61 protein-coding genes, 3 tRNA genes, 1 other RNA gene and 4 pseudogenes (1 of these 69 cut by a window edge) are annotated in these 87,888 nt (G+C 43.9%); 57 read left to right on the top strand and 12 right to left on the bottom strand.

Annotated features, from left to right (window positions below):
- Positions 1 to 275 precede the first annotated feature (275 nt).
- A complete protein-coding gene (rnc, locus tag ACLD5M_RS01890; RefSeq protein ID WP_410314459.1) occupies positions 276 to 1,085 on the bottom strand; it encodes a ribonuclease III in 810 nt (269 codons plus the stop codon).
- A 96-nt stretch (positions 1,086 to 1,181) separates the two neighbouring features.
- On the opposite strand from rnc, the pseudogene ACLD5M_RS01885 reads away from it, so the two are divergent.
- The 13 genes and pseudogenes from ACLD5M_RS01885 to ACLD5M_RS01825 all read left to right on the top strand — a co-directional run.
- Positions 1,182 to 2,886: pseudogene (locus ACLD5M_RS01885) on the top strand (ABC-F family ATP-binding cassette domain-containing protein); the annotation flags it as partial.
- A gap of 140 nt (positions 2,887 to 3,026) precedes the next feature.
- A pseudogene (locus ACLD5M_RS01880) lies at positions 3,027 to 3,263 on the top strand (ABC transporter C-terminal domain-containing protein); the annotation flags it as partial.
- Between the two features lie 36 nt (positions 3,264 to 3,299).
- On the top strand, positions 3,300 to 4,061 hold the full coding sequence (rph, locus tag ACLD5M_RS01875) for a ribonuclease PH (protein WP_410314458.1): 762 nt from the start codon (positions 3,300 to 3,302) through the stop codon (positions 4,059 to 4,061).
- A gap of 24 nt (positions 4,062 to 4,085) precedes the next feature.
- Positions 4,086 to 4,772: a non-canonical purine NTP pyrophosphatase gene (locus ACLD5M_RS01870; protein WP_410314457.1), complete on the top strand. Its 687-nt coding sequence runs from the start codon at positions 4,086 to 4,088 to the stop codon at positions 4,770 to 4,772.
- Positions 4,773 to 4,865: 93 nt separating this feature from the next.
- Positions 4,866 to 5,012: a hypothetical protein gene (locus ACLD5M_RS01865; protein ID WP_410314456.1), complete on the top strand. Its 147-nt coding sequence runs from the start codon at positions 4,866 to 4,868 to the stop codon at positions 5,010 to 5,012.
- A gap of 190 nt (positions 5,013 to 5,202) precedes the next feature.
- Positions 5,203 to 6,951, top strand: a complete 1,749-nt coding sequence (locus ACLD5M_RS01860) for an ABC transporter permease (protein ID WP_102694593.1) — start codon at positions 5,203 to 5,205, stop codon at positions 6,949 to 6,951.
- 78 nt (positions 6,952 to 7,029) lie between these two features.
- Positions 7,030 to 7,855 (top strand): annotated as a pseudogene (locus ACLD5M_RS01855) (ABC transporter ATP-binding protein); the annotation flags it as partial.
- 62 nt (positions 7,856 to 7,917) lie between these two features.
- Positions 7,918 to 8,544, top strand: a pseudogene (locus tag ACLD5M_RS01850) (AAA-associated domain-containing protein); the annotation flags it as partial.
- Between the two features lie 267 nt (positions 8,545 to 8,811).
- A complete protein-coding gene (gene rplS, locus ACLD5M_RS01845; protein WP_004127473.1) occupies positions 8,812 to 9,180 on the top strand; it encodes a 50S ribosomal protein L19 in 369 nt (122 codons plus the stop codon).
- A gap of 27 nt (positions 9,181 to 9,207) precedes the next feature.
- Positions 9,208 to 10,026, top strand: a complete 819-nt coding sequence (gene lepB, locus ACLD5M_RS01840; RefSeq protein WP_308582252.1) for a signal peptidase I — start codon at positions 9,208 to 9,210, stop codon at positions 10,024 to 10,026.
- A gap of 82 nt (positions 10,027 to 10,108) precedes the next feature.
- On the top strand, positions 10,109 to 10,813 hold the full coding sequence (locus tag ACLD5M_RS01835; protein WP_410314455.1) for a ribonuclease HII: 705 nt from the start codon (positions 10,109 to 10,111) through the stop codon (positions 10,811 to 10,813).
- Between the two features lie 257 nt (positions 10,814 to 11,070).
- A complete protein-coding gene (locus ACLD5M_RS01830) occupies positions 11,071 to 13,626 on the top strand; it encodes an ABC transporter (protein WP_410314539.1) in 2,556 nt (851 codons plus the stop codon).
- Position 13,627: 1 nt separating this feature from the next.
- Entirely contained in the window at positions 13,628 to 14,350 is a 723-nt protein-coding gene (locus tag ACLD5M_RS01825) for an HNH endonuclease family protein (RefSeq protein ID WP_410314454.1), read from the top strand.
- A 126-nt stretch (positions 14,351 to 14,476) separates the two neighbouring features.
- Here ACLD5M_RS01825 and ssrA read toward each other — a convergent pair.
- Positions 14,477 to 14,873, bottom strand: a transfer-messenger RNA (tmRNA) gene (gene ssrA, locus ACLD5M_RS01820).
- Between the two features lie 436 nt (positions 14,874 to 15,309).
- Here ssrA and ACLD5M_RS01815 point away from each other — a divergent pair.
- The 12 genes from ACLD5M_RS01815 (at position 15,310) to ACLD5M_RS01760 (ending at position 35,786) form a co-directional block, all read left to right on the top strand.
- The gene (locus ACLD5M_RS01815) at positions 15,310 to 24,828 is read left to right on the top strand and encodes an InlB B-repeat-containing protein (RefSeq protein WP_410314453.1); all 9,519 of its coding nucleotides are present in this window, start codon (positions 15,310 to 15,312) and stop codon (positions 24,826 to 24,828) included.
- A gap of 98 nt (positions 24,829 to 24,926) precedes the next feature.
- The gene (gene rpmE / locus ACLD5M_RS01810; RefSeq protein ID WP_004113085.1) at positions 24,927 to 25,139 is read left to right on the top strand and encodes a 50S ribosomal protein L31; all 213 of its coding nucleotides are present in this window, start codon (positions 24,927 to 24,929) and stop codon (positions 25,137 to 25,139) included.
- Between the two features lie 93 nt (positions 25,140 to 25,232).
- The gene (prfA, locus tag ACLD5M_RS01805) at positions 25,233 to 26,330 is read left to right on the top strand and encodes a peptide chain release factor 1 (RefSeq protein WP_004136908.1); all 1,098 of its coding nucleotides are present in this window, start codon (positions 25,233 to 25,235) and stop codon (positions 26,328 to 26,330) included.
- A 51-nt stretch (positions 26,331 to 26,381) separates the two neighbouring features.
- Positions 26,382 to 27,311, top strand: a complete 930-nt coding sequence (gene prmC / locus ACLD5M_RS01800) for a peptide chain release factor N(5)-glutamine methyltransferase (protein WP_410314452.1) — start codon at positions 26,382 to 26,384, stop codon at positions 27,309 to 27,311.
- Complete coding sequence (locus tag ACLD5M_RS01795) at positions 27,304 to 27,972, top strand: L-threonylcarbamoyladenylate synthase (RefSeq protein ID WP_410314451.1); 669 nt, start codon at positions 27,304 to 27,306, stop codon at positions 27,970 to 27,972. The genes prmC and ACLD5M_RS01795 overlap by 8 nt, the downstream gene beginning before the upstream one ends.
- Before the next feature lie 151 nt (positions 27,973 to 28,123).
- Positions 28,124 to 29,227: an MraY family glycosyltransferase gene (locus ACLD5M_RS01790; protein ID WP_004136915.1), complete on the top strand. Its 1,104-nt coding sequence runs from the start codon at positions 28,124 to 28,126 to the stop codon at positions 29,225 to 29,227.
- 52 nt (positions 29,228 to 29,279) lie between these two features.
- A complete protein-coding gene (gene guaB / locus ACLD5M_RS01785) occupies positions 29,280 to 30,824 on the top strand; it encodes an IMP dehydrogenase (RefSeq protein WP_410314450.1) in 1,545 nt (514 codons plus the stop codon).
- 207 nt (positions 30,825 to 31,031) lie between these two features.
- Positions 31,032 to 31,340: a type II toxin-antitoxin system RelB/DinJ family antitoxin gene (locus ACLD5M_RS01780; RefSeq protein ID WP_119526239.1), complete on the top strand. Its 309-nt coding sequence runs from the start codon at positions 31,032 to 31,034 to the stop codon at positions 31,338 to 31,340.
- Positions 31,333 to 31,617 carry a type II toxin-antitoxin system YafQ family toxin gene (locus tag ACLD5M_RS01775; protein ID WP_410314449.1) on the top strand — a complete coding sequence of 95 codons (285 nt, stop codon included), beginning with the start codon at positions 31,333 to 31,335 and terminating at the stop codon, positions 31,615 to 31,617. The genes ACLD5M_RS01780 and ACLD5M_RS01775 overlap by 8 nt, the downstream gene beginning before the upstream one ends.
- A 71-nt stretch (positions 31,618 to 31,688) precedes the next feature.
- A complete protein-coding gene (gene orn / locus ACLD5M_RS01770; protein ID WP_410314448.1) occupies positions 31,689 to 32,396 on the top strand; it encodes an oligoribonuclease in 708 nt (235 codons plus the stop codon).
- Positions 32,397 to 32,426: 30 nt separating this feature from the next.
- A complete protein-coding gene (locus ACLD5M_RS01765) occupies positions 32,427 to 33,875 on the top strand; it encodes a PIF1 family DEAD/DEAH box helicase (RefSeq protein ID WP_410314447.1) in 1,449 nt (482 codons plus the stop codon).
- A gap of 78 nt (positions 33,876 to 33,953) precedes the next feature.
- Complete coding sequence (locus tag ACLD5M_RS01760; RefSeq protein WP_410314446.1) at positions 33,954 to 35,786, top strand: proline--tRNA ligase; 1,833 nt, start codon at positions 33,954 to 33,956, stop codon at positions 35,784 to 35,786.
- Positions 35,787 to 35,878: 92 nt separating this feature from the next.
- Here ACLD5M_RS01760 and ACLD5M_RS01755 read toward each other — a convergent pair whose 3' ends face one another.
- Positions 35,879 to 36,364, bottom strand: a complete 486-nt coding sequence (locus ACLD5M_RS01755; RefSeq protein WP_004136938.1) for a single-stranded DNA-binding protein — start codon at positions 36,362 to 36,364, stop codon at positions 35,879 to 35,881.
- A 316-nt stretch (positions 36,365 to 36,680) separates the two neighbouring features.
- On the opposite strand from ACLD5M_RS01755, the gene ACLD5M_RS01750 reads away from it, so the two are divergent.
- Entirely contained in the window at positions 36,681 to 37,760 is a 1,080-nt protein-coding gene (locus tag ACLD5M_RS01750) for a CAP domain-containing protein (protein ID WP_410314445.1), read from the top strand.
- Between the two features lie 79 nt (positions 37,761 to 37,839).
- Here the strand turns inward: ACLD5M_RS01750 and ACLD5M_RS01745 are convergent, their stop codons facing one another.
- On the bottom strand, positions 37,840 to 39,969 hold the full coding sequence (locus ACLD5M_RS01745; protein ID WP_410314444.1) for a M13 family metallopeptidase: 2,130 nt from the start codon (positions 39,967 to 39,969) through the stop codon (positions 37,840 to 37,842).
- 102 nt (positions 39,970 to 40,071) lie between these two features.
- Between ACLD5M_RS01745 and map the strand changes: the two genes are divergently transcribed.
- From map to ACLD5M_RS01680, 13 genes are all read left to right on the top strand, one after another.
- Positions 40,072 to 40,845: a type I methionyl aminopeptidase gene (gene map, locus ACLD5M_RS01740; RefSeq protein WP_004108441.1), complete on the top strand. Its 774-nt coding sequence runs from the start codon at positions 40,072 to 40,074 to the stop codon at positions 40,843 to 40,845.
- 80 nt (positions 40,846 to 40,925) lie between these two features.
- On the top strand, positions 40,926 to 42,068 hold the full coding sequence (gene prfB, locus ACLD5M_RS01735; protein WP_410314443.1) for a peptide chain release factor 2: 1,143 nt from the start codon (positions 40,926 to 40,928) through the stop codon (positions 42,066 to 42,068).
- A 69-nt stretch (positions 42,069 to 42,137) separates the two neighbouring features.
- Positions 42,138 to 43,502: a cell division ATP-binding protein FtsE gene (gene ftsE / locus ACLD5M_RS01730; RefSeq protein WP_410314442.1), complete on the top strand. Its 1,365-nt coding sequence runs from the start codon at positions 42,138 to 42,140 to the stop codon at positions 43,500 to 43,502.
- A complete protein-coding gene (ftsX, locus tag ACLD5M_RS01725) occupies positions 43,502 to 44,425 on the top strand; it encodes a permease-like cell division protein FtsX (protein WP_004129488.1) in 924 nt (307 codons plus the stop codon). Before ftsE ends, ftsX begins: the two co-directional genes overlap by 1 nt.
- Positions 44,426 to 44,536: 111 nt before the next feature.
- Positions 44,537 to 45,937, top strand: a complete 1,401-nt coding sequence (locus tag ACLD5M_RS01720) for a CHAP domain-containing protein (protein WP_375169358.1) — start codon at positions 44,537 to 44,539, stop codon at positions 45,935 to 45,937.
- Positions 45,938 to 46,065: 128 nt separating this feature from the next.
- Positions 46,066 to 46,557 carry an SsrA-binding protein SmpB gene (gene smpB, locus ACLD5M_RS01715; protein WP_004136944.1) on the top strand — a complete coding sequence of 164 codons (492 nt, stop codon included), beginning with the start codon at positions 46,066 to 46,068 and terminating at the stop codon, positions 46,555 to 46,557.
- 236 nt (positions 46,558 to 46,793) lie between these two features.
- Positions 46,794 to 47,705 (top strand): ABC transporter substrate-binding protein, encoded by a 912-nt coding sequence (locus tag ACLD5M_RS01710; RefSeq protein ID WP_410314441.1) that lies wholly within the window; start codon positions 46,794 to 46,796, stop codon positions 47,703 to 47,705.
- 139 nt (positions 47,706 to 47,844) lie between these two features.
- Positions 47,845 to 48,873: an amino acid ABC transporter permease gene (locus tag ACLD5M_RS01705; RefSeq protein ID WP_257996380.1), complete on the top strand. Its 1,029-nt coding sequence runs from the start codon at positions 47,845 to 47,847 to the stop codon at positions 48,871 to 48,873.
- A 78-nt stretch (positions 48,874 to 48,951) separates the two neighbouring features.
- Entirely contained in the window at positions 48,952 to 49,746 is a 795-nt protein-coding gene (locus tag ACLD5M_RS01700) for an amino acid ABC transporter ATP-binding protein (protein ID WP_004129450.1), read from the top strand.
- A gap of 182 nt (positions 49,747 to 49,928) precedes the next feature.
- A complete protein-coding gene (locus tag ACLD5M_RS01695) occupies positions 49,929 to 50,906 on the top strand; it encodes an ABC transporter substrate-binding protein (protein WP_004129448.1) in 978 nt (325 codons plus the stop codon).
- 49 nt (positions 50,907 to 50,955) lie between these two features.
- Positions 50,956 to 51,852, top strand: a complete 897-nt coding sequence (locus ACLD5M_RS01690; protein WP_410314440.1) for an amino acid ABC transporter permease — start codon at positions 50,956 to 50,958, stop codon at positions 51,850 to 51,852.
- A gap of 9 nt (positions 51,853 to 51,861) precedes the next feature.
- Positions 51,862 to 53,769 carry a glutamine--fructose-6-phosphate transaminase (isomerizing) gene (gene glmS / locus ACLD5M_RS01685; protein WP_410314439.1) on the top strand — a complete coding sequence of 636 codons (1,908 nt, stop codon included), beginning with the start codon at positions 51,862 to 51,864 and terminating at the stop codon, positions 53,767 to 53,769.
- Positions 53,770 to 53,805: 36 nt separating this feature from the next.
- Positions 53,806 to 55,236, top strand: coding sequence for an extracellular solute-binding protein (locus tag ACLD5M_RS01680; protein WP_410314438.1), 1,431 nt, complete (start codon positions 53,806 to 53,808; stop codon positions 55,234 to 55,236).
- 6 nt (positions 55,237 to 55,242) lie between these two features.
- Here the strand turns inward: ACLD5M_RS01680 and ACLD5M_RS01675 are convergent, their stop codons facing one another.
- From ACLD5M_RS01675 to ACLD5M_RS01665, 3 genes are all read right to left on the bottom strand, one after another.
- On the bottom strand, positions 55,243 to 56,010 hold the full coding sequence (locus ACLD5M_RS01675; RefSeq protein WP_410314437.1) for a type III pantothenate kinase: 768 nt from the start codon (positions 56,008 to 56,010) through the stop codon (positions 55,243 to 55,245).
- Positions 56,011 to 56,113: 103 nt separating this feature from the next.
- Positions 56,114 to 56,194 (bottom strand) — tRNA-Leu (locus tag ACLD5M_RS01670).
- 81 nt (positions 56,195 to 56,275) lie between these two features.
- A tRNA-Thr gene (locus tag ACLD5M_RS01665) sits at positions 56,276 to 56,348 on the bottom strand.
- Positions 56,349 to 56,868: 520 nt separating this feature from the next.
- On the opposite strand from ACLD5M_RS01665, the gene pgi reads away from it, so the two are divergent.
- The gene (pgi, locus tag ACLD5M_RS01660) at positions 56,869 to 58,563 is read left to right on the top strand and encodes a glucose-6-phosphate isomerase (protein ID WP_410314436.1); all 1,695 of its coding nucleotides are present in this window, start codon (positions 56,869 to 56,871) and stop codon (positions 58,561 to 58,563) included.
- 125 nt (positions 58,564 to 58,688) lie between these two features.
- On the opposite strand, the gene pdxT is transcribed toward pgi, so the two are convergent.
- Both pdxT and pdxS read right to left on the bottom strand, forming a co-directional pair.
- Positions 58,689 to 59,282 (bottom strand): pyridoxal 5'-phosphate synthase glutaminase subunit PdxT, encoded by a 594-nt coding sequence (gene pdxT / locus ACLD5M_RS01655; RefSeq protein ID WP_119521702.1) that lies wholly within the window; start codon positions 59,280 to 59,282, stop codon positions 58,689 to 58,691.
- 2 nt (positions 59,283 to 59,284) lie between these two features.
- Positions 59,285 to 60,220, bottom strand: coding sequence for a pyridoxal 5'-phosphate synthase lyase subunit PdxS (pdxS, locus tag ACLD5M_RS01650; RefSeq protein WP_004137561.1), 936 nt, complete (start codon positions 60,218 to 60,220; stop codon positions 59,285 to 59,287).
- 328 nt (positions 60,221 to 60,548) lie between these two features.
- Between pdxS and ACLD5M_RS01645 the strand changes: the two genes are divergently transcribed.
- From ACLD5M_RS01645 to ACLD5M_RS01605, 9 genes are all read left to right on the top strand, one after another.
- The gene (locus ACLD5M_RS01645) at positions 60,549 to 62,258 is read left to right on the top strand and encodes an ABC transporter substrate-binding protein (protein WP_410314435.1); all 1,710 of its coding nucleotides are present in this window, start codon (positions 60,549 to 60,551) and stop codon (positions 62,256 to 62,258) included.
- 69 nt (positions 62,259 to 62,327) lie between these two features.
- Positions 62,328 to 63,281, top strand: coding sequence for an ABC transporter permease (locus tag ACLD5M_RS01640; protein ID WP_004137557.1), 954 nt, complete (start codon positions 62,328 to 62,330; stop codon positions 63,279 to 63,281).
- Positions 63,282 to 63,294: 13 nt separating this feature from the next.
- On the top strand, positions 63,295 to 64,149 hold the full coding sequence (locus ACLD5M_RS01635; protein ID WP_032843384.1) for an ABC transporter permease: 855 nt from the start codon (positions 63,295 to 63,297) through the stop codon (positions 64,147 to 64,149).
- Positions 64,146 to 65,810, top strand: a complete 1,665-nt coding sequence (locus tag ACLD5M_RS01630; protein WP_410314434.1) for an ABC transporter ATP-binding protein — start codon at positions 64,146 to 64,148, stop codon at positions 65,808 to 65,810. The genes ACLD5M_RS01635 and ACLD5M_RS01630 overlap by 4 nt, the downstream gene beginning before the upstream one ends.
- Before the next feature lie 116 nt (positions 65,811 to 65,926).
- Positions 65,927 to 66,421, top strand: coding sequence for an S-ribosylhomocysteine lyase (locus tag ACLD5M_RS01625; protein WP_410314433.1), 495 nt, complete (start codon positions 65,927 to 65,929; stop codon positions 66,419 to 66,421).
- Between the two features lie 53 nt (positions 66,422 to 66,474).
- Positions 66,475 to 67,014, top strand: a complete 540-nt coding sequence (locus ACLD5M_RS01620; protein WP_004135377.1) for a GNAT family N-acetyltransferase — start codon at positions 66,475 to 66,477, stop codon at positions 67,012 to 67,014.
- Positions 67,015 to 67,099: 85 nt separating this feature from the next.
- Positions 67,100 to 68,479, top strand: a complete 1,380-nt coding sequence (alr, locus tag ACLD5M_RS01615; RefSeq protein WP_410314432.1) for an alanine racemase — start codon at positions 67,100 to 67,102, stop codon at positions 68,477 to 68,479.
- A 66-nt stretch (positions 68,480 to 68,545) separates the two neighbouring features.
- On the top strand, positions 68,546 to 69,829 hold the full coding sequence (locus ACLD5M_RS01610) for a deoxyguanosinetriphosphate triphosphohydrolase (RefSeq protein ID WP_410314431.1): 1,284 nt from the start codon (positions 68,546 to 68,548) through the stop codon (positions 69,827 to 69,829).
- An 81-nt stretch (positions 69,830 to 69,910) separates the two neighbouring features.
- Complete coding sequence (locus tag ACLD5M_RS01605) at positions 69,911 to 71,653, top strand: PASTA domain-containing protein (protein ID WP_410314430.1); 1,743 nt, start codon at positions 69,911 to 69,913, stop codon at positions 71,651 to 71,653.
- 382 nt (positions 71,654 to 72,035) lie between these two features.
- On the opposite strand, the gene ACLD5M_RS01600 is transcribed toward ACLD5M_RS01605, so the two are convergent.
- Positions 72,036 to 73,361 carry a hypothetical protein gene (locus ACLD5M_RS01600; RefSeq protein WP_410314429.1) on the bottom strand — a complete coding sequence of 442 codons (1,326 nt, stop codon included), beginning with the start codon at positions 73,359 to 73,361 and terminating at the stop codon, positions 72,036 to 72,038.
- Positions 73,362 to 73,471: 110 nt separating this feature from the next.
- On the opposite strand from ACLD5M_RS01600, the gene ACLD5M_RS01595 reads away from it, so the two are divergent.
- The 3 genes from ACLD5M_RS01595 (at position 73,472) to ACLD5M_RS01585 (ending at position 77,850) form a co-directional block, all read left to right on the top strand.
- Entirely contained in the window at positions 73,472 to 73,744 is a 273-nt protein-coding gene (locus ACLD5M_RS01595) for a hypothetical protein (RefSeq protein WP_410314428.1), read from the top strand.
- An 81-nt stretch (positions 73,745 to 73,825) separates the two neighbouring features.
- The gene (locus tag ACLD5M_RS01590; protein WP_410314427.1) at positions 73,826 to 75,613 is read left to right on the top strand and encodes a PASTA domain-containing protein; all 1,788 of its coding nucleotides are present in this window, start codon (positions 73,826 to 73,828) and stop codon (positions 75,611 to 75,613) included.
- 350 nt (positions 75,614 to 75,963) lie between these two features.
- On the top strand, positions 75,964 to 77,850 hold the full coding sequence (locus ACLD5M_RS01585; protein ID WP_410314426.1) for a PASTA domain-containing protein: 1,887 nt from the start codon (positions 75,964 to 75,966) through the stop codon (positions 77,848 to 77,850).
- Positions 77,851 to 77,982: 132 nt separating this feature from the next.
- Here the strand turns inward: ACLD5M_RS01585 and ACLD5M_RS01580 are convergent, their stop codons facing one another.
- Positions 77,983 to 78,423 (bottom strand): hypothetical protein, encoded by a 441-nt coding sequence (locus ACLD5M_RS01580; protein WP_410314548.1) that lies wholly within the window; start codon positions 78,421 to 78,423, stop codon positions 77,983 to 77,985.
- Here ACLD5M_RS01580 and dnaG point away from each other — a divergent pair.
- A complete protein-coding gene (gene dnaG, locus ACLD5M_RS01575; RefSeq protein ID WP_410314425.1) occupies positions 78,422 to 80,497 on the top strand; it encodes a DNA primase in 2,076 nt (691 codons plus the stop codon). The two genes, ACLD5M_RS01580 and dnaG, sit on opposite strands and share 2 nt — an antisense overlap.
- Before the next feature lie 66 nt (positions 80,498 to 80,563).
- Entirely contained in the window at positions 80,564 to 81,529 is a 966-nt protein-coding gene (locus ACLD5M_RS01570) for a nucleoside hydrolase (protein WP_410313499.1), read from the top strand.
- A gap of 207 nt (positions 81,530 to 81,736) precedes the next feature.
- On the opposite strand, the gene ACLD5M_RS01565 is transcribed toward ACLD5M_RS01570, so the two are convergent.
- On the bottom strand, positions 81,737 to 83,488 hold the full coding sequence (locus tag ACLD5M_RS01565) for an acetolactate synthase large subunit (protein ID WP_410314424.1): 1,752 nt from the start codon (positions 83,486 to 83,488) through the stop codon (positions 81,737 to 81,739).
- Positions 83,489 to 83,762: 274 nt separating this feature from the next.
- Here ACLD5M_RS01565 and ACLD5M_RS01560 point away from each other — a divergent pair, with 274 nt between their 5' ends.
- The 3 genes from ACLD5M_RS01560 to ACLD5M_RS01550 all read left to right on the top strand — a co-directional run.
- Positions 83,763 to 84,956, top strand: coding sequence for an SLC13 family permease (locus tag ACLD5M_RS01560; protein WP_004135370.1), 1,194 nt, complete (start codon positions 83,763 to 83,765; stop codon positions 84,954 to 84,956).
- A 102-nt stretch (positions 84,957 to 85,058) separates the two neighbouring features.
- Positions 85,059 to 85,131: transfer RNA gene (locus tag ACLD5M_RS01555), tRNA-Arg, on the top strand.
- Between the two features lie 329 nt (positions 85,132 to 85,460).
- Positions 85,461 to 87,888, top strand: partial view of a Rib/alpha-like domain-containing protein gene (locus ACLD5M_RS01550; protein ID WP_410314423.1) — the 5' portion only. 260 nt of this gene lie beyond the right edge of the window; only the first 2,428 of its 2,688 coding nucleotides appear in the window; the start codon lies at positions 85,461 to 85,463; the stop codon falls past the right edge of the window.

Raw genomic sequence — 87,888 nt, 5'->3', positions numbered from 1 at the left:
TTTGGAGGGTTTGGTCTGGTGTGGCGCTCCAAACGTGGGAATTTTATCTCGTGTTTGGAGGGTTTGGTCTGGTGTGGCGCTCCAAACGTGGGAATTTTATCTCGTGTTTGGAGGGTTTGGTCTGGTGTGGCGCTCCAAACGTGGGAATTTTATCTCGTGTTTGGAGGGTTTGGTCTGGTGTGGCGCTCCAAACGTGAGGAAAGTTTCTCGCATTTGGAGGGTTTATTGTTGCTCTGCGCTCCATTTGTGAGATTACTGTCTCGCGTTTGGAGCATTCACTCGTTAGTGGAATTCGCGCGCGCGTCGAGCGCGTGCCAAGCGACTTCTGCAGCCGCAAGTTGCGCTTTACGTTTGCTAGATCCGCTTCCAACGCCAAGAACTTCGTCGCCGTCCTTGTGCGCAAGAACTGCTCGCGCCTCAAAAACTGGAGCATATTCAGGCCCAGAAACAGCCATACGATACTCAGGATCTTCTAAGCCCATATCGTGCGCCTTAACCGTAAGCGAAGTCTTCCAATCAAGCGCTGGGCCTTCTGTTAAAACTTCCGCCAAAGTGTCATCAATCAAACGATGCACCACAGCGCGCGCTTCATCAATACCGTGTTCAACAAAAGTTGCGCCAATAAGCGCCTCAACAATATCGCAAAGAATCGAATCCTTATTATTTCCGCCCTGCTCCATTTCGCCGCGGCCGAGTAAAATATACGGCCCAACATGCAGCTTTTCGCGCGCAACAGCAGAAAGCGCCCATTCAGACACAGCTTTCGCTCGCATCTTCGCAAGTTGACCTTCAGTCATATCTGGATGCGCAGAAAATAGCGTTTCTGTAGACACGAGCTCTAAAACAGCATCTCCCAAAAACTCAAGTCGCTCATAATTTCTAGTACCTGGATGCTCGTGCGAAAACGAGCGATGCGTAAGCGCTTCTACCAAAAGATCCGGAGAAATAGTTGTGCCTAAAGCGTCTAAAAGCTCCTGAGTTGGGTCACCAGCGCGAGCCTCGCCGTCGTCTAATCTTAAAACTCCACTTGCTTTATGCGCACTCTTCGTATTGTGCTGATTTTCTTGATTATTTTGAGTCTTCATAACAGCACTATTATAGTCCACATTGCCAACACGCACGCTTTTAGATCAAGTTAGATTAAATCTGTTCGTAGAAGTCTGCAGCTATATTTGTGCATTATGCCTACGTATGATTTGGGATTAGAACGAGTTTCGCTAGAGTTTGCTACAAAAACGATTTTTACTGATGTAACTCAAGGTGTTTTTGAAGGCGACAGGATTGGTATTGTTGGTCGAAATGGCGACGGAAAGTCAACGCTACTTCGAATGCTTGCCGGTAAAATGCAGCCTGATTCCGGTCGCGTAACTAAGCGTGGAGGGCTTACTTTTGGCATGCTAGACCAGCGCGATCCTTTAGATGATAACGCAACTGTGCGTAAGGCCGCTTTGGAAAATCGTGAGGATTACGAGTGGGCTGCAGACCCGCGCTCTCGCGAAATCGTGGAAGCCCTTCTTGGCGGAATCAATTTGGAAGCAAAAGTTGGTACGCTTTCTGGCGGTCAGCGCAGGCGAGCTGATTTGGCAAGATTGCTTCTTCATGACTGGGATATTTTGGCTTTGGATGAGCCTACGAACCATTTGGATGTTGTGACAATTCACTGGCTTGCTGAGCACCTGCTCCACCGTTGGCAAGACGGCCAGGGTGCGCTTTTGATTGTGACTCACGATCGCTGGTTCTTAGATGAGGTTTGCACTTCGATGTGGGAAGTTCACGACGGCGTAATAGACCCGTTTGAAGGCGGCTACAGCGCGTACATGCTTCAGCGAGTTGAAAGGGAGCGTCAGGCGGATGTGCGCGAGGAGCGTCGCAGAAATTTGGCCAGAAAAGAGTTGGCATGGCTTTCACGCGGTGCTCGTGCGCGTTCTACTAAGCAGAAGTTCCACGTAAAGCAGGCTCGCGAGCTTATTGCAGACGTGCCTCCAATGCGCAATACTTTAGAATTGAAGAAAATGGCAACTTCGCGTCTTGGCAAGCAAGTTGTTGATTTGATTGATGTTACGCAAATTTTTGACGATGCTAATCAGCTAAAAAATATTGATCCTGATATTGCAGAAAGCGCTGCTACTGCAGAAAAATCAAATAAAGTAGACATTGTAGAATCTGCTTTTGCGCAACCAACTCACGTAGGAAGCGTTACGATTGCAGTCGACGAAAATCAAGAAAATCTTTCTGAAGAAAATCCGGAAACTGCTGCAGCAGAGCGAAAAACTATTACCGGCCGCATGATTCTCGACGATGCAACATGGCTAATCGGTCCTGGAGATCGTTTCGGAATTGTTGGCGCAAATGGTGCCGGAAAATCAACGCTATTAAGCATTATTGACGGCTCGCTAAAACCTACGGTTGGTCGCGTGAACATTGGTAAAACCGTAAAATTTGCTGTGCTTTCGCAGCGCCTCGAAGAGCTTGAAAAACTTGGAAAATATAAGGTTAAGGAAGTTTTAAGCCGCTACAAGCCAAGCTACATTATTGACGGCAAAGAAGTTACTCCCGGTCAGCTTATGGAGCGTCTTGGTTTTAAGCCGGAACAGCTTATGACTCCGATTGCGGATCTTTCGGGCGGTCAAAAAAGGCGTATGCAGCTGCTGCTTATTTTGCTAGACGAGCCAAATGTGCTGATTATGGACGAGCCTGGTAATGATTTAGATACCGACATGCTGGCTGTTATGGAAGATTTGCTTGATACTTGGCCTGGCACGCTTATTGTGGTTTCGCACGATCGCTACTTGCTTGAGCGCGTAACTGATCAGCAGTTTGCGCTGATTGATGGCAAAATCCGTCATCTTCCTGGCGGTGTAGACGAGTATTTGCAAATTGTAGAAAAATTGCAGCGCGAGCACGAAAATAATATTAATTCTGCAAAAACGCAAAATAGTAACGAAAGTAACGAAAGTAGCGAAAATAACAAAAATAGCGGAAATAGCGAAATAAATTCAGCAAGTGCAGCAAGTGCAGCTTCAGTAAGTGCGCCGAAACTTACTGGTAAAGCCTACCATGATGCCACAAGACGCGTGGCAGCAATTGAGCGAAAACTTGCAAAACTTGAAGATCAAAAATCAAATATTGAGTCTCAAATGGCTTCTCACGATCCGAGTGACTTCGTTGGTCTTCAAGCTCTTAACGAAGAATTGCAACAAAATGCGCAAGAAACTAGCGATCTTGAAGAAGAGTGGATGGAACTTTCTGATCAGCTGCAGTGATTAGAAGATAACAGCCACGTGCTAAATTTGTGGATTATGGCTCAAATCAAGGATATGCTGGAATCTGTAAAACCAATTCGCGTAGACGGTCGTGACGTTGACGAGCTTCGCCCTGTGCGAATTACACGTAAATTTACTGACGTTCCTGAAGGCTCTGTGCTTATTGAGTGCGGGAATACGCGCGTTATGTGCACTGCAACTTTTACTGTTGGTGTTCCTCGTTGGCGCAGAGATTCCGGATTAGGGTGGGTAACTGCCGAATATTCTATGCTTCCTCGAGCTACTGCTGAGCGTACCGATCGAGAATCTGTGCGCGGAAAAATTGGCGGTCGCACGCATGAAATCAGTCGTCTTATTGGTCGCTGCTTGCGTGGAGTTGTCGATATGAAAGCCATGGGTGAGTGCCAGATTCAAATCGATTGCGATGTTTTGCAGGCAGATGGCGGAACTCGCACGGCTTCCGTAACTGGAGCTTATGTAGCATTGGTAGATGCTCTTAATTGGGCTGAAAAGAATGGTCATATTCGTTCCGCTGCAAGCGTTATTAAAGATGCTGTTTCGGCGGTTTCAGTAGGCGTTATTAACGGAACTCCTATGCTTGATTTGCCTTATGTTGAAGACAGTCAGGCTATGACAGATATGAACGTTGCTATGACTGGTTCCGGTACGTTTATTGAAATTCAGGGAACTGCTGAGCATCGTCCGTTTAATCGCGACGAATTAAATACTTTACTTGATTTAGCAACAAAAGGTAATCGTGAGCTGCAGAAAGCGCAAAAGGCTGCTTTAGCAAAATAGTAAACAGATTGAAGGAGAGCGGGCGTGAAACTTGTTGTGGCAACACATAATGAGGGAAAACTCGTTGAAATTAAGCGTATTTTAGCTGAACAGTTAAATCAGTTAGCAGACAGGTTTGAACTTATTACTGCGGGTTCTCTTGGTTTGCCAGATCCTGTGGAAACCGGAGTTACTTTTGAGCAGAATGCGTTGCTTAAAGCTCGAGATGTTGCTTCAAGAACTGGCTTACCTGCTATTGCGGATGATTCGGGCATTATTGTTGATGTTCTTGGCGCGGCTCCTGGAATTTTGTCTGCTCGTTGGAGCGGAGTTCATGGTGACGATAAAGCTAATAATGCTCTTCTTCTTAAGCAGCTTTCGGATATTCCTGATCGGTTCTTAACAGCTCGTTTTCGTTGTGCGGCTGCTCTTGCTATTCCAGATGCTTGTAGTGAAGTTCCTGAGGGCAGTGTTATGCTGCACACTCACGGTTTTGAAACGGTTAGAATGGGGGAGATGATTGGTCATCTTCTTCGCGAAGAGCGCGGAACTAACGGTTTTGGCTACGATCCGCTTTTTGTTCCAGACGAGCAGCCTATTCGTGACGGCGTTCAAATGGAAGGTTTAACTAGCGCTGAGCTTACTCAGGAAGAGAAGAATAGTATTTCTCACCGCGGCCACGCTTTGCGTGCTTTGTTGCCTGAATTGCAAGCTTTGTTTATTACAGAATAAATAGCTTTGACTAAATTTCTCTATGTGCAGTGTGCCTTGACACGGGTTTAATCGTTATTTATAATTAGCACGGCGTTAAGGAGGTGATTTGCCGTGAAACATGACAGTAATAGTCATAATTCTAGTACTTGCACTACGAGTGAAGGTTCTGACGCTATTGGCAGTAGTAGTTCGGACGTTCCTCCTGAATATATGAAGCCGGCAATCACCGCATTTAGGTTGCAAAGATTGCAAAAATAAAACTTACGAAATCTGCAAAACTTACTTGGAGACTTGCGAAAAAATAAAAAGTAAGCTGCAATTCTTGAGCTTAAAAAGCAATCAATGGTGATACGGCTACATAAATCAATCTAAAAATAAATCTGAAAAAGATTTAATAAAATATAAGTAAAGGTAAATAAGCCTTTAGTTCCTATTAGAGGACTTTATTATGACCGTATTCACAACTTCGCGCAAGGAAGGCGCAGGCGCACAGGTTGACGAGAACACTCGCTTCTGGTCCGATATTATTGTGTGCGTAGGCATTATTGCTGTTTTTGGCGTAACTGCTTTCCTTATTCAGCGCATAAATCAGCCGATTGGTCCAAGCGGTATTCCTTCTAAAGTGTCTACCGACTTAATTAATCTTCCGTACTACACTTTGCGCTCAGTGTTTCGTATGCTTCTTGCGCTAGTGGCATCTCTTATTTTTACTATTGTTTATGGCTCTCTTGCAGCTCGAAGTCGAAGGCTTGGCAAGGTGCTTATTCCGCTTTTGGATATTTTGCAGTCCGTGCCAATTTTGGGCTTCCTTTCGGCGACGGTTACCATTTGGTTGGTGATTTTCCCTGGATCGATGCTGGGCGTTGAAGCTGCTTCGATTTTCGCTATTTTTACAAGCCAAGCGTGGAATATGACTTTTTCCTTCCACCGTTCGTTGCTTAGCGAGCCGAAGGAGTTAGACGAGGCGGTTCGTAGCCTTAAACTTACGCATTGGCAGCGCTTCTGGGTTTTAGATATGCCAAACGCAATGATTCCGCTGCTTTGGAACTGCATGATGTCTGTTGGTGGCGGATGGTTCTTCCTTACCGCTTCGGAAATGATTTCCGTTAATAATCACACTTATGCTCTTCCTGGCATCGGTAGCTTTGTTGCACAATCTGCTGCAGATAATAAGCTCGGGAATATTTGGTGGGCAATTGCTTCTATGGTTGTGGTTGTTTTGGCGCTTGACTTCTTCTTGTGGAAGCCACTTACTGCATGGGCTGAGCGTTTCCGAATTACGCAGAGCGCTTCGGACAATGAGCGTCACAGCGCTATTTTGACGCTTATTCGTCATTCTCACGCGGATGAGGTTATTAGCAAGCTTTTCTTGCCAATTAGAGAGTGGCTAGAAAAGATTACTCGTCCGCTTGGCCGCACAGGAGCTAAGTGGCCTCATAAAGCTTCGCAGCGCAAGTTTGGAGACTGGGCGTTTAACGTTTTAATGTTCCTTATTGTTGCAGCAGGTGTGGTGCATATGCTTTACTTTGTGCATACAACTGCAGGATTGCAAGAGTTTATTACAGCAGGCATGCTTGGCGGAATTACTTTTGTGCGAGTTGCTGTTTTGATTCTTATTAGCTCGCTTATTTGGGTTCCAGTTGGTGTTTTAATTGGCATGAATCCAAAGATTTCTAGAATTATGCAGCCTATTGTGCAGATTCTTGCCAGCTTCCCAGCAAACTTTATATTCCCATTTGCAATGGCTTTGTTTATGGCTTGGCACATTGACTTGGGTTGGGGAAGTATTATTTTGATGGCTCTTGGCACGCAATGGTACATTCTTTTCAATGTTATTGCTGGCGCTAGCGCTATTCCAGATGATTTGCGTGAAATGACACGCAGCTTTAGGCTGGCTCGAGTTTTACGTTGGAAGACGCTTATTTTGCCTTCTATTTTCGGTTCTTGGTGCACCGGCGGTATTACAGCTGCAGGTGGCGCTTGGAACGCTTCGATTGTGTCGGAAATCGTTGAATACGGTAAGCATCATATGTCTACTGCAGGTTTGGGTGCTTATATTACCAACGCAACTACTATGGGAGATACTGCTCGCACTCTGGTTGGCGTAACTGTTATGAGCTTAATTGTTGTTTTAAGTAATCGACTATTCTGGTCGCCTCTACAACGTATTTCCGAAAAACGCTACGTATTGAATTAGCTGAATTAAATCAACTAATTAAATCATCTAACTGGATCAGCTAAAATAACAAATTTTATAAAACAGATTGGCAAAATTATGAATACTTTGAAAAGCAATGCAAAAACAGTGCAATCCTCAATTACAAGCGATATTATCGACGCAAAGCACATCAGTCAAAGCTTCACTTCCGACAGCGGTACAACTCAGCATGTTTTGCACGATATTTCTTTCACTCTTCGAGAAGGCGAAATCGTAGCAATTTTGGGACGTTCCGGTGCTGGAAAATCAACCTTCCTTCGCACAATGGCTGGTCTTGTGCAGCCAACAGAAGGCACAGTAACGTATCGTGGTCGTGAGCTTACAGGCCCAAACCCGGGGGTTGCAATCGTATTTCAAACCTTTGCTCTTATGCCGTGGCTTACCGTGCAAGACAATGTGGAGCTTGGTTTGCGAGCTAGAGGTGTTAGCAAAGAAAAGCGCACTGAACTTGCGCTCGCTGCAATTGACGCAATCGGTTTGGACGGCTTTGAAACAGCTTACCCAAAGGAGCTTTCCGGCGGTATGCGTCAGCGCGTAGGTATTGCGCGTGCGTTGGTTTTGCGACCGGATGCGCTTTTTATGGATGAGCCGTTCTCCGCACTCGATGTTCTTACTGCAGAAAACTTGCGCCAGGAAGTTCTTAAGCTTTGGTCTAGCGAGGAGCGCGATATTAAGTCTGTGCTTATTGTTACGCACAATATTGAAGAAGCTGTGCAAATGGCTGACCGTGTGGTTGTTTTAGGTTCACATCCGGGTCACCTAATTGCAGACGTTCAGGTTGATTTGCCTCGCCCTCGAGATAAGCACAGTGCTGAATTTGAGGCTATGGTTGATAATCTGTACGCTATTTTGACCGGTTCTGCTCCGGAAAGTGCTTCTGAGCAGGAGAGTTCACAGTCTAATGATTTGCAGAACCAAACTCAAGCTGCAGATACTGAGGATGCTGAAGATAACGAAGCTGCAGCAATTGCAGATATGCTTATTCAGCGTCATCATGACGATGAGGATGAAGACAAGCAAGGCGAAGATGAAGCTGAATCTGGAGAGTCGAAGGCAGAGCCTGTGTCGGTTCGTTTGCTTCCAAACGCAACCCCAGGCGGTATGGCAGGTTTGCTTGACGTTATTTCAGAAAATCCAGACGGAATTGATTTGGCTGATTTGGCAGCAGACTTGTCGTTTGAAATCGACGATTTGTTCCCGCTTGTTGATGCTGGAACAATGCTTAATCTTCTTACCGCAGAAAACGGCCATATTACTATTACTTCTGCTGGTGAAGAATGGCATAACGCCGACATTTTGCATAGTAAGCAAGTTTTTGCGCGACTAGCTATTGAGCATGCGCCTCTTGTTCACGCAATTGATCAGGCTTTGAGTCGTAACCGCAACGGTAAGCTTCGTGGCGAGTTGATTTTGGATTTGTTGCGCAGTAAGCATACGGATGCGCTTGCTCGTCAGCAGTTTGATATTGCGATTAGCTGGGGTCGTTACGGTGAGTTGTTTGATTACGATGCCGACGATGACGAGTTGACTCGTACTGTTGAAACTGCTCCTTTGGACGGTGTTGCACGCTAAAATAGCTTGAAATAGCTTGAAATAGCTTGAAATAGTGTGCAATACTGCTCATTAATAATGTCCATTATTGTGCATAAATTTGATACTTGTATGCTTTCGATAAAAGGATGCCGCATAGTTCTTTTATCTTTAGGTCTAGTCGCTTCTTATTTAAGATTGCGCGGATCGAAAGCCCCCTAAAAAGCGAACTTTTTGGGGAAAATTGCGTAGCGCATTTGCTGCTAACGCTTACTATGCGTCGGTATGCGGCGGCGATGGAGGAATATTATGGTAAATGCTGTAGAAGCATTTGATGCTAAGCATCTTAAGGCAGCTGAGGAAATCCCAGCTTTCCGTCCTGGCGACACTGTTGACGTTAACGTTAAGATTCAGGAAGGTAACAACACTCGTATTCAGACCTTCACCGGTGTGGTGATTGCTCGTAAGGGTGCTGGCGTGCGTGAAACTTTCGTTGTGCGTAAGGTGAGCTTCGGTACTGGTGTTGAGCGTCGTTTCCCACTTCATTCCCCAGCTATCGATTCGATTAAGCTGGTTCGTAGCGGTCGCGTTCGTCGCGCTAAGCTTTACTACTTGCGCGCTTTGCGTGGTAAGGCTGCTCGTATTGCCGAGCGTCGTGATAACAGCGCTGCTAAGTAAATCAACCTTAAAGTGAAGGATTAAATTATGTCTGATGGCACGCAAATTAGCGATACTCACATCGTTGCTGTAGCGGGTCATGGTGTAGATCCTTCACCGGTTCCACCTGAACCGGAAGGTTATGAGCCTTCCGGTTTTGGCGGTTTTAGGAAAAATAGAAAAAACAAAAAAAATAGTAAAGAGAGCCGAAATATCAAACGTTTTGCTCATGCTCGTAATCAAAAAAGCGGAGATCATTTTTCTCTTAAAGACGCTTTAGTTTGGTTTGGTATTCCAGTTTTTGTAGTGTTAATTATTCGCCTGTTTTTGCTCGGCGCGTACACTATTCCTTCCGGTTCTATGCTTGACACTATTCACATTGGTGATTACGTTGTTACATCAAAGCTAACTCCTAGAGTATTTCCTCTGCATCGCGGAGATATTGTAGTTTTTGAAGATCCTGCTCATTGGCTAAGTGGAGAATCTTCTAATGGTTTAGTTGGCAAGGATTTGATTAAGCGTCTTATTGGTTTGCCTGGAGATACTGTGGAATGTAAGGGTGCGGGGGAGCCTGTTACGGTTAACGGTGTTCCGGTTCGCGAATCTGCTTACATTCGTCCTGGTGTTGACCCAAGTGCTTTTCCTTTTAAGGTAAAGGTTAAAGCTGGGCATGTTTTTGTTCTTGGAGATAATCGTGCTAATTCTGCAGATTCTCGCTACCATCGTAACGATGGGGATGATGGTTTGGTGCCGATTTCTAAAATCGAGGGCGTTGCAGTGTTCCGTACGTGGCCTTTGGATCGAATTGGTTTTTTGGACGAGCATCATGATGCTTTTGACGATGTTCCAAGCAAATCTGCGAATTAAACCGAAATTAAACAACAACTAATCCGAAATTAAATCGCGAATTAAACTTGTAAATTAAACTTATGCAAGTAAAGTCTTAATTATGCCGAAAGAATCTTCTAAAATACCTCTTACGCCATCTCTTGATAATGAAAAAAGCTTGCTTTGCGAAGGTTATGATTGGATTATTGGCCTAGATGAAGTTGGCCGCGGATCTCTTGCAGGTCCGGTAATGGTTGGAGCTGCCGCTATTTGTAAAAATCAAATCGAAGCGCAAACAATTCCTGAAGGTTTAGCTGATTCTAAACTACTTACTGAGCGTCGTCGAGAAGACTTATTTAATCCTCTTCAAAAATGGTGTACTTCTTGGGCTGTTGGATCTTGTACTAATAAAGAAATAGATGAGTGGGGTATTAGTTATGCGCTTGGCGTTGCGGCTTTGAAAGCAATCGCAAAAGTCGAGGAAGATATTCAAATAAGTAAAAAAGAAAACACTCGTATTGCAGCAATATTGGATGGTCCATGCGACTACATTGATAAAGTTGCCAACACTTTTGACGCACCATTTGTGCCGATTCCTGTAAAAGTGCATACTCTTGTGAAGGCAGATCGTCAATGTGCAAGTGTTGCGGCTGCTGCAGTTTTGGCAAAAGTTACAAGAGATAATCTTATGGTGATGTTATCTAAAAAACCGCAATATGAAGCCTACGATTGGGCGCATAATAAAGGCTACGGTTCGTTAGCTCATCGAAACGCAATTAAAGAAGTAGGGCCTAGCGATTTGCACAGACTGTCTTGGAATTTATAAACAAGTGAATTTATAAACAAGTGAATTTATAAACAAGTTTTAATAAGTGTAGATTGTTCTTGCCAAATCTACGCAAATGTTAAATTGCCTTCTTTTTGGCGAATGTTTCAAAGCTCCAGAACGGCTTAAAATCAACATAATTTAGCGGTAGCCGGCGTGTTGATGGTGTGTGTGAAGCGTAATCTTAAAAGCGGTGGGGGAACTTATTTTTGGAAAAATTTGCAATGAGTATTCGTAATGAAGAAAAGGATCAGGAGATGATAAATCGCTGTTTTGCGTTCGTTCCAGGAATTAAGCATTTAGTTGCTTTAAGGTCGGCGTGCCTAGCGATTTCTTATCTTATGAATATTGCATTTGCTTACGTTTGTGTTGGAATGCTCTCTCCAGTTCTTCGCCCAGTTCGTTCAGTTGGAACTTCTTTAATGAGTTCTGTTGAATTTACTTCGTATATTATTGCTTTAGTTGCTATTATTTTTATAAAATACGCGGCTTTTCACTGGTCTTCGACTATGCAAACAGATATTGAGTCGCGTGTTGCAATGCGTTTGCGTCCAAAAATGCTTCATGCAATGCTATCTTTAAGATCTGCAAATATTGAAGAAACTGGAGATTTTGTAAATTTTTCAGTAAATGACGATATTTCTGCAATTCAGCGTTTTATTGCCGTTCTTGTGCCTCAAATCGTTGCGGCTATTCCTATTCCAGTAGTTATTTCTGCTGTGCTATGCACGGTAAATCCTGCTATTGCTGGCATTTGCGCTATATCTGCAATGTTTAATATTGCGTCTCTTGTGCTAGTTTTGCTTATGCGTTATGCATTTTGGCGTTGCGTTAGTGCGTTGTGCTCTTATGTTATTGCTGCAATAGCGATTGTTGCTACGGTTTGGTTATCTAGTGTAAAAGGCGTTGGTCTTGCTGCAGCGTTGCTAACAATGCCTTTGCTAATGCTTAGTGTCCAGCCGTTTAGAGCTGTTAGCAAGTATATGCATGTTATTCGTGATGCTGTGCTTGGAATGGAGCACGTTGAGTCTTTATTGCGTACTGTAACAGATTCTAACGCTCCAATAGCTTTTAGTGATGACGGTTCAACATTATCTTTGCCAGATGGTTCTACGAATATTGCTCTGCGCATGCGCTGCGATATTAAATGCAATGGTAGTAATAATAACGAATTTGAGCGTCTATCTATAGTTGCGCGCTCTGGTGAGCTTCAAGTAGTTCCAAGCAAATATCAGTCTGATATGCACTCGTACATACTTTCTGGAACTGGGTTTAACAAAAACGCCGACGTATTGCTGTCTTATAGCGATCGTTACGAAGTTCAGGAAGATGATAATTCTCCATTTGTTTCGCTTGATACTTTTGGGGAAGGCGGAAATTCTTCGTATCTTTCTCTAAATGATGCTACTTATGGTGCTCTTGCAGATATTGTTACTGTTGTTAGCGAAAAAAGTCACCTGTTTTCCATGACTTTGCGCGAAAACTTACTTCTTGCTGCTCCAAATGCAACAACTACTGCTATGTGGGATGCTTTGCGAGCTGCTAGAGTAGATGGCGTTGTTTATGCAGATTATGACGGATTAGATATTCCTATTGATCGTTTGCTAAATAATCCTGATTCAGCATACAATCCGGAAGATATTATTCGTCGAATTATTCTTGCGCGCGCTTTACTTCGTCACACTCCTGTTTACATTTTCGACTATTGTGCGCAAGATATTAGCGAATCAGAAGCCGAAAAAATTATTAAGATTTTGCGTAGAGTTGCGCGCTCTGCAACTGTAATAGTTTTAATGCCTAACGATGCTGGTTGCACTTCTGCGGATGCTAAAGTTACTGTGGAATCTTATAGGCATATTTTGGATAGTAAGTCGGGCGAAATTCAAAAATCGCAAGCAAGTGTGCAAATAAAAAATATCGCACCTATTTCTGCTGTTATTTCCGAATCTAGCAAGCGTAACATTTCCAAGTTTAAGCGCGCTATTTTTGCTATTCTTTCTACGTTTATTACAGCACTTAATTTTGCGGCAACAGTGTGTATTCCTGTAACTATTGTTTCTGCAATGTTTGCTGTTGCTGGCAGACCAATCTTTGGTTTTGTAATGCAACAATGCGTTATGGTTGCTGTTTTATGCATGGCTATTAGAGCTTTTACTCTTGTGATTTCTTTTGCAGGTTTAGACATTCATAACGAGCGTTGGCATAAGGCTCATATAAGTATGAATGTTGGAATGGTTTGCGCTGTTATTCCGCTAATTGTTGTGCTTTACTATTTCAACAAAAACTTATCTTATATTGCGATTGCAGCATGCTTGATTATTGTGTTTGTGCTGCCTAGATACTTGCTTATTCGTTCAAAACATGTTGTAAATAAGCTTCGTCATGAAAAGAATGATGTTGAGTGCGAAGTGAACGATATTGAGCTTGGTATTGATGAGATTCTTGCTTTCCGTCAAGGTGAGCATTGTGTAAATAGAATGATTGCTTCAATGAAAAAAGTTTCGCAACAAGACATGCGTTTAGCACGTAAAATAGCCGGCATCTCCTCGTTTATACTAGCTTTGGCGTTGGCAAGTATTGCTGCTGCGGCGCTGGTTGTGGCAAATACTATTCATCCTGTTCCAACGAATCTTCCAGCATGGAGCACAGTATATGCTGTTATGGCAATGGTGTTGCTTGTGATTATGATTCAGCAAGTTATTGACGTTGTTTTGCAGCGTATACCTTCGATGGTAAGAACGAGTGGTAAAGCTGGTAAAGCTGGTAAAGCGGCTGGTAGGGCAGCTGCAGCAGCTGGAGCATCTGGTAAATAGTATGTATAGTCACAAGCAGCGTAAATTTTCAAAAAGACAGTTAGCTGCAATTTTTTGGATGATTATACTTGCTGTACTAATTGGCGTTGCTGTTGGCTTACTTTTGCCAAAGATTAGTAACAATGTAGGCAAGATTACTGGTGAATACGAAGCAAGTGGAGATGCTGCTAAAGCGCTTAAAAAGCTTCGTGTAGCGAAACCGTATCACAAAGGCTACGAGCGTCAAGTATTTGGGTATCGCACTACGGATGAAGATGGCAACGGTTGCGATGTTAGAGAAGATGTTTTAGCTCGCGATTTGCGAAACGTGAAATACAAGTACGCTGGCTCGTGCAAAGTGCGCTCAGGGCTTCTTCATGATCCGTACACTGGATTGGATATTAATTTCGTACGTGGCCGTAAAACCAGCGCTTTGGTGCAAATAGATCACGTTGTTGCTTTGCAAAACGCTTGGGAATCTGGGGCTTGGAATTGGAATGCTTCAAAAAGGTTGAAATTTGGCAACGATATGCTTAATTTACTTGCTGTGCAAGGCGCGGCAAATCAAGAAAAAGGATCTGCTTCTGCAGCGTACTGGCTTCCTTCTAACAAATCATTTAGATGCGAATATGTGGCTCGTCAAATTGCGGTCAAATATAAGTATGGGCTTACTGTAACGCGTGACGAGAAGCAGAACATGCTGGCTGTATTGCACAATTGCGGTGCGCAAGGGCTACCAAGGTGACTGCGGCATAAATAGCGCAGTGGTGAGTAGTTTATGTCGCTTTTTGGTCGCCTTAGTACTTGCGAATACAAAACGCCACTGTTTACCTGTTGCGTTAGCTATGGTAGAGCAGTGGCGTTTTTGCGTTTGTGGAGTCGCGGGGAATTGAACCCCGGTCCGGTGACCGTACCCTCGGTCTTCTACGTGCGTAGTCTGCTGGCCGTGCGGCAGTTTTTCTGCCCCCATGTTATCGCAGACAATTCATGGCGAGCATATCTACAGTAAAAGTCCCTGAATTGCCCTGCAGCTCGGCAATTCAAGCAAGTCTTCTAATGACGTTCAGCACCACCCCGAAGACGTGAGTGGGTGAACGGAGCGGCTGCTCACTGGTTAATCCTGGCGCGAAGCTCAGGCAGCGAGAGCGAACTCAGTGCGATTAGATTTAGCACTTATTCTTTTGCGAAAGGACGTTTACGAGTGGACTTTCGCATTCTCGGCACGCTTCCCCGCGGCGAACAGATCGCCGTCGAAACCGATCGACCCCTTTTGAATTTTCAAATATTCGCTGCGTTAAAGCAGACTTTACTATAGTACAACATATTCTGTGCGGCTGCTATGTGTAAGTTACTATGAGTGAGTTGTTGTGAGTGAGTTGCTGTGCGTGAGTTGCTGTACGCAAGCTGCTGTACGCAAGCTGCTGTACGCAAGCTGCTGTATATAAATGATACGGATTGCATAAAAGGATAATTATAAAAGTTTGATGGGGGGGGGGTATAATGCTAGGGCATGTAGATATGATATGACATTTTGAAGATTTAATGAATTGTGTGGATTTGCTTATTTATTACTTTTAAGCATATTAAGCAATTGTTTATTTCGTGAATACATACTCTACAGGTGTATTGTATATAAGTTATAATTTATATGAGATTTGTGCGTAATATTTTACAAATTTGTATTGGTTGGATTAAGGAGAAGTAATGGCTGTTAGCAAGGATTTGCGTGGTGGATCAGTTAAAAAAGCGCTTCATAAAGCTGAGAATGCTAATAAAAATCCTAATGCTAAAAAAGCTGTGAACGCCGAAAAGACTACGTCGCTAAAGGCTACGGCAGTAAAGCCTGCTCGTTTTAATCGCGGTGTTGCTGGCGTTGCTGTTGCTTCGACTTTAGCCATGATGCTTCCGTCCGCTGCCGCTTCTGCACTGCAGATTAACCAGCAAAATATTGTTGATAGTGCAAATGTTGTTAGCAAAGCCGGCAAGGGTAATTTGCGATCGCAAGAGCTTAACATGCTTCGTTGGGGTGTGGGAGCTAGAAGAGAAAGCAGGCAGACTAAGGCTTTTGTGGAAATTGCGCGGCGTGCGATTGAAGCGCAAAAGCAGCGTGAAAATGTTGAGAACGTTCAGAATGTGCAGCCTGAAATTTCTTCTGAGGATTTTAATGGCAATAAGTCTGCCACGCCTACAAAGACGTCTGAAATTAAAAATACAACTTCAGTCTCAAAGGCAAATGTTACTTCTTCAGAAAATACAGCAAGTGCTACTGAATCGGCTAATCCGCCAGCTAGTGCTCAGTCCTCTGAGCCTGCGAAAGCTAAGCAGTCAGAAGTAAATCCAGTTGATACTCCTGCAGTGAATCAACCTGTGCAGCCGACTACAAAGCCAGAATCAGCGCCAACTGCAAAACAAGATGAAAAGAATCCGGCAGAAGTAAAGCCAGAATCTACTCCTACTGCGAAACAAGTTACAACGAAGCCGGCAGAAGCAAATAAGCCGGAAACAAATGCTGGTGGCGTTAAGCCTGCAGAGGTTAATTCAGCTGAAAATGCGCAGACTGCATCTGAGCAGCCAGAAAATGCGCATACAGTAAGTAATGTAAATACACCAAAAGTGCGTAAACCTAGGTCTGCTGAGAATAACGGTGGTGATAATAGCGGGAGTAGTGTACCTTCTGCGGAAAATGTAACTGCATCTCCTGCTGCATCTTCTGCAAATAATGCGCCTACATCTCCGACTGTAGATTCTACAAATAATGTACCTAATACTCCTGCTGTGACACCTGCAGCTAATACAGTTACACCGTCTACTCCTGTAACTTCAACAAGTACAGCATCTAACGCTGGTGCTGGAACTGCAGCGAGCACAAGTGCAGATACAACTGCACAAGACAATAAACAAAAGCAAAGTGCAGAAAGCTCTACACAAGGTTCACAAGGCTCTGAACAAGGTTCAAATGCAAGCGGCTCAGGCGCAAATATAAACGCTACGCCTTCAACTAATTCATCGAACTCTGATCCACAGAATCGGTCTACGCAGAACAATAATCCAACGCCTTCACCTGCTTCAACGTCTACTCCAAACGCTGGCACACAGAATGCTGGCTCAGCAACAACTAATAACACAGCAACTGATCCAAATAGCCAGGTAATTAAGCCGAATGAGCAGCATCCAACGGCAGGCAGCACCAGTGAAGCCAACAGTCAGGTACAAACCGACAAAAAGCCGGAAGTCACGTACAATTTGCAAATTCGCTACACGATTGGCGGCGCTGCGAATAAGCAGCTTGTGCAGCCGTACGAGCTTACGATTGACGTTGAAAAGTTGAATAAGCTTGACGATGTTAATAGTTACGAATACATTGAGCTTCCAAAGTCTGCTGGATACCGCCCGTCCGTATATCATTCTGGTGATTACCAGTACTACGTTAAAAAAGGTGAGGGAGATAAAAGCAAGTTTGTTATTGACGACGGTACAGATGCTGATGCTGTTCGCTACTTGCGTTTAAGCAAGAAGCTGATTACTGATTACGCTGTGAAGAAAAGGCCGGCTGTTGGTGGCAACAACAGTGCTCAATCTTCGCAGAATCCATCGTCTACGCAGTCAGGTTCGGACGATGGCATTCAGTACTACGGCGAGCTGAACATAAACTACGCTCCTAAAACAGCTAAGTACTATGTGCGTCACTTGGTGCAGCAAATTGACAATAAGAACGAGTTTAAAGAAGCGCCTAATATTGGCAAAGCCATTGTTGTAGAACATAAAATTAAAGGCGATGATGGCAATGTTACAACAACTAAAGAAGTTATACACGTTACGGAGATTACTGGCACAGTTGGCTCGGATGTAACAGCTATTTCAACGTATATTCCAGGCTACGAGCCTGAACATAATCTTATTAGCTCGCCGCTTTCGGATTCTGAAGACGAAAAAGACAAGCTAGTTTTGAACCTCCGCTACTACCGTAAGGCATATGAAGTTACTTACGATTCTGCTGGCGGCACGGATGTTACTGCTCAAAAAGTGTATTATGACCAGAAAGTGCCTCCAGTTCCAGAACCTACGTATCGTGGTCATACGTTCCTTGGATGGCAGGTAGTAAAACCTGGAGATAGTAGTTCTAGTGGTCCACTAATTAAAGGAACTAGTACTAACTACAAGATGCCGGATCACAATGTGCAATTCCGCGCAGCTTGGTCAGCTAACGCTGCCACTAACTACCGTGTGAACGTGTGGGTGCAAAAGGCGGATTTGGTTGATAAAGAGCATCCGAATTCGCTTGCAAACTACGACTTTGTTGGTCTTGTTGAGCGCAAGAATGTGCAAACTGATAGCGACGTTGCGCTTGATAAGATGAATGACGCAGGCGTTATTACGGAAGCTAATGTGCTTAATGGCAAAAGCGAAGAAGATTTTGTAACGAACCCGGAGCTTGGCTTAACTAGAGAAGAGCTGCAGGGCAAAAAATCTGATCACACAGACGGCTTAATTGCAAAGTTCAACTGGATGAACGATACGCCTGTAACAAGCTTGGAAGGGTACAATACCACGAATCCTGGTGCCGCTGAAAACAAAGGCAAGGATTTATTCACGCGCTACTTCCATGTGAATAAGGATCTTACTAAAAAGCTTAACCTTGAGCAACATGATCTTGTGCCGGGTCGCCCAGATTTAGGTAAACGCAGTAAATCGCAGCTTTGCGCGGACGACTTAAACAACACTCTTAACTTAGTTTACGATCGCAAAGAGTACGAGCTTATTTTTGCTAAGCCTGCTGTGAATGATACTGAGTCTTTCAAGAATTCTGCTATAACGAAAATAGACGAAAATGGCAAAAAGACTATTTATTGCTATGCTGGTGGCGGTGAGTGCTCAGATAAGTATGATGATAAAGGTAAAGATGATAATGGCATTGAGATTAACCATAAAGGTTACCGCGTAAAGGTTCGTTACGGTCAAAAGCTTAATGATATTTGGCCAACAGCAACAGAAGTAGATTATGGCGACGATGATTTAAGCTTAGCTTCTCTTGGATGGTGTGTTGGATATGCGGGTGAATACAAGTATCGTGACACTCCTCCGTATCGTTTTACTAAAAAAGAATTTGCTGATCCTGAGTTCCGTGCAGTGGGTAATAAGTTTACGCTTAAAATTAGTGATGATCCTTCGGATTCTAATGCACAACAATATGAGTTAAAAGATGATCAGCGTTTGATTACATCTGAAGCTACCTCTCGTGACAACGATTTGCCATATACGGTTGTTATTAAAAAACAGAGTATTGCATCTAAAAAAAAGGGCGATACTGGCAAAGATATTAAGTATGAGATTTCTAGCGATTCCTATGCGAAGGATGATACTAAAAATGATGACTACAAGTACACTGCGCCTTCTATTGCTGGTTTTAAATCAGAAAAAGTAGATACTGAACGTTTGTCTATCGATGACTTTTATGAGAAAGTGCATGATATTTATGAAGAGTTAACAGGTGAAGAGGCTCCAGATGATGCTCCAGAGGAAGATAAGGACACTTTTCCTGACCCTGATTATACTTCTGACGAAGATGATGATGATGGAGGACTTGCTCTTAAAAATTTAAATGATGCTATTGCTAAAAGACTTAAAGAGGATCCGGCATATAAGAAATATTACGAGTTTAAGAAAAAGTATCATATTAACTATCATCCTTATTATGTTGGCATTGAAGGAAAGCTTAAGTTTGGGGACGACAGTGTTCCTAGCGAAAAATTGGAAAAAAACGGGATAATAACTGTCGATTACAACCGCAAGTCGTACGATGTACAGTTTTATAATGCGGACGGCAATGCTATAAAGGACGGCAGTGTCGCTGCTACAGAAGAACTGCCGTTTGAGTATAGCTTGACCAAGCGCGGCAAAAAAGATTTGACGGGCGAAGACAAAGAGCTATACGGAAACGATACGTCTTACGATGCTTCTGTAACTAAAGACGATGCTGACGATACGTCTAAGCAGTTCGATGGCAAGTACACTTTCACGCTTAATGGTACTAAGTACTCTATCGAGCGCCCTGAAAATTTGCCAAAAGACTACGTGTTTAAGGGCTGGGCTCTTGATCAGGCTGGCACTCGGTTTATAAATGGCGAAGACAAAGATATTACAGTGCCAGTCAATGGCATTAAGCTTTACGCTGCGTGGGGTCTTCCAACTGATATTAAGCACACTGTAACGCTTGATTACAATATGAATCAAATCGGCAATGACGGTAAAGAGAAGCCTGATACTGACGTAAAGGAAACGAGGACAGTTAATCGTTATGATTCGCTCGACGAAAAGAAAATTAGTATTCCAACACGCAAAGGCTACGACTTCTACGGCTGGGAGCTTGTTAAAAAGGGCAATGAGGTAGTAGCTGCTAATACTCCGTACGCTTTCGGCAACAAAGTAGTAGAAGATATAACGCTTAAAGCAGTGTGGATTGAAGATACTCGCTACAACGGTACTTTTAAGCACGTGTTCTTAAAGCCAGGCGTAACGTTTAAGCAGTATAATGATGCTAAAAATAATCATACAGAAGCTGATCTTGTAGATCATGTTTCCGAGCAAACAGTTTCCGGCTTGCGCGAGCATTTGCGCTACAATGCTGAAGCAGTCTACAGTGACGAAACGCACTTCCCAGATAAGCATTTCACAAGCTTTGAAGCCTCGAGCATTGAGAACCAGAATACTGGCGAGTTTGTTTACCAAACGTACAATACGCGCAAGTATAAGGTTCGCTATGTAACTATTGGTGAGGATGGCAAAGAAAAGGATCTTCTTCCAGAAAGCGAAGTCAGCTCTGTAAACAGAAAGTACGACGTAGCATTCTACAAGCCTATTGAAGGCTTTATGCCAGAAACTACGCAGCAGATTATTACGTATGACACTTACGATGATGGTAAGCAAAAAGCTGATACGATTCCTGAAATCAAATTCGTATATGACGACGTTCGCGTGCTTAAGCGCAATGACGATAAGCAAGCTCGCCCGGATCACTACACGCGCTACGTGTTCCAAGTGGATAATAAGCAAAGCTCTATGGGCAGCGTTGTTGACTGGCAAGGAAACAATGTAGCTGACGGCTCTGCTCTTGTGTACGACGCAATTAAGGGCACGAAGGCATATCAGATGCCGCTTCCAACAGTAAAAGCGAAGCCTGGATTTGAGTTTGAAAAATGGACTTCTAAGATTTATATAGATGATGGAAAAGGTGGGCAAACAGGTACTGATGGTTTCGACCGTCTGCCAATTCTTTCTGAGTCTCAACCTAATCCGAAGGTTGTTTACACTGTTCACTTCAAGCTGAAGGCTCCTGTTGCAATAGATACTAAGATTTTGAAGCCAACAGATGCTTTGAATCTGGATAATAATTCAGCTAAGAAGCTTATAAAGAATGCTGATAAGTATCCAAGTGACGCTAAGTTCAGCTTTGTGCAAGGCGAAAAGTTTGACAGCACTCCGGGCTTGCACAAGATTAAGGTGCAAGTGCATCTTGATGGAAATACTGCTGAAACTGAAGTGCTGTACCGAGTGCTTCCAGATTTGGTGTACGCAAGCGATTGGGATAAGTTTAGCAAAAGCGACTACGGCATCAATAATGCTAAGGACTACGTTCCAATTACCTTTACCGGCAAGAATGATGAAGGCACTATTATTGGTCACGATACGACTGGCACTACTCCTTCTACTGTCGGAACAACTACGCTTACTGCTTACGTTTATAAAGGTAAGGAAGTTAGAATCCGCGTGCCGCAAGCTTTCGGTAAGGATCACAGTGACCAGCATTATCACTACGTGTTTAAGGGATGGACTACTAGCCCTGAAACCGACCCTGCAAAGATAACTAATTACGATATTAAGTCTGAAGATCGCTACAAAACAGACACGTTCAGTAAGGATGTTACTTACCACGCTGTTTACAAGAAGATTGACTACTTCTCGAGTTCGTCCGACGGCGGTGAAGTTCCTAAGGATGCTGTAGTTGCAATCTTCAAGCCTGCTCCGGGTAGATTGTGGAATGACAAAACAAGTGGCCCTAAGGTGTTCTACGTAAAGAAGGGCACTGATCTTGAGAAGATTAAAAAAGACGGAATTAAAGCATTAGACTGGCTTAATAAGAAGTTAACTGGTGCTACTGGTAAGTGGTCTCGAAGCAGTATGCGTAATGATGGATCTGACGTTAAAGCTATTGAACCAGTTACAAATTGGACTGTTAATGAATCCTTCCAAGAGTTCGTGGCAGATCAAACAGCTTTAGCTACTCCAGAAGTTAAGAGTAATACTTTGCTTGCAATTCGTGGAGATAAAACGACTCTTCCAGAGCCAAAAGATTACATTGCTAATTATTCTGTTTTTGACGGCGATAATAAGAATCCAAATGTAAAGAGTGTAACAGTTAAGTATGCATCATCTACTGCTCCAACTGTTGATAAAGCTGGCGTTTACACTGTTCCGTTAATAGTTAGTGTTACGTATAACGACGTGGAAAAGCCTGTTCCTTATAAGACTGTTGGCAAGCTTAAAGTAATGCACGACTTGATTTATGGTGAAAATGTAAAGGATCTTGGCACTCATCCATCTCAAGATGAGATAGATGAGCATAATGAAATAGTTAAAAATTATAAGAAGGTTAACTTCATTACGGATGAACGTTATGGAAGTATGGCTAGCGGTTCTCGAACCTTGTTCTACGCGCATACGGGCAAGACGTCTGGCGTAAAAGCTCCGCAGGCTATTGGCAGGGATTATGACGCTGATGGATACCATTACGTGTTCAAAGGCTGGAGAAAGGTTGAGACAGTTGTTGCTCCTGCTGAGAATAGCACTGGGCATACGCGTACAAGGCGTAGCTTGAATGATTATTCAGCAATTCCTGTCACTACTTTGATGGTAAATGGACCAGAATCTGTGACTAGCGTTGATGTGCCAGATACAAAGAAGGATCTTCTAACGGACGAGCAGATTCGTAATAAAATACATGATGCGGATACAACGTATGAGGCAGAGTACGATCAAATACAGAACGTAATCGACGCTTCCCAGCAAGACGAGATTCCAGACGGTTACGTTGCAACCATATTCCTTCCAGGATTTGGTAGAACGTGGGCTGACGGTTCGTATAAGCCAAAACTGCTGTATATTCGTCACGGAAAAGATAAAGAAGATAACATTAAGTTTGCTCAAAAAGTTGCAAGCGACACTGCTGCTAAACTTTCTGGTTTTACAAAGTGGCAAATGTATAATGCAAGCGGCGATAAGTCGAATATATTATTACATGACAATTGGGATATTAGCAAGCCGCGCATCTTCGTTGCTGAGCAAAATGGCGTTGACGATGTGAAGATTCCAGAAACAGTTATTGGCGTTGGTGAGGGTATTCCAAACATTAATAAGCTCATACATAACACTGACCCTAGAGTGAGTGTATCTGTAGATGAGAATGCTAAGGTTGATGTTTCAAAGCCTGGAATTTCAACAATTATGGTGAATGTAACTAAGCCTACTGATGAAAAAGATAAGACTACAGGAAAGCAAAAAACTGTTACAACTAAGTTGCCTGTACGCGTGTACGTTTTGCCAAAAGTTATTGCAGATAACGATTTGCCAGCTGAAGGCACTGCTGCGGCTAAGTTCATAGAAAAGAACTATACGAAGGTGACGTATGTAGCTGGAGATGGCGGAAGTTTGCAAAAATCGCCTCTTGAAAATGCTGGAGACAAGCCAGTTTCAGTATATTGGGTGCGAAATGACGCTACTAATTTGCTTATGCAGGTTCCAGACGTGCTTGCAGATAATGGCTACGTGTTCAAGAATTGGTCGCCTAATACGACTGAAAAGCCAGCGGCTCCGGCAGATAAACGCAAGGCCACAGAAGAAGAACGAGAAGCTTTGGCTCGAATGGCAATCATGGATGGTATGCCATATGTAGCAAAGTTGATTCGTAACTCAGATAAATCTACGCTTGCTGCTTTGCAAAATCTGCTGAACGAAGCGCAAAAGCAACATGCTGCGCAAGTCTACAATGCTAAGCGTGAAGAATTAGCTAAGATTGCAGAAATGGATGGCAAATCTTACGTAGCTAAATTGATTCGTGATTCTCGCCATTCTTCAATAGAAGCGTTGAAGAATTTGCTAAGTGAAGCGAAGATTGATGTTGATAGCATTGTTGAAAAGAATCTTCAAAGAGATAACCTTGCAAAAATTGCTAAAGAAGCTGGAAAGGAAAAACTTGCTGAAGAAATTAGTAAATCTAATGATTCCTTAACCGATTTGCGTACGAAGCTAGAGAAGGCAGGAATAGACTTAACATTTGCTAATTTTGAGAACGAAATTGATAGTTATGTTCTTGATGAACAGCGAGAAGTGCTCGCTGAGCTTGCTGATGAAGCAGATAAGCCATCTGTTGCAAAGATAATTCGCAGCTCCAAGAAGTCTAGCTTGGAAGCTTTGAAGCAGCTTTTGCGCAAAGCTGGAGTAAATCCAGAGATTTCGCTACCAGAGCCACAGCCAACGCGCGAAACCACTATTACTGCAAACTTCGAGCAGATGGATCCTGTGGAGTTTAAGTTTAGCGGCAAGGCGGTTGAGGGTGTTCCTGCAACGTTTACGCTTGCAAACTTAACTAAGGGAGTTCTTAAAGATGATGGAACAACTGATACAAACGCAACCGTTTCGGTGGATGGTAAGCCGTTTACTGTTAATGCGTTGTCTAGTAGTAGTAGTTTGAAACAGCTTGGAATTTCTTATTCTTGCGAAGGCACTACTTGCACAATTTCTGGTACGCCTAAGATTGTTGATGGTAAGAAGGTTGTTGAACTTACCTTCACGAGTGTAGATAAGTATGGTCGCAAAGCTAAGGTGACGGTTGATATTGAGGTGCTTCCAGCATCGAATGATGTTAATCCAACGCCAACTCCGGAGCCACAGCCGGAGCAGCCAGTTCCAGCGCCTGTTCCAACGCCTGAGATTCCGTTTGTGCCAGATTTTGCGCATTCTGTGATTCCTGAAGCTCAAGTTATAGAGCCTGAGGTTGAGCAGCCTGAGCCAGAAGAGCCACAACCAGAGCCAGAGTCAAAGCCTGTGCTCGCTAAAACTGGTAGTAATGTTGCGCAATCTGCAATACTTGCCAGCCTGTTAGCGTCTGTTGGTTTGGCTGGTCTCGCTGCAAAGCATAGGAGAAAGCGCGAAGACGGTAAGAATAACTAATCGAGTCGAGGGTGGTGACTAGAATAACGAAGGTTCCGGTTCACGCTTAGCTATTGGGGCTTTGCGACCCGGGTCGCCCGAATTCCATAGGAGACATTATGAAGCAGGGTATTCATCCCGACTATCACGCAGTGCAGGTTACCTGCTCTTGCGGAGACACTTTTGTAACTCGTTCCACCGCTGATGGCGATCATATGACGGTTGACGTGTGCTCAAAGTGCCACCCATTCTATACCGGCAAGCAGAAGATTCTCGACACCGGCGGCCGCGTGGCTCGCTTCGAGAAGCGCTACGGTAAGAAGACTAAGTAGCTTTTGTGACGCCAGCCCTGCTTTCGTGTAACTCGCGGAATCGGGGCTGGCGTTTTATGTGCTAAATTAAATATTTTTAACTTAAGGAATATGATGGCTGAGTCAGTAGATGAACAATTCCCGGCAGCAGTTACCGCGTTAGAAGAATACCGCGATATTGAAAGTCGCATGGGAAGCCCGGAAGTTGCGTCAAACCCGGACGCTATTCGAAAACTCGGCCGCAGGCACGCAGAACTCGGTTCAATCGTAAACGCTTACCTCAACTACAAGCAGCTTTGTGACGACTTCGAAGCCGCGAACGAAATGGCAAGCGACGACCCAGATTTTGCTGAAGAAGCTAAGCGCTTAGAAGAGCAGCTTCCAGCAGCAAAAGAAAAGCTTCGCACGGCGCTAATTCCTAGGGATCCGGATGATGCGCGCGATATGATTATGGAAATTAAAGCTGGCACTGGCGGCGAAGAAGCGGCTCTGTTTGCTGGCGATTTATTGCGTATGTACATGCGTTATGCAGAAAAGCGCGGCTGGACTACAGTAATCCAAAGCGAAAATTCAACGGAACTTGGCGGCGTAAAAGACGTTCAGCTTGCTATTCGCGCAAAAGGCACGCCTGCTCCAGAAGATGGCGTGTGGGCCAGCATGAAGTACGAGGGTGGCGTGCACCGCGTGCAGCGAATCCCAGTTACGGAATCGCAGGGGCGTATTCAAACTTCTGCAGCCGGCGTAATCGTGTTCCCAGAAGCAGACGAAGATGACGACGAAATCGAAATCGATCCAAAAGATTTGAAGATCGACATTTTCATGAGCTCCGGCCCTGGCGGACAGTCCGTTAACACTACTTATTCCGCGGTTCGCATGACGCATATTCCAACCGGCATTGTGGTGAGCATGCAAGACGAAAAGTCGCAGATTCAAAACCGTGCGGCAGCCCTTCGCGTGCTAAAGTCGCGCTTGCTTGCCATGAAGCACGAGCAGGAGGCGGCAGAAGCGGCAGATATGCGCCACTCGCAGGTGCGTTCGTTGGACCGTTCCGAGCGAATCCGCACTTACAACTTCCCAGAAAATCGTATTGTGGATCATCGCACGAATTACAAGGCTTACAATCTTGACCAGGTTCTTGACGGCGACTTGCAGCCTGTTATCGACAGTGATATTCAGGCGGATGAAGCCGACCGCTTAGCGCAAGCCAAGTAAGTAGCCGAGTAAGTTAAGTAAAATTACTGAAATAACCAAACAATTCTTAAAATGCAAGAACTTTTGCAAGTTTTGCGCGATGCTGTTAAAAAGCTTGAGTCTGCAGGCGTGGAGTCTGCGGAATACGACGCGCGTTTGCTGCTGTCTAAAGCTTGCGGCGTAAGCTTAGCTGAGCTGAACAAGGCGCTAATACTTGGCGATTTAACCGATTTTTCGCCAGATTATGCTAGAAAATATAGCGATTTTGTAACTAGGCGTGCTTCTCGCGAGCCGTTGCAGCATATTGTTGGCCGCGCGCCTTTTCGCTACTTAGATTTGCAAGTTGGCAAAGGCGTTTTTGTGCCGCGGCCCGAAACAGAAGTTGTTGTTGAAGCTGGATTGGATTGGCTTAGAGAATCTGGTATTAGCAAGCCCACGGTAGTCGATTTATGCGCAGGTTCGGGAGCAATCGGATTGTCTGTTGTAACTGAAGTTGCAGACGCGCAAGTATGGGCTGTAGAAAAATCTCCTGAAGCCTTCCAATATTTGCGAAAAAATTTTGAAGAAACTGCAAAAAATCACGAAAATCTGCAGATTTCCAGTCGATATCATGCTGTTCTTGCAGACGCAACCAAAGCGCATATTTCGGATTGTACGCCGGAACTTCACGCAATTTGCGGCAAAGTGGATTTAGTAATCACAAATCCGCCTTACGTGCCAGAAAGTAAAGTGCCGGAACAGATTGAAGTGCGAGAATATGATCCTCCGCTTGCGCTGTATGGCGGCTCTGCGGACGGCTTAGTTATTCCGGAGCAGATTATGCGCGCGGCTTTTGCGCTGCTTAAGTCTGGGGGAGCGATGGTGATGGAGCACGATATTTCGCAAGGAGATGCGCTTGCAGATTATGCAAAAAACATAGGATTTATCAGCGCAAAAGTCAAAAACGACTTAACAAACAGAGCAAGATTTGTAGTATGCAAGAAAGAGGCTAAAAATGAGTAAAATTTGCAATATCAACGAGGAATCACTGCAAATGGCAGCGCAAATTATTAACGAAGGCGGCGTAATCGTAGTGCCAACTGACACCGTGTACGGCGTTGCTTGCGATCCGTTCAATGAAGCCGCGGTTGCCAAAATTTACGAGCTTAAGCGCAGGCCGCGCACGAAGGCGCTGCAAATTTTAATGAGCGGAGTGGAAGATTTAGAAAAACTTGGTCTATATTTGCCTTCTCCGCTGGATATTTTAGGAAAAAAGTTCCTTCCGGGCGGATATTCTCCGATTGCGCGCGCGAAGAAAGGCTCGGTTGCTTCAAATCTTGCAACGTTGTGCAAAACGAATGAAAATGATGCTCAAACTCAAGCAACTGAAGCAACTCAAGGCGTGCGCGTGCCGGATTGCCCGGAATTAATGCAAATTTTGCGAGTTACCGGTCCTTTGGCTGCTTCTAGTGCGAATCGCAGTGGTAACGAAAGTGCAGACAGTGTGGAAGAAGCGTTTGCGGCTTTCGGCAACGAAATTCCGCTGTATTTGAACGCAGGTCCAACTCGCTCGCATGTGGCAAGCACAGTAGTTGGCGCGGATTCAAACGACGAAGACGGTATTGCGATTTTGCGTGAAGGTGTGATTTCGGAGCGCGAAATTCGCGAGGCTTTGCGAAAGTAACAAGAATTGCGAAAGTAGCGAAAGTAGCGAAAGTAGCGAAAGTATTTACTAATTTTGCTATACTGCCGAATCGTTACAATCAAATAAGAAAGCGTGAAAGCACGCGCGAAAAAGATGTCGCGAGTATCAAAATAGCAGAAAGACATAGCCGATGAGGGTTTACCTATTTATTGCAGCAATTGCAGGCGGAGCAACGTGGCTGATTACGCCGCTTGTGCGCCATCTTGCGATCCGCATGGGAGCCGTCGGTAAAGTTCGCGCGCGCGACGTGCATACGATTCCTACTCCTCGCATGGGCGGGGTGGGTATGCTTTTTGGTTTCGCAGTCGCCATGGCATTTGCAAGCTCAATGCCCTTTATTTCCGGGCTTTTTGCTGGAACTCACCAGCCGTGGGTTGTGCTCGCCGGAGCAGTCATGATATGCCTGCTTGGGGTATGTGACGACATTTGGGATTTAGACTGGATGCTTAAACTTGCCGGTCAGCTGCTTATAGCCGTGTTTGTTGCGTGGGGAGGGCTGCAAATCGTAACTTTGCCGCTTGGCTCCCTCGTAACGGCATCTCCAAGCGTATCAATCGCAATAACTGCCATACTTATTGTAGCCTCAATTAACGCAGTAAATTTTGTAGACGGATTAGACGGCTTGGCTTCCGGAATCGTCGCGATCGGCGGAATTGCCTTCGCAACATACTCATACATTCTTGCGCGCACGTCGCCATCTTACGCTTCAATGGCAACACTTATTGATGTTGCAATGGTAGGAATGTGCGTCGGTTTTATTATGCACAACTGGCATCCTGCGAAACTTTTTATGGGCGATTCCGGCTCCATGCTAATCGGCTATTTAATTACTTGCGCGTCAATTATTATGACCGGACATTTGGATCCTTCTGCCGTTCACACGAGTATTTATTTGCCTGTATTTATGCCGATTTTGCTGCCTATTTTAGTGCTGTTCCTGCCGGTTCTCGACATGTGTTTGGCGATTACGCGGCGTGTTGCTAAAGGTCAGTCGCCAATGCATCCAGATCGCATGCACTTGCATCACCGCATGTTGCGCATCGGGCATTCTGTGCAAGGTGCTGTGCTGATTTTGTGGGGATGGGCGGCGCTGATTGCGTTTGGCTCTATTATGATTCTGTTCTTTAAAGCTGTGTATGTGCTTGTTGGAATGATTCTTGCTGCTGCGTTGCTTACTGTGCTCACAATGATGCCGTACTTGCGTCGCCGCCTGCCCGAGCTTCGCAATTCGTAGCGTTTTGTGGTGCGTTTCGACAAACGTCATAGCAAAAACGTATAGTAAGCCTATGGCTACAACTGATATTAACACGGAATCCGTGTATTCTCCTGTTCCACCAATTTTCGAGAAGCTCGGTCTCGCTTATGACGACGTCCTTTTGCTTCCAAACGAAACTGATGTTATTCCGTCCGAAGTGGACACTTCCACTCGTCTGACTCGCGAAATTACCATGAAAGTACCGACTATTTCGGCAGCTATGGATACTGTTACCGAGTCCGATATGGCTATTGCCATGGCGCGTAATGGTGGCATTGGCGTACTTCACCGCAATCTTTCTATTGATGATCAGGCTGCGCAAGTTGATATTGTTAAGCGCAGCGAGTCGGGTATGATTACCGATCCGCTTACTGTTCACCCAGATGCTACGCTCGCCGATTTAGATAAATTGTGCGGGCGTTTCCATATTTCAGGCTTGCCGGTAGTAGATAGCGAAAATCGTTTAGTTGGTATTATTACCAACCGTGATATGCGTTTCATTGCTTCCGAAGACTACGATCGCTTGAAAGTGAAGGACGTGATGACGCGTGAAAATCTCGTCACTGGTCCTTCTGATATTTCTAAGGATGATGCTCACCGCTTGCTTGCGGATAATAAGATTGAAAAGTTGCCTTTGGTTGATGCTGAAGGTAAGCTTACAGGCTTGATTACTGTTAAGGACTTTGTGAAGACTGAACAGTATCCGGATGCTACTAAGGATGATCAGGGTCGCTTGCGTGTGGCTGCTGGCATTGGTTTTCTTGGTGATGCTTGGCAGCGTGCGTGCGCTCTTATGGAAGCTGGAGTTGACGTGCTTGTGGTTGATACCGCAAACGGCGAGGCTCGTTTGGCTCTCGACATGATTCGCAGAATTAAGGCAGATAAAGCTTTCGATGGTGTGCAGGTTATTGGCGGAAATATTGCAACTCGCCAAGGCGCACAAGCTATGATTGACGCTGGCGTTGACGCTGTAAAGGTTGGCGTTGGCCCAGGCTCTATTTGCACAACGCGTGTTGTTGCAGGCGTTGGTGTGCCTCAGCTTACTGCAGTTTACGACGCTGCTCAGGCTTGCAAGGCTGCCGGAATTCCATGCATTGCAGACGGTGGTATTCACTATTCTGGCGATATTGCTAAGGCTTTGGTTGCAGGCGCGGACACAGTTATGCTCGGCGGTACTTTGGCTGGCTGCGAGGAAGCTCCAGGCGAAAAGGTTCTTCTTCACGGCAAGCAGTACAAGCTTTACCGCGGCATGGGCTCGCTTGGCGCAATGGCTCCTCGTGGTAAGAAGTCTTATTCGAAGGATCGCTACTTCCAGGCAGACGTTACCAGCTACGACAAGGTGGTTCCAGAAGGCGTTGAAGGCGAAGTTCCATATCGCGGTCCACTTAACGCTGTTCTTTATCAGCTTCTCGGCGGTTTGCACCAGTCTATGTTCTACGTTGGTGCGCACAATATTAAGGAAATGCAGGAGCGCGGCCGCTTTATTCGCATTACTGATGCTGGTCTTCGCGAATCGCATCCTCACGATATTGTGATGACTGCAGAAGCGCCAAACTACAGCGGTTTCCACAACTAAATCGCAAGTTGCGCAAGTTACGCGTATAAATCGCGTATAAATCGCAAGTAATTTTGCTCTAAACGGCGAAAAGTTAAGCAAGTTATCTACAACTTGCCTGCTTTTCGTCGTTTTTTGTTTGTTTAAACATTATGATTGCTGTTGTATGTATATTGTATTACAATAGCAATTTAATAAAATAAAAATCATTAGAAAGTGTGTATAAAATTGTCTGCGATATTGGTTAGCGATAGCACCAAAAGTAAATATACTGAAAATACGTCTCAAGCAACTGTGAGTTTTCGCACAGATTCTAGAGTTAAAGAGGAAGCAAAAAAATTATTTTCTTCAATGGGAATGGATTTGTCAACTGCGATTAATGTTTTCTTAAGACAGTCAATTGTTGATCAGGCTATGCCTTTTTTGATTACTCGTGAAAGCCGTGAAAGTGTTGAAGCTCGTCGTCAAGCTGAAGCTCATGAGGGAAAATCATTTAATAACACAGATGAACTTATGCAGGATTTATTAGATGCTTAAATCAGTATTTCGTACAACTCAATTCAAAAAAGAGTTCAAAGCTTTATTGAAAAAGCATGTAGATCCAATAAAATTCAAGCATGCAATCGATGCCCTAATGAAACAAGATAAGCAACTGTTGTCTACTCGATATAGAGATCATTCTCTTACTGGTAATTGGAAAGGGTATAGGGAAATTCATATTGAGGGGGATTGGCTTCTAATTTATAAGATTGAGAAAGAAGAATTGCAGCTTGTACTCACTAGAACTGGCTCTCATGATGATTTGTTTAATTAGTTTTAGGGTCTAGTAGTCTCTACGAAGATGTAGGCTTGTGGGTTCGAAAAAATATTAGGAAAGGAACGAAAATGGCTGAAGCTAAGGAAGATCTTACTTTTACGCCGGAAGAATCGCGCTTAATTTGGATTGATTGCGAGATGACTGGACTCGATATTTTCCACGACGAATTATGCGAAGTATCTGTAGTTCCAACTGATTTTAATTTGAAAGTTTTGGACGACGGCATTGATTTAGTGATTAAGCCGAGCGATGCTGCTGTGGCTCACATGAACGATTTTGTACGCAATATGCACACTTCTTCAGGACTTGTTGACGAGTGGAATAAGAACGGTTTGTCGTTAGAAGAAGCGCAAAAGCAGGTTGTTGAGTATGTAAAGCGTTTCCTGCCAGCTCGCGGAAAAGCGCATCTTGCTGGAAACTCAGTTGGTTCTGACAAAAAATTCCTCGACCGTTACATGCCAGATTTAATGGCAAATTTGCACTATCGCGTAATCGACGTAAGCACGCTGAAGGAAATTTCACGCAGACTTTACCCGGACGTTTACCGCAATAAGCCGGCAAAACACGGCGGTCACCGCGCTCTCGCGGATATTATTGAGTCTATTGACGAGCTTCGTTACTACCGTGACATGATGTTCGTCCCAGCTCCAGGACCAAGCGAAGCACAGGCAAAAGCTGGCGCGCAGCATATTGAAAGCACCAGCTTGCTTCGTGACTATGAGCGCCGCGGTGAAGCATTAGAGGACGTAAATTCCGCAGAAAAGCGCGACTATTAAACGTAGTAGCGCAAATAAAAGGTACTGCCAATGAAGCAATCCGAAGCCTTAACCATAATCAACGCTGGCGCGAGCGCGTTCATTACCGGCGCTCCGGGTGCAGGTAAAACCTACGTATTAAACGAAGCTATTCGCGCAATGCGAAAGAACGGTCTAAGCGTTGCTGTAACTGCCTCTACCGGTATTGCGGCAACGCACTTAAACGGTCAAACAATTCACTCTTGGAGTGGAGTTGGGGTTTCAAACGCGCTTACGGATACGCTTCTTAAAACTATTAGAGCTAGGCGAGGAAAGCGCATAAAAGCCACGGACGTGCTCGTGTTGGACGAAGTTTCCATGATTCACGCGTGGCTTTTTGACATGGTTGATGAAGTTTGCCGGAAGGTGCGTAAAAATCCCGCTCCTTTCGGTGGGCTTCAAGTAGTTATTTCGGGTGACTTCTTCCAATTGCCGCCTGTTAGCACTTCTATGCGAAATCGCGACGTATTTGAGCCGAGCCAGGAATTTATTGAGTCGCGCAAAAAGTATGCTGCAGCCGGCAAAAATCCGGAAGGATATATTACAGAATCTTTCGCATGGGATGCTTTGAAACCTGTTGTGTGCTACTTAACTGAGCAGCATCGTCAGGATGATGGCAAATTGCTTGAAGTTTTAACGGATATTCGTGGCGGTCTTGTAAGTGACGACGACAAGCAAGTGCTTGCTAGTCGCCTTGGTGAGTATCCGGAAGACGATGAAGTTGCAGTGCATCTTTTCCCAACGAATGCGCAAGCAGACGGATTAAATAATATGCAGCTTGCAGCAATTGATGCAGAGTCTCACGAGTTTGTGGCAACGGAAGCCGGTCCTAAAAATCTTGTTGAGCGCTTAAAGAAGAATATGCTCGCTCCGGAGCGTTTAGTTTTGAAGGCTGGAGCTGCTGTGATGGCATTGCGAAACGATCAGGAAAAGCAGTACGTAAATGGCTCTGTTGGGCGCGTGTTGCGTTTTGCGCCTGAATCTAAAGGTGGCTGGCCGATTGTTGAGTTTGAAAATGGCAATATTGTAAATCTTAAGCCTGCTGCTTGGGAGATGACCGACGGCGAAACTGTGCTTGCTAGCGTAAATCAAGTGCCGCTTCGTTGTGCGTGGGGAATTACGATTCATAAGTCGCAAGGTATGACGCTTGATGCTGCGGTAATGGATTTGCGTAGAACTTTCGCTCCCGGAATGGGTTATGTGGCGCTTTCTCGCGTGGAAAATCTGAAAGGTCTTTATTTAGAAGGTATTAACGAGCGCGCTTTTAGCGTTTCGGCGGATGCTGTACTTCTTGACGGATCTTTGCGCGATGCTTCAAAGCGTGCGAGTGAGCTGCTTGCTAGCGATGGGGCAGCTGCTTTCGTAACAAATAATATAGAAGACGATTTCGCAAATCAGCAGGAACTTGATATTTTTGCAAGTACTAGCAACGATGAGTTTGGATTCAATGACGAGTTTTAGTTGAAAATTACGTATTGTGAATTTGTTTAGTAGCGTAAACAAATGTTTATGTCCTCATGCACAAATAGATTGGAACGCATGAATTCCAATGTACTTCGTATGTCTCAGCTGTTCCTTCGTACGCTGCGCGAGGATCCTGCAGACGCGGACGTTACTTCCGCAAAACTTATGCAGCGCGCAGGCTATATTCGCAAATCTGCTCCAGGTGTGTGGACCTGGCTTCCGCTTGGACTTAAGGTTTTGAACAAGGTTCAGGCGATTATTCGCGACGAAATCAACGGTATTGGTGCGCAGGAAGTTCACTTCCCGGCACTTCTTCCACGCGAGCCTTACGAGGCTACAAACCGTTGGGAAGAATATGGCGACAATATCTTCCGTCTTAAGGATCGTCATGAGGCTGACTATCTTCTTGCTCCAACGCACGAAGAAGTTTTCACGCTCCTTGTAAAAGATATGTATTCTTCGTACAAGGATTTGCCTGTTACTTTGTACCAGATTCAAACGAAGTATCGCGACGAGTTCCGTCCGCGCGCTGGTCTTATTCGCGGCCGCGAGTTTATTATGCAGGATGCTTATTCGTTCTCGATTGACGAAGATGGTTTGAAATCTGCTTACGTTGAGGAGCGCTCTGCTTACGCTCGAATTTTCGACCGCCTGGGCATTAAATACGTGATTGTTCACGCTGTTTCCGGTCCAATGGGTGGTTCTGATTCCGAAGAATTCTTGGCTCCAATGGCAATTGGCGAAGATACTTTTGCGCTCGCTCCTTCTGGAAAAGCTTGGAATGTTGAGGCTCTTACCACTCCAGAAATGCAAGATGTTGATTATTCGGCAACTCCTGCAGCAGAAGCTCTCGAAACTCCAGACGCTAAGACGATTGAAGCTTTGGTTAAGGTTTCTAACGACTTGCATCCGCGTAAAGATGGTCGCGAATGGCAAGCAGACGACACTTTGAAGAACTTGATTATTGCTGTTAAGCACCCGGCTGATGCTGAGGGTGGAGAGCATGAGGAGCCATGGCGCGAAATCGTTGCTATTGGTATTCCAGGAGACCGCCAAGTAGATATGAAGCGTCTTGAAGCTCAGTTTGCTCCTGCAGAAATTGAAGAAGCAACTGAGGATGATTTGAAGGCTCATCCTGAGTTTGTTAAGGGCTACATTGGATTTAGCGTATTAGGTCCTCAAGCTCGCAAAGAGGGTAGGGGTATTGCAAATCCTGTCCGCTACTTGATGGATGCTCACGTTGCAAAGGGTAGCGCCTGGATTACGGGAGCTGACGAAGAAGGAAAGCACGTTTATAACGCTGTTTACGGCCGCGATTTTGAAGCTGACGGCGTTGTTGAAGCGGCCCAAGTTCGCGACGGCGATATGAGCCCAGATGGTTCTGGTCCGTTGAGCTTCGAGCGCGGTGTGGAAATTGGTCAAGTGTTCCAGCTTGGCTTAAAGTATTCTAAGGCTTTGGGCTTAAGCGTTCTTAACGAAAACGGTAAGACTGTGCCAGTTTGGATGGGCTGCTACGGTATTGGCGTTAGTCGCGTGATTGCGTGCCTTGCAGAAACGCATCACGATGACGCTGGTCTCGCATGGCCAATGGCTATTGCTCCAGCTCAAGTTCATGTTGTTGCAACAGGCAAGGATCAGGTTGCTTTTGACGCTGCTGAAAAAGTTGTTGAAGAGCTTAGTAAGCAGGGAATAGAAGTAATATTTGACGACCGTCCAAAGGTTTCTCCAGGCGTAAAGTTTAAGGATGCTGAGCTTGTTGGCGTGCCGCTGATTGCTGTAGCGGGTCGCGATACTGTGAACAATGGAACGATTGAAATCCGCGATCGTAACGGCTCAAATGTTGAAGCGGTACCAGTTGACGAGGCTGCAAGCCGCATTGTAGAGCGCGTAAACGCTTTGCTTAAGTAACGGCCTGTTTTACAATTTGCCGCCAGGAATACTACTACTATTCTTGGCGGCATTATTGTTTATCGTGGTGCGCGAGGTATTATTTACTTTCTTTAGATATCAGCATCACCTCCATATTCGTCGTCCGTGCTGTCTGAGTGAGAGTCAGTACGTTCTATTTTTTCGTTTTGTGACTGATTGCTGTCTTTCGTCTGCCCATTTTTAGCAGTTTCAGCGTTTCTTTTTGTAAATTGAGTAGTTCCGCGATTCAAATCGTGCCCAATAGTAGAAGCTTCCAAAATTACGCGATTATAATCGTTTCCATCTTTCGTCCAGCTTTCTGTACTCAAATTGCCATATACAACGATTGCATCACCTTTATGCACGCTTTTCAGCACGTTTGAAGCCAAAGTTCTATACGCTTTCACAGTCATCCAAGTAGTTGGACGCTCATGCCATTGTTGCTCGTCGTTACGGTAATATGATTGCGTGCTCGCAATTCGTAGCGAACAAGCCGGAGAATTTTCACTGCGCCCAAAGCTTACAGGCTCAGAACCTACGTATCCACTAATAGTCACGGTTGACTGTTGTTGTGCCATATTTCATAGTCCTTTCACAAATTGGACTGCAGCCATTTCAGCCCCGAAATACAGAGCCATCATTGCCTCTGAGCTTCGCAGCCACGAGGAAATGCCGCAGTAATAACAACTATGAACTTTGCGCAACAACTTTGCCAGCAAACTTTTCTATTGTGGTTAAAACCTAGGTTTTATCCACAATGTAATTAATCTCTTGACTACAACAAAATATTTAGTAAATGCTCCGCAATTATCTGCACATGCGTAATAATTCCTCGTCGCAGGGTAGTATTGAGCGAACGTATTGAAAATATTGAATGCAGTGAAGAAGATATTTATGGTGGAAAGTAATCAGCAATGTGCGAAGCATAAATCTAATATGCGCATAAGTTGGGTTAGTATCCTTGTTGTTTCGGCTGTATGCCTAGCTGCGTGCGCAATATCGCAAAATTTTGCTGATTTTACTTTAGAAAATTCTAAGTCGTATCATCAGGCGTATCATCAGGCTTATCATCAGGCGTATAATCGCGAATATCATCATAAATATCATCAGAATCCAATAATTCAAACAACTAATTCTGCTTCTTCTGCAGCTTTTATTCAGTCAAGTAATGTAGCGCGTTACGTTCTTTCTTCTATTCGAAATGCAAGATCTAGGCTTTACGATAATCGCAGCACGTATTTTAATGGCGTTCCTTTGCAAGATTACGTGAGCCGCTACGGTCTTACTAAAGAAGCGTATGTTAATAATATTCAGTACGATTCTGCAAATGAAGAGGATGCTTTCCGTCGCGCGCAAGAAACCGCTCAGCATGGGCAGTTTGGCCATTTTGGTCCAGATGGTGTGAGCGAGCCTGATTACACTGGCCGAAAGGCGTGGGGTGAAAATTTAAGTTGGGGTGTGGATCTTGCTGGTTCTATGCAATTGTGGATTCAAGATGAAGAGTCGGCTTTGCGCGCAACCGGCGGAAGTTTTAACGAAGATAATGGCCATTTGTATCAGATTTTGAATCCTAGCAATATTTCTTTCGGTTACGGAGAGGCTTCGGGCGGCCCTTATGGTGTTGTTGGAGCGTTGACACTGTCGGAATATAACGGTGATGTTGATTATCCGGATGGAAAGATTGGCCCAGAATCTCCCGAAGAGCAAAAAAAGCGTGCTGAAGAGGAGCGAAAGAAGAAGGAAGAGCAGAAGCGTAAAGACGAGGAAGCTAAGAAGAAAAAAGCTTTGGCTAAAAAGAAGCATTTGAAGCATAAGTATCATAAAAAGTTAGCGAAAGCTATGAAGAAAAATGCTTCAACGTATGAATTTATTGTGATTATTTCTGTGATTTTAAGCGTGCTTGTTTTGTGCGCAATTGCAGTGGTGGCTTGGATTTTCTTAAAACGAAGGCTGATTTCTAAAAATAGTAAATAATAAGCCTGCAAACGTTTATTAAGCGTCTGCAGGCTTCTAGTTTTTTAACTTTTTGACTTATTTGCTTTTTATTCGCAACTTACCAAATGTGCACGCGCTCAGCAGGGTCGAGCCACATTTCGTCGCCTTCTTTAACGCTGAAAGCATCGTAGAACAAGTCCACGTTTCGAGCAATTCCGTTAGTGCGGCATTCTGCTGGGGAGTGCGGGTCGATTTGAAGCAGCTGCTCAGCAATCTCGTTACGAGCTTTGGAACGCCATACCAACGCGTAGCTTAAGAAGAATCGTTGCAAAGCAGTGAAACCGTCTACTTCAGGAGCGTTACGCAAAGTTTCGCGAATCGCGTCGTCGCTTCCGTCAATCTCTCGTCCTTCGCTCTTTTGCAAAGCAAAAGCGTAAGCTTTAAGCGCAATAGTTACGCCGCTTAAATCGCCAATATTTTCGCCAATTGTTAAAGCGCCGTTTACGTGAGGCATTGCGTCTCGCTCAGCTTTGCTCTTCAAGTGAGAGTATTTAACAATAAGTTGCGTTGGTGTAAAAGCATTGTATTGCTCAATAAGCTTTTTAGTGCGCTCAGCAAAGTTGGCTTTGTCTTCTTCGGTCCACCAATTGTTAAGCATTCCGTCGCCGTCGTATTCGCAACCTTGGTCGTCAAAACCGTGACCGATTTCGTGGCCAATCACTGCACCAATAGCGCCATAATTTGCTGCGTCTGGAGCGCTCGGGTTAAAGAATGGTGGTTGCAAAATTGCAGCTGGGAACACGATTACGTTAAGCAGCGGATCGTAGTAAGCGTTCACAGTTTGCGGAGTCATCTGCCATTCTTCACGATCCACAGGCTTTCCAGCTTTCGCAGTATTCTTACCAAAGCCAAATCGATAAACTTCGCGCATATTCTCAACTAAACCAGCGTCTTCCTTAATATTCAACGCAGAATAGTCAATCCAATGATTCGTGTAACCAATATTCGGCTCAAACTTGCTAAGCTTTTCCAAAGCCTTTGCTTTAGTCTCCTCGCCAAGCCAGCTGCTGTGCGAAATCGACTCACGGTAAGCGTTAATAAGATTGTTAACTAATTCCTGCATATACTTTTTAGAAGACTCAGGGAAGTGCAAGCGCACGTATTCGCGCCCAACTTCTTCGCCGCAAGAATCGTCAACAACTCCCACTGCGCGCTTCCAACGGTCGCGCTGCTTTGTTGCACCAGAAAGCACCTTGCCGTAGAAGTCAAATCGAGCTTGTGCAAAATCTTCACTAAGTAAGCTTGCCCAGCGCAAAATCACGTGCACGCGCGCCCAAAGCTTTAAATCTTCTAAGTCGGCTTCCTGCCAAATCTTATTCAAACCTTCCATAAAGCTTGGCTCGTGAACTACAACTTTGTTAAAAGCTTCACGAAGGTTGATTGGCTGATGTGCTTCTTTGCAAGTATCGTACGCTTTTTGAGTAGCGTCTAAGAAAGCGTCGAGATTAAGCGCTTCAAGAGTTTTTGCCAAATCAGCATAATCGTAAGGATTATAAGTTTTTTGAGAATCGCGAGTTGCTACGTTATCCCAATGCTTGCTTGCAATCTGCGTTTCAACATTCAAGAAACGCTCGGCTTGCGCTTGTGTAGTAGTTGCGTCTCCGTAGCCTGCTAAGCGCAGCAAAGAAGCTACCATTTTTACGTATTCATTGCGAATTGGAGCATAATTGTCTTCGCGATAGTACGCTTCGTCTGGCAAGCCTAATCCCGACTGCTCAATATGCATAATATTCGTCTTAGGATCCTTAGGATCTCCGTAAACGCCAAAATAGAACATTGCGTCCGGTCCGCCGTAAGGGTTAAGCGTGCCGAGAGTGCGAACCAAATCTTCCTTGCTGCAAGCTTTATCTACAGCGTCTAGATCGCCCTTAATTGGCGTAATTCCAGCTTTTTCGATAGCTGCAGTATCCAAATAGTTGCGGTACAAAGTTTGTGACTTTTTAGCTGAGCAATCTTCGCTTTCTAAAATATCTCGAATTTGCGTCTCTGCATCTTCTGCAAGCTTGTGGAAAGCGCCAAACATTGGGCGGTCGTCTGGAAGAGTGTAAGTGTCAATCCAAGGGCCGTTTACGTAACGGAACAAGTCGTCTTGTGGACGAATAACCGACGAGAAAGAGGCAGGATCAAAATCTACAGCAGAAATTTCCTTCTGCGATTCCTTATTATTATTTTCATTGTTATTAGGCATGAATTTAGCTTACAAGTATTAAGCGACACTATTAGCTAGTATTTTCGCAATATTTTCGCCATATTTTGCGCTATTTTCGTGCCTGCGCGTTAGTCTTGAAGCATGATTGAACTGAAAACTCCATCTGAAATTGAAGCGATGAAACCTGCAGGTCGCTTCGTCGGTAGTATTCTTAAAGACTTAAAAGCAATGACCAAAGTTGGCACGAATCTTCTTGAAATTGATGACTTCGTTCGTCAACGCATTATGAGCCGCAAAGGTGCGTCTTCTTGCTATGTTGATTACGCTCCTGATTTTGGAACTGGTCCTTTTGCGCACTACATTTGCACTTCTGTAAATGATGCTGTTCTTCACGGAGTTCCATACGATTACAATCTTAAAGACGGCGATTTGCTAACTCTTGATTTGGCAATTAACGTCGACGGTTGGGTTGGAGATTCCGCTATTAGTTTCGTGGTTGGAAAGCATGCAGATCCTGAGGATTTGCGCTTAATTAAGTGCACTGAGGAAGCGCTGGAGGCAGGCATTAACATGGCTCAGCCTGGAAACCGTCTTGGCGATATTTCTGCAGCTGTTGGTTGTGTTGCTCACGAGTATGGTTACAGTGTAAACCTTGAGTTTGGCGGTCACGGAGTCGGTCATATTATGCACGGCGATCCGCACGTTCCTAACGATGGCACTGCTCACCATGGCTACAAGCTTCGCCCAGGTCTTGTAATTGCAATTGAGCCATGGTTCTTAAAGACTACTGACGAAATTTACCAGGATCCTAAGGATGGTTGGACTCTTCGTTCTGCTGATGGTTCTCGTGGCGCTCACAGCGAGCATACGATTGCAATTACGGAGAATGGTCCTGAGATTTTGACCGTACGCTAGACTTATAAATAGTTGATTTTGTAAGTATTTTGCGAATAGTAATTGCGTAAAACAGGTATGTAAAGAGGTACTTTAAGTAAATGGCGGAATTTGATTTTGCACAGGCGCTACGCGATGTTGAATCAAAGTATGCTTCGATTGTGAAGGCTTTAGACGTTGATTCGTTGAAAGTTACGATTGCTGATTTAGAAAAGCAGGCTGCAGAGCCTGGGCTTTGGGATGATTCTGAGCATGCTCAGCAGGTTACGAGTAAGCTTTCTGTAGCTCAGTCTCAGTTGAAGCGTTTGCAAGCTGTAGATCAGCGCATTGAGGATACTAAGACTTTAATTGAGCTTGGCCAAGAAGAAGGCGATGCTGATTCTATGAGTGAGGCTCAAGAAGAGCTTGGTTCTATTGCTCACGAGTTGGACGATATGGAAGTTCAGACTCTTCTTGACGGCGAATATGATGCTCGTTCTGCGGTTGTTACGATTCGTTCTGGTGCGGGCGGTGTGGATGCTGCTGATTTTGCTCAAATGCTTCTTCGTATGTACTTGCGTTGGGCTGAGCGAAACGGCTATAAAACTAAGATGATGGACACGTCTTATGCGGAAGAAGCTGGTATTAAATCTGCTACTTTCCAAGTGGATGCCCCGTACGCGTATGGTCGCCTTTCTGTAGAGGGCGGTACTCACAGAATGGTTCGTATTTCGCCATTTGACAATCAAGGACGTCGTCAAACCGGCTTTAGCGCAGTGGAAGTGATCCCTTTGGTTGAAGCTACGGATCATATTGATATTCCAGATTCCGACATTCGTGTGGATACTTTCCAAGCTTCAGGCCCGGGTGGTCAAGGTGTTAATACTACGTATTCTGCTGTTCGTATTACGCATTTGCCAACAGGCTTGGTTGTTTCTATGCAAGATGAGCGTAGTCAGATTCAAAACCGTGCAGCTGCAATGGCTGTTTTGCAATCGCGTTTGCTTGTGCTTAAGCACGCTGAGGAAGCTGCTAAAAAGAAGGAACTTGCTGGAGATATTAAGGCAAGCTGGGGAGACCAGATGCGCTCCTACGTTCTTCACCCGTACCAAATGGTGAAGGATTTGCGCACTGGCTACGAAACTTCACAAACTCAAGCTGTTTTTGACGGTGATATTGACGGTTTTATTGAAGCTGGCATTCGTTGGCGTCACGAGCAGCGAGTTGCGGCTCAAAAAGAAGCTGAAAAAGAAGCTGAAAAATAATCTTAAACTAAAGCTAAACCTAGAACTAAAAACCAATAATTACACATAATCTTCGGAAGGATTGAAACAATGTCGCTGATTTCATTAGATCATGTGTCAAAAATATATCCGAGAGGTACGCGCCCTGCACTAGACGATGTGTCTTTGCATGTGGATCGCGGAGATTTTGTGTTTCTTGTTGGTGCTTCAGGCTCTGGCAAAACCACATTGCTTAGTTTGCTGCTTCGCGAAGAAGAAGCAAATGGTGGGGAAATTCACGTTGCTGGTAACGATTTGCGCAGACTTTCTAACCGTCAGGTTCCGCAGTATCGCAGATCTCTTGGATTTATTTTCCAAGATTATAAGCTGCTTAATAATAAAACGGTTTATCAAAATGTTGCTTTTGCTTTGGAAGTAATCGGCACTAGTAGAGCGACTATTCGCTCGCTTGTGCCTCGCGTGCTAGAAACTGTTGGCTTAACTGGTAAGGAAAATAACTATCCGCATGAGCTTTCTGGTGGTGAGGCTCAGCGTGTGGCTATTGCGCGCGCGTATGTAAATCATCCTCAAATTATTCTTGCAGATGAGCCTACTGGTAATTTGGATCCAACTACTTCTCTTGGAATTATGGAAGTTTTGGATGCTATTAACCGAACTGGCACAACAATTGTTATGGCTACGCATAATGAGGAGATTGTGAACTCAATGCGTAAGCGCGTTGTTGAGCTTCACGAGGGTAAGATTGTTCGAGATGAGCGAGAAGGCTCTTACGATTCTGCTCTTTACTTCCCGGATTCAGATGTTGAACAAAAGTCTAAAGCTCAGCAGTCTGTTGAAAAAAATAGTGAAGAGGCTGAAATTTCAGCTTCAAGCAATCAGCCTGAAAATACGGAACGTCATAAGCGACTTTCTAAAAAAGCTCAACGTGCGGAGCAGGCTCGTGAAACTGTTGATATTGTTACGCAATCTCTTCAAAGTGACACGGCAGAAAATGATGGTATTGCACGCCTTGCTCAGTCTGTTCATTCTGGAAGGACTGGCCGTTACGGTGAAGTGTTCCAGTCTTTGGAAACAACAATGACTTGGGGACGCGGGTTGATTTCTACAAACTATGAAGACGTTGGAGAGGATGTTTCAGAAGTTGAGATTTCGGAAGATAATAAAGAATCCGCTGAATCTGCAGAAACTGTTGAATCCACTGAATCTCATGAAACTCATGAATCTACTGAAAATTCTGAAGTGAGTGAAAAATCGCAATCTGAAACTAGCGAGGAGTCGCAATCTGTAGCAGAAAATCATTCACAATCTGATTCTGAATCTGAGAGTAAGTCTCAGCTCCCTCCTATGCCTCCAGCTCCACCTAAGCCATCTGTTGCGGCTGCAAATACTAATAATGAGAACATTAGTGTTGACGATAGCAATAATGACACTAATAAAACTGAAGGAGCAGAGTAATGCGTTTAAGATTCATTTTTTCCGAAACATGCATTAGTTTACGCCGTAACGTTTCAATGATTCTTTCCGTTATGCTCGTAACTTTTATTTCCTTCCTTTTTATTGGTGCTTCTGTGTTAATGCAGGCTCAAATCACTAAAGCTAAGGGCGACTGGTACGACAAGGTTGAGGTTGTTGCATGGCTTTGCCCAGATGGAACTAGCCAATCTCCATCCTGTGCTTCTGGAAAAGCTCCAACAAACGCTGAAATAGTAAAACTTGAGCATGTTATTCACCAAGAATTAGGCGACGACGTTTCAAATATTACCTACGTAAGTCGTAACGAATTTTATAAAAATACCTTCCTAAAGCAGTATCCTAACGGAATGTATCAGGGTAGAACTCTTACCGCCGCAGATATGCAGGATTCGCTTCGCTTAAAACTTACTAATCCTATGAAATACCAGGTTGTTTCGGAAGTTCTTTCTGGACGAGATGGTGTGGAAGAGGTTGTTGATCAGCGACAAATTTTCGACCCTGTTTTCAGTGTTCTTAATAGAGCTACAGTAGTTACGATTGTTCTTGCTGCAGTTATGGTTGTTGTGGCCATTATGCTTACAGGCACTACAATTCGTATGTCTGCAGCGAGCCGCCGTCAAGAAACTGAGATTATGCGCCTAGTTGGTGCTTCTAACTGGACCATTCGCATGCCGTTTATTCTTGAAGGTGCTTTCGCTTCCTTCGCTGGATCTTTGCTTGCGGGCGCGGCATTAAGCTTGGTTGTAAAAGTGTTTGTAACTGATTGGCTTGCGCAAAATGTTCGTTGGATGCCATTTATAACGCAGTCTACTGTGTGGTTGTGTGTTCCAATGCTTGTTGCTGGAGCTGTTGTGCTTTCTGTAGTAGCTTCTGCTATTGCTTTAAGACGATACTTAAAGGCGTAAGTTAAATTATTTGCGTAAAAAATTCAAAAAAAACTAAAAAATTTAGAAAAACTCGCGTGATTCCTTACTTAACGCTATAATTCGCATTAGTAACGTGGAAAGGGAAGTAATATGAGCGTAACTCGACGTAGCGTGTACAATAGGCACAATCGTATAATAGTTAGCTTGGTTGTTTCCGTTGCTATGCTGCTTAGTGGCATTGTTGGCTCGTTATTAACTGCTGATACTGCTAGCGCTGTTAATATGAACGAATACAGGCGTAAAGTGCAGAGGAACGAGAATCTAAAGCGTCAGCTTTCTGGTGTTAATAAACAGCTGGCAAAGAAGATTCTCGAGCTTAATGATTTGAATGAGCGTCAAATTCCAGGCCAGGTTCGTGCGGCTCAGCAGGCTGAAGAGCAGGCTGCTCAAGCGCGTAGTCTTGCAGAATCTACTCAGCAAAGATTAGAGTCTGCTCAAAAAGATAAGCGCGATTTGGAAGAAAAAATTAAGAAAACTGGCGCCGATTTTGACGATGCAAAAGCTGCTGTAGCTCAACTTGCTCGTAAGAGTTTCCACGGTTCTCAAGCCTCCGATGTTATGAATATCGTTACGAAGTCAACAACTACTGAGCAGTTTGTTGGCAAACTTCAGTCTGAAGCTGCAGTTGCTCGTAGCGAGGCAAATGCTGCAAACGATGCTGCAGTTAAATTAAATACTTCTATGAATCGTCGTCAGCGTTTGGCTGCTATTGAAACGGAAATCGCAAAACTTAAGCAGCAGGCCGATACTCAGGCTCAAAGCGCGCAGATTGCTGCTAAAGCTGCTAACGATCGCAGGAAGTCGTTGCAAGATTTGCGAGATCAGGGCGAAAATATTCGTAAGCAGCTTGAAAGTCAAAAAAGTAGTTTAACTACTCAGTCTGCTCGTGAAGCTGCAGAAATTGTGGCAATGAAGTCTGCTATTGACGCTCAAGCTCGCGCTCTTGCAAACAAGTCATTTGCTCGCGCTGATCCTAACGCTGGAAACCGTCAGCAGGTTAGGGGAGCTGGAACTAATGCTTCTTTGCCTCCAATGCAGCTTTCCGATGGTGCTGCTAACGGCATGAATTACACTGTTCCTGGCAATTGCCCTGAAGGAGCTAAGTTCTGCTACGGTCATAATACTGGCAATTCTGTTGGCGGTTCTGCTTATCCTGCTCGTCAGTGCACATTGTGGGCTTATTTGCGTAGGTCTCAGCTTGGTTTGCCAGTTGGATCGTATATGGGTAATGGTGCCGAGTGGGCGAATACTGGTCGTCGATTAGGGTATTTAGTTAATCGTACTCCACACGTTGGTGCTGTTATGGTGTTTGCTCGCGGCCAGCGCGTTGGTAACTGGACTGCAGACTGGCAGTATGGTCACGTTGCTGTTGTTGAGCGTGTTAATGCGGATGGTTCAGTGCTTATTTCTGAAGGCGGCACCGGATTCTCAACATTCCCAGCGTACGAAACTATTTACAATCCAGGCGACTACGAGTACGTGCATTATTAAAGTTCATAAAACGCGTACAAGTAGTTTGTGCGTGTCTTAAAAATAAGCTTGAAGACTCAAGTGCGCTTGCCATAAGATAGAAGTCTTATGGCAAGTTTTGTTTGTGGTCTTAGTATTGGAGGGGAGTTATGGCAAATAAACCTGCTCAAGATGGTACGGTTACTGTAGCTCAAAATCGTAAGGCTCATCATGACTACGCCATTGAAGATTGCTACGAAGCTGGTCTTGCTCTTACTGGAACGGAAGTTAAGTCCTTGCGCGAAGGTCGAGCTTCTTTAGCGGAATCTTTTGTAAATATTGATCGTCGCGGTGAAATGTGGCTTGAGGGGGCTAATATTCCTGAGTATTTGAACGGTACTTGGAATAATCATGCGCCAAAGCGTAAACGCAAGCTGCTTCTTCATGCGGCTCAAATAGCTAAACTTTCTAGGCAGACTGAAGCAAAAGGATATACTGTAGTTCCGTTGCGTCTGTATTTTAAGGGAAGCTATGTGAAAGTTGAGATTGCTTTGGCGCGCGGTAAGAAGGAATTTGATAAGCGCGAAGCTTTGCGCGAGGAGCAAGATAAGCGCGAGGCTTTGCGTGCTATGCGTTACCGTAATTTGCGCGCTCGTGAGTAATTTTGGTCGCAAGTAATTTGCGCGCTCAATAATCATCTCAACGCGACACGCCACATATTATACATTATTGCGAATAATATGCGTCATATTTTTTCGGAAAGTCAACTATTTTGCTAATAAGCAGTATGTTTATTTCAGTATATACACTATTTTGCATAAACAGTTGTGAAAATAGTAGGGTTATCGTGTATAGTTATACGCATCACTGAAAATTATTAGATTTACGGAGAAGAAAAATGTTCAAATCAATTAAACCTATTGCTGCCGTTGCTTCTTTAGTTTTGATTGGCACTATTGCCGCCTGCGGTCCTGCTGATTCCAAGCAGAATGCAGATCCAGATGTTGCCAGAAGCTACGACGTAAGCAATGTTCAAAAAGATGATGCAGTAGCAGCTTTGGTACCAAAAGCAGTAGCTAAAACAGGCGAGCTTGTTGTTGGTGTAAACGTTAGCTATGCTCCTGCCGAATTCTTCGCTTCTGACGGCAAAACACCAGTCGGTTACGAAATTGATTTTTCTAAGGCTTTGGCAAAGGTTATGGGCTTGAATGCTAAGATTGTTCACGCTCAATTTGACTCCATTATTCCTGCAATCGGCAGCAAGTATAACGTTGGTATTTCCGGTTTTACTGTTAATGCTGAACGTATGAAGTCCGTTGACTTTGTTACTTACGCAAACGCTGGCTTGTCTTTCGAAGTACGTAAGGGAAATCCTACTAAGGTAGACACAAAGAATCTTTGCGGCAAAAAAGTAACTTTGGAAACCGGCACAGTTGGCGAGCCTATTATGGAAGAAGCTAAAAAGAAGTGCGCTGCGAATAACGATAAGCCTCTTGAAATCATGAGCTTCAAAGAGCAGACTGACGCAACTACCGCTCTTCTTTCTGGTCGTGCAGACGTTATGTATGCAGATACTCCAGTAGCTGGTTACGCTGCTATTAAGAACGCTGGAAAGCTTGAAATTCTTGAAAACAGCAAGGATGCAGAGCCAATGGGCGCTGCTGTTAAGAAGGGCGATGCTGCAATGCTTAAGGCTGTTAAGGCTGGCATTGATAAGCTTATGAAGTCCGGAATTTACAAGGATATTTTGAAGAAGTGGGGCGTTGAAAACGTTGCTATTAAGGAAGCTGTAGTTAATCCTAAGCTTTAATAAGCTTTAATAAGCTTTAAACTAAGCTTTAGTAGCATCTTAATCTCACTTATTTCTATGCAAATTTACCGTTTATAACATTAAATGGTAAATTTGCATTACTTTATATAATTTATAAATATTCATATAAACGAAAACTATGGAGAATATGTTGAACTCTTTAACCGCGAACTCTTCTGACGCTAATTTTTCTGACTCAAGCTCTAGCACAGTTCAAGCTGAACGTATTTTGCCTGTTAAAAAGCCTGGGCCTATTATTGCCGGCATAATCGTAGCAGTAATTGCATGCTCGCTACTATACGGAATTGTTACAAATCCTCGCTTCGAGTGGGATGTTGTAGGCATATATTTGATTAGCAATAACGTTTTTTATGGCATTGGTTGGACTCTTCTTTTAACTTTGCTTGCTATGGTTATTGCGATTGTATTGGCTGTTGGTTTGGCTATGATGCGTAAGAGTGTTAACCCGGTTTTGCGTGGGTGTGCTTGGTTCTTTATTTGGTTTTTTAGGGGTACGCCTGTTTATACGCAGCTTGTTTTTTGGGGTATGTTTGCGGTTCTTGTTCCTAAGTTGAGTTTGGGTATTCCGTTTACTTCTGTGGAGTTTTTCTCTATTGATTCTAATGTTGTTATGACTTCTCTTACGGCTGCGGTTGTTGGTTTGTCTTTGAATGAGGCTGCGTATTTGTCTGAGATTGTTCGTGCTGGTTTGGAGGCTGTTGATGCTGGTCAGGTTGAGGCTTCTAAGGCTTTGGGTATGTCTCGTTCTTTGATGATGCGTCGTGTGATTCTTCCTCAGGCTATGCGTATTATTGTTCCGCCTTTGGGTAATGAGACTATTGGTATGCTTAAGACTACTTCTTTGGTTTTGGCTGTGCCTTTTACTCTTGAGCTTCAGTTTGCTACGAATGCTATTGCGAATCGTATTTATAAGCCGATTCCGCTTCTTCTTGTTGCTAGTATTTGGTATTTGGTTATTACTTCTGTGTTGATGGTGTTGCAGTCTATGTTAGAAAAGCATTTCGGCAAAGGCTTCGAAGCGCGAGATATTGTAAAACATGCGCAATTAGACACAGATGCGGATCAGCGCGGCGACAAATCTTTGCACGCTAAGCAGAAAAATGTTAAAGGGCGTAACGACGCGGCTATGTTGGGCTTTAACGCCTAGTGGTAGCATTGCTTCATATACGAAATTTTGGTGAATAACATGAGTAATACTTTAGAAAATTACAATGAGGGAGCGAATATGACTATTAAAAATAACGAAAGCAATCTTCCCGCAGTAATCTTAAGCAACGTACAGAAATCATTCGGTAGTCTTAGCGTATTAAAAAATATTAATATAACCGTTAATCCTGGCACGGTAACTGTTATTTTAGGACCTTCCGGATCTGGTAAATCAACCTTATTGCGCTTAATCAATCAGCTTGAAACTCTTAGTGCTGGAAGTATTAGCATTTATGGCGAGCGCATTGGTGTAAAAAAAGTAACGCATAAAGGCGAGGAATGTCTTCAAGCTCTTAGCGATAAAGAGATTTCTAAGCAGCGTTCGAAGCTTGGAATGGTTTTCCAGCGTTTTAACTTATTCCCTCATATGACGGCATTGGAAAATGTTATGGAAGCTCCTGTTCACGTGTTGGGAATGAGTAAGCAGGAAGCTCACGATTTAGCAATTGAAGAGCTTAAACGAGTCGGCATGGCTGAGCGAATGAATCATTATCCTGCTGAGCTTTCTGGCGGCCAGCAGCAGCGTGTTGCAATTGCGCGCGCTCTTGCTATGAAGCCGGAAATTATGTTATTTGATGAGCCGACTTCTGCTCTTGACCCTGAGCTTGTTGGTGAAGTTTTGAATGTTATGCGAAATCTTGCAAAAGATGGTATGACAATGATTGTTGTAACGCACGAAATTGGTTTTGCGCGTGAAGTTGCAGATCAAGTAGTATTTATGGATGATGGAATGGTTGTAGAGTGCGGAACTGCTGATATTATTGACAATCCGCAAACTAATCGTTTCAAAGATTTCTTGCATCACGTGCTTTAAAACTTTTACGAAGCTTTTACGAAGCTTCTAAAAGCCGCAGTAAAGTTGCAGTAAAGTTGCAGTAAAGCCGCAGTAAAGACGCAGTAAATCTTTTATAAAATTCAAAAGAATAGCACCGTATTGCTTTATGATTAGTGGTACAGTTGTGCATGTTCAAGTAGATATAGTTGTTAAGGGATTCTATGATTCAAGCGAATTGCGATGTTAAAAAACTTGATGTGCATCGTAAGAATAAGTGGACATTCTTAGGATCTTCTAGGTGGATGCGCTCTATTGCGGCTTTTGTTTCTGCGACTTTAATAGGATTTTCTGGAGCTTGTGGAACAACCGATGCTGTTGGCCGTGACCCTCTTCTTGACCGCTGTTACAACATTAATAGCATTAAAAAAGATGAAAAAATCGCCTCTCTTCTTCCTAAAAAACTGTTGGAAAAAGGCGAGCTTGTTATGGGAACAAACATTGGTTATGCTCCTGCAGGATTTTATGCCAGAGATGGCCGAACTGTAATCGGTTACGAAATTGATCTTAATAAAGCTTTAGCAAAATTAATGGGCTTAAAACTTACTATTGTGAATGCTCCTTTTGATGCTATCTTGCCTTCTGTTGGCAGCAAATTCGATATAGGTGTTTCTGGTTTTACAGTAAGTAAGGAAAGAGAAAAAGCCGTCGATTTTGTAACGTACGCAAATGCTGGATTGCTGTTTGTTGTTCGTAAAGGAAACCCAACAAAGGTAAGTCTTAATAATTTGTGTGGCAGAAAAGTTTCTGTACAAGTAGGCACTACCAGCGAATCGCAAATGTATAGTGCTAGAGACTTTTGTAAAGCGAGTAAAAATAGTCCTTTAGATGTTCTTGCTTTTAAAGAGCAAACAGATGCAACTACTGCTGTTGTGGCTGGTAGAGCGGATATTATGTACGCCGACACTCCTGTTTCTAGTTTTGCTATTGAGCAAACCGATAATCAGCTTGAGGCTTTGGGAACAAGCAAAGACAAGGCGCTTATGGGCATTATTATGCAAAAAGGGGATAAGCAGCTTGCTCAGGCTGTTAAAGCTGGTATTGAAAAACTTATACAAACTGGAGATTATGAGAAAATCATGAAATCTTGGGGTGTGGAAGATATTATGGTTAAGCATCCTGAATTAAATCCGAATGTGTGATTTTCTGGTGTCTTCTGATTTTGATTGAGTTTAGAGTAGTATTGTGAATATGTTTTCTAAAAAGAACAACGACGAGCGTATTCTTCCAGTTAAAAAGCCGGGTCCTATTATTGCTGGGGTAATTGTTGCTATAGTGGCCTGCTCTTTACTGTATTCTATAGCAACTAATCGTCGATTTGAGTGGAATATAGTAGCGAAATATATTATTGACGAAAATGTTCTTACCGGTATTGGCTGGACTTTGTGGCTGACTTTGCTTGCTATGGTTATTGCGATTGTGTTGGCTGTTGGTTTGGCTATGATGCGTAAGAGTGTTAACCCGGTTTTGCGTGGTGTTAGTTGGTTCTTTATTTGGTTTTTTAGGGGTACTCCTGTTTATACGCAGCTTGTTTTTTGGGGTATGTTTGCGGTTCTTGTTCCTAAGTTGAGTTTGGGTATTCCGTTTACTTCTGTGGAGTTTTTCTCTATTGATTCTAATGTTGTTATGACTTCTCTTACGGCTGCGGTTGTTGGTTTGTCTTTGAATGAGGCTGCGTATTTGTCTGAGATTGTTCGTGCTGGTTTGGAGGCTGTTGATGCTGGTCAGGTTGAGGCTTCTAAGGCTTTGGGTATGTCTCGTTCTTTGATGATGCGTCGTGTGATTCTTCCTCAGGCTATGCGTATTATTGTTCCGCCTTTGGGTAATGAGACTATTGGTATGCTTAAGACTACTTCTTTGGTTTTGGCTGTGCCTTTTACTCTTGAGCTTCAGTTTGCTACGAATGCTATTGCGAATCGTATTTATAAGCCGATTCCGCTTCTTCTTGTTGCTAGTATTTGGTATTTGGTTATTACTTCTGTGTTGATGGTGTTGCAGTCTATGTTAGAAAAGCATTTCGGCAAAGGCTTCGAAGCGCGAGATTTGACGCGAAGAAAGTACTGCACAAGCCTTGAGGTTGACGTATAATAGAAGATTATGTGTGGAATTGTGGGATATGCGGGTTTTGGCAAGATTTGCGCAAAACCTTTGGAAGTTTGTTTAGGTGGATTAGAGCGTTTAGAGTATCGCGGATATGACTCTTCAGGAGTGGCACTGGTAGCACCCGGAATGAGCAAGGTTGCCGTGCGCAAAAAAGCAGGACGCCTAGCTGTGTTACGAGATGATATTAGTGTGAATCCTATGCCGGAAGCGAGTGCTGCAATAGGTCATACTCGCTGGGCCACGAACGGTGCTCCTTGCGATGCAAACGCGCATCCTCACACAAGTGTTGACGGAAAAATCGCCCTTATTCATAACGGAATTATTGAAAACGCTGTTGTTCTAAAAGAACAGCTTCACGAAGAAGGATACGAATTTTCTTCCCAAACAGACACGGAAGTTGCGGCAAAACTGCTTGGTAAAATCGCAAACGAAATTGTGGAAGAAACCGGTAAAGCAGACTTATTTACAGCTCTTCGCCGCACTGCAAAAATGCTTAAGGGTGCTTTTACTCTTCTAGCAGTGGACGTTCGTCAGCCTGATATTGTTGCAGCTGTTCGCCACGATTCTCCGCTTGTTGTGGGTCTTGGTGACGGCGAGTATTTCTTAGGTTCGGATGTTGCGGCTTTTGTGGCTTATACGGATCGCGTTTTAGAAGTTGGCCAAGATCAAGCTGTTTGCATTGGAAATATTGGCGAAAGCGGCAAAGCTGGTTTGCTTCTTACTGATTTTGACGGCAAAGTTGTTGAAAATCCTACGTGTTTTACGGTTGACTGGGATGCGTCTGCTGTAGAAAAAGGCGGCTGGGATTCCTTTATGGATAAGGAAATTCATGAAGATCCACATGCTGTTGCAGACACTTTGCGCGGGCGTTTTGACGCTCAGGGAAATATTGTTCTTGACGAAGTGCATATTGGCCAAGACGTGTTGCGCGCGATTGACAAAATTATTGTTGTTGCTTGCGGAACGGCAAGTTACGCAGGTTTGGTTGCAAAATATGCGATTGAGCACTGGGTGCGCGTGCCGGTTGAGGTGGAGCTTGCGCACGAGTTTCGCTACCGCGACCCTATTTTGACGCATCGAACATTGGTGGTTGCAATATCGCAGTCTGGCGAAACAATGGACACTCTTATGGCTTTGCGTCACGCGCGCGAGCAGGGAAGTCGTGTGCTTGCAATATGCAATACTCAAGGTTCTAGCATTCCGCGCGAATCTGACGCAGTTCTCTACACTCACGCTGGTCCAGAAATCGCTGTTGCTTCTACTAAAGCTTTTGTGGCGCAAATCGTTGCAGCATACATGCTCGGTCTTTATTTGGCACAAGTAAAAGGCACAATGTATCGCGACGAAATCCAGCAAATTGTGGCGCAACTTAAAGAGATGCCGAATAAAATTCAGCATGTTCTCGACACTCAGTCTGATTCCATTATGAAAGCTGCAGAGCATACGCTTGAAGCTAAGTCTTTCTTATTCTTAGGTAGGCATGTTGGTTACCCGGTTGCAATGGAGGGTGCTCTTAAGCTTAAGGAAATCGCATATACTTTCACCGAAGGTTTTGCAGCCGGCGAGCTTAAACATGGTCCAATTGCTCTGGTTGACGAGGGAGAGCCTGTTGTTGTAATCGTTCCTTCTTCTCGCGGACGCGACGTTTTACACTCAAAAGTAATCTCCGGTATTGAGGAAGTTAAAGCGCGCGGAGCGTTTACTATTGCGGTTGCTGAAGAAGGGGATCCGGATGCTGCAAGATACGCGGATATTGTTTTCTGGCGTCCTGAATGCCCAACTCTTTTAAGCCCGCTTGTTGACGTTGTTGCGTTGCAGTTATTCGCAATGGATATGGCGAAATTGAAGGGCTACGATGTGGATAAGCCAAGAAATCTTGCCAAATCCGTAACTGTAGAATAAAACTTATGGTAGCAAAATAGTAGTAGGCGGCAGCTAATGCTTACATTCGCAAAAATATTGCAATCGCGCAATAGTTTGAAACAATTAGTGCTTTCAATATTGTGTGTTTTGTTTTTATTGCTATCTTCTGGATGCACAAATGCGGATGCTAGAACACGAATCACTGTGTGGTCGTGGGAACCAAGCATGAAGCGTATTGCAAAAGAGTTTGAGCGTCTTAATCCGGATCTTCGTGTTGTTGTAAAAGACACTAGCGGCTACAGCAATCTAAACAGCGCTATTCAAGACGGTTACGGAATACCAGACGTTGCTCAGCTGGAATATTTCGCACTACCGCAATACGCTGTAAGCGAGCAGCTGCTGGATATTACTGATCGAGTGCAGGGGACTAGAACTTTCTACACTCCAGGTACTTGGTCTTCTGTGCAACTAGGTGGGCGAATCTATGGCTTGCCAATGGATTCAGGCCCTATGGCTTGGTTTTATAACGATGACGTATTTAAGCAAGCTGGTGTTGACGCAACTAAAATACACACTTGGGAAGATTACCGTCACGCTGCTAGAAAACTGAAGGATATTGGCGTTTATATTGCTGCAGATTCGGGAGATGCCAGCTTTTATAACGCTATGATTTGGCTTGCAGGTGGGCGTCCTTTTATTACTTCGCACGATGGAAAAACAGTTACTGTGCGTTTGGGCTACGACAAGGGCACGCAAAAGTTTACTAAGTTTTGGCAGTCTATGATTGACGAAGGCTTAATTGACACTAGAACTACAACATGGACGCAACGCTGGAAAAATGGTATTGGAGCTGGCAAAATTGCTTCTGTTTTTGCTGGAGCTTGGATGCCTTCTTTGCTTCTTGAGAATGTGCCAGGTACAGCAGGATTGTGGAAGGTTGCGCATGTGCCAACTCTTCACGGCGAAAAACGTAACGCAGAAATGGGCGGATCTGCGCTATCTGTGCTGAAATTAAGTAGAAAACCGGAAGCTGCTATGCGTTTTGTGAATTTTGTTTGTCACGAAATGCAAGGTATTAGAATGCGCGTCAACGGTGGGGCATTCCCTGCGGATGTTGTAACTCTTGCTGACCCGAATTTTCTAAATCGAACAACAATACGCGATTCGCGCGGAATTGACATACCTTATTTTGGTGGTCAAAAATTTAACCGCGTATTTGCTTATGCTGCAAATCAAGTAGATACCAGATACCAGTATTTGCCGTTTGAAGTGTATTCCAGAAGTGATTTTCGGGCAACTGTTGGGCAGGCGTATGATTGGAGTAGGAAGTCGCGCGCTCGCTTGAATGTGCAGTCTATGATTGACGCTGGAATTACTCAAGATGACGGCAGTCAGCTGTGGCTTCCAGATGATCCGGGTCCTCGTATTTCTATAAAAGACGGTTTAGATTTGTGGCAAAAAGACTTAAAAGAATACGGGTACAACCAAGGTTTTGTTGTTAGATAGCTAAAACTAGCGCAAGTTTTTTCTATAAATTTCTGCCATGCCTCTAAAAATCAAATTAGGATCGTAATAGTCGATTGATTGAACATCCTGCTCAAACAAACTACCCAATCCGCCTGTGGCAATCACCTTAAATGGCTCATTTATTTCACTCTTAAACTGTTCAATAGTGCGCTCAATGCCACCTAAGAAACTGTAGTATAAGCCGGCTTGCATGGCAGTAAGCGTAGATTTTGCAAGAACAGACTTTGGTCTAGAAATTTCAACTTCCGGAAGCTGAGCTGTATTATCCCACAAAGCTGCTGCTGCAGTTCTAATACCAGTACAAATAAGACCGCACGTAATAGCGCCACTTTTATCAACGTAGTTGTATGTTGTAGCAGTTCCGAAGTCAATAACAAGAACAGGCCCACCGTACTCGTTGAACGCACCAACGCAATCAGCCAAGCAATCTGCACCAAGCGATTTAGGCTCGTCAATGCGAATATTCATGCCAGTTTTAACACCAGGGCCAACAATCATTGGGTCAATATTAAAGAATTTTATTATGCTAGAACGAAATGAGTGCATAACTTTTGGAACAACAGAAGCAATTATTATATCGTCAACATCGCTTGCTTTGAAGCCGCTTAAATGCAGGAATTGCATAAGTATAATGCCGTATTCGTCACAAGTACGGTTGGATTTTGTAGTCATGCGATACGTGTCGACGATTTTGTTATTTTTTAAAAAGCCAAGCACTATGTTCGTGTTGCCAATGTCTACTGCTACTAACATTTATACGCGCTTCCTTATGTTGATATTTATGGTTGATACTACTTATTGATATTACTTGTTGATATTAACGAAAGTTTGTGAATTGTAGATTTAAGATTTAACGTGCGCGAGATGGGACTTGAACCCACACGTCGTAAGACACAGGAACCTAAATCCTGCGCGTCTACCATTCCGCCACTCGCGCATAACTCATACAAATAATCGAGCGTGGAAAACACAAGTCGTAACACGAATCGTAAGTATTAACACGCTCGAATGAGTCGAGAGCCGCTTGACAGAATCGAACTGTCGACCTTCTCATTACGAGGGAGACGCTCTACCGACTGAGCTAAAGCGGCATGTTGCCCGAGACGCATTCGCGACTCGCGCACAAGAAAAGTATTTTATCGTATTTTTTTAGATTTGTCTAATTTGGCGCGCCGTGCAACAGCTAACCCTCCAAATGTGAGGTAGTTTTACCGCGTTTGGAGTGATGAGCCGCGGGTAACCCTCCAAATGTGGGGTAGGTTTCTCGCGTTTGGAGCGCCTAGCCCTTCGAAACGCTCCAAATGCGGGGTAGGCTTCTCGCGTTTGGAGTTCTTAACCCTCCGCAACCCTCCAAATGCGGGGTAGGTTGCGCGCGTTTGGAGCGCCTAGCCCTTTGAAACGCTCCAAATGTGGGGTAGTTTTCCCGCGTTTGGAGTGCTGAGCCGCGGGTAACGCTCCAAATGTGGGGTAGGTTGTGAGCATTATCAGTGTTATTGTGTTCATTTTTGTGTTAAGCTTCGCGTGTTTCTGTCTGCTTTTGTGAGTATCTTGTGAAGTGGATGATAGTGACAATTGCTGTCGCATCAGTTAAAGAAATGAAAGGACCTCACAATGGCCATCAATCCGCCAGTTGACGCCGTAAAAACCCCAGAGTGGGCTGCATTGCAGAAGCATTACGACGAGTTGCAATCAGAAGGCGTTTGCCTGAAGAAGTGGTTTGCAGAGGATGCAAATCGCGTGGATAAGTTGAGCTTCGAAGCTGGAGATCTCCACTTCGATCTTTCTAAGAATTTAATCAAGCCTGAAACTCTTAAGCTTTTCGCAGACCTTGCAAAGGCTGTAAAGCTTGACGAGCGCACTAAGGCAATGTACACCGGCGTGCACATTAACAATACTGAAGATCGTGCAGTTTTGCACACTGCTTTGCGTCGTCCTGCAGAAGATGCTGGCAAGTTCATTGTTGACGGTCAAGATACCGTTGCAGATGTTCGTGAAGTTTTGGGTCGCATTTACGATTTCGCTAACGAAGTTCGCTCCGGCGCTTGGAAGGGCGTTACCGGCAAGAACATCAAGACTGTTGTAAACATTGGTATCGGCGGTTCCGACTTGGGTCCGGTCATGGTTTACGAAGCTTTGAAGCCATACGCTGACGCTGGTATTAGCGCTCGCTACGTTTCTAATATTGATCCAAACGATATGGCCGAAAAGACCAAGGATTTGGATCCAGAAACCACTTTGTTCATCATTGTTTCCAAGACTTTCACCACTTTGGAGACTTTGACTAACGCTCGTACCGCTCGCACCTGGTTGCTTAACAAGCTTCAGGAATCCGGCGCTATTGACGGAAGCGACGCAAAGAAGGCTGAAGCTGTTGCTAAGCACTTCGTGGCTGTTTCCACCAACCTCGAAAAGGTTGAAGAGTTCGGCATCAACCCAACCAACGCATTTGGCTTCTGGAACTGGGTTGGCGGCCGTTACTCTGTGGATTCCGCTGTTGGCACTTCTTTGGCTGTTGTTCTCGGTCCAGAGCGCTTCGAAGAGTTCTTGAAGGGCTTCCACGCAATCGATACCTACTTCGCTGAGACTCCATTCGAGAAGAACGTTGTTGTGCTTCTCGGTATGCTCAACGTTTGGTACCGCAACTTCTACAAGGTTGCTTCTCACGCTGTGCTTCCATACGATCAGTACTTGCACCGCTTCCCAGCTTATTTGCAGCAGCTCACCATGGAATCCAACGGTAAGTCTGTGCGCTGGGATGGCACTCCTGTAACAAGCGAAACCGGCGAAATCTTCTGGGGTGAGCCAGGCACTAACGGCCAGCACGCTTTCTACCAGTTGATTCACCAGGGCACTCAGCTTATTCCAGCTGATTTCATTGCTTTCGTGAACACGCCAAATCCTACTAAGGATGGCGATCAGGATGTGCACGAGCTCTTCTTGGGCAACTATCTTGCACAGACTAAGGCTCTTGCTTTCGGCAAGACTGCTGACGAAGTTCGCGCTGAAGGCACTCCAGAGGAGATTGTTCCAGCTCGCGTATTTAGCGGCAACCGTCCAACCACTTCCATCTTCGGCGATGCTTTGACTCCATTTAGCTTGGGCGAGTTGATTGCTCTCTACGAGCACATCACCTTCGTTGAAGGCACTGTTTGGGGCTTGGATTCCTACGATCAGTGGGGTGTGGAGCTTGGCAAGCAGCTTGCAAAGCAGATTACTCCTGCAATTTCTCAGGATGATGACGCTTTGGCAGCTCAGGATGCTTCTACGCAGAGCTTGATTCGCTTCTACCGCGCGCATCGCAAGTAGTTTGCAAGCATATTAAATAAGGCTTGCCTATTTGCCTATAATTTTAAAACCTCTTGGTGAGTGTTAGTCATTCATCAAGAGGTTTTTGTTTAGATAAATAAATACATATTCAACTACAGCTTCAACTACAGATTCAAGAAAAGCTGGTGAATTCGCGTATCGCTGTCAAGCTCCGGGTGGAAGGACGTTCCAATTTGATTCCCTTGGCGCGCTGCTACCACGTGGCCGTCTACAGTTGCAAGAGTTTCGGCGTTAGATCCAACTTCCGCAATATAAGGCGCGCGAATAAACGTCATCGGCACATTGCCTAGCTCACCAAACTCAGCCTCACAATGGAAGCTTCCAAGCTGGCGCCCATAAGCGTTTCGCTTAACTGTTACGTCTAGCGTGCCAAAACCGTTTACTTCGTTACCTTCAACGTTTTTTGCAAGCAAAATCAAGCCTGCGCAAGTGCCAAGAACAGGCATGCCACCAGCAATCCTCTCGCGCAAAGGCTCAAGCATATTTTGCTCGCGAAGAAGCTTAGCTTGCACAGTGCTTTCGCCTCCCGGCAACACTAATCTGTCGAAAGACTGCTCCAAGTCGCGCGCCTGCCTAAGCTCTATTACGCGCGCGCCTAATTTTTCAAGCATTAAGCGATGCTCAAGAAAAGCTCCCTGAACTGCTAAAACTGCTACAGTATGAGCGGAGTTATCAGTATTGATAGGTGAGTTTGACAAAATTACTCGCCTCGCTCAGCCATCAAGAGCTTAATTTCCTGCTCGTTAATGCCAACCATAGCTTCGCCCAAGTTTTCGGAGAGCTTAGCAATCATCTTAGCGTCTTTGTAATTAGTCACAGCCTTAACAATTGCTGCAGCGCGCTTTGCTGGGTCGCCCGACTTAAAGATGCCGGAGCCAACGAACACGCCTTCAGCGCCAAGCTGCATCATCAAAGCAGCGTCTGCAGGGGTAGCAACACCGCCTGCAGCAAAGTTAACAACAGGAAGCTTTCCGTTCTGTGCAACATACTTTACGAGTTCAAATGGCACGCGCAAATTCTTAGCTTCCTCAAAAAGCTCATCCTCGCGCATGCTTGTAAGCTTACGAATAGCAGAATTCATCATGCGCATGTGACGCACAGCCTGAATCACGTCGCCAGTTCCTGGCTCACCCTTAGTGCGAATCATGGAAGCGCCTTCGTTGATTCGGCGCAAAGCTTCACCCAAATCTTTTGCGCCGCAAACAAAAGGCACGGCAAAATCGCGCTTATTAATGTGGTACACGTCGTCAGCTGGGGAAAGCACTTCGCTTTCGTCAATGTAGTCAATTTCAATAGCTTCAAGCACTTGTGCTTCAACAAAGTGGCCAATACGGCATTTTGCCATAACAGGAATAGACACAGCTTCCTGAATGCCGTGAATCATAGCCGGGTCGCTCATTCGAGAAACGCCGCCGGCTGCGCGAATATCAGCAGGAATGCGCTCCAAAGCCATAACTGCGCACGCGCCAGAATCCTGAGCAATCTTTGCCTGCTCTGGGGTGGTGACGTCCATAATCACGCCGCCTTTAAGCATTTGAGCCAGCTGGCGGTTCAATGCTGTACGGTCTTCACCACTTTGGTTTTGCGGATCTGAGGATTCGTTCACAGTTACCGTAGTATTCAAGTTCTCAGTCATCATTCCTCGCTTTGTATTAAATGTGTTTGCGCACGTTTGCAAGTTTACGTTCTGTTGGAATTTAACCACATTCGTAGGATATATGCCTATAAATAGTACAACCTTGTGCGTTCTTAAAATCGTATTTATACAAATTTTTCGTGAGTTTTTTTGGATGATTGCACGGTGAGCCTGCTTTTAGCTTGCGCTACGATTGATACTGCCGGCGACTTGGGGTTGATTTATTTAATTTGCAATCAAGCGTCGAGCGTAAAACAATTAAAAATAAATAACAACTAAATATAAATAACAACTAAATAACTTAGTACCATTTAGAAAGGTTTATGGTATGGGTAACGCAAAACCTGAGGAAGGCGTGCACGAAGAAAACGGCGCGACCGAAACATTCTCTGGTGAATCTTACGCAAGTAATTCTTACGATAATGCTTCTGCAGATAGCGCGTCTAAATCAAGTACAGACGACTCGCTTAATGCAGCTGCAAAATCAAACACTTCATCAAAAAATCGCAAGCTAAGCAAGCCTTGGCTATTTACAATAGTAATTGTTGCGGTTGTTGTAATAAGCGCGATTTTTGCAACGGTAACTGACCCAAGCTTATTCAAGTCGCAAAACGCTGCGTCTACAATGTCGCACAAAACCATCACAATCGGCTTAAAACTAGCTCCTACTAATCTCGATATTAGAAACCAGTCCGGTTCTTCGCTAGATCAGCTTCTTATTGGTAACGTTTACGAGGGTTTGGTTGCGAGAAATGAAAAGAACCAGGTTTCGCCTTCTTTGGCAAAAAGCTGGGAAGTAAGCAAAGACGGCTTACGCTACACTTTCCATTTGCGCAAGGATTCCGTATTTTCTAACGGCCACAAGCTTACGGCAAAAGATGCTGCATGGTCGTTTAATGAGCTTGTTTCTAAGCAGTATCGCGGCTCGAATATGGTTGGAAAAGTTGAGTCTGCAAAAGCGAAGGACGATTACACGTTTGAGATTACGCTTAAAGAGCCAAATGCGAAGCTTTTGTGGGCCTTGTGCTCTCGCGCGGGCTTAGTGTTTGATAAAACAGCTAAATACGATGCTAAAACGCAGGCGGTTGGCTCCGGACCGTACTTAATTGAAAAGTTCGTGCCTTCAGATCGCGTTGTGTTAAAGGCAAATCCGCGATATAAGGGCATTCATCATGCTAAAACCGAAAAAGTTGTTGTTCGCTACTTTGTTGATGACAACGCTGCTGTAGATGCGCTTTCTTCTGGCGCTGTTAAAGCTCTTGCTCCTATTTCCGGTCAGCTTGCTAAGCCGTTTAAGGATGATTCTAAGCGTTATGTTGTTCGAGCTGGAAACGGCACAGACAAGTTCGTGCTTGCTATGAACATGAATGGCGAGCGTACGAAGGATGCTCGTGTGCGAAAGGCTATTCGTTACGCTATTGATCATAAGCAGATTATTGCGTCTCGAGGCGGTACAGATTTGGCGCTTGGTGGCCCAATCCCATCTCTTGACCCAGGTTATGAGGATCTAACTAAGCTTTATCCTCATAATATTGATCGCGCGAAGTCTCTTATGAAAGATGCAGGTTTCGATAAGTCGCATCCTCTTAAACTTTCGCTTACTTACCCGAATATTTACGGCACTCAACTTGGTGACCAATTGCGATCGCAGCTTGAAGCTGTTGGTATTGATTTGCGCGTGAATGTTGTTGAGTTTACTACTTGGCTTCAGGACGTGTACAAGAATAAGCAGTACGATTTGTCGATGGTTGACCACAACGAAAGCCACGATTTTGGCCAGTGGGCGGATCCTACCTACTACTACGGTTACGATAGTAAGCAGGTTCAAGACTTGTATGCGAAGGCAATGCTTTGTGCGAATGAGCATGATTCTGCTAAATTGCTTGCTAAAGCTGCGCGAATTATTAGCAAGGATGCGCCTGCAGATTGGCTGTTTAACTACCGCGTTGTAACTGCGAAGGTGAAGAATCTTGAAGGAATGACTTTTGACATGAATCAAGAAATTTTGCCACTTTACAATTTGCGTTTAACTAAGTAACTAAAAATCTACGCAAAAGTTAAACAAGTAATTAAGTAATTAAAAATTGGTGAAAAAGGGGAGTTATTAATGTTTCGCATGATATGCCAACGTTTGCTGCTTTTTATTGCGGCTCTGTTTTGCATTTCTGCGGCTGTTTTTCTTGCGCTTCGTGTGCTTCCGGGCGACGTTGCGCAAGTTATGGCAGGTCTTAACTCCCCTCACGGCAAAGTTGAGCAGCTGCGGGCTGAGCTTGGCTTAAATAAGCCGCTTTTTACTCAATATGCCGATTGGCTTCTGGGTGTTATGCGTGGAGATTTCGGCGTCTCTGTTCTAACGGGCAGGCCAGTGGTTTCAATGATTTTAGGCCGCGCTACTATAACTTTTCCGCTGATTTTTTTGGGACTTGCTATTGCGCTCGCAATTGGTATTCCGCTTGGCTGTTTTAAGGTAACTCATGAAGGGAAGCTATCTCAAGTGGTTTCTCGATTTACTGCTATTTCTGCAGGATCTGTGCCAGCTCTTTGGGGTGGAATGCTTCTTATTTTGCTATTTGGCAAAGGTGTTGGCGTAGTGGGTCTTCTTCCTACTCAAGGTTTTCCAACTGACGGCTGGAGTGATTTTTCCGAAGCGTTTTTGTCTCTGCTTTTGCCGGCGATTACGGTTGGAATTATTGTTGGCTCTAGTTTTATGCGCTACACTGCAGCAATTCTTGAAAATATTGCTAATAGTGAAATTGCTGCTGAAGCAATGGCTTGCGGAATGACTCGTAAGCAGGTTGTTTGGCGAGTTGGTTTGCGTCTGGCTCTTGCTCAGTTAGTTTCTGTTATTGGCTTGACTTTCGCTCACATGGTTATGGGTGTGATGGTTATTGAAAACCTGTTTTCTTTACCTGGAATGGGTATGGGTTTGGTTCGAGATGTTGGTTTGCGCGATTTAATTGCCGTGCAGGGTGAACTTTTTATGCTTGCGGCTCTTTTTCTGCTAATTGGTTTTGCGGTTGATATTGCTCACAGGCTGCTAGACCCTAGGTTGTCAAGGTGATTTTGTGAAAAAGATGCAATTTACTATTCTAAAACGTATATGGCGTGCTTCATTTGGTAAATTCGTATGCGTAACGCTTTTTCTTTGGCTTGCTATTGCTGCAATCTCACTGTTTTGGACTCCTTATTCTCTTCTAAAAACAAACGGCTACGAAGTGTGGCAGAAGCCGTCTTTGGCACACTTACTTGGTACTGATGGAACTGGCGCCGACATGCTTAGCTGGCTTATGGCAGGTTCTCGAGTGGAGCTTGTTATAGTCGTTTGCACAGTTATGATTTCTGCTTTAATTGGCACGGTTTTGCTTAGCATTATGATTTCGCAGTATAAAATTATTCGTGCAACAAGCGTTATGGCTGTTGACGCTCTTATTTCCGTTCCAACTGTTCTGATTGCTCTTATGCTTGCGGTTCCGTTTGGCGCAAACGTTTTGGTGATTGTGATTGCTTGTGGATTTGGATACGGTTTTAATCTGGCTCGTATTGTGCGTCCAAGCGCAAAGCTTGTTTTGCAATCAGATTACGTAAATTCAGCTATTTCTCAAGGCGCTTCAAGAAGATATGTGCTACTTCGTCATGTGCTCCCTAATATTACGCCTGTAGCGCTTGTGCAGCTTTCTCTTTCTGCAGGTACGGTGATTTTGGCAGAAAGTGGATTAACTTACTTGGGTGTAGGTGTGCCGTCGGGAGTTCCTAGCTGGGGACGCGTGTTGGCAACTTCCGTAACGCTTATTCACGTAAATCCTTTGGCTGTTCTATGGCCGGGATTAATCGTAACAATAGTTGTTGTTGCTCTTAATCTGCTAGGTGACGTGTTGCGCAAAGTATTGGATCCTTGTGCAAAAAGTATGAATAAAGTAGGCGCAAAATGAGCTTAAATATTCAAAATCTTACGTTAAATCTTGGTAAAAAAACTATTCTTAACAACGTTTCGCTGCATGTTGAAGATGGTGAGCGTGTTGGCTTAGTTGGGGCTTCTGGCTCTGGAAAATCTATGCTTCTTCGCGCTGCAACCGGCTTGCTTCCGTCTGAAACTAAAATTTCTGGATCTTGCATGCTTGGGGGAGTTCAAACTGTTGGCGCTAGTGATGAGAATCTTGCTCGCCTTCGAGGAAAATACGTGGGCGTGGTATTTCAGCAGGCTAATCGCGCGCTTAATCCAATGCTAAGCGTGGAGGAACAGATTTCGCTTCCTTTGCGCATTCACTACCAACTTGATGCCGATGACGTTCATAATAGAGTTTGCGTAATGCTTGAAAAGGTTGGTTTGCCGCAGAATATTATTTCTAAACGCACTTTTGAACTTTCTGGCGGACAGCTGCAGCGAGTTGGTATTGCAACAGCTTTAATTACTTCTCCGCGGCTTATTTTGGCTGACGAACCTACTACTGCTCTCGATAGTGTAACTCAAAAAGAAGTTGTTAACATGTTGACTTCGCTTGTTGACAACATGGGCGCTTCTATGCTTTTTGTAACTCACGATTTTTCTGTGCTTTCAAAAGCTGCTAAGCGTTGTTATGTTCTTGATTCTGGGCGATTGGTTGACAGTGCAGAAGTCCAAGATTTGCTTGAAAATCCACGCGTTACTTCAACTAAGCAATTGGTTGATGCCGCTAAAAAGTTGACTTTAAGAGCGCAAAAAATAGATTCTCAAAATGTAAGTTGTGAAAGTGCAACTACAGAAAGTGCAACTACAGAAAGTGTAAGTCGCGAAAGTGCAACTACAGAAAATGTAAGTCGCGAAAATTCTGCTCTTTTAACTGCAAAAAACATTCACGTTACTTTGGGTCGTGCCTTAGCTCGCGCAGAAGTTTTGAAGGGTGTTAATCTAGAACTTTTCAAAGGAGAATCGCTTGCTATTATTGGCGGTTCTGGCTCTGGTAAAACAACTCTTATTCGCGCAATGTTAGGTCTTCAAAAAATTTCAGATGGAATTGTTACTTATGATTCACAAATAGTGAATTCTTCTACAAATCACAAAAAAATTTCCTATTCTAGTGCGCTTCGTAAAGAAACTTCTCTTGTTTTTCAGCATCCATTTGCGGCTTTAGACCCGCGCTGGACTGTTCTAAAAAGCGTTGCCGAGCCGCTTAATATTTGGCGAAAATCGCTTAAATTAGACGATGCAACTATTTGCAACAGAGTTGAAGAAATGTTGCAAATAGTAGGATTAAATCCTAAAGATTTTTTGGAACGTTATCCTCATGAGCTTTCTGGCGGTCAGGCTCAGTGTGTTGCTATTGCGCGCGCACTGATTAATAATCCTCGAGTTTTGGTTGCAGACGAGCCAATGAGTGCAATTGACGTTGCTGAGCGCACTCGTATTCTCGACGCTTTTGCGGCAATTCGAAAAGAGCGCCCAACAATGTCGTGTGTTTTCGTAAGCCACGATTTAGGTATGATTCAGAATTTAGCAACACGCGTAATTGTTCTTAACGATGGGGAAATTGTGGAATCTGGAAGAGTAAGCGATGTTCTAAATAGTCCACAAAATGACTACACTCGTGCTCTTGTAAACGCAGCAATCATGTAAATAAATCTTTCAACTAATAAATCTTTCAACTAATTAGGCAACTACCGTCTACTATAGAAGTACTTAGTACGTAAAGAGTACGTTGTTTATTGTGTAGTTAAGCGAAGGGAATACTTATGAATAAGCAGGATGCGTCTAGGCCTAGACCAGAAAGTTTTGAACTAGATCATACTAAAGTAAAAGCACCTTATGTGCGCTATATCAATACGCAAAAAGGTCCTAATGGGGATGTTATTTCCAACTATGATATTCGTTTAACGCAGCCTAATGATGAAGCAATTCCTACTTCAGCTTTGCACACAATTGAGCATATGATTGCAGTGTTACTTCGCGAGCGTATTGATGGCTATATTGATTGCTCGCCTTTTGGTTGCAGAACTGGTTTTCATCTGCTAACTTGGGGCGAACACAGCACAGAAGATGTGGCGCGCGCTTTAAAGGAATCTCTTGAGTTTATTGCGTTTAAGGCGACTTGGGATGATGTTCCTGCAACAACTATTGAATCTTGCGGTAACTATAGAGACCACAGTTTATTTGGTGCTAGTCAATGGTGTAAAGATATTCTAGCGAAGGGAATTAGTTCGGATCCTTTTGAGCGCAAACTTGTGTAAGTAATAATTAGCTAATTTTGCGTAGTTTTATTTGCTTTCTTTTAGAGGTTGGCATGGAAGATATAACATTGAGAAAAGCAACGCTTGGTGACTTGCGAAATATTGAGCATATTTATGAAAATGCTCGCAAATTTATGCGTGTTACAGGCAATCCTCATCAGTGGGGGAATAGTTTTCCACTTGTTTCAAGTGTTATTGAAGATATTCGTTTAAAACGTTTCTATTTGATTGTTGACGAGGATCCAGAATCATGTAACGAGCGTATTCTAGCGCAATTCGCATTATGCGAAGGTGTTGATGAAGTGTATGCCAGTATTGACGGTGCGTGGCTTGATGATATTTCCCCCTATGTAACAATTCACCGCTTAGCATCTTCGGGAATAAAACCAAAAATGGCAACAGCGTGCTTGCATTGGGTGCAGCAAAACTATAATAATGTACGCATTGACACGCATCCAGATAACGTAATTATGCAAAAAGTAATTACGCGTGCAGGGTTTAGTCGTTGTGGATTGGTCGTTATTCCAGATCGTGTACACAGTGCAGTACGTATTGCATATCAATGGATGCAAACACTTAATCATGTCATATGAAATGCGCGTGTGTTCTTAAAAGCTTATGGAGAGTATACAAAAGAGCATGTAGCATTAAAAGCATACTAAATCAGTTAGGTGAGTTATGAGTACAGATTTAAGTAATGCGGCAAGTAATAGTGCACGTAATGCGGCAATGTTAGAAGCAAACTATGCTCGCGCTTTAAGTACATACCCGGGTCAGGTAATCGTCGATTTGAAGGCGCTTCGAGACAATATGCGCACTTTGGTTGCGCGAGTTGCTCAAAATTTGCAGCCTGGTCAAAATGCGCCGGAAGTTATGGGGGTAGTGAAAGCAGACGGTTACGGACATGGCTTAATTCCTAGTGCTCTTGCTTCTTTAGCTGGTGGAGCTACTTGGCTTGGCACAGCTCAACCATACGAAGCGTTACGTTTGCGTGCAGCTGGTATTGATTCAAGCCGCTGCCATATTCTTACTTGGCTTACAAGCGCTCCAACTACCAGGTTTGCAGATCTGATTACAGCAGATATTGATATTTCAGTAGGCTCTGTTGACTCTCTTGATGCTGTAGCTTTTGCTGCACGAAAGTTAGGTAAGCCTGCGCGCGTGCACGTAAAAGTCGATACAGGTTTTGGCAGAAATGGTTTTACTCCAGCCGGTTTTAGTGACGCTCTTAAAAGATTGCAGCAATACTCTAGCGAAGGCGCGATTGAGGTTATTGGCCAATGGAGTCACTTAGCTGTGGCAGATTCTCCAGACGTTCCAGAATTTGTAGACGCAACAGACCGCCAAATTCAACAATTCCACGAGTTTACGAAACGCATGAAAGAAGCTGGTTTAGCGCCTAAAATCCGTCATTTAGCAAATACTGCTGCAACGCTTAACCGCCCAGAAATTCGTTTTGAGCTTGTTCGCCCAGGAATCGGTTTGTACGGCTACGAGCCGGATCCTGCAATGGGAACTTCTCAAACTTACGGATTGCAGCCGGCTATGACTCTTCAAGCCCAGCTTGGCACTGTAAAAACTGTAGAAGAAGGACATGGAATTTCCTACGGACGCACGTATTTAACTCCAAATAATACGAGTACTGCTATTGTTCCTCTTGGATACGCTGACGGCATTTTGCGTTCTGCTTCTGGATTCGATATGCAAGGTGCGCGTCATGTTAATAAGCCAGGCGGTCCGGTTAGAGTAGAAACAAATAATGGTGCTCGAATTGTGAACGTTTCAGGGCGAGTTTGCATGGATCAGTTCATAGTTGATTTAAAAGGCGATGCTGCAGAATTGGGAGTGCGAGAAGGTGATACTGTAACGCTTTTTGGTCCTGGAAGAGGCTTGGAATTTGCTGAGCCTACTGCAGACGATTGGGCAAAAGCTGCAGGAACAATCAGCTACGAAATTATGACTGGAATCGGCGCTCGCGTGCCGCGGCTTTACCGCAACGCTTACGAAGTGCTATCTTCTAGCGATATTTCAAAACTGGACGCAAAAAGTCTTATATAACTTGTTACTGCTTGTTTTAAGACAGTTAATAAAAATAGTCTTAATTGCAAATAAAAGAGGTGCTAGATGTGCGACGAAGTAATTGCATCAGATAATGAAGTCGTTGGTGAATACGATTTGCATGACACTGAGCGCTGGGCGAGTGAGCCTCATCACACTCGCGCTAGAACGCCTTTTGAAAGAGATCGCGCGCGAATCATACACTCGTCTGCTCTTCGTAGATTGGGCGCAAAAAGCCAGGTTTTAGTTGCAGGATCGGATGATTTTGCCAGAACTCGCTTAACGCATACTCTTGAAGTTGCGCAAATTGGTAGACAGATTGCAGCAATGCTTGGCTGTGATCCGGATGTTGTTGATTGCGCTTGCTTGTCTCACGACTTGGGTCACCCGCCTTTTGGCCACAACGGTGAGCGTGCGCTCGCAGAGTTGGCGAAAAATATTGGTGGTTTTGAAGGAAACGCGCAAACTCTTCGCTTACTTACACGCTTAGAGACGAAAGTTTTGCGGCAAAACGGCAGGAGTGCAGGAGTAAATCTTACGCGCGCAGCATTAGATGCTGCAGTGAAGTATCCGTGGGGATTAGAAGAAGCTAAGGCGCACGACAAAGGTGAGCGCGATCTTAAATTCTGCGTGTATCCGGATGATCGTGATGTGTTTGAATGGCTGAAAATTGGAGCGCCGCACGAAACCAAGCCGATGGAATGTCAAATAATGGATCTTTCGGACGATATTGCTTACAGTGTGCACGATATTGAGGATGCGATTGTAACCGGCGCTTTTAATCCTGCTTTAGTTGCGGATACAAAAGTTGTAGATAAAGTTGTTGAAGAAACCCATGCCTGGTATGGAAATCGTTGGGATGTAGATAAACTTTTGGCGGCTTTGCAGCGTTTAAGGAAGCGCGCAATGTTCCCGGATTCTTTCGACGGTTCACGTCGAGCGTTAGCGCAGTTGAAAAATATTACTAGCGCTCTTATTGGCCGTTTCGCAAGTTCTGTTGAGCACGCTACGCGTGAGCGTTATGGCAACGGTCCTCTTGTTCGTTACCGCGCAAACCTTGTAATTCCGGAAGATACTTCCTACGAGATTGTAATACTTAAAAGCTTGGCAGTGCACTTTATAATCGCTCCTCGCGAGCGTGAAGTTTATAAGCGCGAACAGAAGATTTTGACGGATTTGGTGGAAGTCTTTATGAGCAAGTCGCCGCGCTCGCACGATGCTATGGAAGCCGTGTTTGTGGGAGATTGGAACGAGTGCACGAATGATGATGAGCGTCTTCGTGTTGCAATCGACCAGGTGGCAAGCTTAACAGACGGGTCCGCCGCAACTCTTCACGCGGCCTTGTGCTAGTGCTTTTGCTAAGTGCTTTGTTCTGGGTGAGCTGTGAGTGTAGATTTGTTGTAAAGACTAAATTGTGCGAAGAAGGTTGCGATGTTTTGCATAAATTGCGGAAATAAGATTGACGCTGACGATAAGTTCTGCAGTTTTTGTGGAGCTGTTGTTGAAAGCGATGTAGCCGATTCATACAGCTCATTAAACTCGTCCAACTTATCAAGCTCGTCGCAATCTCATAATTCCTTCAAATTTGACCCTCTTCATAATCGCAAGCAACTCATAATTATGATTACGAGCATTATTCTTGCAATCGCGCTTGTAATTACAGGCACTGTTTTATATTGCGTAAAAAATCCTAATTCAATCGCAAACTTAACCAGTGCAAAAACCTACGCTAAAATTCCTAAAGCAAAAGCTGGAGACAATGCGGATAATGTTGCGAAAACCCTGGAAAATAACGGTTTCCGCACGAAAATTATAGACGAATTTGGCGGCGAAAAGAAGGGCAACTTCCTTCGATACGAAAACGTTAAGCCGGGCTCTAAAGTGTCAACTAAAATAGTTGTGAAAATTCTAAGATCTAAAGGCCCGGGCGTTCCTGCGAAAGGCGTTGTTGGCGCAAGTTTAGACAATGCCAAGAAAATTGTGAAGTCAATGGGCGTTCCAGTAAAACTGCATCACGTTCCTTCTACCGATGCTGCAGACGGTAAGATTGTTGCTTCCAGCCCAATGCCTGGAAACGCTGTTGGCAAAGACGGTGTAATAAATATTGCTGTTGGCGAAAAGTGCGATGGCGTGCCGGTTGACGTGTTTGGCTTAGATAAAGACAAAGCCAAGGACATGCTATCTTCTAAGCCTTTCAGCGTGGATCTTCGCCCGAAGTTCTCGTCTGCAAAGTATTTCGGCAAAATCGTTGGCGCTTATCCAGCTTTGGGCACTAAAGGCAGTCCTAAAGCCGTAACGCTTTACTACGGTGTTGACGCGTCCAAAACAAAAGATGTGGTGACTGAGCAGATGGATTACGGCGATCAAACAATATATCTTGTAAATCACTCTGGCTCTTTTATAGGCAAGTGGTGCACGAAGAGCGGCGATTGCATAAATCTTCTTCCTCGTCTTATGGGTGGAGTTTCCGAATTAGATACGGAAGAGAAGGACATTAAGGAACTTATACCGGCAGATATTGCAGATAAAAACGGCAGAATACCTGATAAAGATAAAAGAGACAACATAAATCTTAGGGGCGTACTCACATTGACGTCAGCAGGCCAGGACCCTGCAGATAGGGCTGTGTTTGATAAAAACGTTCCTAATACAAAATACATGAGAAATCATCTTATTTCTGGAGACACAGGCGCAATTGAATTGTACGCTGGCGGAGGAATTGTACAATGTGGAAGCGATGATATTCTTCTTGCTTCATATGGATCCGCATGCGTAAATGGAAAATATGTTGATTTTATTGGAGACTCTGAAAAGCTTGATGAAATTACTCATGATCCAGGTAAAGATGTTGGTCTCTACTACACAATGCAAGATTTTATGGTGGTTGTGCCTGTTGGTGCGAAATTCGATAAGCTTATAAACAGTGGCTATTTTGTTGGAAAGCCTACAGACAAGCCGGATTTAAAGCGTCCGTTTATTTTGCGCAGGAATCCTAAGCTATACAAAGAAACACGCAAGAATTTGCCGGCTGGAGGAGGCAATTGGGTTAATCCGTTTATTCCTTCTGAAAAAGGACGAGCAGTTCCGTTTTCGCCTGCCCCGGATGATTCGAACGCGTACTATCTTGTGGAAGAACCTTTCGACTGGAGTGCAATTCCTGGCGAATCACTGTGATTTGGCCGCGTCTAACCACATTTGCCGTATATTTTCCCGGCGTTTGTTTCCGTTCTGGCTTTATTTGGCCACATTTTCCGTGTTTTTTCCACGGCGTTTGTTTCCGTTCTGGCGTTATGTGGAAACATTTGCCGTGATTTTTCCCGGCGTTTGTTTCCGTTCTGGCTTTATTTGGCCACATTTGCCGTGTATTTTCCCGGCGTTTGTTTCCGTTCTGGCTTTATTTGGCCACATTTGCCGTGTTATTTTCCCGGCGTTTGTTTCCGCTATGGCGTTATGTGGAAACATTTGCCGTGTATTCCCTCGGCGTTTGTTTTCGCTCTGGCTGTGTTTGACCACATTTGCCGTGAGTAAAGAGATTACGCTAACTGATTTTAACTAACTAATAATCAATCTTAGGTACGCCTGCATTGAGTAATAAGTTTTCAAGTTTTTCAGGATCTATTACATCAGTAAAATCAAAACGAACTATATTACTTACCCCACAATTTAGCAGGAAACGCTCCCTTTTATGCTCACGCCGCACTGCATCTCTGTCGTAATAATGTAGAATATTAATCCCAAAAGAGTCAGTTAAGCTATTGTCATTCTCTGAATTATTGTTTGCTAATTTATTTACGTTTCCTATTGCATTCTTGCCATTTATATCGATTTCGTTACTTTCAATACTATCTATATCTGCCCAACTAGCAGCTAAATATTTATCTGTACCGTCAAGTTCGCCGACAATTAGTTTTTTGTTAATTTCCCATGCGAAATCTACTCTATACGGCCATTTTGGATTGTTTTCATTAAAAAATTCTCGCTGTAACTCTGGGTTTTTAAATCCAAGTTCAATCATTGTTGCTCTGGCCAGTGATTCTCCACTATTTTCGCTTTTACCATTTGCAAGTCTGCACAGTATGAGAAGTCTAGCTAAAATGTCGCATTCGTTTACGTAACTAATTATCGAATGCTTATCTTTTAAATATGGCACATCTTGGAACGATGGTGCATCATATTGATATCGGAATTCTTCGTAAAATTCTGAGCACACTTTATAAACTTTTTCAAGATCTACATTGTTTTTTGCTGCAGAATCAAAAATAGGAAGAGCGCGTCTAAAAGGAAGAGTCCACGCGCACACGAATAGTATGTTGTATATACTTGCAACATGTTGCATGGCTTTATCTTTTGGAGTCTCTAAATGCCCAAAATTTGTTGTGGGAATATTTCGTTGCTTATTATCGGATTTTTTCTGCGCAAAATTGAATGTTTCGATGCGGATTCCCAATTCGTCGTCTACAATATCTGGCAAATGTACGCGTTGAAGCTGACGGCTAGCTCTAGTATATTCTTCTTGCGAGTTTTTTGAGGTTACGTATTTTTCTTCGTAAGGACACGAAACGTAGACTTTAGTCGGTTTTCCATAATCATTCGGAGTGATAGCTGTGTCCAAATTCAGCATTACAGCTCCGGTTTCTCCGGTAAACTTCCATGATAAGATTTTTATTTTCTCTTGTAGAGATAGTGCAATGTGAAGAATTTTGTCTTTGTATAAAAGTTTATTCCAATGCTCAGCTCGAGTATACAAGCCATAGTATGGCTCGACAAGATGACCGGATTGCAAGTGTCGTCTCAAACTCTTGCGAGAGCTGGTTTTTGATGCCATTAAGCATCTGCCGGCATTTTCTTCTTCTAAAATTGAATGCATTAGATTGTTTAACATGTTGCTGATACTATTTGCGTTTTATTTATTAAACAACTTAAATTTACGATTGTGGTTAAAAGCTGTTTTGACCACAAACTCCGTGTTATTTTCTGGCGTTTGTTTTCGGTTTGGCTGTGTTTGACCACATTTGCCGTGTTATTTTCCGGCGTTTGTTTCCGTTCTGGCTTTATTTGGCCACATTTGCCGTGTTTTTTCTCTGGCGATTGTTTCTGTTCTGGCGTTATGTGGAAACATTTGCCGTGTTTTTTCTCTGGCGTTTGTTTCCGTTCTGGCGTTATGTGGAAACATTTGCCGTGTTTTTTCTCTGGCGTTTGTTTCCGTTCTGGCGTTATGTGGAAACATTTGCCGTGTTATTTCCCTGGCGTTTGTTTCCGCATTAAAAAATCAAGTAAGTAGCTGTAGTATAGAAAATAGAATTCATTTTATAAATGAGATTGTTGAGTGCGTTATAGAAGGTTTCGATGTTTTGTATAAATTGCGGAAATAAGATTGATGAGGGAGATAAGTTCTGCGGTTTTTGCGGAGCTGTAGTTGAAAGTGAAGTGAATCCTCAAGGTCACCAACCGCAGCAACAACCAACGCAGCAACCAACTCAGCTGGAACAGCAACCACAGCAAACGCAAGACAATCCGTCAGCGCAACCAACTCAACCAACTCAGCCAACTCAATCGAAACAACCAAGCCCAAATAAAGCGGATCTTCTTAACAATCGCAAGCGTCTTGCAATTATGATTACCAGCATCGTCCTGTCAGTAGTGCTTATTCTTGCCGGAACAGTCTGGTATTTCACTAGAAACACTTCTACTACTTTTATGGGCTTAAATTCAAATCCGGCAGTAATCCCTAAAGCAAAAGCTGGAGACAATGCGGATCAAGTTGTAAAATCCTTGGAAAATAACGGTTTCCGTACGAAAATTATAGACGAATTTGGCGGCGAAAAGAAGGGCAACTTCCTTCGATACGAAAACGTTAAGCCGGGTTCTAAAGTGTCAACTAAAACAGTTGTGAAAATTTTAAGATCTAAAGGCCCTGGCGTTCCTGCGAAAGGCGTTGTTGGAGCAAGTTTAGAAAATGCCAAGAAAATTGTGAAGTCAATGGGCGTTCCAGTAAAACTGCATCACGTTCCTTCTACTGATGCTGCTGACGGTAAGATTGTTGCGTCTAGCCCGATGCCTGGAAATGCTGTTGGTAAAGACGGTGTAATAAATATTGCGGTTGGCGAAAAGTGCGATGGCGTGCCGGTTGACGTGTTTGGCTTAGATAAAGACAAAGCCAAGGACATGTTGTCTTCTAAGCCTTTCAGCGTGGATCTTCGCCCGAAGTTTTCTTCTGCAAAGTATTTCGGCAAAATCGTTGGCGCCTACCCGGCTTTGGGTACTAAAGGAAATCCTAAAGCCGTAACGCTTTACTATGGTGTTGACGCATCCAAAACAAAAGATGTAGTAACAGAGCCAATGGATTACAACGGCAAAACAGCCTACGTAGTGGACAGAGCTGGTTCTTTCGTAGGAAAATGGTGCACAAAAGACAACAAGTGCATAAAACTTGTCCCTGAAGATATTCTCGGAGAGAGCAATAGAATCGGCGGAGTAATGACATCCGAAGTTGCCAAAAATACTCCTCCCAATACTTTATACAATATAAATGCTCTATACTTGAGTTCATGGGGTCCAGACCCATCAGATTACGCAGTATTCGATAAGAATCTTCCAAATACTTCAATCATGCGTAATCATCTTATTTCCGGCGATACAGGAACTGTTGAATTATATGCTGGCCGAGAATCGCTTCGTTGCGACGGACACGCTATTTATAATTTTGGTGATCCTTCTCTGTGTGTAAACGGTAAATATCTTGGTGCTGCTGACATGGCAGATAACAAAATTGATCGCGAAGCAGCCTTGGAAGATCCAGGTGTAAACGTAGGTCTTTATTACGTAATGCAAGATTTTATGGTGGTTGTGCCTGTTGGTGCGAAATTCGATAAGCTTGTAAATAGCGGATATTTCGCTGGAAAAGTTGAAAATAAGCCTGATTTGACACGACCATTTATTTTGCGCAGAAATCCTAAACTATACAAAGAAACGCGCAAGAATTTGGCCCCTGGAGAAGTCAATTGGATTGATCCTTTTGTACCTACGGAGCGTAGTCGCGCAGTGCCGTTCGCACCCGCCCCGGATGATTCGAACGCGTACTATCTTGTGGAAGAGCCTTTCGACTGGAGTGCAATTCCTAGCGAATCACTGTGATTTGGCCGCGTCTAACCACATTTGCCGTGAATATTCCCGTCATTTGTTTCCGTTCTGGTGTTATGTGGAAACATTTGCCGTGAATATTCCCGTCATTTGTTTCCGTTCTGGTGTTATGTGGAAACATTTGCCGTGAATATTCCCGTCATTTGTTTCTGTTTCGGCGTTATGTGGAAACATTTGCCGTGTTATTTCCCTGGCGTTTGTTTCTGTTTCGGCCTCAGCTGACCACATTTGCCGTGTTTTTTCCCGGCGTTTGTTTCCGCATTAAAAAATCAAGTAAGTAGCTGTAGTATAGAAAGCAGATTTTTCTGTAGATGAGATTGCTGCGCGCACGAGAGAAGGCTACGATGTTTTGTACAAATTGCGGAAATAAGATTGACGAAAGTACCAAGTTTTGCGGTTTTTGCGGAGCTGTTGTTGAAAATGAAGCTCAGCCGGACTACCAGCAGTCTCAGCCGCAGCAGTCTCAGACGCAGCAGCCGCAATATGATTCGCAATACCAGCAGCAGCCGCAACAACCGTACTATAATCAACAGCAAACCCAATGTCAGCCGCAATATAATCCGCAGACGCAATACCAGCAGCCGCAATATAATCCGCAAAACTCTCAACCAAATCCCGATAAATTAACAAGCTCAAACAAAGCTAATCTTCCCAAAAATCGCAAACTAATTATCATCAGCGCATGCGTTATAGCAGCGGTTGCAATTATTGCGGCGGTAGTCTTCCTCTTTGCTTCTCCGCATTTTCGTAAAGCAGCGCCATCTGAACGCATAGTCGTACCTAAAGCAAAAACTTCACAATCTGCGCAAGATGTTGTACGTGAACTGCAAGAAAAAGGTGTTGAAACTCGCTTAGTAAAAGATTTCGGAGGAAGTAAACCAGGTAATTTTGCGCGATATCAAAACGTAAAACCTGGGCAAGTTATTCACGGAAATCACGTTGTAACGGTCGTTGAATCCAAAGGTCCTGGAATGCCGGAAAAGGGAGTAATTGGAAAAACTGTTGAAGAAGCGACTCCGCTATTAAAATCAATGGGAGTTCCAGTAAAAGTTTACACAGTAGCATCACTTCATCCTGGAAAAATCGCCGCAACTAACCCAATGCCAGGCGAGCCTTTAGATGAAAATAAAGAAATTTTCATAGGCATTGGAGAAGAAGATAAATATCCTGATAGCGGCAGGTCTGTTCCTGTTGAATTATTCGATAAAGATAAAGACGAAGCGTACAAAATGATGTCTGATGAAGGATTCAAAGTTAGACTTGTACCAAAATATTCATCCCGAAAACACTTAGGCAAAATTGTTGGGTCTAATCTTGGATTAGGGCAATCACATAGGGGAGATACCGACATAACGCTTTACTATGGCGCTGATGCTTCTGAAACTAAGAAAATGTTTACTTCAAAAAAGTACTATAGTGAATATTTAACTACAGTTGAAGTGTCGACGCTTACACCGTTTGTTGGAAAATGGTGCACTAAATCTGGAGATTGCTTAGAGTTTGAAATAGGGCATCATACAATGGAAGGTCCGGAAGAAAACACGGATCTTCTTCTTCGCGGACCTCATGCTATTGAGGATATAGCTAACGACGATAAAACACAGTATTATCACAGTTTTGGAATGTGGCAGTTTACTCAGAACCTCATAGGAAGTGCAATCAAAGTTTACGACAATGAGAAACATAATTCACTTCCTATGCAAAATACGTTACTATTTGGCGACACGGGAATGGTTGATATATTCCGTGATGGCGGTGATCCTTACTGTGGTAATGAAATATACACTTTGCCTGCAGGATCTTGCATTAACGGAAAATTTGTTTCGTATGAAGATTTAGATAAGAATCCTCTTTATTCAAGTTACGGACCTAGTTACGAGAAAATACCTGGAGGTAACAAGGGTATAACGTATAGGATGCGCGCATATTTCGTTCTTGTTCCGGTTAATGCAAAGCTCGACGAACTAGAAGCAAGCGGATTCTTTAAAGGCAAAGGCAAGACTAAACCGGATATGGATCGTCCGTTTATTTTGCGCAGAGATCCTAAATATTACAGTAAATCAGAGCAAATAGTTAATGCAAAAAATGGAGATATGACGCATAATCCATTTGTCCCAACTGAATTTAATAAGCCTGTGCCTTTTGCTCCAGCTCCGGATGATTCTAACGTTTACTACCTAGTTGAGAAGCCGTTTGATTGGGTTAGTTTCATTCAAGATAGGGAATTGTAAGCGCAAGTAAAAGAACGAATCCGTATAAAATTTGCTGGTCAAAGTAAGCTATGTACTCAAGTTCTGTACGTAAGTGATTTACGTAAGTGATTTACGCAGCGCTGTGCACAAGCGCTATGCGCTTAGCTTGATTTACAACGATTCGCTAGGAATTGAAGACCAGTCGAAAGGCTCTTCCACAAGATAGTACGCGTTCGAATCATCCGGGGCAGGTGCGAACTGAACCGCGCGTCCTTGGATAATACGGCAAATGTTTCCACATACCGCCAGAGTGGAAACAAATGCCGGGGAAATAACACGGCAAATGTGGTCAACTGAGGCCAGAACGGCAACAAACGCCGGGAAAATATACGGCAAATGTTTCCACATACCGCCAGAGTGGAAACAAATGCCGGGAAAATATACGGCAAATGTGGTCAAATAAGGCCAGAGCGGAAACAAACGCCGTGAATATTCACGGCAAATGTGGTCAAATAAGGCCAGAGCGGAAAAATGCCGGGGAAAATATACGGCAAATGTTTTCACATACCACCAATACCACTCGCCGCAGGTTTGCGATAAGCTAGATACCATGGTTGGAATGATCGCAAAAGAAGATATTGAGCGCGTGCGCGCTGTGGCAGATTTGTATGATATTGTGTCTGCAACTGTTACGCTTAAGCCTTCGGGAACTGGCACTTTTGTAGGTCTTTGCCCATTCCACGATGAAAAAACACCTAGTTTTAGCGTGCGTCCAAGTTTGGGCGTGTGGCACTGCTTCGGATGCGGTGCAGGCGGCGACGTTTTTAAGTATGTTGAGCAGAAAGAAAACATTGATTTTCGCGAAGCTGTTGAGTTTTTGGCAGATCATTACCACATTGAAATGCACTACCAGCAGGCAGAAAAAGGCGACTCTCAATCGCACGGTTCTAAGCGAGCCAGGCTTTTAGAAGCAAATGAAGAAGCTCAAAAGTTTTTCGCTTCAAATCTTAATACTGAGGAAGCTGCTGCCGCGCGCGAATTGCTTGCCGGACGAAACTTTACTCCTCAGCAAAGTGCGCGTTTTTCTTGTGGCTACGCTCCTAAAGGCTGGGATAATTTAGTCAGATACTTAGCGAATAAAGGTTTTACACGTCAAGAGCTGCTTGACGCTGGCTTAGCTAGACTTGGTCAGCGAGGAATATACGACTACTTCCGCGGTCGCTTAACTTGGCCTATTCGCGACTCGACTGGTAGAACTCTTGGCTTTGGTGCAAGGAAGCTTTACGACGACGATTCTATTAGCGCAAAATATATTAACACTCCCGACACTGCACTGTATCGAAAAACGCAAGTTTTGTACGGAATCGACTTAGCGAAAGCAAATATTGTTAAAAAGCGTCAAGTTGTAATTGTTGAAGGTTACACGGACGTTATGGCCTGCCATTTAGCTGGTGTTGATACTGCTGTTGCTACTTGCGGAACTGCTTTCGGCGTTGAACATGCGAAGATTGTGCGACGTCTTATTGCTGATGATTCTTTAGGTGCAATTCAGCTTGTTGGCCCTCTAAAGGTGGATGGTCAGTCGGTGAGTTCGCGCATCGTTTTTACTTTTGACGGTGATGCTGCAGGTCAAAAGGCTGCGCTTCACGCTTTTGGCTTAGATTCCGCATTTTTGACGCAAACTTTTGTTGCTGTAGCAGACAATAATCTTGATCCTTGTGATTTGCGTATTCAGCGCGGTGACGATGCTGTGCGCTCGCTGGTTTCGCACGCAAGTCCGCTTTATGACTTTGTTATCAATACTGTTATCAATCGTTTTGATACTTCGTTTACGACTGGCCAAATGGGTGCGGTGAAAGCTGTTGCGCCTCTTATTGCGCAAATTCGCGACCGTTCGCTTCTTGACTTGTATTCTCGCAAAGCTGTGCGCGCAATTGGTGTTGATTTAGCTGTTATGCGTAAGGAAGTTGAGGCTTCTCGCCGCCGTTTGCAAGTTCGCGACGACGATGCTTACGCATCTAGGTATAACGCTACTCCTGCAGGCTTGCCGCAGGCTGTTGCTGAGCGTGATGCAGATTCTAAAGCTTCTAGAATGGCTATTGTTCGAAGTGCTGCGCAAAATCAGCATTATTATCGCGTTGATGATGCTGTATTCATGTGCGAGCAGCAGTTTATGTCTTTGTTGCTGCAAGTTCCGCTTGCGTTTAATGAACAATTATTTGCGCAGCTTACGTTAAATAATTTTATTACTCCAGTTTTTAGAACGCTTTTCCAAGCATTTGTTGCTGCGGGAGGATTGCCGACTGGCAACGTTACACAAGGATTGTGGTTGCACATGATGACTAAAGCAGCTGGACCTTTGCTGGAGTCTGTTATTACTGAGCTTTCGGTAATGCCATTGCCGCTTCCTGCAGCTTCAGACTCGTTAGAAGATGCTGGCAATCGGCAGAATCAGCAATCTTCAAACGGGTCTCCTTCGGATTTCTTGCGGAAAGCTACTGTTGCAGAAAGCAAGTATGCGAACGAGCTGCTTATTAGACTTTTAGACGTTGGTTTTATGCGTAGAATTGGTGCAGCTCGAGCGCGTATGGCGAAACTTAAGGATGGTCAGGAAAAGCTTGAGCTTCTAGGGAAAATCACCTCAATGGAATCTGCCCGCAAAAATCTTCAGTCGCAAATTCTGTGAGAGTGTAAATATTGTAATCACATCTGAAACTACAGTTTCTATTAGTTGATGGGATATTTAGAATTTATGGAAAATCAAGGAATTTATTCTAAAAAGAAAATAATAATAGATACAGATTGTGGTTCGGATGATGCTATGGCAATTGCCATGGCTTTAAATGATCCTAGATATGAGATATTAATGTTTTGCACTGTATCGGGAAACGTGTGCATGGAACAAGCGACTATCAATACGCTTACTACTATCGAGCATGCTGGTTCATATGAGCCACCTGTATATAAAGGAAGCAGAAGCATGCTGTTGCGCGATTTGGCTTATGCTCATGAAACTCATGGTAGAGATGGAATGGGTGATATTGGTCTAGTGCCTCATCGTTTGAAAGAAAGTAATGGTAATGCTGTTTTGAAAATGATCGAAACTTTGAGAAACAGTGAAGATGGTGAAATAGACATTATTGCATTAGGGCCATTAACTAATATTGCTCTAGCTATTAAGGTTGATTATGAAGCGATGAAAAAAGTTGGTCGCATAGTCGTTATGGGATCTGCTGGTTTAGGCCGTGGAAATGTTTCTCCTGTAGCAGAATTTAATATTTGGCAAGATGCAGAAGCTGCAAAGATATTAGTTGATTCTGGTCTTAAAAATATTATGTTTGTTGGATGGGATGCATGCTTGGGAGAATGTATGCTGAATCCGCAAGAAATTGCTAATATTCGCAAAAGTGGAGAACTCGGTAAGTTCGCTATTGATTGTAATAGGGAATTAATGGAAATGAATGTTAGCCGTTTTGGGGATGCTTATTTAGATATGGCTGATCCATCTGCAGTTGCCGCTGCGTTATATCCTGAATGTATAAGCGAGTGCACAAAATATTATTGCCAAGTTGATGCAACTCCTGGACCAAGTTATGGCTCAGTTCTTGTTGATGCTAATTTCTTCTCTGGTAAAACTCCTAATGTTGAAATATGTAGTAGGCTTAATCCAGAAAAATATAAAAATTACATTTATCGTACTTTGCATGTTGTAGATTAGCAAAATTTGTTTTTACCAACATGCTTTCTATATAAATATACTTTAGTAGCTGACGCTACGCTCCAAATGCGAGATAGATTTCCCGCGTTTGGAGGGATTAGCTAAATAAAGCGCTCCAAACGCGAGACAAGTTGCGCGCGTTTGGAGGGATTAGCTAAATAAAGCGCTCCAAACGCGATACAAGTTGCGCACGTTTGGAGCAGCGCGTCAGTTACTAAAGTCAATATCGCCGAGTTTTTCAATAAGCTTCATATTCTCGCTGTAATCAACTGGGCAAGAAATCACGTCCACTCCGCTTTCCTGCTCCAAAGCCGCGCGCAGCATATTGTACAAATCCTCTGGCTTTTTAACAGCATGTCCGCGTGCGCCAAAGCTTTCAGCCAATTTTGGCACGTCCGGATTATGGAAATCAACGTATTCGTGCTCGCCTGCATGAAGCTCCATCTTCCACTTGATTAAGCCGTACGCGTTATCTTCCCAAACAAGAACAACCATGCGGCTTCCAACGCGCACAGCTGTTTCAATTTCTTGCACGTTCATCATAAAGCTTCCGTCGCCCATTACGGCCAAAACTGGTTTTGCGTTCATTTTGCCGCCAATATCGCGAATAAACGAAGCTCCAACAGCACCCGGAAGCGTCCAAGCCATAGTAGAAAGGCTGTTGTCTATTATGCAAGTATTCGGGTGCATAGTTGGGTACAAGCGTGCCATCCACATTTTCAAAGCGCCTGTATCTACAAGCACCTTCGTTCCTTCAGGCACAGCGCGGCGAATATCGTATACTACTCGCTGCGGTTTCATTGGCATGCTTTCGTCGTTTTCGCAAGAATGTAATTCTTCCGTAAGTAGTTGTCTAATACGAGGGTGGCTTACGTCGAAAGTTACGTTGCGCGTCTTTAATACTTCTGTAAGAGTTTTAAGCGTTTGGCCAATATTTGCCATAATGTTCAGCGCAGTAGGGTAGTGCGCGTCGGTATCTTCCACAAAAGTATTGATGTGAATAATGGTTTTATCAATATTTGGGTTGATTTTCTTAGGATCAAACTGCTGAATTGAAAAACCTACGGCAATAATCAAATCAGCCGTGTCAAAAGCGAAGTTTTCGTAGTCGCGATGCATAAATCCAACGACGCCAAGCGCATTCGGATGATTATCCGGGAAAACGCCTTTTCCTTCAAACGTAGTTGCAACTGGCACGTTAAGCTGCTCTGCAAAAGCAAGAAGCTGATCCTCAGCGTGAGAGCGCGCAACGCCGTTTCCAGCCAAAATAATAGGCTGTTTTGCTTTACTAATAATTTTCGCAGCTTCTTCAATAGTGTCCGGAGCTGGCATAATATGCAGCGGATGTGGAAGTGGAAGAGGCTTCGCGTCTTCAGGCGCTTGCATTTCGCTAATATCTTCCGGAATAACAAGGCACGTGGCTCCCGGACGGTTTCGGCCGGCAATAGAGAAAGCTTTTCGAACCATTTCCGGCGCAGATTCTGGAGCAAGCATCATAGAAGACCATTGCGTAATCGGCTGGAAGAGTGCAACCAAATCAATAATCTGATGAGATTCCTTATAAAGCCTAGAAACATTACCTTGTGCGCAAATAGCAACAAGCGGCGTAGTGCTTGCGTTTGCTTGAGCTACAGGAAGAGTAAGATTTAGTGCGCCAGGGCCTAAAGTTGCCAAGCATACGCCCGGTTTTCCAGTAATATGAGCGTATGTTGCTGCCATAAAACCAGCGCCCTGCTCGTGGCGAGTAAGCACAAAACAAATGCGACCGTCTCGCTCAATCGCCTCAAGAAGCGGAATATTTTCCTCACCCGGAATACCGAAAACTACTTCAACGCCTTCATTTACTAAGCATTCAACAATTAAATCTGCAGTGTTGCGCTTGTGGTTTTCGCGAAGATGCTTTTGGCGAGCAAGTTTTTGTTCAATCTTCTTATTTTCTGTTTCTTGTGTTTCAAACATATTCCGCTTCTTATGTAGTAAATAATTATTTGTTTATTGCCAACAAATTCTTTTCTACATAATATACGTATTCCTGTCTTTTGCGACATGCTTTGCTTATGCGCGTGTCACAAAAAAGGGCGGAATTTTGTGTTAGCTACTTTAGGCTAAATCACGCTATTAATAGTTGCTAATTTATTGCTATTGCAACGATTTTGTCGGGAGTTTAACCTGTTTGTGGGACTGGGTTTCTAGTACAATAGGAGCATTGTGTTTACTGCCTTACGGAGGAATGATGAAGCGCTGGCTGTTGAATCTGGTCAAGTGTGAAACCATTCTTATTGTTGCGGCTATTTTAGCGATTATTTCTTGTTTTTTCGTGCCTCCTGATTGGCAATATCTTGGATATATTCACGTGAACACAATTTCTCAGCTTGTTTGCCTAATGATGGTTGTGTGTGGATTCCAACGCATTGGTGTATTTCGTGCGATTGGCGCGCGTCTTTTAAGGCACGTTAGAACTGAGCGCGGGCTTGTGATTGTGCTTATGTCGCTAACGTTCTTTTCGTCAATGCTTATTACGAATGACGTTGCGCTTGTGACTTTCGTGCCGTTTGCTCTTTCCGTGCTTGTTATGGCAAATGCTGAAAAACGTTCGATTCTTGTAATCACGCTTATGACTATTGGCGCAAATGTTGGAAGCATGCTTACGCCTATTGGCAATGCGCATAACTTGTACTTAAAAGCGCTAACGCATATGTCTACTAAAGACTTTTTGACGATTATGGCACCGTATACGGTTACTGCTGCGGTGCTTATGATTGTGTTTGCTTTTGTGTTCTTTAAGTCTCGCAAAGTTGATCAGTTTGCAGGTTTGCATGGTGACGATATTGAGCAGAGCGTGCTTGCGCCTTCGCATGGACACCCGCAGCCAGATGAGATTCGCGTTATGGGCTACGGTATGAGCTTTACTCGTTGGCGTGTTATTGTTTACAGCCTGCTTTTTGTGGTTTGCTTGTGCGGTGTTAGCGGTTGGATTCCAGACTGGATTATGGTTGTGATTATGGTGGTGGCTTTCCTTCTTTGCGACCGTCATGTGTTCCGCGTGCTTGATTGGGCGCTTCCGCTTACCTTTATTATGTTCTTTATTTTTATTGGCAATATGCGCAGAGTTCCGGGCTTTAGTGATCTTGCACAAATGTGGGTCGGGTCGCATCCTATGGAAGTTTCTGTGGCTTCAAGCCAGTTTATTAGCAATGTGCCGACGACGATTTTGCTTTCGGGATTCTGTGATCAATGGAAGATGCTGATTATTGGTACGAATCTTGGCGGAATGGGTACGCTTATTGCTTCTATGGCTTCGCTTATTTCTTACAAGGGAATTACGCATCAGTATCCTGAGCATAGGGGACGTTATTTGCTTACGTACACGATTGTGAACGTGTTCTTCCTTGCGGTGTTAATGTCGCTTGCGTGGATTATTGAGTAGCGTTTTTGTAAGTTTTATAGGTGACTTTTATAGGCGATTTCTGTTATTTTCTGTTTTTAAGGCGCGTTGATAGTGCCGTTTTGATATAATAGCCATTTGTTTGCCTCTGTAGCTCAAAGGATAGAGCAACGGCCTTCTAATCCGTTGGTTGCGCGTTCGAGTCGCGTCGGGGGCACGATTAAATCTTGAAACGGTGTTTGGGTAATTACTGTTATTTTCTCAGTTCGTTAGCTGAGTTTTTAACAGTGTTTTGGTGATTACCGTTACTTTCTCAGTTAGATAACTGAGTTAGTAACGGTGCTGAGGCTACGGTTTATCATCAGCTTAGCTTTACACACTTTTTGGCCGTTTACCCTGCATTTCTTATTAGTTTAATTGATTTAAATTGCTTAAAAGTATTGGTGCAAATTAGTGCAAGTTGAAAAATTTGGATTATGAGCCAAAAATTTCCTGGGGGGGGGGGTATAGTATTTAAGGCTCGATATGCAGGGAGGAGATGTGTCGATGAGTGATTTACATCGCAATAGCCGTTTCCTTCGATTCTTGCGCTCAATTCGTAGTAAAACCACGTGTGTTCGTCGCGCGATTGTTGCGCTTTTTGTTGCAATTGCAACGGTTCTTGCCACTTTTATGATTATGCCATCCGCCTCTATGGGCGCTAGCCAGCAAAGCGAGACTAAACAGGTGCAAACTCAGAATGGGAATGCTGAGAATAAGACTGCGGCGGACAATAAGGCGCCTGCAAAAGGCGGAGCTGGCGTAAAAAACGAGTCTGCTGCACAGGACGAAGCTGATGCGAACAGCAAAGCTGAAGAATCTAAGACTGTAGAGCATAAAAATCCGCAACCTTCTGCCAAGCAAGGCGGCTCTGATGCGCCCAGCGCTCAAAATGTTGACACAGCGAAGCAGCCAAACAATTCTGTAGAAGGCGCAAAAAAGAACCTTAATAAAGACGCTGCTGAACGCGCCAAAAAAGAAGAATCTGCAAATAAATCTAATCGCCAAAAGCGTTCTGCAAAAGAAGATGATCGTGCTGCTGGTGGCGAGAGTATGGTTCCAGAAGCATGTCGAAAGATTGGTATAACTGAACTCGCAAAATGCTATGTAGCAGATTATAACTTTACAGATGCAAAAGGCAGAAAGAAACAAAAAATTAAAATAAGCAAAGCAGGTGAATCTCATACTGTAGAACCAGAGTTTCATCGTGTTACTGCCATTAATAAAAGAAACGGCAAGCCGACAATAGATAAAACAGACGTATCTGATAGTGTTAAAGGTCTTATTGATAGTTTCTCTTTAGAGAGGCTTTCAATTGACGATACTGCACTTGAGTCAAATAATGTAACTAATGATTTTGTTAAAGTAAATCCTACTTCTGGCGAAATTACAATACATCCTAATAAATGGTTGAATAAGGGCAGTTATTATGTGTTTGTAAAAGTAAAGTATAAAGACAATTCTACTTTTACTCATACTGAATACTGCACTAATAGTTGTAAATCTTTATATAATAAATCCTTACGCTTTAATATTCAATACGGCGGTTCTGTGAATAATAGTTTATCGTTAAAGGTTTACAATCACCAAGATTCTACAAATCGTACCGAAGTTGATGAAACTAACGGTGTTACTTTTACTTCGGATAAAGACGGAAAATTTAGCAAGATTACTACCCCGATTTTTATTGACAGCCAATCTTCGGGAGAGTCTTATCCTATTTATCATCGCATGGTTTGCCATAAAGATGGAGATGGAACTAAAGATAGTGATTACTACCTTAATTCAATTAATGGCTTAACTCTTAATGATAGTGCTGATGGCGCGTCTAGTTCAGCTAAATCGTCCACACAAAAGCAGTGGAGTCATACTTTTGGCAATCGCCCAACTGAAAAATCAGCTGATGATATATCTGCCTCTACAGTGTACGAGGATGATACTTTTGCAGAGCGCTCACAAAGCTGGATTACTGGCACGCCTAAAGAGGCTGGAACTTTTATATGCAAAGTTCTTGCGCTTAAAGATATTCGTGTATCATTTACAGGTGATAAACATGGATCTCACACATTTGTTTCAGTATTTGATAGAAAAATTAATGAGAGCAGTTCTGCTAGTAGTGATGGAACTAAAACACTTAAACAGAATCTTTTTGATAAGAATATAAACGTGGATTATATATTCAGAGCGCATAGCAAGCAGAATAACGACGTTGCAGGTTCATTTGATAATCCGTATGGCATTTTTGAATCGGGTACATACAAAAGAGGGGAAGTCTGGGACGTTAAGACCATTAAGATTGTTGTTAAGTCGAATAAACAGGATCAGCCTGAAGTTGGGGATAAAGATCTTACGCTGAAAGTGTATCCGTTTAAAAACGGCGATGGTTCGTTGCCGGCGGCGTTGTCTGACAAGAATAACAATATTTCTGCGATGCTCGGTATGGAGCTTAAGCCGTTTGTTGAAGCCACGTCTGCGGCGGATAGCGCGAATAAGATTACGTTGCGCGTGCTGTGCAAAGGCGAGAAGAAGAATGCTGCTGGTGGAGGTGGAGTTGCTTCGACTGGCGGTGCTGGCTCGACTGAAAGTGGTTCTGCTGTAGGTGGCTCAAATGGAGGTACTGCTGTCGGTGGTTCTACTAGCGGTACTGGCTCGCAACCTGTGCAGCCTTCTGGGCCGTCGCAAACTGCGGAAGCTACTTGGAGTAGTAGTCCTGATGGGCTTGGGTTGAGTGGTGTGCCTGCGGATACAGATCAAACTAGATGCAATAAGGCAAATGATGGGGATAAAGAATGTACTGCGAAGAACGTTGCGTCTCAAGCTTCTATGGAAGTGAGTATAAAGCCGACTAAGGTTGGCAAGTACCAGTGCGTTGTGTTTGCGCTAAAACCTAAAGCGCTTGACGCGTTTAATGATGCAATAAAAAATACTAAATCTG

Source organism: Gardnerella sp. Marseille-Q9185, from assembly GCF_046508745.1.
Classification (GTDB): Bacteria; Actinomycetota; Actinomycetes; order Actinomycetales; family Bifidobacteriaceae; genus Bifidobacterium; species Bifidobacterium greenwoodii.
This window is presented reverse-complemented; position numbering and strand designations above follow the sequence as displayed.

Excerpts from the sequence above, each read along its gene's own strand:
- ftsX (WP_004129488.1), top strand. The coding sequence starts at position 43,502 with ATGCGTTTAAGATTCATTTTTTCCGAAACATGCATTAGTTTACGCCGT.
- ACLD5M_RS01815 (WP_410314453.1), top strand. The coding sequence starts at position 15,310 with ATGGCTGTTAGCAAGGATTTGCGTGGTGGATCAGTTAAAAAAGCGCTT.
- ACLD5M_RS01745 (WP_410314444.1), bottom strand. The coding sequence starts at position 39,969 with ATGCCTAATAACAATGAAAATAATAATAAGGAATCGCAGAAGGAAATT.
- ACLD5M_RS01580 (WP_410314548.1), bottom strand. The coding sequence starts at position 78,423 with ATGGTATCTAGCTTATCGCAAACCTGCGGCGAGTGGTATTGGTGGTAT.
- ACLD5M_RS01690 (WP_410314440.1), top strand. The coding sequence starts at position 50,956 with ATGTTTTCTAAAAAGAACAACGACGAGCGTATTCTTCCAGTTAAAAAG.
- ACLD5M_RS01590 (WP_410314427.1), top strand. The coding sequence starts at position 73,826 with ATGTTTTGTATAAATTGCGGAAATAAGATTGATGAGGGAGATAAGTTC.
- prfB (WP_410314443.1), top strand. The coding sequence starts at position 40,926 with ATGGCGGAATTTGATTTTGCACAGGCGCTACGCGATGTTGAATCAAAG.
- ftsE (WP_410314442.1), top strand. The coding sequence starts at position 42,138 with ATGTCGCTGATTTCATTAGATCATGTGTCAAAAATATATCCGAGAGGT.
- ACLD5M_RS01675 (WP_410314437.1), bottom strand. The coding sequence starts at position 56,010 with ATGTTAGTAGCAGTAGACATTGGCAACACGAACATAGTGCTTGGCTTT.
- ACLD5M_RS01700 (WP_004129450.1), top strand. The coding sequence starts at position 48,952 with ATGACTATTAAAAATAACGAAAGCAATCTTCCCGCAGTAATCTTAAGC.
- ACLD5M_RS01645 (WP_410314435.1), top strand. The coding sequence starts at position 60,549 with ATGGGTAACGCAAAACCTGAGGAAGGCGTGCACGAAGAAAACGGCGCG.
- alr (WP_410314432.1), top strand. The coding sequence starts at position 67,100 with ATGAGTACAGATTTAAGTAATGCGGCAAGTAATAGTGCACGTAATGCG.
- map (WP_004108441.1), top strand. The coding sequence starts at position 40,072 with ATGATTGAACTGAAAACTCCATCTGAAATTGAAGCGATGAAACCTGCA.
- orn (WP_410314448.1), top strand. The coding sequence starts at position 31,689 with ATGGCTGAAGCTAAGGAAGATCTTACTTTTACGCCGGAAGAATCGCGC.
- ACLD5M_RS01755 (WP_004136938.1), bottom strand. The coding sequence starts at position 36,364 with ATGGCACAACAACAGTCAACCGTGACTATTAGTGGATACGTAGGTTCT.
- ACLD5M_RS01860 (WP_102694593.1), top strand. The coding sequence starts at position 5,203 with ATGACCGTATTCACAACTTCGCGCAAGGAAGGCGCAGGCGCACAGGTT.
- ACLD5M_RS01610 (WP_410314431.1), top strand. The coding sequence starts at position 68,546 with ATGTGCGACGAAGTAATTGCATCAGATAATGAAGTCGTTGGTGAATAC.
- glmS (WP_410314439.1), top strand. The coding sequence starts at position 51,862 with ATGTGTGGAATTGTGGGATATGCGGGTTTTGGCAAGATTTGCGCAAAA.
- smpB (WP_004136944.1), top strand. The coding sequence starts at position 46,066 with ATGGCAAATAAACCTGCTCAAGATGGTACGGTTACTGTAGCTCAAAAT.
- ACLD5M_RS01720 (WP_375169358.1), top strand. The coding sequence starts at position 44,537 with ATGAGCGTAACTCGACGTAGCGTGTACAATAGGCACAATCGTATAATA.
- ACLD5M_RS01640 (WP_004137557.1), top strand. The coding sequence starts at position 62,328 with ATGTTTCGCATGATATGCCAACGTTTGCTGCTTTTTATTGCGGCTCTG.
- ACLD5M_RS01765 (WP_410314447.1), top strand. The coding sequence starts at position 32,427 with ATGAAGCAATCCGAAGCCTTAACCATAATCAACGCTGGCGCGAGCGCG.
- ACLD5M_RS01635 (WP_032843384.1), top strand. The coding sequence starts at position 63,295 with ATGCAATTTACTATTCTAAAACGTATATGGCGTGCTTCATTTGGTAAA.
- pdxS (WP_004137561.1), bottom strand. The coding sequence starts at position 60,220 with ATGACTGAGAACTTGAATACTACGGTAACTGTGAACGAATCCTCAGAT.
- ACLD5M_RS01790 (WP_004136915.1), top strand. The coding sequence starts at position 28,124 with ATGAGGGTTTACCTATTTATTGCAGCAATTGCAGGCGGAGCAACGTGG.
- ACLD5M_RS01600 (WP_410314429.1), bottom strand. The coding sequence starts at position 73,361 with ATGTTAAACAATCTAATGCATTCAATTTTAGAAGAAGAAAATGCCGGC.
- ACLD5M_RS01825 (WP_410314454.1), top strand. The coding sequence starts at position 13,628 with ATGTATAGTCACAAGCAGCGTAAATTTTCAAAAAGACAGTTAGCTGCA.
- rpmE (WP_004113085.1), top strand. The coding sequence starts at position 24,927 with ATGAAGCAGGGTATTCATCCCGACTATCACGCAGTGCAGGTTACCTGC.
- rph (WP_410314458.1), top strand. The coding sequence starts at position 3,300 with ATGGCTCAAATCAAGGATATGCTGGAATCTGTAAAACCAATTCGCGTA.
- prmC (WP_410314452.1), top strand. The coding sequence starts at position 26,382 with ATGCAAGAACTTTTGCAAGTTTTGCGCGATGCTGTTAAAAAGCTTGAG.
- rplS (WP_004127473.1), top strand. The coding sequence starts at position 8,812 with ATGGTAAATGCTGTAGAAGCATTTGATGCTAAGCATCTTAAGGCAGCT.
- ACLD5M_RS01750 (WP_410314445.1), top strand. The coding sequence starts at position 36,681 with ATGGTGGAAAGTAATCAGCAATGTGCGAAGCATAAATCTAATATGCGC.
- ACLD5M_RS01630 (WP_410314434.1), top strand. The coding sequence starts at position 64,146 with ATGAGCTTAAATATTCAAAATCTTACGTTAAATCTTGGTAAAAAAACT.
- ACLD5M_RS01760 (WP_410314446.1), top strand. The coding sequence starts at position 33,954 with ATGAATTCCAATGTACTTCGTATGTCTCAGCTGTTCCTTCGTACGCTG.
- ACLD5M_RS01835 (WP_410314455.1), top strand. The coding sequence starts at position 10,109 with ATGCCGAAAGAATCTTCTAAAATACCTCTTACGCCATCTCTTGATAAT.
- ACLD5M_RS01695 (WP_004129448.1), top strand. The coding sequence starts at position 49,929 with ATGATTCAAGCGAATTGCGATGTTAAAAAACTTGATGTGCATCGTAAG.
- ACLD5M_RS01705 (WP_257996380.1), top strand. The coding sequence starts at position 47,845 with ATGGAGAATATGTTGAACTCTTTAACCGCGAACTCTTCTGACGCTAAT.
- ACLD5M_RS01570 (WP_410313499.1), top strand. The coding sequence starts at position 80,564 with ATGGAAAATCAAGGAATTTATTCTAAAAAGAAAATAATAATAGATACA.
- ACLD5M_RS01565 (WP_410314424.1), bottom strand. The coding sequence starts at position 83,488 with ATGTTTGAAACACAAGAAACAGAAAATAAGAAGATTGAACAAAAACTT.
- ACLD5M_RS01625 (WP_410314433.1), top strand. The coding sequence starts at position 65,927 with ATGAATAAGCAGGATGCGTCTAGGCCTAGACCAGAAAGTTTTGAACTA.
- ACLD5M_RS01680 (WP_410314438.1), top strand. The coding sequence starts at position 53,806 with ATGCTTACATTCGCAAAAATATTGCAATCGCGCAATAGTTTGAAACAA.
- ACLD5M_RS01830 (WP_410314539.1), top strand. The coding sequence starts at position 11,071 with ATGATAAATCGCTGTTTTGCGTTCGTTCCAGGAATTAAGCATTTAGTT.
- dnaG (WP_410314425.1), top strand. The coding sequence starts at position 78,422 with ATGGTTGGAATGATCGCAAAAGAAGATATTGAGCGCGTGCGCGCTGTG.
- ACLD5M_RS01605 (WP_410314430.1), top strand. The coding sequence starts at position 69,911 with ATGTTTTGCATAAATTGCGGAAATAAGATTGACGCTGACGATAAGTTC.
- prfA (WP_004136908.1), top strand. The coding sequence starts at position 25,233 with ATGGCTGAGTCAGTAGATGAACAATTCCCGGCAGCAGTTACCGCGTTA.
- ACLD5M_RS01560 (WP_004135370.1), top strand. The coding sequence starts at position 83,763 with ATGAAGCGCTGGCTGTTGAATCTGGTCAAGTGTGAAACCATTCTTATT.
- ACLD5M_RS01795 (WP_410314451.1), top strand. The coding sequence starts at position 27,304 with ATGAGTAAAATTTGCAATATCAACGAGGAATCACTGCAAATGGCAGCG.
- ACLD5M_RS01620 (WP_004135377.1), top strand. The coding sequence starts at position 66,475 with ATGGAAGATATAACATTGAGAAAAGCAACGCTTGGTGACTTGCGAAAT.
- lepB (WP_308582252.1), top strand. The coding sequence starts at position 9,208 with ATGTCTGATGGCACGCAAATTAGCGATACTCACATCGTTGCTGTAGCG.
- rnc (WP_410314459.1), bottom strand. The coding sequence starts at position 1,085 with ATGAAGACTCAAAATAATCAAGAAAATCAGCACAATACGAAGAGTGCG.
- guaB (WP_410314450.1), top strand. The coding sequence starts at position 29,280 with ATGGCTACAACTGATATTAACACGGAATCCGTGTATTCTCCTGTTCCA.
- pgi (WP_410314436.1), top strand. The coding sequence starts at position 56,869 with ATGGCCATCAATCCGCCAGTTGACGCCGTAAAAACCCCAGAGTGGGCT.
- ACLD5M_RS01775 (WP_410314449.1), top strand. The coding sequence starts at position 31,333 with ATGCTTAAATCAGTATTTCGTACAACTCAATTCAAAAAAGAGTTCAAA.
- ACLD5M_RS01585 (WP_410314426.1), top strand. The coding sequence starts at position 75,964 with ATGTTTTGTACAAATTGCGGAAATAAGATTGACGAAAGTACCAAGTTT.
- ACLD5M_RS01710 (WP_410314441.1), top strand. The coding sequence starts at position 46,794 with ATGTTCAAATCAATTAAACCTATTGCTGCCGTTGCTTCTTTAGTTTTG.